The 115,343-nt window shown below is 36.2% G+C and carries 88 protein-coding genes and 1 tRNA gene (2 of these 89 cut by a window edge); 41 read left to right on the top strand and 48 right to left on the bottom strand.

The features are described 5' to 3' along the window. From GN105_RS07610 to GN105_RS07600, 3 genes are all read right to left on the bottom strand, one after another. Positions 1 to 125: the start of a T9SS type B sorting domain-containing protein gene (locus tag GN105_RS07610; RefSeq protein ID WP_155284809.1), read on the bottom strand. It extends 2,950 nt beyond the left edge of the window; 125 of the gene's 3,075 nt are visible here — the first part of the coding sequence; its start codon is at positions 123 to 125; the stop codon falls past the left edge of the window. A gap of 405 nt (positions 126 to 530) precedes the next feature. Next, a complete protein-coding gene (locus GN105_RS07605; protein WP_155284808.1) occupies positions 531 to 2,723 on the bottom strand; it encodes a PepSY domain-containing protein in 2,193 nt (730 codons plus the stop codon). A gap of 128 nt (positions 2,724 to 2,851) precedes the next feature. Then, the gene (locus GN105_RS07600; protein ID WP_155284807.1) at positions 2,852 to 4,108 is read right to left on the bottom strand and encodes a sigma-54 interaction domain-containing protein; all 1,257 of its coding nucleotides are present in this window, start codon (positions 4,106 to 4,108) and stop codon (positions 2,852 to 2,854) included. Between the two features lie 266 nt (positions 4,109 to 4,374). Here GN105_RS07600 and GN105_RS13080 point away from each other — a divergent pair, with 266 nt between their 5' ends. Further along, complete coding sequence (locus tag GN105_RS13080; RefSeq protein WP_255317897.1) at positions 4,375 to 4,506, top strand: hypothetical protein; 132 nt, start codon at positions 4,375 to 4,377, stop codon at positions 4,504 to 4,506. A 41-nt stretch (positions 4,507 to 4,547) separates the two neighbouring features. On the opposite strand, the gene radA is transcribed toward GN105_RS13080, so the two are convergent. The 3 genes from radA to GN105_RS07585 are packed head-to-tail and all read right to left on the bottom strand — an operon-like array spanning position 4,548 to position 8,412. Continuing rightward, positions 4,548 to 5,909: a DNA repair protein RadA gene (radA, locus tag GN105_RS07595; protein WP_155284806.1), complete on the bottom strand. Its 1,362-nt coding sequence runs from the start codon at positions 5,907 to 5,909 to the stop codon at positions 4,548 to 4,550. Between the two features lie 27 nt (positions 5,910 to 5,936). Continuing rightward, complete coding sequence (locus GN105_RS07590; protein ID WP_155284805.1) at positions 5,937 to 7,061, bottom strand: alpha/beta hydrolase; 1,125 nt, start codon at positions 7,059 to 7,061, stop codon at positions 5,937 to 5,939. A 34-nt stretch (positions 7,062 to 7,095) separates the two neighbouring features. Further along, a complete protein-coding gene (locus tag GN105_RS07585; protein ID WP_262884844.1) occupies positions 7,096 to 8,412 on the bottom strand; it encodes a hydroxymethylglutaryl-CoA reductase, degradative in 1,317 nt (438 codons plus the stop codon). 180 nt (positions 8,413 to 8,592) lie between these two features. On the opposite strand from GN105_RS07585, the gene gldB reads away from it, so the two are divergent. Both gldB and gldC read left to right on the top strand, forming a co-directional pair. Further along, on the top strand, positions 8,593 to 9,546 hold the full coding sequence (gene gldB, locus GN105_RS07580) for a gliding motility lipoprotein GldB (RefSeq protein ID WP_155284803.1): 954 nt from the start codon (positions 8,593 to 8,595) through the stop codon (positions 9,544 to 9,546). Further along, the gene (gldC, locus tag GN105_RS07575; RefSeq protein ID WP_155284802.1) at positions 9,546 to 9,872 is read left to right on the top strand and encodes a gliding motility protein GldC; all 327 of its coding nucleotides are present in this window, start codon (positions 9,546 to 9,548) and stop codon (positions 9,870 to 9,872) included. The genes gldB and gldC overlap by 1 nt, the downstream gene beginning before the upstream one ends. Positions 9,873 to 9,955: 83 nt before the next feature. Here gldC and GN105_RS07570 read toward each other — a convergent pair whose 3' ends face one another. Further along, positions 9,956 to 11,146, bottom strand: coding sequence for a RagB/SusD family nutrient uptake outer membrane protein (locus GN105_RS07570; protein ID WP_155284801.1), 1,191 nt, complete (start codon positions 11,144 to 11,146; stop codon positions 9,956 to 9,958). Positions 11,147 to 11,157: 11 nt separating this feature from the next. Next, entirely contained in the window at positions 11,158 to 14,229 is a 3,072-nt protein-coding gene (locus GN105_RS07565) for a SusC/RagA family TonB-linked outer membrane protein (protein ID WP_155284800.1), read from the bottom strand. Positions 14,230 to 14,727: 498 nt separating this feature from the next. On the opposite strand from GN105_RS07565, the gene hemL reads away from it, so the two are divergent. Continuing rightward, positions 14,728 to 16,023 (top strand): glutamate-1-semialdehyde 2,1-aminomutase, encoded by a 1,296-nt coding sequence (hemL, locus tag GN105_RS07560; protein ID WP_155284799.1) that lies wholly within the window; start codon positions 14,728 to 14,730, stop codon positions 16,021 to 16,023. A gap of 83 nt (positions 16,024 to 16,106) precedes the next feature. Here hemL and dinB read toward each other — a convergent pair whose 3' ends face one another. Both dinB and GN105_RS07550 read right to left on the bottom strand, forming a co-directional pair. Beyond that, the gene (dinB, locus tag GN105_RS07555; RefSeq protein WP_155284798.1) at positions 16,107 to 17,234 is read right to left on the bottom strand and encodes a DNA polymerase IV; all 1,128 of its coding nucleotides are present in this window, start codon (positions 17,232 to 17,234) and stop codon (positions 16,107 to 16,109) included. A gap of 103 nt (positions 17,235 to 17,337) precedes the next feature. Then, the gene (locus GN105_RS07550) at positions 17,338 to 19,587 is read right to left on the bottom strand and encodes a GH92 family glycosyl hydrolase (RefSeq protein WP_155284797.1); all 2,250 of its coding nucleotides are present in this window, start codon (positions 19,585 to 19,587) and stop codon (positions 17,338 to 17,340) included. Between the two features lie 170 nt (positions 19,588 to 19,757). On the opposite strand from GN105_RS07550, the gene GN105_RS07545 reads away from it, so the two are divergent. The 6 genes from GN105_RS07545 to GN105_RS07520 all read left to right on the top strand — a co-directional run bounded on the left by GN105_RS07545 (position 19,758) and on the right by GN105_RS07520 (position 27,231). Beyond that, on the top strand, positions 19,758 to 20,285 hold the full coding sequence (locus GN105_RS07545; protein WP_155284796.1) for an NADPH-dependent FMN reductase: 528 nt from the start codon (positions 19,758 to 19,760) through the stop codon (positions 20,283 to 20,285). A 145-nt stretch (positions 20,286 to 20,430) separates the two neighbouring features. Further along, positions 20,431 to 21,126, top strand: coding sequence for a NigD1/NigD2 family lipoprotein (locus GN105_RS07540; RefSeq protein ID WP_155284795.1), 696 nt, complete (start codon positions 20,431 to 20,433; stop codon positions 21,124 to 21,126). Positions 21,127 to 21,461: 335 nt separating this feature from the next. Next, on the top strand, positions 21,462 to 22,031 hold the full coding sequence (locus tag GN105_RS07535) for an RNA polymerase sigma factor (RefSeq protein WP_155284794.1): 570 nt from the start codon (positions 21,462 to 21,464) through the stop codon (positions 22,029 to 22,031). Next, positions 22,028 to 23,299 carry a putative outer membrane beta-barrel protein gene (locus GN105_RS07530; RefSeq protein WP_155284793.1) on the top strand — a complete coding sequence of 424 codons (1,272 nt, stop codon included), beginning with the start codon at positions 22,028 to 22,030 and terminating at the stop codon, positions 23,297 to 23,299. The genes GN105_RS07535 and GN105_RS07530 overlap by 4 nt, the downstream gene beginning before the upstream one ends. A gap of 162 nt (positions 23,300 to 23,461) precedes the next feature. Next, positions 23,462 to 24,979 carry a thiol-activated cytolysin family protein gene (locus GN105_RS07525; protein WP_155284792.1) on the top strand — a complete coding sequence of 506 codons (1,518 nt, stop codon included), beginning with the start codon at positions 23,462 to 23,464 and terminating at the stop codon, positions 24,977 to 24,979. 185 nt (positions 24,980 to 25,164) lie between these two features. After that, on the top strand, positions 25,165 to 27,231 hold the full coding sequence (locus tag GN105_RS07520) for a beta-N-acetylhexosaminidase (RefSeq protein ID WP_155284791.1): 2,067 nt from the start codon (positions 25,165 to 25,167) through the stop codon (positions 27,229 to 27,231). A 236-nt stretch (positions 27,232 to 27,467) separates the two neighbouring features. Here the strand turns inward: GN105_RS07520 and GN105_RS07515 are convergent, their stop codons facing one another. From GN105_RS07515 to GN105_RS07470, 10 genes are all read right to left on the bottom strand, one after another. Continuing rightward, positions 27,468 to 27,929, bottom strand: coding sequence for a CopD family protein (locus GN105_RS07515; RefSeq protein ID WP_155284790.1), 462 nt, complete (start codon positions 27,927 to 27,929; stop codon positions 27,468 to 27,470). 34 nt (positions 27,930 to 27,963) lie between these two features. Next, positions 27,964 to 28,530, bottom strand: a complete 567-nt coding sequence (pth, locus tag GN105_RS07510) for an aminoacyl-tRNA hydrolase (RefSeq protein ID WP_155284789.1) — start codon at positions 28,528 to 28,530, stop codon at positions 27,964 to 27,966. Between the two features lie 59 nt (positions 28,531 to 28,589). Continuing rightward, the gene (locus GN105_RS07505) at positions 28,590 to 29,603 is read right to left on the bottom strand and encodes a LacI family DNA-binding transcriptional regulator (RefSeq protein ID WP_155284788.1); all 1,014 of its coding nucleotides are present in this window, start codon (positions 29,601 to 29,603) and stop codon (positions 28,590 to 28,592) included. 123 nt (positions 29,604 to 29,726) lie between these two features. Continuing rightward, entirely contained in the window at positions 29,727 to 31,034 is a 1,308-nt protein-coding gene (locus GN105_RS07500) for a DUF4374 domain-containing protein (RefSeq protein WP_155284787.1), read from the bottom strand. Positions 31,035 to 31,062: 28 nt separating this feature from the next. After that, entirely contained in the window at positions 31,063 to 31,584 is a 522-nt protein-coding gene (locus GN105_RS07495; RefSeq protein ID WP_155284786.1) for a hypothetical protein, read from the bottom strand. 57 nt (positions 31,585 to 31,641) lie between these two features. Then, complete coding sequence (locus GN105_RS07490) at positions 31,642 to 31,941, bottom strand: hypothetical protein (protein WP_155284785.1); 300 nt, start codon at positions 31,939 to 31,941, stop codon at positions 31,642 to 31,644. Positions 31,942 to 32,164: 223 nt separating this feature from the next. Next, entirely contained in the window at positions 32,165 to 32,674 is a 510-nt protein-coding gene (locus GN105_RS07485; RefSeq protein ID WP_155284784.1) for a hypothetical protein, read from the bottom strand. Between the two features lie 22 nt (positions 32,675 to 32,696). Further along, entirely contained in the window at positions 32,697 to 33,398 is a 702-nt protein-coding gene (locus GN105_RS07480) for a DUF4198 domain-containing protein (RefSeq protein WP_155284783.1), read from the bottom strand. Between the two features lie 29 nt (positions 33,399 to 33,427). Then, positions 33,428 to 35,878 carry a TonB-dependent receptor gene (locus tag GN105_RS07475; protein ID WP_155284782.1) on the bottom strand — a complete coding sequence of 817 codons (2,451 nt, stop codon included), beginning with the start codon at positions 35,876 to 35,878 and terminating at the stop codon, positions 33,428 to 33,430. Positions 35,879 to 35,898: 20 nt separating this feature from the next. Further along, a complete protein-coding gene (locus GN105_RS07470; protein WP_155284781.1) occupies positions 35,899 to 36,807 on the bottom strand; it encodes a DUF6607 family protein in 909 nt (302 codons plus the stop codon). Positions 36,808 to 37,089: 282 nt separating this feature from the next. Between GN105_RS07470 and GN105_RS07465 the strand changes: the two genes are divergently transcribed. The 5 genes from GN105_RS07465 to GN105_RS07445 all read left to right on the top strand — a co-directional run bounded on the left by GN105_RS07465 (position 37,090) and on the right by GN105_RS07445 (position 43,445). Continuing rightward, the gene (locus tag GN105_RS07465; protein ID WP_155284780.1) at positions 37,090 to 37,767 is read left to right on the top strand and encodes a YceI family protein; all 678 of its coding nucleotides are present in this window, start codon (positions 37,090 to 37,092) and stop codon (positions 37,765 to 37,767) included. Positions 37,768 to 37,868: 101 nt separating this feature from the next. Then, positions 37,869 to 39,119 carry a hemolysin family protein gene (locus tag GN105_RS07460; protein WP_155284779.1) on the top strand — a complete coding sequence of 417 codons (1,251 nt, stop codon included), beginning with the start codon at positions 37,869 to 37,871 and terminating at the stop codon, positions 39,117 to 39,119. Between the two features lie 214 nt (positions 39,120 to 39,333). After that, a complete protein-coding gene (gene lysS / locus GN105_RS07455; RefSeq protein ID WP_155284778.1) occupies positions 39,334 to 41,031 on the top strand; it encodes a lysine--tRNA ligase in 1,698 nt (565 codons plus the stop codon). 558 nt (positions 41,032 to 41,589) lie between these two features. Continuing rightward, entirely contained in the window at positions 41,590 to 42,537 is a 948-nt protein-coding gene (locus GN105_RS07450) for a hypothetical protein (protein ID WP_155284777.1), read from the top strand. 83 nt (positions 42,538 to 42,620) lie between these two features. Then, on the top strand, positions 42,621 to 43,445 hold the full coding sequence (locus GN105_RS07445) for a thymidylate synthase (RefSeq protein WP_155284776.1): 825 nt from the start codon (positions 42,621 to 42,623) through the stop codon (positions 43,443 to 43,445). 233 nt (positions 43,446 to 43,678) lie between these two features. Here the strand turns inward: GN105_RS07445 and purD are convergent, their stop codons facing one another. Continuing rightward, positions 43,679 to 44,950, bottom strand: coding sequence for a phosphoribosylamine--glycine ligase (purD, locus tag GN105_RS07440; RefSeq protein WP_155284775.1), 1,272 nt, complete (start codon positions 44,948 to 44,950; stop codon positions 43,679 to 43,681). 65 nt (positions 44,951 to 45,015) lie between these two features. Next, entirely contained in the window at positions 45,016 to 45,798 is a 783-nt protein-coding gene (gene nadE / locus GN105_RS07435; protein WP_095896110.1) for an NAD(+) synthase, read from the bottom strand. Between the two features lie 196 nt (positions 45,799 to 45,994). Here nadE and GN105_RS07430 point away from each other — a divergent pair, with 196 nt between their 5' ends. The 6 genes from GN105_RS07430 to GN105_RS07405 all read left to right on the top strand — a co-directional run bounded on the left by GN105_RS07430 (position 45,995) and on the right by GN105_RS07405 (position 52,138). Continuing rightward, a complete protein-coding gene (locus tag GN105_RS07430; RefSeq protein ID WP_155284774.1) occupies positions 45,995 to 46,921 on the top strand; it encodes an alpha/beta hydrolase in 927 nt (308 codons plus the stop codon). A 138-nt stretch (positions 46,922 to 47,059) separates the two neighbouring features. Beyond that, positions 47,060 to 47,716: a CBS domain-containing protein gene (locus tag GN105_RS07425; protein ID WP_227977385.1), complete on the top strand. Its 657-nt coding sequence runs from the start codon at positions 47,060 to 47,062 to the stop codon at positions 47,714 to 47,716. Positions 47,717 to 47,744: 28 nt separating this feature from the next. Beyond that, positions 47,745 to 48,635, top strand: coding sequence for an NAD kinase (locus tag GN105_RS07420; RefSeq protein WP_155284773.1), 891 nt, complete (start codon positions 47,745 to 47,747; stop codon positions 48,633 to 48,635). A gap of 22 nt (positions 48,636 to 48,657) precedes the next feature. Next, positions 48,658 to 49,002, top strand: a complete 345-nt coding sequence (locus GN105_RS07415; RefSeq protein ID WP_155284772.1) for a DUF6787 family protein — start codon at positions 48,658 to 48,660, stop codon at positions 49,000 to 49,002. Between the two features lie 6 nt (positions 49,003 to 49,008). Then, on the top strand, positions 49,009 to 51,162 hold the full coding sequence (locus GN105_RS07410; RefSeq protein ID WP_155284771.1) for a S9 family peptidase: 2,154 nt from the start codon (positions 49,009 to 49,011) through the stop codon (positions 51,160 to 51,162). Positions 51,163 to 51,304: 142 nt separating this feature from the next. Next, a complete protein-coding gene (locus GN105_RS07405) occupies positions 51,305 to 52,138 on the top strand; it encodes a geranylgeranylglycerol-phosphate geranylgeranyltransferase (RefSeq protein ID WP_227977389.1) in 834 nt (277 codons plus the stop codon). On the opposite strand, the gene GN105_RS07400 is transcribed toward GN105_RS07405, so the two are convergent. Beyond that, positions 52,131 to 52,718, bottom strand: a complete 588-nt coding sequence (locus tag GN105_RS07400) for a riboflavin synthase (RefSeq protein ID WP_155284770.1) — start codon at positions 52,716 to 52,718, stop codon at positions 52,131 to 52,133. The genes GN105_RS07405 and GN105_RS07400 overlap by 8 nt on opposite strands. Positions 52,719 to 52,978: 260 nt before the next feature. On the opposite strand from GN105_RS07400, the gene GN105_RS07395 reads away from it, so the two are divergent. From GN105_RS07395 to GN105_RS07385, 3 genes are all read left to right on the top strand, one after another. Beyond that, a complete protein-coding gene (locus GN105_RS07395; protein WP_155284769.1) occupies positions 52,979 to 55,954 on the top strand; it encodes a SusC/RagA family TonB-linked outer membrane protein in 2,976 nt (991 codons plus the stop codon). 10 nt (positions 55,955 to 55,964) lie between these two features. After that, entirely contained in the window at positions 55,965 to 57,740 is a 1,776-nt protein-coding gene (locus GN105_RS07390; protein ID WP_155284768.1) for a RagB/SusD family nutrient uptake outer membrane protein, read from the top strand. A gap of 150 nt (positions 57,741 to 57,890) precedes the next feature. Continuing rightward, positions 57,891 to 58,487 carry an NAD(P)H-dependent oxidoreductase gene (locus GN105_RS07385; protein WP_155284767.1) on the top strand — a complete coding sequence of 199 codons (597 nt, stop codon included), beginning with the start codon at positions 57,891 to 57,893 and terminating at the stop codon, positions 58,485 to 58,487. Positions 58,488 to 58,562: 75 nt separating this feature from the next. Here the strand turns inward: GN105_RS07385 and glgP are convergent, their stop codons facing one another. The 14 genes from glgP to atpD all read right to left on the bottom strand — a co-directional run bounded on the left by glgP (position 58,563) and on the right by atpD (position 75,164). After that, positions 58,563 to 62,810, bottom strand: a complete 4,248-nt coding sequence (gene glgP / locus GN105_RS07380) for an alpha-glucan family phosphorylase (protein WP_155284766.1) — start codon at positions 62,808 to 62,810, stop codon at positions 58,563 to 58,565. Between the two features lie 203 nt (positions 62,811 to 63,013). Continuing rightward, positions 63,014 to 63,086, bottom strand: a tRNA-Phe gene (locus GN105_RS07375). A 113-nt stretch (positions 63,087 to 63,199) separates the two neighbouring features. Beyond that, positions 63,200 to 63,814, bottom strand: coding sequence for a TatD family hydrolase (locus GN105_RS07370; RefSeq protein WP_155284765.1), 615 nt, complete (start codon positions 63,812 to 63,814; stop codon positions 63,200 to 63,202). Next, entirely contained in the window at positions 63,811 to 64,263 is a 453-nt protein-coding gene (gene dtd, locus GN105_RS07365; RefSeq protein WP_155284764.1) for a D-aminoacyl-tRNA deacylase, read from the bottom strand. Before dtd ends, GN105_RS07370 begins: the two co-directional genes overlap by 4 nt. Before the next feature lie 150 nt (positions 64,264 to 64,413). Then, entirely contained in the window at positions 64,414 to 65,640 is a 1,227-nt protein-coding gene (locus tag GN105_RS07360; protein WP_155284763.1) for an outer membrane beta-barrel protein, read from the bottom strand. An 18-nt stretch (positions 65,641 to 65,658) separates the two neighbouring features. After that, on the bottom strand, positions 65,659 to 66,435 hold the full coding sequence (locus GN105_RS07355; RefSeq protein WP_155284762.1) for a hypothetical protein: 777 nt from the start codon (positions 66,433 to 66,435) through the stop codon (positions 65,659 to 65,661). Continuing rightward, on the bottom strand, positions 66,425 to 66,988 hold the full coding sequence (locus tag GN105_RS07350) for an RNA polymerase sigma factor (RefSeq protein WP_373279396.1): 564 nt from the start codon (positions 66,986 to 66,988) through the stop codon (positions 66,425 to 66,427). The genes GN105_RS07355 and GN105_RS07350 overlap by 11 nt, the downstream gene beginning before the upstream one ends. A 264-nt stretch (positions 66,989 to 67,252) precedes the next feature. Then, entirely contained in the window at positions 67,253 to 68,014 is a 762-nt protein-coding gene (locus GN105_RS07345) for a DUF6261 family protein (protein ID WP_155284761.1), read from the bottom strand. A gap of 717 nt (positions 68,015 to 68,731) precedes the next feature. Then, complete coding sequence (gene aspS, locus GN105_RS07340; RefSeq protein ID WP_155284760.1) at positions 68,732 to 70,477, bottom strand: aspartate--tRNA ligase; 1,746 nt, start codon at positions 70,475 to 70,477, stop codon at positions 68,732 to 68,734. A gap of 142 nt (positions 70,478 to 70,619) precedes the next feature. After that, the gene (locus GN105_RS07335; RefSeq protein ID WP_155284759.1) at positions 70,620 to 71,033 is read right to left on the bottom strand and encodes a lipocalin-like domain-containing protein; all 414 of its coding nucleotides are present in this window, start codon (positions 71,031 to 71,033) and stop codon (positions 70,620 to 70,622) included. A gap of 107 nt (positions 71,034 to 71,140) precedes the next feature. Then, positions 71,141 to 71,878: a lipocalin-like domain-containing protein gene (locus tag GN105_RS07330; RefSeq protein WP_155284758.1), complete on the bottom strand. Its 738-nt coding sequence runs from the start codon at positions 71,876 to 71,878 to the stop codon at positions 71,141 to 71,143. A gap of 193 nt (positions 71,879 to 72,071) precedes the next feature. Next, on the bottom strand, positions 72,072 to 73,211 hold the full coding sequence (gene recA / locus GN105_RS07325) for a recombinase RecA (protein WP_155284757.1): 1,140 nt from the start codon (positions 73,209 to 73,211) through the stop codon (positions 72,072 to 72,074). Between the two features lie 143 nt (positions 73,212 to 73,354). Next, the gene (locus GN105_RS07320) at positions 73,355 to 73,636 is read right to left on the bottom strand and encodes a hypothetical protein (RefSeq protein WP_155284756.1); all 282 of its coding nucleotides are present in this window, start codon (positions 73,634 to 73,636) and stop codon (positions 73,355 to 73,357) included. A gap of 19 nt (positions 73,637 to 73,655) precedes the next feature. Then, positions 73,656 to 75,164 carry a F0F1 ATP synthase subunit beta gene (gene atpD / locus GN105_RS07315; RefSeq protein ID WP_095896079.1) on the bottom strand — a complete coding sequence of 503 codons (1,509 nt, stop codon included), beginning with the start codon at positions 75,162 to 75,164 and terminating at the stop codon, positions 73,656 to 73,658. Positions 75,165 to 75,599: 435 nt separating this feature from the next. On the opposite strand from atpD, the gene thiL reads away from it, so the two are divergent. The 6 genes from thiL (at position 75,600) to GN105_RS07285 (ending at position 85,293) form a co-directional block, all read left to right on the top strand. Further along, on the top strand, positions 75,600 to 76,649 hold the full coding sequence (gene thiL / locus GN105_RS07310) for a thiamine-phosphate kinase (protein ID WP_155284755.1): 1,050 nt from the start codon (positions 75,600 to 75,602) through the stop codon (positions 76,647 to 76,649). After that, positions 76,646 to 77,554, top strand: coding sequence for an ABC transporter permease (locus tag GN105_RS07305; RefSeq protein ID WP_155284754.1), 909 nt, complete (start codon positions 76,646 to 76,648; stop codon positions 77,552 to 77,554). The genes thiL and GN105_RS07305 overlap by 4 nt, the downstream gene beginning before the upstream one ends. Then, on the top strand, positions 77,535 to 78,170 hold the full coding sequence (locus GN105_RS07300; protein ID WP_155284753.1) for an ATP-binding cassette domain-containing protein: 636 nt from the start codon (positions 77,535 to 77,537) through the stop codon (positions 78,168 to 78,170). Before GN105_RS07305 ends, GN105_RS07300 begins: the two co-directional genes overlap by 20 nt. Before the next feature lie 139 nt (positions 78,171 to 78,309). Then, a complete protein-coding gene (gene uvrC / locus GN105_RS07295) occupies positions 78,310 to 80,106 on the top strand; it encodes an excinuclease ABC subunit UvrC (RefSeq protein ID WP_155284838.1) in 1,797 nt (598 codons plus the stop codon). A 326-nt stretch (positions 80,107 to 80,432) separates the two neighbouring features. After that, complete coding sequence (locus GN105_RS07290) at positions 80,433 to 83,696, top strand: SusC/RagA family TonB-linked outer membrane protein (protein WP_227977382.1); 3,264 nt, start codon at positions 80,433 to 80,435, stop codon at positions 83,694 to 83,696. 25 nt (positions 83,697 to 83,721) lie between these two features. Further along, a complete protein-coding gene (locus GN105_RS07285; protein ID WP_155284752.1) occupies positions 83,722 to 85,293 on the top strand; it encodes a RagB/SusD family nutrient uptake outer membrane protein in 1,572 nt (523 codons plus the stop codon). Between the two features lie 89 nt (positions 85,294 to 85,382). Here the strand turns inward: GN105_RS07285 and GN105_RS07280 are convergent, their stop codons facing one another. Both GN105_RS07280 and GN105_RS07275 read right to left on the bottom strand, forming a co-directional pair. Beyond that, positions 85,383 to 87,686 carry a TonB-dependent receptor gene (locus tag GN105_RS07280; protein ID WP_155284751.1) on the bottom strand — a complete coding sequence of 768 codons (2,304 nt, stop codon included), beginning with the start codon at positions 87,684 to 87,686 and terminating at the stop codon, positions 85,383 to 85,385. A gap of 324 nt (positions 87,687 to 88,010) precedes the next feature. Beyond that, complete coding sequence (locus tag GN105_RS07275; protein ID WP_155284750.1) at positions 88,011 to 93,467, bottom strand: alpha-2-macroglobulin family protein; 5,457 nt, start codon at positions 93,465 to 93,467, stop codon at positions 88,011 to 88,013. A 142-nt stretch (positions 93,468 to 93,609) separates the two neighbouring features. Between GN105_RS07275 and GN105_RS07270 the strand changes: the two genes are divergently transcribed. Beyond that, complete coding sequence (locus tag GN105_RS07270; RefSeq protein ID WP_155284749.1) at positions 93,610 to 94,323, top strand: pyridoxine 5'-phosphate synthase; 714 nt, start codon at positions 93,610 to 93,612, stop codon at positions 94,321 to 94,323. Between the two features lie 47 nt (positions 94,324 to 94,370). On the opposite strand, the gene GN105_RS07265 is transcribed toward GN105_RS07270, so the two are convergent. Together GN105_RS07265 and GN105_RS07260 are read right to left on the bottom strand one after the other, a co-directional pair. Continuing rightward, on the bottom strand, positions 94,371 to 94,799 hold the full coding sequence (locus GN105_RS07265; protein WP_155284748.1) for a hypothetical protein: 429 nt from the start codon (positions 94,797 to 94,799) through the stop codon (positions 94,371 to 94,373). 140 nt (positions 94,800 to 94,939) lie between these two features. Beyond that, a complete protein-coding gene (locus tag GN105_RS07260; RefSeq protein ID WP_155284747.1) occupies positions 94,940 to 96,589 on the bottom strand; it encodes a DUF4139 domain-containing protein in 1,650 nt (549 codons plus the stop codon). Between the two features lie 174 nt (positions 96,590 to 96,763). Here GN105_RS07260 and GN105_RS07255 point away from each other — a divergent pair, with 174 nt between their 5' ends. Next, on the top strand, positions 96,764 to 97,174 hold the full coding sequence (locus GN105_RS07255; RefSeq protein WP_155284746.1) for a DUF2059 domain-containing protein: 411 nt from the start codon (positions 96,764 to 96,766) through the stop codon (positions 97,172 to 97,174). A gap of 69 nt (positions 97,175 to 97,243) precedes the next feature. Here GN105_RS07255 and pyk read toward each other — a convergent pair whose 3' ends face one another. The 7 genes from pyk to GN105_RS07220 all read right to left on the bottom strand — a co-directional run bounded on the left by pyk (position 97,244) and on the right by GN105_RS07220 (position 103,507). Next, on the bottom strand, positions 97,244 to 98,695 hold the full coding sequence (pyk, locus tag GN105_RS07250) for a pyruvate kinase (RefSeq protein ID WP_095896068.1): 1,452 nt from the start codon (positions 98,693 to 98,695) through the stop codon (positions 97,244 to 97,246). Then, positions 98,689 to 99,162 (bottom strand): IPExxxVDY family protein, encoded by a 474-nt coding sequence (locus GN105_RS07245; protein WP_155284745.1) that lies wholly within the window; start codon positions 99,160 to 99,162, stop codon positions 98,689 to 98,691. The genes pyk and GN105_RS07245 overlap by 7 nt, the downstream gene beginning before the upstream one ends. Positions 99,163 to 99,284: 122 nt before the next feature. Then, positions 99,285 to 99,488 (bottom strand): LPXTG cell wall anchor domain-containing protein, encoded by a 204-nt coding sequence (locus GN105_RS07240; protein WP_155284744.1) that lies wholly within the window; start codon positions 99,486 to 99,488, stop codon positions 99,285 to 99,287. Between the two features lie 26 nt (positions 99,489 to 99,514). Next, positions 99,515 to 100,096, bottom strand: coding sequence for an LPS export ABC transporter periplasmic protein LptC (lptC, locus tag GN105_RS07235; RefSeq protein ID WP_155284743.1), 582 nt, complete (start codon positions 100,094 to 100,096; stop codon positions 99,515 to 99,517). A 4-nt stretch (positions 100,097 to 100,100) separates the two neighbouring features. After that, positions 100,101 to 101,432, bottom strand: coding sequence for a hypothetical protein (locus GN105_RS07230; protein ID WP_155284742.1), 1,332 nt, complete (start codon positions 101,430 to 101,432; stop codon positions 100,101 to 100,103). Positions 101,433 to 101,454: 22 nt separating this feature from the next. Then, on the bottom strand, positions 101,455 to 102,738 hold the full coding sequence (gene bamG / locus GN105_RS07225; protein ID WP_155284741.1) for a BamG family beta-barrel-assembly machinery protein: 1,284 nt from the start codon (positions 102,736 to 102,738) through the stop codon (positions 101,455 to 101,457). A 25-nt stretch (positions 102,739 to 102,763) separates the two neighbouring features. Beyond that, entirely contained in the window at positions 102,764 to 103,507 is a 744-nt protein-coding gene (locus GN105_RS07220) for a type III pantothenate kinase (RefSeq protein ID WP_155284740.1), read from the bottom strand. Positions 103,508 to 103,862: 355 nt separating this feature from the next. Here GN105_RS07220 and GN105_RS07215 point away from each other — a divergent pair, with 355 nt between their 5' ends. From GN105_RS07215 to GN105_RS07175, 9 genes are all read left to right on the top strand, one after another. Further along, entirely contained in the window at positions 103,863 to 107,024 is a 3,162-nt protein-coding gene (locus GN105_RS07215; protein WP_227977381.1) for a SusC/RagA family TonB-linked outer membrane protein, read from the top strand. A gap of 18 nt (positions 107,025 to 107,042) precedes the next feature. Continuing rightward, complete coding sequence (locus tag GN105_RS07210; protein WP_155284739.1) at positions 107,043 to 108,590, top strand: SusD/RagB family nutrient-binding outer membrane lipoprotein; 1,548 nt, start codon at positions 107,043 to 107,045, stop codon at positions 108,588 to 108,590. A gap of 23 nt (positions 108,591 to 108,613) precedes the next feature. Further along, positions 108,614 to 109,666 carry a glycoside hydrolase family 18 protein gene (locus GN105_RS07205; RefSeq protein WP_227977380.1) on the top strand — a complete coding sequence of 351 codons (1,053 nt, stop codon included), beginning with the start codon at positions 108,614 to 108,616 and terminating at the stop codon, positions 109,664 to 109,666. A gap of 17 nt (positions 109,667 to 109,683) precedes the next feature. Next, positions 109,684 to 110,874, top strand: coding sequence for a DUF1735 and LamG domain-containing protein (locus tag GN105_RS07200; RefSeq protein WP_155284738.1), 1,191 nt, complete (start codon positions 109,684 to 109,686; stop codon positions 110,872 to 110,874). Between the two features lie 19 nt (positions 110,875 to 110,893). Next, positions 110,894 to 112,300: a BT_3987 domain-containing protein gene (locus GN105_RS07195; RefSeq protein ID WP_155284737.1), complete on the top strand. Its 1,407-nt coding sequence runs from the start codon at positions 110,894 to 110,896 to the stop codon at positions 112,298 to 112,300. Between the two features lie 17 nt (positions 112,301 to 112,317). After that, positions 112,318 to 113,394 carry a hypothetical protein gene (locus tag GN105_RS07190; protein WP_155284736.1) on the top strand — a complete coding sequence of 359 codons (1,077 nt, stop codon included), beginning with the start codon at positions 112,318 to 112,320 and terminating at the stop codon, positions 113,392 to 113,394. A gap of 234 nt (positions 113,395 to 113,628) precedes the next feature. Then, a complete protein-coding gene (locus GN105_RS07185; protein WP_155284735.1) occupies positions 113,629 to 114,183 on the top strand; it encodes an RNA polymerase sigma factor in 555 nt (184 codons plus the stop codon). Continuing rightward, positions 114,164 to 114,637 carry a hypothetical protein gene (locus GN105_RS07180; protein ID WP_155284734.1) on the top strand — a complete coding sequence of 158 codons (474 nt, stop codon included), beginning with the start codon at positions 114,164 to 114,166 and terminating at the stop codon, positions 114,635 to 114,637. Before GN105_RS07185 ends, GN105_RS07180 begins: the two co-directional genes overlap by 20 nt. A gap of 43 nt (positions 114,638 to 114,680) precedes the next feature. Then, positions 114,681 to 115,343: the 5' portion of a hypothetical protein gene (locus GN105_RS07175; protein ID WP_155284733.1), read on the top strand. 441 nt of this gene lie beyond the right edge of the window; only the first 663 of its 1,104 coding nucleotides appear in the window; it begins with the start codon at positions 114,681 to 114,683; the stop codon falls past the right edge of the window.

Genomic DNA, 115,343 nt, shown 5'->3' with positions numbered 1-115,343 from the left:
ACACAAGCATCGCTGAATTTCAAAGAAATAGATTCTACTCTACCATTGTTAGACTGAGCAAAACCTTCACTTGAAAATAAAAATACAAATAAAACAAAAATACTATGAAAAAAACAATTCTTCATTATAAAAATCTTTACTAAACAATTCTAAAAAATACACTTCTTACAAAGCATATTTAACAAGACAAAAGTACAAAAATTAATCAAAATCAAAACCCCTCATTAATCAGAGACTCTCAAAAACACAAGTATTAACTAACTTTCCCTTATTTTAAAAAAAACCATAAAACTAAACAAAACAACCCTTAAAAGAAAATAATCATTAAAAAATACTGCAAAACAGAATTTTATTCCACAATAAATCACAAAAAACAAAACAAAATTCCTTGACAGAATTTTCAAAATTAGAATCTAAAGATATTGTTAATTATGAAATTTTTAAGATTTCGGAAACAGATTTTCAGAAAGTTTTCAACAATAAATGTTGAAAACTCCAATTAAAAATAAAGATTTTTTTAGCCTCCTGCTTTAATAACAATCCATTCGGATTTGTCCTCTGTTTTGGAAATAACTCAATGTTTTTTTCAAATGTTCCTTACAGACCTTTTCAAGAATAGTAATCACCCCTTTTTGCATTGCAACAGAACCACAAATCATCACAACTCCATTATTTTCAAGTAGTTTAGCAAAAAACAAAGCCTTCTCCTGCACAATATCTTGTACATAACATTTATTTTCAGAACGAGAGAAAGCCAAATGCAAATCTGAAATCCTTTTCTCGGACATATTTTTCAAAACGGTTTCGCGATAAATATCAAACGATTCCCTGTTTTTTCCTCCCCAAATGAGCGTTATAGGAATTTGCTTCTTATTGTTTTCAACCATTCCCAAAAAAGGAGCAATCCCTGTTCCCGTAGCAATACAAGCCACCTGACTTGCTTTTTTAGGAAAATGAAATCCTTGATTTATTTCCAAGCCTGCTTTTAACAAATCTTCTGATTTTAAATTATTTAGCAAATTTGACACAATCCCCTTTTCGTGACGTTTTACACTTAATAACACCTCATTATCAATGGTTTTACCAATGGAATACAATCGTTCACGACCATCAGTATCGGGCGTTATGGCAAGTAAATCTCCAGATTCAAAATTCACTGTATCAATAGGTTTTAAAACAAGCAAAAATGTTTCATCACACTGAATATCTGTTTTTTTAACTACCTTAAAATCAAATTGTTTTCGTTTCTTTCTCAAAATCATTTCAGCTGGCAATTGCAATACAATTCCTTGTTTTTCAGCCCATAAGTTTGCCCAGTGAGAAAATGACTCAAAGGACTGATTATTAACTGTATGTATATCAACAAAAGATTTTCCTTTTAAAGACTTTCTCAACAACTCATCAACCTCGTAGGCATATTTACAAAAATCAGGATAAGCCAACGAACCAAAGCCCACAACAGAAAACCAAAAAGGATTCTTAACCTCATTTTCTTGCCATAATTTTTTAAATTTTGTAGCGTTAAAAGGCTCATTTCCTTGACCATAGGTTGAAGTCATCACAATTAAATGTTCCATATTTTCGTAAAGAGAAAAAGCGTTCATTTCTGCCAGAAAACTTTTCTTTCCCAATCGAATCAATTCATTATGAAGCATATTTGCAAAAACAAAAGTAGTTCCTCCCTCAGAACCTACGAGAATTATATGTGTGCATTCTTCTTTTTTAAACGGATTCTTAATCTTTGATTTTCTGCGTTTTAGTGTAATTGCAAATCCCGAATAAATAAAAAATAATATCCCGATGCAGGACAAAAACAATACAAAAGACCAAATTAAATTGCTACGACCCGTATGCAAAATTAAGCTGTAATGCGAAATAATCTTCGTTAGGAAAGAATCAGACTGGCGAAGCACATCTCCTGTAAATTGATTAATAATCAACTTTTTATCAATCATTTCTATTCGATAGAATTCTTCAATATCTTCAAAAAGAGGAAATTCTACTTTACGAACTTTTGACAAAGGAACCTCAAACGCCACAAAATCCGAAATCTCTTTTTTAGGCTCTTCCGAAAGCAAATCGACGTTTACTTCCTTCAAAGATGCTTCCGCAGGCAATAGCGAAAATCCTTCCAACGAAAGGTACAGCCCTGTAAAAGTAATAATGAAAATAGGTATCAAAATCCATCTGCCGAAAATCGTATGGTAATAAGGAAAAAAATTCTCTTTTACGATGTTGCGAAAAAAATGCCTCCAGCTTTTTTGTTTCCTGATAATCAGAAATATACCAGAAAAAGCAATCATCATAAGCAGCAAAGAAGTTACCGCCATAATGATGCGTCCTGCTTTTCCCATAAAAAGCGAACGATGTAATGTCTGTGAAAAAGTGAAAATTTCCGCTCTTTTAAAGGTTTCCCCGATTTTTTCAGCCGTTTTGGGATTAATATAGAAAACAGAATTATTTCCCTCACTGTCAATAACTTCAGCCTGTACAAAATCATTTTCGTTTACTTTCAAAGTTAGAATTTCCGGATATTTTTCTTTCAAAGAAATGATAGTTTCCTTTAAATTAACATCATCTAAATCAACACTTTTTAGGGCTTTGGAATAATTCACAGCAGGTTCAAAAGCCAAAATCATTCCTGTTACAGAAGCAATTAAGATGAAAACAGAACCTAACAAAGCCAAAGCCAAATGGGCATAACGCCAAACAGACAAAGTCATTTTTTATATTTTGAAGTTATTTTTATTTAATTTAATTATAAGATAGAAAACAAGTTATTTAAAAATCAATATCTTCAATGAGTTTGTCATCAAAAATATTGATTATTACTATTTTAAAAATTTTATACTTATAAATCCAGATTATATTGCTTAATCTTTCGATAAAGTGTTCTTTCTGAAATACCTAATTCCTTTGCGGCTTCCTTTCGCTTTCCTCCATTTCTTTCCAAAGCCTTGATAATCAACTCTAATTCCTTATCCTGTAAAGAAAGAGGTTCTTCAGTGATATCTTCCTCATAATCATAGAGTTCCTCCTTATCAGAGATATCTCGTAAAGGTTGTACGTGTTCCACAGGAATGATGGAAACCATAGGTGTAGCTTCTGCTGGGCGTGAACTCTCTCCGTATATTCTGTGAATCAGTCCTTTATTATCTTCTTTAACTTTCTGAGAATTATCGTGTTGTAAGAGTTCTAAAGTCAACTTTTTCAAATCATTCAGGTCGTTTTTCATATCAAACAACACCTTATATAATATCTCCCGTTCGTTACTAAATTCACTTTCATTTCGGGTTGCTCCCATCACTGTTGGTAAATTTGTACTCTCATCAGGCAAATATTCTTTCAAAGTAGTTGCTGAAATATCCCTTTTTCTTTCCAAAACTGAAATTTCCTCTGCAACATTTCGCAATTCGCGTATATTTCCATTCCATCGATAGCTTAAGAGCAGATTTACCGCATCATCAGTTAGTTTTACCGGAGGCATTTTGTATTTTTCGGCAGAATCAGAGGCGAATTTTCGAAATAACAGATGAATATCTTCTTTTCGTTCCCGAAGCGGGGGCAAATAAATCTCAACCGTACTTAAACGATAGTATAAATCTTCACGAAATTTTCCTTTTTTGATGGCTTCAAACAAATTCACGTTCGTTGCAGCCACAATACGAACGTTGGTTTTCTGTACAACTGATGAACCTACTTTAATAAATTCGCCATTCTCAAGCACACGAAGTAATCTCACTTGCGTAGTTAGTGGAAGTTCGCCCACCTCGTCCAGAAAAATAGTTCCTCCGTCGGCTTCTTCAAAGTATCCGCTACGAGTAGAGGTAGCTCCTGTAAAAGCTCCTTTTTCGTGACCAAACAACTCAGAATCAATCGTTCCCTCGGGAATAGCACCACAATTCACAGCGATGTATTTGCCGTGTTTTCGCAAGGACAAAGAATGTATTATTTTCGGAATGGATTCCTTTCCCACGCCACTTTCTCCCGTAACCAGCACCGAAATATCCGTTGGAGCAACTTGTATTGCTTTTTCAATAGCTCGGTTGAGTTTTGGAGTATTGCCAATGATACTAAACCGTTGTTTTATAGCCTGTATATTTTCCATTAGTCCCTTTGCTTTAATAGTAGTTCAACGTTGCAAATGTAAGATTTATTTCTCAAAAATTTAAATGATTTGGCTTACAGACGAGAATAGAAATGGCTCATATTTTACAGAAATATTTTTTAAAACAATTCAAAATAGAAAAACAACACACTAATAATCAATACTTTAAAAACAAACAAACATTTCAACCACCCAAATTATGATAAATGTCATATTTTTGAATACTAAAAAGCTATAAATTAGCCATTTTAAATTCAGTATTTAATATGATAACTCAAAACATTGCACTTTATGACCACACTGCCGGCAGCATTATTATCGGTTTTTTCGGACTTGTTTGTATCGGGTTTATAGTGATGACCGTGTTGTTTTTCCGCAGTGGAAAAAAGAAAAAATAGGTTTTCAAAAGCTCAAATTTTAAAAATTTGAGCTTTTGGGCTTATCCGAATAATTCCTGAATAGCGTCTTCTATTTTAGCAACTTTTACAATTTTTATCGCCGTATTTTTCAGAGCAATTTTATTGTATTTGGAAATAAAAATGGTTTCAAATCCGAGTTTTTCGGCTTCCGTGATGCGTTGTTCCACACGTTGCACGGGGCGTATTTCTCCTCCTAATCCCACTTCACCTGCAAAACAGACATTTTTCTCAATTGCAATATCTTCATTAGAAGAAAGAATTGCCATCGCAACTCCCAAATCAGTAGCCGGATCGTCAATAGTGATACCTCCTGTTATGTTCAAAAATACATCTTTTGCCCCCAATCGGAAACCGGCTCTTTTTTCCAATACGGCAAGTAACATATTGAGTCTCTTGGCGTTAAATCCAGTTGCACTTCGTTGAGGCGTACCGTAAACCGCAGTACTTACAAGTGATTGTATTTCAATCATTAACGGACGCATTCCTTCTAAAGTAGCGGCAATGGCAGTTCCACTGATGTTTTCATCCGTTTTGGAAATTAAAATCTCGGACGGATTATTCACCTCACGCAAACCGCTACTCATCATTTCATAAATCCCTAATTCTGAAGTAGAACCAAATCTATTTTTTAGTGAACGTAAAATGCGATATACGTGATTTCGGTCTCCCTCAAATTGAAGAACCGTATCCACCATATGTTCCAAAATTTTTGGTCCTGCAATTTGTCCGTCTTTAGTGATATGCCCAATAAGAATAACGGGCGTGTTGGTTGTCTTGGCAAACTTTATAAGCTCGGAGGTACATTCCCTGATTTGCGAAATGCTTCCTGCAGAGGCTTCAATGTAATCGGTTTGCAAGGTTTGAATAGAATCAATTATAACAATCTCAGGTTGTAACTCTTTGATTTGATGAAAAATATTTTGTGTTTTTGTTTCTGTAAGTATGAAACAATTATCCAACTTGTGTGGAATGCGATCAGCTCGCATTTTGATTTGCTTTTCACTTTCTTCACCCGACACATAAAGCGTTTTGTAAGGCAAATTGAGTGCAATTTGCAACAAAAGCGTACTTTTCCCAATGCCAGGCTCACCACCAAGTAATATCACAGAACCAGGCACAATTCCTCCTCCCAGAACGTTATTCAGCTCGTGATTGTTACTATTCAAACGCGTTTCCTGTTGGGTACTTATCTGAGAAACAGAAACATATTTAGCTGTTTTTTTTGCTTTAGAAGTCTCTACCTGCCAAGCTTTTTTTTCTTCTTTTTGAACAACTTCTTCAACAATGGTGTTCCACTGTTTACAGGCGTAACACTGCCCTTGCCATTTACTATACTGAGTACCACAGTTTTGGCAAAAGTATGTCGTTTTAACTTTCATAATTCACTATTAATCAGACTAAAAACTTGATTACTTGCCTCTTAAATTTGTTATTCGTTCGTTAATTAGGTCAGAATTGATAAAATCAATACTCGGTTCTCCATAAGCTTTTTGATATGCCCGCATTGCCTTTTTGTATTCTTCTATTTTTTCATAATATTCTCCTAAGAAGAAATTTGGCATTGCCGTATCGTTATATCCGTTTGATTTCACAAAATCAGATAAATCCGATAATGATGGCCAATCTTCCTTTTGATGAATAGCATCATAAATAGCAAGCACATCATTGAGCGATGGTTTTTTCTTCACGCCCAATTCGTTCTGAATTTTTGTGTATTTATCTCCCAAATACTGAAAAATATTCTGTTGTAAAGGTTGTATTTTCTCCTTAAATTCTTTTGCAGTGATTGGCTTATAAATATCAAAAAGCAAATCTAATCCTCGTGCAATTCCCATCAAATCAGCAGATTCAGGCGATGTTCCTGCAAATTTCTCATAATTATAATTCACATTTTTATTGAAGGCCTTTTCAAGCTGAATGTCCAAGGCTTCAATTTCTTTCAAGGTTTTATCGTTTTCCATATCGGTAGTTGCAATATAACAGAACCTATGATGCCTTGCTTTGGTAAACTGTTCAGGAAGAGATTCTCTTATATAAGATTGAACTTTAGGATTCAACGCTATTAAGGCATTAAACAGAGGTTTGTCGCTTAAAAGATAATGACTTGCAAAATATGCTGCTTCTTCTGAAGCCACAATTCCTCGCAAAGTATTGATTGGATATTTTCCTTTTATGTAAGGCACTAACTCAGTCCCGATAAATTCAAAAAACTGAGCAGTTTCATTCATTGGATGACCTACTTCTTCAGCAATGGCAACATCTGTATGTGTGTTGAATATCCCAACAATTATGCTTTTGGGCATACACTGAAGATACTCGTAATAACGTGTCGCTGCAATCATAGGCTCCATAAGTGAAGCTGCGTCAAGCACAACAAAAAGTGGATATGATTCTCTTTCGGAATATCCTTCAGGGAGATAAATTGCTATCTTCCGTTTGTCATTAAGCCGACTTGAACTAAACTCCTCCGATGTAATTTGCCCAAATACATTCTGTAGGCATACAAATGCAATTAGTAAAAATAGTTTTTTCATAGGAAAATATTTTTAAGTTAATAATTATTTACTATCAATTTAAATGACGTACACTTTCAAGCACAGCAGAAACATCTCTGTATGTCAATGTTTTATCTTTGAAATATTCTGTAATATATTGTTTTTGAGCATCATTGGCTCCTAACTGATTCAAAATATTCATCAAATGCATCTTCATATGCCCTCTTTGAATACCAAGTGTTATGAGCGAACTTACCGCCGCAAAATTCTGAGCCAGCCCCACCGTAGCTGCAATCTGCATTAATTCCTTAGCCGAAGGCTTCTCTAAAATTTGCAGAGCAGTTTTCACAAGCGGATGCAAATTGGTTAATCCGCCAACCGTACCCACTGCCAACGGAACTTCTATTTTAAAATGAAAAACATCATCTTCAACAAAAGCTTGCGTTAAACTTTGGTATTTTCCGCTTCGAGCAGCATAAGCGTGAACGCCTGCCTCCACCGCACGGAAATCATTTCCTGTGGCTAAAATCACCGAATCTATTCCGTTCATAATCCCTTTATTATGAGTCGTTGCCCGACGAACCTCAGCATTCGCAATTGCTATCGCCCTGACAAATTTTTCTGCAAATTCCTTTCCGTCTAAGTTTGCAACAGCCAAACGCTCCGTCGGACAAGAAACTTCAACCCTAACCAAACATTCCGGAACGTAATTTGACAAAATCGACATTACAATCTCATAGTTTTCATCTATTTCAGGAAAATTTACGGCTTCCTGACGGAAAGTTTGCGAAAAGGACTCCAAACACGAATTGATGAAATTCGCCCCCATTGCATCCAGCGTTTCAAAAGTAGCAAAAAGCTGATAATAATTCGCAAGTTCAGAGGTTTTATCCACCAAACGAATATCGGTTATGCCACCGCCTCGTTTTTCCATATTAGCAGTAATAACCTGTGCATCAGCTAACATTTTAGGTTTTATTTTAGTAAAAAAACATTCCAAATCTGTCTTTTCTCCATAGAACATAAAATGTACTTGTCCGTTTTTTTCAGTAGAAATTACTTCAGCTTTAAATCCTCCGCGAGATTCCCAAAATTTAGCGGCTCGGCTAGCGGCAGCAACCACAGAACTTTCTTCAATAACCATCGGGACGGTATAAGTTTTCCCATTGATAACAAAATTTGGAGCTATGGCAAAAGGCAGATAATAATTAGAAATCGCATTTTCTATAAATTCGTCGTGCAATTTCTGTAAGTTTTCATCTGCATTATGATATTTTTCAAAGTACGAATGTGCCTGCTTGTCATCCGAAAAATACGTTTCGCACAGCCAATCTATCTTTTGTTGTTTTGTTAGTTTTGAAAATCCTTCTATTTTTTTCATCTCTGCAATATTTTGCTGTTTTTCTATCTTAAAAAATTCAAATTTTAATCCAAAGTACCTTGCAAATATACAACAGAAAAACAAATCAATACCTAATTATCACGAAAAAGTAAAATACAGACCATCTTCCACATTTTTTACTTTTTATTTTTTTCATATATTTGCCAACACAGTTTAGATTAATTAACAATGAAAAAATCACTTCTGTTGGTCAGTTTGCTCGCCTTTATGGCTTGCGGGGATAAAAAAGAAAAAGAAATTGCTCAAATACCAATGGAGATTGAAACAGTGCGTTTTGACTCTCTTTTTTTTGCAACTCCTTCAGAAAAAATTCCGGAACTGAGAAAGGCTTATCCTTTCTTTTTTACTTCAAACATAAGCGACAATGAATGGATTGATATTCAAAAAGATAGTTTGAGACAAGCACTATACAAGGAAGTTCAGAAAAATGTGGGTAATTTGTCAAAAGAGAAGCAAGAAATTAAAAATCTGTTTCAACATATCAAATATTATTTCCCTAATTTTCAAGCTCCTAAGGTTATCACACTTACCTCAGAGGTAGATTACCAATCTCGAGTTATTTATGCTGATAGTTTATTATTAATCGGGATTGATAACTATTTAGGTGAAAATCATCATTTTTACGAAAATATTCAGAAATATATCCGTTTTGAACTAAAAAAAGAAAATATTGTCATTGATGTTGCCGAATCCTTTACGGACAAATTAGTTCCTCGCCGTCAGCACCTTACATTCTTGGATAATATGATTTATGAAGGCAAAAAGTTATATCTCACAGAGGTTCTTCTGCCCAAAAAATCCGAAGCCGAAATTTTGAAATATGACAAAACCAAATGGAAGTGGGCTGTGGAAAACGAATCGCAAATATGGAGATATTTCATTGATAATGAACTCCTTTATCAAACAGACAAAAAACTACTAAACAGATTTATATATCCTTCTCCTTTCTCAAAATTTTATTTGGAATTGGATAGTGAATCGCCTGGAGGCGTGGGGCGTTTTATCGGATTACAAATTGTTAAAGCATTTATGAAGAAAAACGAGCAAATATCAATAATTGAGATGCTTGCAATGAAACCCGACGAATTATTCAAACAATCTTTTTACAAACCTAAAAAATAATGCAAAAAACATCAAACATTCAATTAACCGTTGAGTTAGACGAAAATAAGATTCCTGAAAAACTATTTTGGAATGCCGAAGATGGCGGAATTTACAACGAAGAGGCTAAAGCTATTTTTCTGTCTGTTTGGGACGCTAAAACTAAGGAAGCCTTGCGTATTGACCTGTGGACCAAAGAAATGCCTGTTGATGAAATGAAAATGTTTTTCTACCAAACTCTTTCTGCAATGGCTGACACCTTTCACAGAGCCACCAACGACGAAAAAATGCGTGATACAATGCGTGATTTCTGTGATTATTTTGCTGAAAAAATGGAGTTGAAATGACCACTTAGATTGAATCCAAAACAAAAATCGCAGTAAAAAATATATTACTGCGATTTTTGTTGTTTGTTTCTATCAAAAAGAAACTATTTACCTAACAATGTATTTGCATTTAAAGCTCCTTCAGGATAAGGTGGCACGTAATTTTCTATCCCTTTAAGTTTTAAATCCTGCCAGCGAGTCCATTCAAAAGACATTTCCAATCTTCTTTCATCATCTAAGGATAATGAAGATTTTCTTACCGCTTGCAATTCCGTAAGTCTGTTTGTATTTCCTCCTTCAGCAGAAATTAAGTACATTTCTGCAATTCGTGAAACAAGTAGGTCTGAGTTGCTTTCGGTTTTATACTTTTTCGAAAATACATATCCTTTTCTATCTGCACTGTTTTCAAAATCAAATAGTATTTTACGAGTATCTTCGCCTTTAATAAGAGCGGTGAGTTCGTCGGATGCACCGAAACAATTCCAGTTTCTTGCTTCCCAGCTCATAATCCAGCCCCATTCTCCGTTCTCTTCTGCTTTATTACCTGCAAATCGGAAAATGACTTCTGAGGTTCTTTCCAAAGGATTATCAGCCAACGAGAATTTTCCCGAGGTAATCAAAGCCTCAGCCTCAGCCGTGGCTGCTGCCATATTTCCTCGAACGCGATATACACGTGCCAAGAGTGCCGAAGCCGCCTCTTTAGTAGGAAATTTCTGAGCCTGTTCCATTCTTTTATCATCCAACTCCGGAGAGTATTCCTTAGCAAATTTTAAGTCTTCTACAATGAAATCCAGAATTGCTTCCTTAGAAGAAACTGCTATGGGCTCCCCTTTGTAGTTCTCATCCACTAAAGGCACTCTCTCGTAGATATCAAACAATCTAAGGTAGGTTAAAGCTCTGCAATAACGAGCCTGTCCCTTTTGTGCATTAGTGGCAGTAGGCACATTCAAAATCGTATTGGCACGGCTGATACCTTTGTAATAATCTCTATACTGGTAACTCAACAAAATATCTTTTGTAGGAATGGTTTTTTCGTACAAATTTTTTACTTGAAACCACTGAAACTTATAGGGCTTGAAGTTGTCTCCCATAATTTCGGTCATCATAATATTAAAATAACCATAATCATTAGGCTTCTGAACAGCTGTATATAACCCATTCAGTAATTTGTCTACATCTTCTGATGATAAAGGTGCATTTGCTGAAAGCGAAGCTTGTGAAGGCAAATCCAATTCCTTACTGCACGATGCAAACAGACTTATCACCACTGATAATATTAATGCTATTTTTTTCATCTTCTTCTTTTTTAAAAATTAATGTTTAATCCCAAAGAATACACCTTCACGTTCGGAATACCATTATAATCAACTCCTGCGGATATCTTGCTTGTATCAGAACGATTTTGACTTGAATATTGAGATTGATCAACGTAATGAGTTTCAGGATCTACACCTGAATATTTAGTAAAGGTAAAAGGATTTCTTACCTGAGCGTATATACGCAATGACTTCACAATATTTTTTATATCCTCTCCTTTCACATTAAATCCTAACGTAATGTCGGATATTCTTAAATAATCTGCGTTTTCCAAAAAACGAGAAGATCTCAAATTATTCCAACTTGCAACAGAAGCAGCCATATGTGGACGCGGATTTACTGCATTGGTATTTTGCGGTGTCCAATAATCCATCTGGTCTAATATCATATTTTCAGAATAGGCAGGATAACCAACATCTCCTCCTGCTAATGCATTCTCTTTGTACATCGCATAAATTCTCTTACCAATTGAATATTGTGCTGTGACAGACAAGTCAAACATTTTATAAGCAAACTTGGTACCTAACCCTCCGTATATTGGGGCTATTCCTCCTTCAAAAAGAACGTTGTCTTCCGCATCTATTTTACCATCACCATTGATATCCTTATACAACATATCTCCTGGATATACAACTTTGGTAACCTCTCCTTTTTGGTTTTTGTATTCATACTTTTCCTGTGCAATTCCTATTGCCTCTGGTAAGTAGAAAGAACCTAACGGAGCACCTTCTTTAACAACTGATACAAAACCTGTTGTATAGTATCCTTTCTCATTTCCAATCTTTTCTACCGTATTCTTATTGTATGAAAAATTAGAATTGAAATCCCAAGTAAAATCTTCACTCTTAATAATTTGAGCATTTAACGTAACTTCAAATCCTTTGTTTCTTATAGAACCTATATTTCTCAATTGAGTAGAAAATCCTGACTCGTGCGGAACAGCAACTCGTGTAAGTAAATCCTTGGTTTTCTTATCATAAACATCAGCCGATAATGTTATTCTGTTTTTGAATAACCCTAAATCAAGTCCAAGGTTTATTGTCTGACCTGTTTCCCATTTTAACGCAGGATTAAACAATTCAGCGGATGCCAATCCCGGATTTTGGTCGTAGTTGTAGCCACTACCGATAAGATCTTGTCCCGAAGCATATGAAATACCTGTTTGATTACCTGTATATCCTATGGAAGCTCTTAATTTCAAGTCATTTATAAATGAAACCTTGAAAAACTCTTCCTCAGAAACCGTCCATCCCAAAGAAGCAGCTGGGAATACTCCCCAACGATTTTCAGGCAAAAACTTAGAAGAACCATCGTAACGAGCCGATACCATTAAATGGTATTTGTTTCTCCAATTTAGCTGTAATCGTGAGAAATAGGATTCTAATCCCATAGCAATATAATAACTACGACCTTTATTTATCTCAGCAGCAGAAACCAACCATCTCAAGTCAGACGAAGCAAATTTTTCCCCCTCAACGTATGAATCTTCATATATCCATTTTTGGAATGAGTGTCCTGCCAAGAAGTTAAGTTTAAGTTTTTTATCAAAGAAACTCTTATCATAGGTTAAGGTATTTTCTGATTGAAAATCCCTATTGTTCTGTGTTGAATAATATCCATATCCAGTTGGCACACCATCTCCGTTCTCTCCTCGTTTTGTGTTAGGTGCGTCATATCTGTTATAGCGGTTTACATTCAGATTTCCCGTATAAGCCGAACGCCATCTAAGTCCTTCCAATATGTCATAATTCATATAGAAAGTTCCTCCAACGCGTTGCCATTCACTAATCACATATCTTTCAAAAGCGTGCAAAGGGTTGTTCACACCTAAATTTCTATTCAATTTTCCATCTTCTGTATAAGGAGACAAATCGGGTCGAGCGTTTAAAGCTTTTGACCAAGGTTGATACGTATTGTTGTCGTCCGCAATAGGTGAAGACTCTGACATTGTAAAATATGACTGCACGCCAAACGAAAACTTTTTACCTACTTTTTGTTCGGCATTCAAACGGAAACGACTCATCTGGTACTGGTCTTGCTTGATAATACCTTCTTGCTTAATGTTTGATGCAGAAAAATACAAGCTGGTTGATTCTCCCCCTCCACTCACACTAATTTGATTGTTACGGATAAGCCCTTTCTGTAAAACCAAAGACATCCAATCTGTTTCATAGTTTCCTAATTGCAAAGGAGTTAACTCATTAGGATTTTTAGGAGCATTAAGTATGCCAGTAGCTATATCATTTTGATAGTTTATACGAGAAGCATCTAATACTTGTTTGTACTGTTGAGCTTTCAACAACTTAGGATATTTTATAATCTCCTGAATACCAACAGATGATGTAAATGTAACAGAAGGTTTAGAATTATTCTTACCAGTTTTGGTTTCAATAATCACTACCCCATTAGATGCTCTTGAACCATAGATAGCTGCTGAAGCTGCATCTTTAAGCACTTGCATACTTTTAATGTCCTCAGCTGCAACATTGACCATTGTCTCTTGTGGAACCCCATCAATGATGTATAGCACATTATTTGAAGCAGTTAAAGAGCCATTACCACGTATACTAATTTGGGTATTATCCCCTGCACGTCCTCCTGTACTCACAACTTGAACCCCAGCTGTCTTCCCTTGTAAAGCCTGTGCTACTGATGTTACAGGTTTTTCAACCAATGTCCCTGCATCCACAATAGAAACTGCTGAGGTCAAATCTTTTTTAGATACAGAACCATACCCTACGATTACCACTCCTTCAAGTTCTTCAACTTCCAGATGCATTACTACATCTACCTTACTTGTTGAAGCAGATACTGATTTGCTAACTGTTTTCAAACCGACACCTAAAAATTGGAGTACATCACCTACATTTGCCTTGATTTTGTAATGCCCATCAAAATCTGTAGCAACACCTCTGGTAGAACCTTTGATTGTTACTGTTATGCCTGGCAAAGGCTCTCCATGCTCATCTTTTACCACACCAGTTATCGTTTTTTCCTGTGCGAGGGCAATTTGTAACGCTAAGAAAAACAACGATACTGTCCAAATTAATTTTTCTTTCATCTTTTATCCCTTTTTGAATTAGTCTGGCAAATATTAGCTTTATTTTTAGAAATTGCAAACTTTATATAAATCAATTCCTAAATACACATTAATCTCAACTAAATGATTATTTTTTAATATTTAAAATTCACAAAAGTCATTTTTTTTATTAATTTCTTATCATTATAGCAACTTTATTTTGCATTGAAAATAAATTCATTATTTGATTTCTGCTTCATTTAGTGAGTAATAGCACAACATTTACAAAACAAATCAAAGCCTTAAAAACCTATAAATCAACTATTAACCTCATAAAGAAGTTAAAGCCACAAAAACAGTAAGAAAATTTATATTTTAACAACATTTAACTATTTAAAGTTTTATGAAATTCCCTTATATTGAGAAAATATAAAATTCTATTTCTTATTTTTCTTCCACTATTTTTGAAATTTTTAGTCTCAAATAATTTTATATCCTTATAAAATCTTACCTTTGTCATTGAAAAAACAATACGAAATTATGTTATATAAAAGGAGTAGTGAGCTTTTTGCTCAAGCAAAAAAAGTATTACCAGGAGGGGTTAACTCTCCTGTTCGGGCATTTAATGCGGTAGGAGGCGAACCTATTTTCATCAGAGAAGCACAAGGAGCTTACCTAATTGATGAAGATGGACGCAAACTCATTGACTATATCGCATCGTGGGGACCTCTTATTTTAGGACACGCGTATCCACCTGTTATTGATGCAGTTACAAATCGTGCAAAAAAAGGAACTTCTTTTGGGATCCCTACTGAAATTGAAATCAAAATTGCCGAGTTAGCAGTAGCAATGGTGCCAAATATCGATAAAATTCGTTTTGTAAATAGCGGAACAGAAGCTTGTATGAGTGCTATACGCTTGGCAAGAGGATACACCAATCGAGATAAAATCATTAAGTTCGTTGGCTGTTATCACGGGCATTCCGACTCGTTCCTTATTGAAGCCGGAAGCGGAGCCACTACCTTCGGAAACCCCAACAGTCCGGGAGTTACGCAAGGGACAGCAAAAGACACACTTTCAGCAAAATACAATGATATTGAATCGGTTAAAACTCTTTTTGAAGCTAATAAAAATCAGATTGCGGGAGTTATCATCGAGCCAATTGCAGGAAATATGGGGTGTGTTCCTCCAAAAAAAGGATTTATGGAGGCTTTGAGAAACCTCTGTACAGAGAACGGAAGTTTGCTCATCTTTGATGAGGTAATGACAGGCTTTCGCTTAGCAAAAGGAGGAGCCCAAGAAGTACTTGGTATTCAAGCAGATATTGTAACTTTCGGAAAAGTCATCGGAGGCGGACTGCCTGTGGGAGCTTTTGCGGCTCGCAACGAAATTATGCGTTTTCTTGCTCCGGAAGGACCTGTGTATCAAGCAGGAACACTAAGCGGCAATCCACTGGCAATGAGTGCCGGATTGACTATGCTTACTGAACTTAATAACAATCCGCAAGTTTTTGAAAGCCTTGCCAAAAAGACGGCTTATCTGCACGAAGGATTTGACAATGTACTTTCAAAAACAGATATTCCGTACCAAATAAATCGCTTTGGTTCAATGATTTCACTACATTTTAACGAAAATCCCGTAGTTGATTTTGAATCTTCAGCTAAAGGCGATTTGGAACGATTCAAAAAATACTTCCACGGAATGCTTGCCGAAGGTATCTATCTGCCTCCGAGTGCGTTCGAAAGTTATTTCTTAAACGACGCCTTAACCTATGAAGATTTGGACGTTACCATTAAAGCTCTTGAAAAAATCATTGCCGACGGACGCTTGAATTAATCTTACCAAAAATAAACCATTCATACAGAATGAGATAAATCTTTTTTAAAGTTTTTATTTCATTCTGTTTTTTTATGACATAATCATATAAAAAGGTAATTATCAGGAAATTGTAATTCCAACTGAATATATTTGGGCTTAATTCTTTCCTCTTCTTTCTCCTTTTTATTATCAAAATTAGATAATGAAATTCCGAGTAAACGCACAGAATTCTCCAATGGCTGTTGATAGAGTAATTCTTTTACGCAATTTAATATATCTTCCTTATTGTCAATAAATTGATTAAGTGTTTTACTCCGTGTATTTATTGAAAAATCGCTATATTTTATCTTTAAGGTAACAGTTTTTCCTGCTAATTTTTTACGTTGCATCCGCTGGCTAAGCTCCTCGGCGATAGAGATTAGCTTTTCTTCTATATAAACTTCGCTGGTGATATTTTTTGAATAAGTATGTTCCGTTCCTAATGATTTCGGGATTCGATAAGGTTTTACTTCGCTTCGGTGAATACCACGTGCTAATTCATAGAAATAGAGTCCGTTATTACCAAAATGTACTTCCAAAAATTCGAGTGATTTTTCCCGCAAATCTTTTCCGGTAAAAATCCCTTTCAGATACATTTTCTCGGCGGTAACTTTTCCGATTCCGTAAAACTTTTTGATGTCAAGTACATCTAAAAAATCTTGTATCTCGCTGACGGTAACGGTTTTTTGTCCGTTAGGCTTATTAACATCACTGGCAATTTTTGCAATAAATTTGTTAATGGAAATTCCGGCAGAAGCCGTAAGCCCCGTAGTTTTGAGAATGCGCTGACGAATTTCTTGTGCTATTAATGTAGCTGACGGATTGTTCTTCTTATTTTGGGTAACATCCAAATAAGCCTCATCTAACGATAAAGGTTCCACTAAATCAGTGTATTCGTAGAAAATAGAACGGATTTGCATTGATATTTCTCGATAACGTTCAAATCTCGGACGCACAAAAATCAATTCAGGACATAATTTCCTCGCTTGCATTCCGCTAATGGCACTTCGCACACCAAATTTTCGAGCCTCATAACTGGCTGCCGCCACAACACCTCGTTCGCGTTCACCTCCTACCGCAATGGGTTTACCCCGAAGCTCAGGAAAATCCAATTGCTCTACAGAAGCATAAAATGCGTCCATATCCACGTGGATAATCTTTCGTAAATGATTTTTTTCGAGGTTTTCCATTCTGATACATTTATTTAAAAAGATAAATCACACAAAACCTGTTACAACGTTTGATTTATTGTTGCAAAATTTTGTGTGATTCACAAAAAAAATCCTTAAAATATTATTTGTGGTTTGTCAATTCAAAACGTATTTTTTTAGCCTTTTTGAGTTGTTCGTGTGTTATAAAATATGAATCGTAAGGCTTTTCATCTATAAAAATGCGTTTAATATAAATATTTTCAGGCGAAGCGTTTGATTCGATAGTAAGTTCGTCATTCGGATAGTATTTTTTATCTAATGTAAGGGTTATTTTATTGAATTTAGGCGAAGTAAACGTATAAATAGGCTCACCCGGACTTACCGGATAAAAGCCCATCATTCCGTAAATAAGCCAAGCCGACATTACGCCCGTATCTTCATTCCCCGGCAAGCCCGCCGGTTTATTTTGAAAATATTGTTCAATCAAATCGTGTACGCGTTTTTGTGTTTTCCATTCACTTCCTTTGATATAATTATAAAGATATGGATAAGCAATATCAGGCTCATTTGCCATATCATATTGTCCTTTATCAAAAATATAATCTAACTGTTTTTCAAAGGCTTTCGCTCCTCCCATCATTTGCATCATTCCTTTCACATCGTGCGTTACCATATACACGTATTGCCACGCATTTCCTTCAATGTATCCTACGTTTTTCTCGAAATTCGCACCACTTTCAGGATTAAACGGAGCGTACCATTTTCCGTTAGCGTGACGCGGGCGTAACAATTTGGTTTGTTTGTCGAATAATTTTCGATACGAAAGTGATTGTTTGCTAAATCGTTCAAAATCTTTCTTTTTACCAAGTTTTTTTGCCAATTGAGCAATTGCAAAATCAGCGATGTTATATTCTTGTGTGGTAGAAACAGGTCCTGCCACACCTCCATCTACGCTCAAATAGCCTAAATTCCAATACTCTTCTACTCCCAAACGTATCGGATTGTTTTTTAATGTATTAGCTCCTTTTAACATTGCCTCATAGGCTTTCTCAATGTTAAAATCAGTAAGCCCACGTAAGTACGTGTCTGCCAATACAATACTCGCCGGGTCGCCCACCATCGTGAATGTTTCAGTAGAATTGAGCTCCCATTTAGGAAGCCAGCCACTTTCATCGTAAATATCAAGCATCGTTCGGACCATACCAAGCTGTTGCTCAGGATAAAGCAAAGTCATTAATTGATGATAATTTCGATACGTATCCCAAAGCGAAAAAACGGTGTATCGCTGGTTTGATTTTCCTATTTTGTTAGTGGAACTCTGTGGATAATCGCCGTTTATGTCGTTAAAAATATGTGGGTGAATGAGCGTGTGATACAAGCCTGTGTAAAAAATCGTTTTTTGGTTGTCAGTTCCGCCTTCCAATGCTACGTGAAACTGCTTATTCCATTCGTTTTTAGTTTGTTCGTAAACCTCTGTAAATGATTTATTGCCAATTTCTTTCTCCAAATTTTCCCGAGCATTTTCAATACTCACGTATGAAACTCCAACCTTCATCTCCACAACTTCCTCTTTATCGAATTTATATCGGAAATATGCCCCGATACTGTCTCCAACCACCTCTCTTGTAAAGCCTTCTTTCAATCGTGTTTTTCCATTGTAGAGCATCCATTCAGCTTCCACACCCTCATATTTTTCGGGTTTGTGCCAAACTCCATAGGAATCTGCTGGTTTTGATAACTTTGCTACAAAGTACACAGGATACGCCAATTCCGGGCTATTATAGCAGAACGAACCCACCATTCGCACGCCTTGTACTTCGGTTGGCGAAATGATTTTCACCATAGCTCCTTGTTCATTTGTAAGACCTAAACCTAAGTTTATCAACACATTAGACTCTCCTTTCGGAAAATGATAACGGCTCACACCTGCTCGCATTGAAGCTGTCATTTCAGCTTTTACGTTATATTTATCAATATGCGTACTATAATATCCCGCCGAAGCTTGTTCATTTTTATAGGTTGAACCATATTTTAAATGATTGGTTTCCAACTTTCCGGTAGTGGGCATTGCGATAATCACTCCTAATTCAGGACAACCTACACCGCTCATATTCACGTGTGTAAATCCTGTTAAGAAGGTATTTTCATTCACGTACGGATTTGATAACCAACGGCTATCTTTTTCAAGAGGATTTTCAATTCCTTTGGTATAAAAAGACACATTAAAAGGCGAAATACTAAGCATTCCGCGTGGTGCGATGGCTCCGGGGTGTGTCGCTCCAAAGTTTGACGTACCAATAAACGGATTTACATAATCCGCAGGCGTTTTTTGTGAAAATGATAGCTGAAAAGCTAAAAGAAAAGCAAATAAGCTAAATTTAGATAATTGCATAATGTATATTTTATTTTTTTCTTATCAATAAAGTATCCGCAAATGTATGAAAATATTTTAACTTTTTCGGAAGATTTATTTTCCGCTGTTTTCTACAAATTTTGTTTCACTGCAATGATTTCTTTCAATTGTTAAATTAAAGAATTATTTTTGCAAAAAACGTATTTAATATGAAAGTAATAGCCTTTGGTGCAAGCACCAGCAAAACGTCCATCAATCAAAAATTAGCCGAATTTGCAGCCAAACAAATTTCAAATGATGTAGAAGTCATCAATTTACGGGATTATGAAATGCCTTTGTTCTCTGTGGATAAAGAAAAAGAAGAAGGAATTCCTGCAAAGGCTTCGGATTTGTTGAACAAATGGCAATCTGCCGAAGTAATTGTGATTTCTTTTGCAGAACACAACGGAGCATACACGGCTGCTTTCAAAAACACTTTCGATTGGGTAACCCGACTCGAACAAAAATGCTTTTCGGGCAAAAAACTCTTTCTTTTAGCAACTTCCCCAGGAGCAAGGGGCGGAAAATCGGTTTTGGAAATTGCCTTAGCGAGAATGCCTTTCCACGGAGGTGAAATCATAGCAAACTTCTCTTTACCTAATTTCGAAGAAAATTTTTCGGAAGAAAACGGAATTACAAATCCAGAATTTGAAAATATTTTTGAGCAGGAAATTAAAAAAGCAAAACAATATATATAACAAACACTTACAGAATAATTTCAATTAAAAAAGCATACAAAAACTTGTTTTTAAAAATCTAAAATTTAGTTAAAATTAAATTTCAGATGCAAGATTTGTCAATAATGGGGTTTACTATAGTGAATTAACATTAAAACAAATTACAATGAACAAGTTTAAATTTTCAATGTATGCTTTGGGGATTTTGATGACTGTTCTTTCCTTACAGTCTTGTCTCAAAGACGATAACAACATTAACGATTTACGACCTACAGCCGTAGTAACTGTTCGACCCCAATCTGACGGAACTTTTTTCCTTCAGTTAGATGATGTCACCCGATTGAACCCTACCAATATGAAAAAATCTCCTTTTAAAGATAAAGAGGTAAGAGCATTGGTAAATTACACAAAAGAAGGAAGTGACACAAAACAGAAAATTGAGAACGTACACATTAATTGGATAGACAGTATCCGAACCAAAAAACCTGTCCCTGATTTAGGAGCAGAAAATGATGCCAAATACGGAAACGACCCTATCGAAATTGTGAGAGATTGGCTAACTGTTGCCGAAGACGGTTATTTGACCTTACGGCTTCGTACACAATGGAGCCGAGCAAACGTGAAGCATAACATTAATTTGCTTACTGGTGCTAATGCTGAAAATCCGTATGAGGTAGAATTACGACACGACGCCAAAGGTGATGTTGGCGGACCTATGGGAGAAACTCTTATCGCATTTAATTTGAATGATTTACCTCGAAAAGATTCACAAAAAGTAAAACTTAAACTCAAATGGAAATCATTTAGTGGTAATAAGTCTGCCGAGCTTGATTTACAACTTCATCCTAAGGTAACCCCTTGATAGAATGTTGTTGTCACTCAAAAAAATTAACTAAAAAGTGTACAAAAACGAATTTTAAGCCACCAAAAATGAGAATTTACCGCACAGAAATGGGTTTTTACCGAACACAAATCAATTCTTACTGATAATAAATGATTTTTCATCACACCAAAATGGACTTTTACCGGTAAAAATCCATTTCTGTGCGGTAACATTCAAAAAAGTTAAATCTATAAACAAAAATATAGCTTAGTACAAGAAAAAAATCTAAATATTCCCTTTTAAAGTAAACGAAGTGGACTTATAAGTAAAGTCCACTTCGTTAAAATACCAAAAAAGGAATCATAATTGAAAGGATGACATCAAACGATAACGATAATGAACAAATGCTTCTACTTGAAATACAAAAAGGTAGTGAGCAGGCGATGAGGGAGATATATTGCAAATATGTCAGATATCTTACCGCCGTTTGTTCTCGTTATTTACAAGATGAAGAAGATGTTAAAGATGTGCTTCAAGAAGGATTTCTGAAAATATTTTCGTCCGTGAGTTCGTTTGAATATCGTGGTGTTGGTTCGCTCAAAGGTTGGATGACCAAAATTATCGTTAATGAAACACTCAAATTTATGAAACGAAACAGCCAAGCAATGTTCGTTGAGCTCAAACAAGAAAAAATGGATACCATTGACGATGAACCTGATACTTCGGGCATTCCCTCTGATGTTATTCATCAAATGATTCGGGAATTACCCGAGGGCTATCGTACCATTTTCAACCTTTATGTGATTGAAGAAAAAAGCCACAAGGAAATCGCAGCGTTGTTGAACATCAAGGAAAACTCCTCTGCCTCTCAATTTCACAGAGCCAAACTTTTATTGGCTGACAAAATTAAACAATACCGAACCCTTAATTCTGTTTCGTTATGAAAGAAAAATGGTTAAAAGACATACAAAAACAAATGGCTGACTATCAAACCAAGGAACCCGATGGTTTGTGGGAAGGCATTCAGGCAGAAATGTCAGGAAAAAATAAAAAACACCGACGAGCCGTTTTGTTCCTGTGGACGAAGCGTTTTGCTGCCGCAGCTGCCGTTTTAGCCTTTGTTTTGACGTTAAATCATTATTTCAGTGGCGAAAAAGAATTATCAAATTCTGTTATAACAAATATTTCGGAAGAAGTTAAAGATATTGATAAAAAATCACCAACTTCTCCAACTAAAAGCGATAAAGAAGACATACTTACTGATGAAATTGTAAATCCAAACACGTTAGAAAGTGTTGCTTCTGTTAAGAAAAGAAAAGTTTCGACTGAGCAAGAAGCTGTTGATGAATTTTTCATCTCCATAGAGGACAAAACCGACAATCAGCCTGAAACAAAAACACGAAAAGATACTTGGGCTGTAATATCGCAACCCAAAGAACATCAGGAGAAAGTAGTATCCGGCGAAGAACTTCTGTTAGAGGAAGTTGCGGAGGTTGATAAACCGAAAATTGTACGCAATCGGATGTCTTTCGGGATTTTCACTTCTGGCGGAATGGGTTCTTCTTTAAGCAACAAACCTGAAATTGCAAGCGAATTTACCGCTGTAAATATTGAGGAGGCAAAAGAAGAAACAATGTGGAAAGATAGTCCGTTACTGGGAACACTTGCTTTGAGCAATGGCGAAACAATGCACACCGAAGCTAAACACCGATTACCTATTCGCACGGGGATTTTGTTCGCTTACAAATTCAGCAATCGTTTTGCATTGGAAAGTGGTTTGACTTACACGCGTTTAGTTTCTGATTTGCGAGAAGGAAGCGAGGTTTATTATTTCACCAGCGAGCAGAAGCTCCATTTCGTAGGATTGCCACTTAATCTGAAATATCAAGTGTTTTCTTGGAAAGGTTTTGAATTGTATTCCGCTGTGGGAATGCTTGCCGAAAAAAATGTATCAGGAACGCTTAACAAAACACATTTCTTTGATGGAGTTATGCAACAAAATGAAAACGAAAACATTAAAATAGACCCTTTGCAATGGTCAGCCAATGCATCGGTTGGTTTCCAATATAACTTTTCATCATTGATTGGTGTTTATGCCGAACCCAGTATAAGTTATTATTTCAGCAATAGCACACCAATAAAAACTATTTATCAAGACAGACCGTTTAATTTTCACTTGAATTTCGGTTTACGATTTTCTTTCGGAAAATAAACTCATCATCAACTCTTTTACTAAATTACTTTGTGGTTTCGCATATAAACCGAAAAACATTCACAACGCATATAAATACTACTACTAACAATTTAATAACTCACTTTACAGCAATAACAAACTGTAAAAAAACAACGAAAATTAATAATTAAATTATATTATATGCAAACACAAATTTCAGTAAAAGCAGGTTTACTTGCTTTGTCATCAGCAGTACTTTTTTCTTGTCAAAAAGCAGAGAATGCTGACAATTCAAATGCCGTTGAAAATATAAACGGATTTGTCCGTTCGTTACCTTCTGTTGAGCAAATCGCTCCTTTTTCGGAAAGATTGGTAACTCCATCCTCATCAAGACCGGCAGGTGCAATGTTTGCCAGAAGGCTGGCTGTTTCAGGAGAAGGAGAACAATACGAACAAGCAAAACAGTTTGAAGAACAACTTTTATTTTCTGACGACCAAGAAATTTTCTATCCCGGAGCTTTGGTAAAAGCCAGAACCGTAATTGATGGTTCGTACTTACCCATTGCAGCCCCAAGAAAACCTATAACACTATCTGTTTCCCTACAAGGAAAAGAAGGTACAAATCCTTCTGTTACTATTGACAACCCAAAACTTTCAACCGTACGAACTGCAATAAGCGGTTTGTTAGAAAAGGAATTCCAGCTTCCTCCAGCGAACATTTCATACACATTTGAAGAAGTACACGATGAGCAACACCTAAAAATTGCTTTGGGAGGTAGCTATAACGGTACGGCAGCCAAAGTAAGTGCAAGTGCAGGTTTTAATTACGATAAAGAAAAAACACGTTTTTTGGTAAAAATTCAGCAAGTTTTCTACACCGTGGATCTTGATATTCCTTCAAAAGCTTCTGATTTCTTCTCGGAAGATTTCGACTACCAAACAGCTTTCGGTGATGTAAAACCGGTTTACATTTCATCTATTAAAATGGGACGTGTTCTGCTTTTAGGAATTGAAACAACTTTAACTAAAAAAGAAGCTCAAGCAAAAATCAATGCGTCAATTTTAGGCGGAAAATTTGATGCTAATGCAGAAACAGCATACAATGATTTAAATAAAACATCAAAAATTACCGGACGTGTTTTAGGAGGAAATGCCCAACTTGGTGGAGAAGCAATCACGGATATTGAGCAAATCAAAAAATTTGTAAAAGAAGGAGCAAATTATAACAAAGAAAATCCAGGTATTCCAATTGCTTACAAATTAAGAGAGTTAGGTACAAACGAAACTTTCAGAACGGTTATCTATTCAAAATATTTCAAAAAATTTGACACAGGAAGAATCAGCTTCAATTTGATTGTAAAAAATAATTTGCAAACTATTGCAGGAGAATCCACTCATACAGGACGAGGATTTTTGAAAAGATTGAATAAGAAAAAAGATTCTTCAGAAAACGAATTTTTCTTTGATGGAGGAGGAAGTACTACCATAAGTGTTTCGGCTTATGAAAGAGGAGAACAACTATCAATAGAATTTAACCGAAACGATGGACAAGAAAAGATAATCTTTGATTTGCCTTCTTCTGAAAGCCTATTGAAAACTCTTGAGCCACTTCAAGACGGACAACACTTGTTTGATATTGACAACACACCTTTGGTTTTAAAAGACAAAGAGGAAAAATATATTTTAAAAATAGGTCTTCATAATCCAAAATCAGAATAGAAAACACTGAAATTGTGTGATTTATTTTGAGTAAAACCTTTAACGGAGCATCTTCTCTGTTGAAGGTTTTTCTGTATTTATCCTCTTGTATTTTTCTTTTTACACCTTGAACTTTTGCTTCTGTGGTGGGGTTTCATTATCTTTGTGGCTTGGCGTTTTGCCATAATACGAAACCAATATTTATTATGAAACTACACATCTTTTTACTTGCTTTACCGCTTTTTTGCATAGGATTGGCAAAAGCCCAACAAACCAACCCAAAACCAAAAGTGATTCCGTCCGTACAACAATGGGAAGGAAAAACAGGTTTTTTTGTCCTCTCGCAAAACACTCAAATTATTGTCGATAAAAATTTTCCGCAATTGAAAAGTTACATTTCAGTATTTATCAATGATTTACGAACGGAATATGGCATCCGCAACCAATTCAAATTTGTACAACCTCAGTCAAGTTATATTTTTTTTACGTTGAGTAGCGACACGTCTATTCCTGAGGAAGGTTATCGTATCGACATTGATGAAAATATTACCGTAACAGCTTCAAACACAAAAGGAATCTTTTGGGCAACTCGAACGCTCTTACAAATGCTCGAAAACGGAGGTACGAGTCTTCCGAAGGGAACAATTAACGATTTTCCGATGTATTCCCATCGCGGATTTATGCTCGATGTAGGACGTAAATTCTTCACTATTGATTATTTAAAAGATTACATCAAAATTCTGTCATATTACAAAATCAACGAATTTCAAATTCACCTGAACGACAACGGTTTTAAGGTTTTCTACAACGATGATTGGGACAAAACCTATTCGGCTTTTCGTCTGCAAAGTGATGTTTTTCCGGGACTTGCAGCCAAAGACGGGCATTATACCAAAGATGAATTTCGTGAGTTACAACGAATGGGAATGCTTTACGGCGTGAATGTAATTCCCGAAATTGACGTGCCCGCCCATTCACTGGCTTTTACCCATTACAAACCCGAAATAGGAAGCGACAAATACGGTAGAGACCATTTGGATTTGTATCATCCTGAAACTTACAAGTTTGTCGATGCCCTTTATGCCGAATATTTAAGCGGAGAAAATCCTGTATTTGTGGGTGCTGATGTTCATATCGGGACGGACGAATACGACAAACGCGAGTCGGAAAAATACCGCGAATTTACGGACAGATACCTAAAATACATTCAGAAATTAGGCAAAAACGTACGAATGTGGGGCGGACTGCGTTGGCTTAAAGGCGAAACTCCCGTACATTCGGAAAATGTAATCGTAAATGCGTGGTCATATGATTGGGTTGACCCCGAACTTTCACTAAAAGACGGTTACAAACTCATTTCTACCTGCGACACGTGGCTTTATATTGTGCCGGCAGCAGGTTATTATCGTGATTTTCTGGATGAAAAATGGCTTTATGAAGAATGGACACCCGAAAAAGTAAATCGGAAAGAAACGCTCGCTGAAGGCACAAAAGGGCTTCTTGGCGGAATGTTCGCCGTATGGAACGACCACTGCGGAAACGGCATCAGCCAGCAAGACGTACACATTCGCACGCTTCCGGCAGTGAAAGTATTGGCTGAAAAGATGTGGAAACGCAACACTTCTGTAAATTTTGATACTTTCAAAAAACTTTCCGACCGAATGGGAGAAGCTCCGCAGGTGAATTTAAGCGGAAGAGTACCTTCCAAAACGGATTTGGTACTGCACTACCAGCTGAATTCCAAAAAAGAAAAGGATTTTTCTGGAAACGAATATAACGAATTACAACGAAACAAGATTTCTATTAATAAGAAAGATAATTCACTTATTTTCAAGTCAAAAGAAAGTTTTATTAAAACGCCTATTTTGGAAATCGGGTACGATTATCGTACGGATTTCAGCTTGTTTCTGTCAGAAAAAACTATCGATGGAGGCACACTTTTTGAAGGACGTGATAGTAAAGTCATCATTAAAAAAGAAGGTAATCGGTTTCAAATCGGTTTTAGTCGTGATGGATATACTTATTATTTTGCAGAAAAATTCGATTTCGGAAAATGGTACGATTTTGGGATTTCGGGCGATTACAAAGGCACTACATTATACGTAAACGGCAAGCAATCCGAAAGATTGGAAGGAAAAACGCACAGCACCGATAACGGAAAAAACAAAATATACATTCAGCAAACGCTTATCTTTCCATTGCAATACATCGGAAGCCCCGACAAAAATAGCTTCCAAGGACGAATCAAAAACCTGAAAGTTAATATTTTGTAAAACACCTATGAAGGAATTCATTTTGGGGTCGTGTTATAAAGTATGATGATAGTTTTGATTGTCAGGCTGAGCGAAGTCAGCGAAGACTTGGAACTGAGTATGTGCATCGAAGCCTTTTAATAATGGGGCTTCGACTTCGCTCAGCCTGACAGAAATATCCTCTTTTTTTAAGACATTATACTTTTTGCATCACTTCTTAATTTTGTACTAAAGGAAACTTTTTCGAGTCATTTCAGTTACAGATTGATTCCTCCGTAACGAACAAAACTTCCTAAAATAACCATCATTACTCCCAAAATAGTTACAGAAATGATATGAAATGCCATTTCAGGTAGTTTTTTAATGTTTCCTTTACGTAATTGAGGCAGCACACGAGTTTGAGCACTTATGGCAAAGCAAACTGATATCAGCAAACAAGTGATTTTCAAGGAAACAACCGTTTCAATAGATGAAGAAAATGAAAACCAACTTCCAATTCCTGCACCAAAATTATAAGTCATCAAAATTCCGGTAACGACCAGCAACAGAAGCGAAGGCATCCCGATGGGTTCATATGTTTTCTCAAATTTTTGAATATAGCCGAAATCTTTATTTTTCAATGCTTTGGGCAAAAAACCAATTGCAAGTACCAAATGCCCTCCTACCCAGATAGTTGCAGCAAGCAGATGAATGATTAAATATACGTGATGTAAAGCCATTGTATTACATTTATTTAGCCCGATGTTGATATATTTATTTGTTGTTAAATGTGTTCATCGTGATGTTGAGTCCCGCCAAGCCAAACGAAAGCACTGCTTCGGCACTTTTTTCCAAACGTTCCGTAAGTAATTTTTCCTCTTCTTCGTTCCATTGCCCCAGAACATAATCCACTTGTTTTCCTTTTGTGAAATCATTACTTATCCCGAAGCGGAAACGTGCATACGCAGTAGTTTCAAGTTGTGCTTGAATATCTTTAAGTCCGTTATGCCCTCCGTCACTTCCCTTTCCTTTTATCCGAATAGTTCCGAAAGCTAAGTTCAAATCGTCGGTAACAACCAATAAATTTTCAATAGGGATATTTTCTTTCTCCAACCAATAACGAACCGCTTTTCCGCTGAGATTCATATAAGTAGAAGGTTTTAACAGAATGAAAGTACGCCCTTTATGCTTTAATTCGGCAATATCGCCTAATCTTTGCGTGGTAAAGGTAACGTTATGCTTTTCTGCCAAATGGTCAACTACCTTAAAACCAATATTATGACGTGTATTTTTATATTCCAACCCGATATTTCCTAACCCTGCTATTAAATATTTCTTCATTTGTTTTAAACTACTAATAAATACTTTCTGAAATCATTCAGAATATCTCTACATATTCATTACCTTGTTGATTCTCTGACTACTAATGAGGTTTTTATTATTTCTGTCCGATAATTTCGCTCCTTATCCTTACTTTCGGTTCTTTCTATGAGAAGTTCTGCGGCTTTTTTACCAATCTCTATTCCGTGTTGGTCAATTGCTGTAAGTTTCGGATATGAATTTTTTGCCAAAAACCCGTCTGCAAAAGTTACAACTCCCAGCTGCTCAGGCACTTTGATATTTCTGTCGTGAGCTTCTCGCAAAGCTTTTACTGCTAAAAATTCATTGCTGCACAATAAAGCATCGAACTTACGTGTGTTAAAAAAATCGGATATTTCCCCATCGGAATGGATATCCTCAATAGCCAAAATCAGATTTTCATCAACCGATATGTTAGCATCTTGCAACGCATTTTTGTAACCTTGTGTGCGTAAATTCCCCACACTGATGTAATCAGGTATGGTCAATATCCCGATACGATGATACCCACTGTTTATCAAATGATTAACTGCTTTGTATGAAGCCATTGCATCATCAACAATTACTTTATCACAGTAAATATCCTGAGCTACACGGTCAATCAAAACTAAGGAAATTTCTTGATTGAGTACTTCACGCAAATGTCGGTAATCTTTCTTTTGTTGTGTTTCTTTGGAAAGAGCTACAATGAATCCATCAATGCCTGTTTGTACTAAAGTTTCAATATTTTTCACTTCTTGCTCAAGCAATTCGTTTGAAAAACAAGCAATTATCTTGTATCCTTTTTCGTTGGTAATACTTTCTATTCCTTTCACTACCATTGAAAAGAAATCGTGTGCAATTTCAGGAATGATAAGCCCTATGGTTTTGGATTTCTTGCTTTTCAAGCTCAAGGCAACACTATTAGGCTTGTAATCATAGAGTTCCACCAAGGCTTTTACGCGTTGTTTTGTTTCTTCACTGATTTCATCACTGTCATTAATTGCCTTAGAAACAGTTGAAACGCTCACGTCCAATTCCTTTGCAATGTCCTTTATAGTGATTTTTCGTTTCATAATTTGTTTTTATTTCGCAGCTTCTTTTTTAAGAATAACCCCGTAAAATTACAACTTTTTCCCGAAAATACAAAAAGGCTATCACTTTGCGATAGCCTCTTAGTTCTTTGTTATGTAAAAACTTTAATATACTCCCATATAGAAGCCCTCTCCCGAAACTTGAAGTGTAGCACCTTTTTCAAATCCGTTGGGGTCGGCTTTGGCTGGGTCGAAAATATAAATATTTCCTGTACCTGCAACAGGAGCAATCGCCATATAAAGCTTACCGTCTTTGCCTACTTTAGCAGATTGATAGTAATTTAACCAAAGTTTTTCGGGCAAGTTCATTTTGATTGCTGTTCTGGCTTTCAAATCCACACGAGCCACTCCCCAAGCAGCATCAGCAGGTTGTCTTCCTTTTTCTGAATCATAAAACGGCATATACGCAATACCATCTTTCACATAAAAAATACCTGTTCCGCCTACTTTATTCATTCCTAAGGCTTTTGCCAAATCAAAATCATACGTATTGTCATATTCACCCGTTTGCGGATTGATTTTTAAAATACGTGATTCTTCCATACTTACGTTATACACATCACCTGCTTCATCTGTAAAGAAAGAAGGAGCACGATAACCATAAGTTTCTCCGTTACCCAAAGTAGAGGTAGTGATTTTCGGATTTTGGAATGAAGGAAAATCAAGTACCAAAGCAGTTGCCGGATGTGCCACCAAGCTCTCACCCGTACCATACTGACGCGTTTTCACAATCTTCGTTCCATCAAAACCTTGTACTGCAGTACCGATATATACTTTCCCGTTGTGAATGATGGCATTATCCACACGCCAGATGTGAGCGTCAGGTAATTTGTCAGATGAAATACCTGCCGGAAGCTCTACCTCTTTCACCTCACCTAAGGTTAAATCAGGAAGTGATATATGAACAATACGCAAAGTTGAAGCCGCTTTGCTGGTAATTCCTCCCGATTTCTTTTCTTCGTGTTTCGAAACAACATTAAAAAGAAGTGCATTTCGGTCATCAATTACACGCCAACGCGGATATGGCGTTCCTATAGTATTGGTAATGCTAAGAGCTTTTTCTACATTATATAATTGCGAAGGTGTTGATACGACATATTTTACGATTCTTCCTTCACCATATTCCAAATCATACAATATTTTCCCGTCAGAAGAACCATACAAACGGTGAGTTCTGGTGTTTTCAAGAGCTTTTCCTCTTCCTTCAAAAGTGAGATTACCCTCTTTTAAACTATTGAAAGGCATTGCATAAGCACTTGCATTTTTCTCATAGCCAACCCCGTAAGCTACGTGGAAGTTGGCATCAATTATTGATTCCGGAGCATCGTCTTTTTTACAAGCCGTTGCCAATAATCCTGCTCCGACTACTGCCAAAGCTACTGTTCTTAATGTTAAATTTCTGTTTTTCATCATATTGATAATTTAATTTAGTTAATATATTTTACTCCTCTATAGTTAATTGCTGTTCTGCAACTAATGCTGTCATAAATAAAGTCCTTGCCCAATTAAATTGAAAGGATGTCATATCCAATATGTTTGAAAGTGCGTAAGTTCCTTTTTTATGAAACAAAAATGCTAAATTATCAGCTAAAATATAGCGGTCTTTATCTTTATCATAAACAAAGGAAACTTCTCCTGCGGATTCTAACTTTTTGCCGTTTAAAACGATATGAACCGTTGAAATATTCTCCTTGTAATAATGTGGGAATTTGACTGTTATTTTTTCAGGTAAATTACCTGCAACTTCCTGAATATGTATTCTTTTATCTTTTTCATCTAACAATATAGGTGAGAAAGAAAAGGTTACTTTTATCATCTCTTCCGTTTTATAAACGTCTTTTTTGGGGGCATAAATAATTTCATTTCCGGTAGTTAAATAACCTACTGGGCGTGCTGGTACTATTGTTTTTAACTCTTCGCACGAAATGAGTAAAATACTTAGTATTAGTAAAATTCTTTTCATAATTAATATCCGTAAGCGTTAAATAATTCTTCTATTTCTTGGCTTTCTTTAGGATTATTATCTTTCATCCTTTGTTTTAGGCTCCAAGGGCTTACGTCCGTAAGGTTTACCCGAAAGAACTGATTTATGAACACTTTGCATAAGTGTATCCATTGCCTTTTGCATATTTTTCAATGCATACGGATTCTCCAGCTGCTCACCCAAAATTAATTCTGTCCCATTTTGGACAGGAAATTTTTGATTATCTTCAGCAGATGGTGTAGTAGTGTCAACAATATCCTTGTTACATCCCACTACTATTAATGAAATGGCAAGCAAAGCCATATTTCTAAACTTTAAAAATTGGTGTTTTATCATAAAATTTATTTTTTAAAATTATACAACATATCTTTCCAAATCAATTACAGGTACTTTTAAAGACCTTATACCTCTTATGCAAGGGCTTGCAGGTGATTGAGAAGCACCCGTAAATGCTTTCCGATGTACTGTTATCCCTCATTAGTAATCACCTTTAGGTGTTAAACCATCAACTAAAAGTCTTGATTTGACACTTTTAGGCACTTCCCTAACCGATTGTTGGTTACTGTTGCGTATCCGTAGGCGTTTCGGGTACACTTTTAGATGCAGGATTTGTCGCCGGACGAGTTTGGTAATGCATTTTCAGGTCGCCGTAAATCGCCGTCATTCCGGGAGCGTTCTGCATTGATAAGTACTTCACATAACGATAGTATGACACCGAGGCATTGAAATTATCAAAGTCAAGCAATGTTTTCATATCGGAAAATATGGTTTGCAAAACAGCGATACGCTTCATAATGGGGTCAATCTGTGTACGTGCCTGATAATCCCTGTCGAATTCCTCTTTGTTCAGTGTGGGAGGTAACGATTGCGGATTGAGTTCCATATACACCTTACATTTATCAACCAATAGTTTGTTTCGGTCGGCAATGCGTCCGTATTGTTGCCGTTCATCGGGCGTAAGGTTTACGCTCTTGTCTTTCATCACTTGTTCAATGGTTGCAAGTGCATCGTTAATCTTCTTCAGCTCTTCGGAAGAAAATTCTACTGAAATTACATTGTCTAAAGCCATAATGTTATTGTTTTGAAGTTATTTATTTCACTTTAATCAGATAATTAACCGTATGATAATTTATTTTGTAAGGTTTTCCGTTGTGGTTGCCTTCCTCTTTGTTTGACCACGAAAACTCCAGCAAATAATTTCCTTTCCAAAGCGGATTGAATTTTATTCTGCCGTTGCTGTCGCTGCGGTATGCCATCGCCCAGCCGTTTTGGGAAGTGATGCTAACACGTTCTTTCGCAGCAACATTGCCTTCTTTCAGCATTTTAAAAGTTTTGCTGCCGTTTACTTTCACTGCTGAAGTATCAAACGAAAGCTGCAAAGGCAATTCACCCAAAGTAAGTTCTGAAACTTCTTTCGTGCCAACACTTACAAAAGCTACCGACTGATACGTAATTTTCATTTCTTTAAAGGTATCTTTTACCAAATGCTTCACCGAAAGGGTGTAAACGCCTTTTTCAGCAGGAATAAACGATGCCAAATAATAGCTTTCTTGTTGGCTTTTACTCAAGATTTCTTTCTTTCCCGAAGGATGTATCAACAAGAGTTCCAAATCTTTAATATCCGAAAACCATTTTTCGGTAAAAGTAGGGCTGTCGGGCTCTCCGAAGAAGACCTTAACCTGATGCGGTTTGTTCAATTTTCCACTACTTTCCGTTTCTATCCATACCGTGTGGGCTTGCATCGCTAAGCAACCCATAAAGAACAGCATTATGTTCAAAAGATGTTTTTTCATTGTTATTTAATTTTTGATGATTAACTTTTTTAAAATACAGAAAATGTTAATTTCCCGAAAATAGCTCGCCCGGGTTTTTGCAGAGCGAAATTGTCAAATACCTGTGTGTCAAATATGTTTTTGGCGTTGAATGCCAGTGTCCATTTTTGATTCGGGAAGGTGTAAGTAAGCCCCACATCGTGCAAAGGTTGCGTAGGAATGATGGCTTTGCCTACCGCTCCATATACTTCCCATTCTTTGAAAAACTCGTGCGTATAACCGAAATTATAGTTGATTGCCAATCGTGATTTCTTCTGAATCAAATCATTAAGCAAATATTCGGCATTTACGTTGGCTGTGAAATAGGGCGTGTTACGCAATCGGCTTCGGTAATGGGCGTATTTCAAGCCTGTGTCAGGGTCGTGTTCCAAATTAAAGAGTGCATTTGTATAAGAAACATTCGCATTGATGAAAAGACGCTTATTCCAATTGTAACGCAGTTCGGCATCTGCTCCTTTGCTGATAACTTTTCCTAAGTTTTCAAATCGGAAGAAATCATCATTCGTACGAGGCACTCCACGCAGAATCATATCCCGTATGTCCCGTATAAAAAGGTTTATTTCTCCTCCTATTTCGTGTTTGCCAAAAATGAAAGCATTTAAGGTAAGCCCCAAATTGGCATTGTTGCTGTATTCGGGTTTTAATGAAAGATTGGTAGTAACGCCTTCGCTGGTATTTCCTAAAAGTTCGGTGCTTCCGGGCAGGCGTATGGCTTTTTCCACAGAAGCTGAAACCATTATTTTAGGAGTTATGGCATATGAAAGAGACATTCCGTAGCCTTTATCATTTATTTTTCGGTCGTGTACGATAACCTTCTCATCAACAGTTCCGTTAGGTCTTCGAACTACATCATATTCGGTCAAATATACTTTCTGCCGATATAATTTATAGAATAGTGATGCTTTTAGTTTATTGCTGAATAAATTCAAATCGTAATTAAAACCGATGATTTGCTTGTTGTACTTGCGTTGATCAAGCCTATTGCGAATATGCTGAGGTAAGGTCGGGTCATCAATATCACGGGTAAAAGCTCCTAAAAAATAGCTCACCCCAACAGCGTGATTTCTGGTGATGTGATAATGAACGTTAGAACGATTGGCAAGATTACGCTCATCGTTCATTGCCAAGGTGGGGGCTCCTGCTTCGGCTCCTTGTTGCCAAGTAAGCTCTTTCCCGTTACGCCCGATGGCTCTTTTGCCTTCCCAAGTGTATATATAAGGAACTGTGTCAATTACTTGTCTGTTGGTTTTGGAATAGGTAGTAAATGTGCTTACGTCCAATCCTTTGAAAAACAAATCGTTTTTCTTGTACTGCAAACTTGCCATACGGCTATTGTACTCGGTTCGGCGATTACCGTAAACCACTTGCATTGTGGCTCCTGTTTGTATGTCTTTCTCTGTTTCAGAAAACATAAACCCAAGCAGGAATTCATCTGCCCACTTTTTACGCGTGAAACCAAAGTTCGACTTAATCCCTGACGAATAATATTTATCGTGAAAACGCTTGGCTTTTACGTGCGTATATTCGCCCGTAGTGTTGTCGGTAACATAAATGGTTTCGCCCCATACTTTGTAATTGTTATCCGTATAATTATAAAAGGAAGACAAATTAGCCGTAAAGCCCGATTTTTTATCGCGATATGTTCCGTTTAAGTCCCATTGATGCGTATTGAACGACCCGTAGGAGTACGACGTGGTAAGCGAATTGCTCATTTCTTTCTTTAAAACCACGTTGATTCCTCCGCCCAAGGCATCTTCCGAAAGCTCTGCAGGAAGCACTCCTTTGTAAACCTCAATGCGTTCAATCATTGATGGCGGAATGCTACTGAGTGAAAACGAACGCCCGTAATTGCGTATGGGGATTCCGTCAATGAAAATCCGTACCGAATTGCCCGTAAGTCCGTTCAGGTTGAAGGAAATATCCGAACCCATCCCCGCCGACTGACGTATTTTCACCCCCGCCGAACGCCCCAAAAGTTCCGTAGTTTGGATGTTCTGTAAAATGGCTTCTTTAGTGCTGATAACATTCATCGCATAGCCTTGTTCTTTGGCTTGCCTGCCCTTACTGCTACCCGAAACGGCAACCTCGCCAAGCGAAATTCCTTGGTTGTTATTGAGCCTTATGGTAATTTGTTGATTGCTCTTTGTGAAATGCACCTTAACCTTAACACTTTCATTACCAAAGGTTTTAACTTCAATTTCATAATGTTTCCCAATGGGTAAATGTTCTATTTTGAAGAATCCTTCCTCATCGGTTTGGGTGTATCTGTTCACACTTTTGATAAATACCGTAACCATATCGGCGGGCGTTCCGTCAGTGTAAATCACTTTACCCGAAAGCGTTCCCTTGCGAGGTGGCGGCTGTTGAGCGTACAAATCCGCGAAAGAAAATCCAAAACAGAACAATAAAAGTATTAAGAAGCGTGCTTTAATGTTTTTCATAGTTAGTGTTTATACTATAATTATTTTTTTGTGCTTATGTAAACATCCATAATAGCATCTATTTGTTCCTTGGTTTTGTATTTTTCTTCATTAAAAAGATGTTCGTGCAATGCCTTGCCATCAACTTTTTCTTCCACTTTAAGATTTCCTTTTTGAGCGAAAGCAGCATCCCAATGGTTGCGAACCAAAGCCCATTTTTCTTTGTTTTTCTGCCAGAATTCCTGAGCTGCTTTGCATTTTTCGTCAGCTACTTTTTTGTAAGTATTGTAGCCTCGCTCCTGTGCAATTACCAAATCATCTTTGCCATCACGACGTAAAACCTTATCATTGTCTTGCACGTGCAACCAGCCATAATTGGTGATTTCGTGTCGGTTACGTCTTAAAAGTATGTTGTAATCACTTCGGATTTCTTGTTCGCGTCGTGGCATAGGAGCAGCTGCTTCGCTCTCCCAGAAACTTTTTCCGTCCACGTGAACCCAAGTAGCAGTTTGTTCGTAACGAGGGCTGTCATCTACTTGATATACTTTTTGTGTCCATTGCCCTTTCACCGCCGATTTGGGCAAAGAATAACTGCTCCACTCATTGTCTTTTTGATATTTTAAAAGGTCGGTATTTTCATAAATCCAATCTTGTCGCCAATGCTTGATAACGTGTTGTTTATCTCTTTTCCCAACCACGAGCAAATGTTGCAAAACGAGCTTCTTTTTGCTATCTTCAATAAGTTCTACCCATTCCAATGCTTTGGAACGACTTGATTTTGAAGGCACATACGTAGAATCCGCACCATACTGAAAAGTTTCCGCATAACGGAAAGTTACCTCATAACAGCCACACATATTTTTTATGGCTTCAACATCTTTTTTGTTTTGGGCATTCATCCCTACTGAAAAAAGAGAAACTAAACACGAAACGACAAATATCTTTTTCATATCTTATAAATATTTTAGAATAAATCTCGGCAAATATAGTATTTTATTTTTATTTAGAATATTTTTAAATAATGATTTTAGGAAAAGTACTACTTTTCGGCTATTATATTTCTATTTATAACAAAAAATAAACTATAAAACAACAAGATACACTCAGGATTAATCAACACAAACCAAAATAAAACTTAAACAGAACATTCTTGTTTAACATTTATTTAACCAGTCATTTTGAATTAAACCCATAACTTTGCGGAATTATTAATTAATAAACTCTATGTACTTATGAAGAAAATTATATTAAATGCATTGGTAATTTCCACTCTTACATTGGCAAGTTGTAACAACACAAACACGCAACAAAAAGCCGAAATGACTACTGAAACCGAGCAGATGCAAATGGAAACTGAAAAAGTTCAGAAAGAAGAAGCAAAATTTGCTTACACAGTAGCTCCTACATCTGTTATTGAGTGGGTTGGTACAAAACCAACAGGAAAACACAACGGAACCGTGAATGTTACTGAAGGCGGAGTAAACACTGACAACCAAACAATTACAAGTGGTAAATTCATTATTGATATGAATACAATCACTGTTTCGGATTTGGCAGCCGGTGACGGAAAAGAAGACTTGGAAGAACACTTAAAAGGAACAGGAAAAGAAGAAGCTGAAGACCATTTCTTCAATGTTAAAAAATTCCCTACGGCTACGTTTGAACTTAAATCTTTTGACGGCACAAACATTGTAGGTGATTTGACAATCAAAGGAATTACAAAAGAAGTTTCCTTCCCTGCCACAGTTACTGTTACAGATACAGAAGTAAATATTGAATCAAAAGCTTTCAAAATCAACCGTGTAGATTTTGGTGTAAATTACGCTTCAAAATCAGTTTTTGGTGATTTGAAAGACAAATTCATCAATGATGAAATGGAGCTTGTTGTTAAAGCAAAAGCTACAAAATAATCATCAACCGAAAAAACGGTAATCACTTTGGTTAGCAAATAGCGAAAAGAACTCGCTATATGCTAACCATTTACATACCAACCAATCCGTTATAACTTACAATGGAAACAACATCTATTATCATCATTATCACTACGTTAGTTCTGTCAGCCTTCTTTTCAGGATTTGAAATTGCGTATGTATCTTCCAATAAAGTGCACATTGAAATCCAGAAAAAACAAGGAGGTTTTATGGCTAATATTTTAACAAAAATCACCCGGAAACCTTCAAAACTTATCGCTACTGTTCTGGTAGGGAATAACATAGCATTAGTTATATACGGTTTTGAAATGGGAAAAGTGATGACAGAGATGTTACCTCCCTTTTTTCAAAATGTTTTATGGCATACCGTAATTTCTACGCTGATAATACTCATCACTGCGGAGTTTATGCCAAAGGTGTTCTTTCAAATTTATGCCAATCAAGTTCTTAAAATTTTGGCTGTTCCTGCGTACTTTTTCTATTGGCTATTCTCACCTATTTCCAATTTCATCATTTGGATTTCCGACTTTATCCTGAAAGTTTTCTTTAAAACCGAAGGCGATTCTGTTCCGCTGTCATTCACAAAAGTGGAATTAGGAGATTATATTTCCGAACAAATGGAAAATGCCTCAAAGAAAGAAGAAGTTGACGCAGAGATACAAATTTTTCAAAATGCATTGGAATTTTCCGGCGTAAAGGCTCGTGAAATTATGGTTCCGCGAACTGAAATCATCGCTGTGGATATTAATGAAAAACCGGAAGATTTAATTCACTCCTTTGTTTCATCAGGATTTTCTAAAATACTGGTTTACAAAGAAAATATTGATGATATTGTGGGATATGTACACACTTTTGATATGTTCAAAAAACCGAAAGACATCAAAAGTATTTTAATGCCCATTCCTTACATTCCTGAAACGATGCTCATTCACGAAGTGCTTAATATGCTTACCCGAAAACGCAAAAGTATGGCTGTGGTTTTGGACGAATACGGCGGAACATCAGGAATGCTGACCTTGGAAGATATCGTTGAAGAGCTTTTTGGCGAAATCGAAGACGAACACGATAAAGATATTTTCTTGGAAGAAAAAATTTCAGATACCGAATATGTCTTTTCAGCACGATTGGAAGTTGATTACATTAACGAGAAATACAACCTCGACCTACCTGAAAGTGAAGATTATGAAACTCTTGGCGGACTAATCGTAGCTTTTAACGAGGGTATTCCGTCTGAAGGAGAAACGGTATCAATGCCTCCTTTCGATTTTTACATAGAAGAAAGCTCCGAAACAAAAATACAAACCGTAAAACTATTTGTAATCAACAGTTAATATTTTTCTTTGACTTTGTACCTTCTTTAAACTTGCTTTTTGCCACTAATAGGCAACTATTTTCTTGTATAAAATGGCAAAAATTCACAATTCGGGCTTCAAAACTTTGATAGTTTTCCAATTGCGTACGCTTAAGAACGATTAAATCCGCTTTAAATCAAATCTATTTCCCAAAAAATCCTTATTTTTGCGGTTCAAAAAATAGATTAATTATATGCAACTATCAGAACAAGAGATAATTCGTAGAGAGAAACTCCATAAATTAAGAGCAATGGGCATCAATCCGTATCCGGCGGAATTGTTCCCTGTAAATACCACTTCAAAAGAGGTCGAAAGCCAGTTCGAGGAAGGCAAAAGCGTGATTTTAGCAGGTAGGCTGATGTCTGTTCGCATTCAAGGAAAGGCTTCATTTGCTTCGTTGCAAGATAGTCAGGGGCGTGTACAACTTTACATCAACCGTGACGAAATTTGCCCCGACGAGGACAAAACTCTTTATAATGAGGTCTTTAAAAAATTGCTCGATTTGGGTGATTTCATCGGTGTAGAAGGCGAACTTTTCACTACACAGGTGGGCGAAAAATCCGTACGCGTGAAGAAAATCAAACTACTTAGCAAAGTACTTCGTCCGTTGCCACTTCCTAAAACCGATGCCGACGGAAATGTATTCGATGCCTTCACCGATCCTGAACTTCGCTACCGTATGCGTTACGTGGACTTGGTAGTAAACCCACAAGTGAAGGAAGTTTTCATCAAACGAACCAAACTTTTCAATGCAATGCGTCAGTTTTTTAACGACCGCGGCTATATGGAAGTTGAAACTCCTGTATTGCAATCTATTCCGGGCGGGGCAGCAGCACGTCCGTTCATAACGCACCACAATTCGTTGGATATTCCGCTTTATATGCGAATTGCCAATGAGTTGTACCTCAAAAGACTTATCGTAGGCGGATTTGATGGCGTGTACGAGTTCTCTAAAAACTTCCGAAACGAAGGAATGGACAGAACGCACAACCCTGAATTTACCGCAATGGAAATTTATGTGGCGTACAAGGATTACCATTGGATGATGGCATTTACCGAACAGCTCTTGGAACATTGTGCCATCGCGGTAAATGGCTCAACCAAAGCAACTTTCGGCAAGAACGAAATCGACTTTAAGGCACCTTATCCGCGCGTTACGATGACCGAAGCCATCAAAAAATTCACAGGATTTGACATCACGGGAAAAACCGAAAAAGAATTGTTCGATTTTGCCAAATCCATCGGAATTGAAGTTGATGATACGATGGGCAAAGGCAAGCTGATTGATGAAATTTTCGGTGAGAAATGCGAAGGAAATTTCATTCAGCCGACTTTCATTACCGATTACCCGAAAGAAATGTCGCCACTGACCAAAGAACACCGTTCAAACCCCGAGCTTACCGAGCGTTTCGAGCTAATGGTTTGCGGAAAAGAGATTGCCAACGCCTATTCCGAGCTGAACGACCCTATCGACCAACGCGAACGCTTCGAAGCACAGATGGCACTTTCCGAAAGAGGCGATGATGAGGCTATGTTCATCGACCAAGACTTTTTGCGAGCGTTGGAATTTGGTATGCCGCCTACATCAGGACTCGGTATCGGAATGGACAGACTTATTATGTTCCTAACGGGTAACGAAAGCATACAAGAAGTACTTTTCTTCCCGCAAATGAAGCCTGAGGCGAAAGCCTCACAGACAATAGAATTAAACGAAGACGAGAAAATGGTGTTTGAAATTCTGCAAAAAGCCGAAACACTTCCGTTGGACGAGCTAAAAACACAATCGGGGTTGTCCAACAAAAAATGGGATAAAGCCATAAAAGGACTAACCGGCAAAAAAGTAGCTTCCGTCGAGAAAGAAGGAGATAATTTATTGGTGAAATTAGCATAATGTAGGGTCGTATTGCATACGCCCCCATAAAAAATATCAATGTAAGGGCGAAAGATATTTCGCCCTTTATTTTTAGCAGTTTATTTGATATTATATTAAGTATTAAGTAGTTAAAACCGCCTCAAAAGCTGATAAAAACTATCTTTTAGATAACTATAACCCGCTTTTAGACACTAAAAAACACTTCAAAGCAGGTTTTTACTATCTTTTTCTTAATTAAAACCACCTCAAAGCTGGTAAAAACTACCTTTTAGATAATTATAACCTGCTTTTAGATACTAAAAAGTACCTCGAAGCGGGTTTTTACTATCTTTTTCTTAATTAAAATCATCTTAAAGCGGGTAAAAACTACCTTTTAGATAATTACAACCTGCTTTTCTCTTAATTAAAATATGTTTCAGGTTCATAGCTAATAAAAATCAGAAAATAGCAATATAAATAAGACTATCTGCCTGCTTCTCTCCAATAGCAAAAAGCAAATTTATTTAACATTTAGTTGACTATAAGTAAGAATATTTCTCTTACCTTTGCCCTGTTAATTTTAAAATCATACACATAATGAAAAGATGTATTCTATCTTTATTTGCATTGTCTTTAATTGTAAGTTGTAGCAAAGACAATACCGATGGAGGGCAACCTATTGAGGAAACAGTAGTACTTCCTAAAAAGGTTGTGGAGCATTACACTCGCATCAACCGTGAGAATGGAGTAGAGAGTGAGATACCATACGTTCAGGAGGAAAATTACGAAATAGTAAATAACAAAGTTCTTAGTGCTACTTTTAATTTATTTGAAAATAAAGTACAGATAGCATCTTCAAAGTTTACTACTACGTATGAAAATAATCTACCTAAAACTTCAACAACGATAGATTTGCTTAAAAAGAAAGAAAAAGAAACGAGTACTCTTAAATATGCAAATGGAAAATTAATTGAAGAAGTGCAAGAGCAACAAACAGATAATGCTAAGATTGTTAATACTACTCTTTACAAATATTCAGGTGATAAATTAGTTGAAATACAGAATACAAGAAGTGATAGCGGTCTTAAACTTCCCCAAAAAATTACTTTTACATACCCTTCTGCCACCGAAATTAAAAAAGTTGAGGCATCATCTTACATTTCGGGTGATAAAGAAATACCACAAACTAACACGACAACCTATACACTTGATGCAGAAAAGCGAGTTGTGAAATCTGTGGAAGAAAGTGATGATAGTACAATAGTTGAGGAGTATCAATATGACAATAAAAACAATTATAGACTTCGTCCGATAACTTTTGTAGTACATCCGGACTATTTTATTAATGAAAAGTTTATGAAAAACAACTTATTATCTAAAAAAAGAACCTACACAGATAAACAAAACTCTCAGCATAATGAAACAGAAACTACCACTTATACCTATCAGTACAACGATAAGGACTATCCGACAAGAATAGAGGAGGTTTACAAGAGTAGCCGTGAAACAAACTCCAAGACAAAAACAACAGAAATTACTTACTAATACAATTTTGATAAAACCACTTCATTACGAAGTGGTTTTTTGTATCTTTGCGGTCATAATTTTTCTTTTTCAAAACGAATAAAATGCAACAATACCACAATTTATTACAACATATTTTAGAAAACGGACATAAGAAAGAAGACCGCACCGGAACAGGCACCATAAGTGTATTCGGGTATCAAATGCGGTTCGATTTAAGTCAAGGATTTCCCGTTGTTACCACCAAAAAACTACATTTAAAGTCCATTATTCACGAGCTGCTTTGGTTTTTAAAAGGTGATACCAATATTAAGTATCTGACCGATAACGGCGTTCGTATTTGGAATGAGTGGGCGAATGAAAATGGTGATTTAGGTCCTATTTATGGGCATCAATGGCGAAATTGGAACAGTGAAGGCATCGACCAGATTAAGGAAATTATCGAAACATTACAAAAAAATCCGGACAGTCGCCGTATGTTAGTTTCAGCTTGGAATCCTTCAGTGTTGCCGGATACTTCAAAGTCATTCTCTGAAAATGTAGCCAACGGAAAAGCAGCTTTGCCTCCTTGTCACGCCTTTTTTCAGTTCTATGTGGCTGACGGAAAGTTATCGTGTCAGCTTTATCAACGCAGTGCCGATGTTTTCTTGGGCGTACCTTTCAATATTGCTTCCTATGCCCTATTAACAATGATGCTTGCTCAAGTTTGCGGACTTCAAGCGGGAGATTTTGTGCATACATTCGGTGATGTTCACATTTATAACAATCATCTTGAGCAGGTGAATTTACAACTAAGCCGCGAGCCACGTCCTCTTCCCTTAATGAAACTAAACCCAGAGGTGACCGACTTATTTTCTTTCAAATATGAAGACTTTACTTTGGAAGGTTACGACCCTTATCCTGCCATTAAAGGAGAAGTTTCTATCTAAAAGCGAGTTAATTTCAGCCAAAAGCAGATTATTTGAATTCTTAAAACATATATTAATCGTAAGAATTTTTCTGCAACACAATAAAAGAAAAAATGTATCGAGAAGCAATAACAATCTTTCCCGATACATTTTTTTATTCTATTTCTGTGAATCGCTAAAAGTACCAATTAGCAACTATTATAGCGTAAACACTTGGAAATAAATCCCTTTTTCCGTGTTTTATATCGATTTTTCTATAAATCAAACCCGATATCTTTTCGGAAATACATCTTATCGAAGTGAATTTTTCCGATATTCTCGTATGATTTCTGCAAGGCTTGCTTAAAATCCTCCCCGAAAGAAGTAACGGCAAGCACTCGTCCGCCCGAGGTTTGCAACTCGTCATCTTTTAAGGTTGTTCCTGCGTGAAAAACGATGCTTCCTGATACATTTTCTATTCCGGAAATTCGTTTTCCTTTCTCGTAATCTTCCGGATAACCTCCCGAAACCATCATCACGGTGGTTGCACTTTGCGGTGTGATGGCAAGAGAAACCGAATCCAGGGTTTGTGTATCTAATGTTTTAAAAATAGGGATTAAATCGCTTTCAATGCGAGGCAGAACTACCTCCGTTTCAGGGTCACCCATACGCACGTTATATTCAATCACGTAAGGTTCGCCTTTAACTTTAATAAGCCCGATGAAAACAAATCCTTTGTAATCAATATTATCCTTTTGAAGCCCTAAAATGGTTGGTTTTACGATACGAGTTTCTATTTTTTCCATAAAATCCGCATCAGCGAAAGGCACCGGGGACACTGCTCCCATTCCGCCCGTGTTTAAGCCTTGGTCATTCTCACCGATACGTTTATAATCTTTGGCTGTAGGTAGTAATTTGTAATTTTTGCCATCGGTAAGCACAAAACAACTTAGTTCTATTCCATCTAAGAACTCCTCAATAACAACCTTTTGGCTTGCATTCCCGAACTTCTCGTTGAGTAACATATTTTTAAGTTCGGTTTTGGCTTCGTTCAAATCATTAATAATCAAAACTCCCTTGCCCGCTGCCAATCCGTCGGCTTTTAAAACATAAGGAGGTTGCATTGATTCCAAAAATTTGCATCCTTGTTCTACGGTTTCTTTGGTAAAACTTTCGTACTTAGCCGTTGGGATATTGTGGCGTTGCATAAATTGTTTGGCGAATTCCTTACTTCCTTCCAATTTGGCACCTTCGCGTGATGGCCCCACCACTTGAACGTGTTGCAATTGTGTATCTGCCTTGAAAAAATCGTAAACTCCTTGTACCAGAGGGGCTTCAGGACCTACTACAACCATTTCGATATGCTTATCCAACACTATTTGTTTCACTGCTTGAAAATCAGTGGGATTTATGTTTATATTGGTTGCTACCTGATGCGTTCCGCCATTTCCGGGGGCTACATATAGTTTTTCACATTGGTTACTTTGGCTGATTTTCAAAGCAAAAGCGTGTTCACGTCCGCCCGAACCTAAAATTAATATGTTCATAATATTCTTTTATTAAGAGATTAATGGTTGAAAAAATATACAAATTTGAAATAATTAAAAAGAAACTAATTTTTATCCTCTATTTTACAAATCGGAATAGGATTCATTTTGTGTTGATTGATTTTATTCAAGCGTTTATAAATTTGAAACACTTCCTTTTCACGCCCCGAGAAGTCATCGGCTTGTTTTCCCTTCTCATCTTGCAACATAGCCCATTCCAGTTCGTCATACGAGGCTTTTAGCTGGTCTTCATCGCTTCGGTCATCACCAAAAAGCCCGTCCGAAGGTTTTGCGTTCAGGATAGATTCAGGAATTTTCAAATGTTTTCCTAAAAGATATACTTCGCTTTTCATTAAATCGGCAATTGGGCTGACATCTACGCCTCCATCGCCATATTTAGTAAAAAATCCGACCCCGAAATCTTCTATCTTATTACCTGTTCCCACTACGATATATCCTTCTAAACCAGCGAAATAATAAAGAGTTGTCATTCGCAATCTTGCTCGGGTGTTTGCCAAAGCCATTTCATACGTGGGCTTATCTGTTTCCGGAATTTGACTCACAAATTGGTCAAAAACGGGAGTTAAATCTACCTCAAGGCTGGAAACATTGGTGTAGTTTTTCTTTAAAAAATCGATATGTTCCTTAGCTCTCGACACGTGGCTTTCTGCTTGATGTATGGGAAGCTCAAGACAAAGCGTGGGCAAGCCCGTTTTGGCACAAAGTGTGGAAACTACCGCCGAATCCACTCCTCCTGAAATCCCGATAACGAGTCCTTTCACTCGGGAGCTTTCAACATAGTTCTGTAACCATTGTACAATGTGTTTTGATACTTTTTCTGCGTTCATTATTATCTATTAAGGTAAAAATTCCCTTTCGGAAAGGTCAAAAGTACGAAATCTTTTTGGTATCACAAGCCCATAGCGGAAACATCAAAACAATAAATTCTGTTTTTATCATTGAATTTTATCTCATTTGTAAATTTTATTTTCCTTATTTCAAAAATAAAGTATATTTTTGTTAGCAAATTATATCTTTTAGATTATGAAAAGAACCTTTTTACTATTTATTTTATTTTCGATGCAGGTTTTTGCACAACAGACTTCTTTTATTTCAGAAAATGTTGAGATTAATTCACTTTTAAGCGGAACTTTATACACCCCCAACACATCTCAGCCAACAGATTTGGTTATTTTAATTGCCGGTTCGGGACCTACTGACCGCGACGGAAATCAACCACTTATGAAAAACAACTCACTTAAGTTCTTGGCTCAGGAATTGGCTAAAAATGAGATTTCTGTTTTCAGTTATGACAAGCGTATTTTCGGGCTAATGAAGCAAAATAACCTCAAGGAAGAGGAACTGTCTTTCAATGACTTTATTGAAGATGCCGTTTTGGTTGCCGAATTTTTCCTGAAGAAGAAAAAATACAAATCCGTGACCATTGCCGGGCATTCCGAAGGCTCGCTTGTTGGGATGGTGGCTTCGCAAAAGGCAAATGTTAATAAATTTATTTCCATCGCCGGAGCCGGAAGCTCAATCGACAAAGTTATTGAACATCAAATGGAAACAAACGCTCCATTGCTGCTCAAGCAAAGTCAAGAAATTCTTTCCGAACTCAAAAAAGGAAATGTTGTGGAGGTGCAAAACCCTATGTTACAAGCTGTTTTCAGAAAAAGCGTTCAGCCATATATGATTTCGTGGCTGAAGTACGACCCAAAAACTGAGCTTCAAAAGCTTAAAATGCCCGTACTCATAGTAAACGGAACTTCTGACTTGCAAGTACCTGTTTCCGAGGAAGAAATACTAAAAGAAGCATCACCCAACGCTAAATTCTGCATCATTGAAGAAATGAATCACGTGCTGAAAACGGTAACCAACAGCGTTGAAAATATGCAATCTTACGCAAATCCTGATTTACCTATTAATGCAAAATTAGTGGAAGAAATCGTAAATTTCATAAAGGAATAATTAAAAAGGTTGGATTCCATTCTTCTTAAATTGAATTGCTTTGTAAAATATGCTATCTTTGTGCCAAAGAGTTGCAAAAAAGCGATAGAACTCGCATTAATTTAATTATCAACAAATTGTAAATCAATATTATCCGATATGTCAATTCATAATTCCTTAAAAACCAATCTGCCTGTTATCACGCCAGAGAATTCTGTTTGTGAAGCCGTGGAATTGCTAAAATCTCAACATTTGTCGCATTTACCCATATTTAATATGGGAAATATGATTGGGATGCTTCCTCGTGAGGTTGTGCTTTCTGCTTCAGACAACAACAAACTTACTGATTTTCTGTACGATATGGATATATTTTTCGCCAAGAAAGATGCTCGTTGGGAAGAAGTAATGGAGATTTTTGTAAAATACGATAGCAATATCGTTCCGGTTTTGGATGAAGAAAATCAATATTTAGGTTATTATCAATTAGTTGACTTTATTCACTTATTTTCAGAAACTCCTTTTTTGAGAGAAATTGGCAGTTTTATCGTTTTGGAAAAAAATCAGGAAGAATATTCTTTCAGTGAAATTTCGCAAATTGTAGAATCAAACCAAGCTAAAATTTTGGGAATATTTATTTCCGATGCTTCCAACGGGAAAGTACATATAACGCTGAAAATCATTGCCAATTCACTTACGGAAATTCTGCAAACGTTTCGCCGTTACAAGTATGCCATATTGGTTGAAAAAGAAGATGATTTTTACTTGCAAGAATTGAAAGAAAAATCGGATTATTTTGATAAATATTTGAACATATAACTAAAAACTACTGACGCACAGCACCAAAATGAAAATAGCAATTTACGCACAGCAGTATTCTGAAAATTACAAAAAAGTATTTGAAGATTTGTTCGCTCACATTGAGCCTTCAGACGTTGTTTATGTGGAACAAAAACTTTTTGAAGATTTAAAACGAGAAGCAATTCTGAGCAACGAATGCAAGTCATTTACCTGTTTTTCAGACCTTGACGCTTCTTTTGATGTAATGCTGACTATTGGTGGCGACGGAACTATTTTGCGAGCGATTACCTTCGTTCGAAATCTGAACATTCCCATTTTAGGAATCAATGTTGGGCGACTCGGATTTTTAGCAACAGCTCAAAAAGATGAAATTGAGAATGTATTTTCCGCTTTGCGTACAAAAAACTATAAAATCACAGAACGTTCTGTTATTGAAGCTATTGTGAGTAGCGACGGAAAGCCCGTAAGTGAGATTAACTTTGCTCTAAACGAAATCACCGTAACCCGAAAGAATACAGCCTCGATGATTACCATCAATACGGAACTCAATGGGGAATTTCTGACCTCGTATTGGGCAGATGGTTTGATTATATCAACTCCCACTGGTTCAACAGGTTACTCATTAAGCTGCGGAGGACCCGTAATCATCCCGAATGCAAAAAATTTTGTGATTACCCCCATCGCTCCGCACAATCTGAATGCACGTCCGCTGGTCATTCCTGACGATACGGAAATTAAGCTAACTATTTCAGGACGAGAAAAAAAGTATTTGATTTCGTTTGACTCTCGCATTGAAACGCTCCTCAACAAAGTTTCTGTAACAATTCGCAAGGCTGATTTTTCCATTAAAATGATTCGATTAGAAGGAGAAAGTTTCATCAACACTCTCAGAAACAAACTTTTATGGGGAGAAGATAACCGAAATAAAAATAATTAACTATATATTTATTGTATAAAATATGTTCGAAAAACTAAAAAAACGTTGGAATGTTACCTCAAACACACAAGTTTGGCTCATTTTGATTACTTTTACAATTACAGGTTCGCTCTCTGCCAAAGTTTCACGTCCTTTTTGTGATTACATTGGTTTGGATTTTAACGACTTAAATCCTGTTTTGGCTTGGATTTTACGACTAATTATCATATTGCCCATATATCAAATTATTCTATTAATTGTGGGAACACTTTTAGGACAATTCCGATTTTTTTTGGAGTTCGAAAAGAAAATGCTCGGAATCAAAAAACGAAAAGTTGAACCCATATCCACAACAGAAAATGAAAAAATGTCAAATCAAAAATATTAATATCCAATGAAAAAACATCTATCACTTTTATTAGCACTGACTTCCCTCATCGTACTGGGGCAAGAAAAGAAAATTTCTATTCAAGATGCCGTTTATGGTTATGTAATTGACAACAATTCACCAGAAGGATATTCTCTTCTTTATCCGGAAGACTACAATTCCTTACAATGGATTAACGGAACAAACAATTACATCTATAACAATGGTTCGTCATTTGAAATTGTTTCAGCTAACGGACAAAAAATAAAATCCATCTCTAAAGCAGATATGGCGAGCGTATATTCAAAATTAAGATATCTCCCATCAATCACATATATTAACCAGAAAGAACTTATTTTTGAATTAGATAATGCCTTTCAAGTTTATGACTATTTGAATAACAGCAGCTTATCATCTATCCCTTTAGCTTCCGGAGCAGAAAATAAAGACTTCAACAAACATCAAAAAGCCATTGCCTACACAATTGGAAACAATCTTTTTGTAGCGATTTCGGGGAATGAAAAAATAGCAGTTACAAACAATTTTGACAAAAATATTGTGTCAGGGCAAGCTATCCACCGCAGCGAATTCGGCATTAAAAAGGGAACTTTTTGGTCTCCTAAAGGAAATTTGTTAGCTTTTTATCAAAAAAATGAAAGCAATGTTACGGATTATCCGTTGGTGGACATCAACACTGTTCCTGCAAGTTCAAAACTCATAAAATATCCGATGGCCGGACAAAAAAGCGAGCAGGCTGCTATCGGTATTTTTGATGTTAAAACACAAAAAACCATATATTTAGATATTGACACTACTGATGAGCATTATCTTACAAATCTTTCGTGGTCGCCTGATGAAAAATACATTTTGGTAGCAGAAATCAATCGTGATCAAAACCACTATTGGTTAAACAGATATGATGCTTCCACAGGAAAAAAAGTGAACACACTTTTTGAAGAAAAAAATAGCAAATGGGTTGAACCTGAATATCCTGCAACTTTCTTGCCTAACAAAAATGACGAATTTTTGTGGATGAGCGAACGAAATGGATTTATGAATATCTATCATTATAATCTCAACGGAAAATTAATCAAACAAATAACTGATTTTAAATGGGTTGTGCAAAATATTTTAGGATTTGACCCAAAAGGAAAATTTGTTTTTATCTCAGGAACAGGCAAAGACCCACGTGAGAAACATACTTACAAAATAGAATTAAAAAATCCGAAGAAAATTACAGCTTTAACCAAAATTGCAGGAACACACAAAACGCAATTAAGTACAGATGCCAAATTTTTGATAGATTCATACAGCAGCGTTTCAATCCCGCAAAATATTGATATAATAAACACAGAATCAGGAGTAAATAATAATATTTTAACAGCAAAAAATCCGCTTGAAAACCTTGCCATAGGCACCACCGAACTTTTGGAAATAAAAGCTGATGACGGAACTCCGCTATACGGAAAAATACACAAGCCTAAGAATTTTAATCCGTCAAAAAAATATCCGGTTTTAGTGTACGTTTACGGAGGACCTCACGCTCAAATGGTTACTAATTCTTGGCTTGCTGATTCTTACCTTTGGATGCCTGTTTTTGCTCAGAATGAGGACTATATAGTTTTCACGCTCGATAACCGAGGAAGTGCTAATCGTGGCTTTGCTTTTGAAAGCGTTATCCATCGTCAGTTGGGCGAAATGGAGATAAAAGACCAACTCAGCGGTGTTGAATATCTAAAATCTCTTCCTTATGTTGATAGCTCACGAATTGCCGTTCACGGATGGAGTTTTGGTGGATTTATGGCTTCGAGTTTGATGCTACGTCATCCAAAAGTATTCACTACTTCGGTTGCAGGAGGTGCGGTTACAGATTGGAAATTTTATGAAATAATGTACGGAGAACGCTATATGGACACACCCGAACAAAATCCTGAGGGATACGAAAACAGCCGTGTAGGTAAATATCTCAACAATTTGGAAGGTAAATTACTTTTCATTCACGGAAGCGTTGATGATGTGGTAGTTCCGCAACACGTGCTTTCCATTATGCAAGAATCTATCACGAAGAAAAAATTGGTGGATTTGTCCATCTATCCGATGCACGCACACGGTGTACGAGGTGCTGACCACGCCAATTTAGTACAACGAATTTTAGATTATGTAAAAACAAACAATAAGTAAAAATCACAAAGAGAGAAAAGTAGGAAACTTTCTGTTTTTCTCTCTTCGTTTTAAAAATAAAATCGTGATTCGAAAAAGAACAAAACGTACTTTATTGAAAATCTTCGGGTTATTTTCATCAGTTCGAGGGTACAACATTTTAATGGTTTGTATCGCTCAGTATCTGGCTTCGATTTTTGTTCTTTCAAAAGATACGTCTATCCGAAAAGTATTGCTTGACGATAATCTTTTTATGTTAGTTTTGGCAGGAGCTTTGGCAATAGCCGGAGGATATATCATCAACGGATTCTACGATAAAGAAAAAGACCTTATCAACAAGCCACTTAAATCAATGATTGACCGCTTGGTAGGGCAAAACACCAAACTAACACTTTACTTTCTGCTCAACTTTTTATCTGTAATTGTAGCAAGTTATGTTTCTTTCCGAACTGTAATATTTTTTTCGGGTTACATTTTTGGTATGTGGCTTTACTCGCACCGAATAAAAAAAATTCCCTTTTGGGGGAATTTCACCTCAGCAATTCTGGCAATTGTTCCTTTCTTTGCGGTATTCATTTATTACAAAAATTTTGACGGAGTCATCTTCATTCACGCTCTTTTACTATTCCTTTTGATACTTATCAAAGAATTTATTAAAGATTTGGAGAACTTAAAGGGCGATTTGGCACATAATTACCATACAATTCCGGTAAAATATGGCGAAAAACGAGCTAAAATAGTGATAACTCTCGCTACAATCTGTTGTTTTATTCCTATTTATGTACTAATTATTCATTTTAATGTCGGATATATGTCTTATTATCTGATTTTTTCTCAGAGTATATTACTTTTATCTCTCGTTATTTTATGGAGTGGCAACTCTCAAAATCGTTATATTTTGATTCATAACATTCTGAAATTTGTACTTATTGCGGGGATATTTAGTGTGCTTCTGATTGATTTAAGCTGGATTTCAAAAATAAAAATAGTTATCTGACAGACATTAACTTAGCTACATACTTCCCTATAACATCAAACTCCAAATTCACGACACTTCCTACTTTGATATTTTTAAAATTCGTATGTTCCATCGTGTAAGGAATAATCACCACACTAAACTGATTTTTGGAGGAATCCACAACCGTCAAGCTAACTCCGTTTACCGTAATTGAGCCTTTTTCAATAGTTACATTGCCGCTGTTAGCATCGTATGAAAATGTAAATCGTGTGCTTCCATTTTCATCTTCAATTTTTGTACAAACGCCTGTTTGGTCAACGTGCCCTTGTACAATATGCCCATCAAGACGTGTATTCATAAGCATTCCACGTTCTAAATTTACAATTTCGCCCGCTTGTAAACTTCCGATATTGGTTTTTGCAAGTGTTTCGGCAATGGCAGTTACTTTATATGTATCTTCCTGAATATCAACAACAGTCAAACAAACTCCGTTATGTGCAACACTTTGGTCTATTTTCAATTCCGAAGTAAATTTGCTTTTCACATACAAATGCAAGTTTGATTTATCTTTTTCAACCTTCGTAATTTCACCCAAATCTTCAATTATTCCTGTAAACATTTCTGTAGAATTAAAATTTATAATAAACAAATCGTAAGCTACAAAGATAAAAATAACTTCTCAATATTTTTTGAAAGAAAAGAATTAAATTATTTTTTGCATTTATTTAATTTTTTTCATAAAAATTCTATAAATTTATACTCTGATTTTTAGCACAAAATCAAACTTATTATACACTTACTAATAAATAAACATCACAACCAAAACACAAATATTCTTCACACAAAGCAAATTTGTAATTAATTCAAAAAAGTAGAGATATGGACAGAAAACTATTAGCATTACTTGTACTGATGTTGTGCACATTATCGTTGTCAGCACAAGTAAAAGTAACCGGAAAAGTTACTGATGACACCAACAGTCCGCTGCCTGGTGCCAGCATCGTGGTAAAGGGGACTACGCACGGAGTGAGTGCCGACTTTGACGGAAATTATTCCATTGAAGCCAAACAAGGCGATGTGCTTGAATTCAGCTTCATTGGTTTTCAAACCCAAACCCAAAAAATCACGGGGGGGGGTAAAACACTGATTATCAATGCTATTTTGAAAGAAGATGCTCAACAACTTGATGATGTGGTGGTAGTTGGGTATGGAACTCAGAAAAAAGAAAGCTTAACAGGAGCTTTACAAACCGTTAAAAAGGAAAAGCTGGCAGATGTTACCACACCTTCTGTGGAGAATATGCTTAACGGAAAGGTTTCCGGAGTGTTTGTTGCTCCCGGTTCAGGGCGTCCTGGAGAAACCGGAGCCGTTATCATTCGTGGGAAGTCGACCTTAAACGGAAGCACAGCACCTCTTTGGGTAATTGACGGGGTGATTGTCGGGTCAAGTGCAGGAGCTTTAAATCCTTCTGACATTGAGTCTATGACCATTTTGAAAGACGCTGCTTCTACCGCAATTTATGGTTCACAAGGAGCCAATGGAGTTATCTTGATTACAACCAAAAAAGCTAAGGAAGGGAAATTACAATCGCAAATATCTCTCAGACAAGGAATCAGCTCACTTACAAATGGAAACTTGGAAGTAATGAACGGAGCAGAGTTGTACGATTATTTCAATTCGTTTTCAAACGTTTCAAACATTAAATTCCCTCGTTGGAATCCTGAACTTCGTAATAGCGATTTTGATTGGTGGAAAGAAGCTACTTCAATGGGAATCATACGTGATTATAGTGCTTCTATCAGTGGAGGTTCTGAAATACTTCGTTCGTATTTTTCCTTCGGATTTTATGATGAAAAGGGAGCAGTAAAAGGACTCGATTATACAAAATATGATTTCCGAATAAAAGCAGATTATCAACCTTTTAAATGGCTTACCATAAAACCAAATATTTCCGGTACAGTTCGTACTACTGATGACAAACAACATTCAGTAGGAGCAATGTATTCAAATTTACCTTGGGATAGCCCTTATGACAAAGACGGAAATATTGTACCTCATCGTTCGTCTCTTTGGGTAAATAGCAACTCAACTAACTATTTGTATGATTTACAATGGAATTGGGGAAAAAGCAAACTGTTCCAAGCAATGGGAGGATTGGATTTTGATATCAAGATAAACGATTGGCTTACTTTCTCTTCAGTGAATAATTACAAATATATTGGAAGTTTTTCTACCGGTTATGCTGACCCTCGTTCTGCAGGAGGAGAAAGCGTAAAAGGACGCATATCTGAAAATCAAGATAATATTATACGTCGTTACACAAACCAAATTTTGAAATTTGACAAATCATTCGATAAACACTCAATAAATGCTTTAGTAGCATACGAGTATAATGATTATTGGGGGAAAAAGATTTCCGTAGCAGGCACAGGAATTGTTTCTGGTTTCTCAGTACTTGATATAGTTACTAAACCTGAAAAAACAAAAGGAGGAATTTCCGAATGGGCAGTTCAATCACTTTTATCAAGGGCTGTGTACAGTTACGATAATCGTTATGTTTTGGAAGGTTCTTTACGTCGTGACGGAGCTTCTAACTTTGGTACAAATGCCAAATATGGAACTTTCTATTCAGTAAGCGGAAGTTGGAACATACATCGCGAAAATTGGTTTACTCCAAAATGGATAAGTGCACTTAAACTTCGTGCTTCATACGGAACTGTGGGCAGTCGTCCTAATATTTTATACCCGCAATACGATTTATACGCTGTTTCCACAGGGGCAAGTTACAATCAAACACCTGGTGCTTTGATATCACAGGTAGGAAATAAAGATTTAACTTGGGAAAGTACCGTAACCACAGGCTTGGGATTAGATGTTACATTTTTTGACAGAATATCTTTTACATTTGATTATTACAACAAGGATATTGATAATGTGTTGTATCCTGTTCCGGTTTCAGGGCTTACAGGTGTTACTTCTATATGGCGTAACGTAGCAGCTCTTTCAAATAAAGGATTCGAAGCTACATTAGGAGCTTCAATCATCAAAACCGATGATTTTCAATGGTATTTAGATGTGAACATAGGAAAAAACACCAACGAAGTTAAACGATTGTATGGCGACAAGGAAGAAATTATTATTAGTGATGGTTTGGGAATTGCCGGCTCAACCGATAAAATATTAAAACCAGGATTAGATGCCGACACGTTCTATATGAGGGAATGGGCAGGTGTAGACAAACAAACAGGAGCTCCTCTGTGGTATAAAACCGTAAAAGACGCCAATGGCAATGAAATTCGTGAAACAACTTCTAACTACGCCGAAGCCAATCAAGTAGCTCTTGATAATGCTACTCCCGACTTCTTTGGAGGGTTTGGAACTTCATTAACTTATAAAAATTTCAATTTGAGTGCTAATTTTGGTTTTTCCTATGGAGGGAAAATTTATAACTATTCACGAACAGAATACGACTCTGACGGAGCTTATACTGACAGAAATCAAATGAAACTCAAAAAAGGTTGGTCAAGATGGGAAAAACCTGGCGATGATGCCACACACCCCAAAGCCTTATACGAAAACAAGAGCAATTCAAACAAAGTTTCTTCTCGATTCTTAGAAGATGGTAGTTATCTAAAGCTTCGCTCTCTTTCAATTGGTTACAATCTTGACCTTTCTCAGTATAAATTACCTAAATTGCATTTTTCTCTTACAGGGGAGAATCTTTTCTTTATTTCAGATTACTCAGGTGTTGATCCGGAGATACCAAGTATTGGAGGTAATGCTCTTAATTCTGCAGGGCCATCAATTTATCCGGCAACACGCAAATTTATTTTTGGAATAACTGCTAATTTTTAAAATAAACATTATGAAAAATATAATATACATACTTGTAATAGTTGTTATGGGTCTATCTTCTTGTGACATTGATAGATTTCCTCACGGAAGTATGCCTTCGGAAAAAATAACAGAAGACCCTGATAGTTCACTTGACGGATTGCTTAACGGTTGTTACGCACAAATGAAAGGCTGGTCGGATGTGATGCACCGTTGCGGTGAGTATGCTGGTGATAATATGATGATACGAGGAGCTTCAACCGATTCTTTTTATGAATTTATTTCATATTCACGAACACCAAACAATGGTCGCCTTCAATCATTTTGGGACAGTGGCTATAAAGTTATCGCACAGGCATCGAATATCATCAAGTTAATCCCTGAAGAAACAGCTTCTACGGAAACTAAAAATAAATTAGGAGAATGTTATTTCTTGAGAGGAATGATGTATTTCTACCTTTCAAGAGCTTATGGGCGTCCTTATTTTCAATCGCCTGAAACAAATTTAGGAGTGCCTATTGTTAATGGAACGCCTAAAGATTTGGTTAATTTGACTTTACCTGATCGTTCTTCCGTAAAAGAAACCTATGAGCAAGCCATTAAAGACTTGTTAAAAGCAGAAGAGTTAATCACTCGTCAAAGAGGAAATGCCTATGCTTCAAAAGAAGCGGCTCAGGCTCTTTTATCAAGAGTATATCTTTATATGTCAGGAACTTACAAAACCCCAAACACAAATTATGCTCAACTATCTGTTGATTATGCTACTAAAGTCATTGATTCAGGAAAATACACTTTGCTTGACCGTCAAACTTTTATGAGGTACAATACATTAACACCAGAAAACAACAAAGAATCAATCTTCGTAATTAAGAGAGTTGCGACTGAATTTTCTGGCTACGACCACTACTATGGTATTGGTGGAATGTATGCTAACATCGGCGGAATGGGTTGGGGCGAAATGTATGCCAGTGCCAAGTACATTGACTTGCTCAACGAAACAGGACGTAATGATTGGGCAAAAAACAAAATTGTCGATGCCAGAGCAAGTTTTATTGAACCTCAATATGATGTCCCTAAGGTAAAAATCACTATAAATGGGAAAGAAGAAGTTTTCAAGCAAAAAGTTTTCCGTTTCATTCATAAAACATTCAATAAAGAAAAAGAACAAACAGGATACGGATACATACAAGCTCCTGTTGACTACGATTACGAAAATGACCGCCTAAAAACTCCAACTTGTACCATTAAAACTGGAGATACAACCACTTCATTTACAATTACTGCGGTAAATGCTCAAGAAGGCATTTACAGCATTAATTATAACAACGAAGTTTGCCAAGGAGTTATTGACGACCTAATGAAACTAAATCGTTCTTACCCAATGTTTTACATAGCAAAATGTTCTCGTGAGGGAGAAGATTCACATTTGCATTCACCTGTAATTTCTCGATTAGGAGAAATTTACCTTAACCGAGCTGAGGCTTATGCCAAATTAGGACGTTATGGAGAAGCCCTAACTGACTTAAATACAATTCGTGAACGTTCCATCATAGGTGGAAGTTATCCAATGTTAAATGCTTCAAATGCTAGCGAATTGATAGATAAAGAAAGACAATTAGAATTAGCTTTCCAAGCTGAACGCAGTTACGATGTATTTAGAAACGGAAAATCGCTTACACGTCATTATCCCGGACCTCACGATGCTTTAACTGATATTTCAGCAAGCGATTATCGTGTTGTTTATTACATACCTCAAACAGCAATAAATTCATATCCAGGCACATTGACACAAAATCCAACTAAGTAATTTCTTGTTATAAAAAATAATTTTATACTTTCATAAAGATAAACAGTAGATATACACTCTTCCTACTGTTTATCTTTTTTTATCTGCAATCACAAAAATAAATGCTACCTTTGTAGCTTCATACAAAATAAATATACAAATCAAATAATTATGAATTTTTTAGATTTAGCAAAAAATAGATACACAACAAAGGTTTATCAAGGCAAAAAAATTTCTGAAGAAAAGATAGAAAGTTTGAAAGAAATTTTACGCTTAGCACCATCTTCAATAAATTCACAGCCTTGGCGATTCATTTTTGTATCTGATGAGAAGAAAAAACAAGAATTAGCGAAGTTCTCTTTCTTTAACGAACCAAAAATCAACAATGCAAGCCATTTGGTTGTTTTTTTAGGATTCGATAATCTTGAAAAATTTGAGAGTCAAATCCGGAAGTATTTACTTGAAGGACAAATCAATTATTATTTTCAAAATGTAAAACCTAAAGGTGAAGAAGCCATAAAGAAATGGTTACATCGGCAAGTGTATATTTCGTTGGGTTACTTTTTAAGTGCTTGTGCGTCAATGGATATTGACAGCACTCCGATGGAAGGAATTCAATTAGAGAAATACGATGAAATCTTGAAGCAAGATGGTTATAAAACACTTTTTGCTGTGGCAATCGGTTATCGTGACCCAAATGACAGCAACCAACCCAGTAAAAATCCGAAATCTCGTTTACCTTTGGAGGAAATTGTTTTTGAATTATAAAATCTCAAAATGATAAATAGCAAAAGGCGTTAGAAAAATTCTAACGCCTTTTATTATATTAAAGAAACAAATCTTTTACAACCATTTAACCAAAGCAAAATCCTGACGGTGAGGAAGTAAGTCATTTTTAGGGAAAATTCGTACTGCTAATTGTAACGAACCGGGATAATCCGTAACTACTTCAAGTACATAAACACCTTTATTTCCTTCTTGCGAAACAGCGGTAAATTCTTTCTTATCTACTACTTTTATACGTCCGTCCTTATCTTCCTTGGCAATAACCAATTCCACACCAATATCGCTGACTTTCAACTCTCCGATATCCAAAGTGATTTCTCCTCTATAATTTTTACCAATCGAAATAATTTGTTTGTTTTTATTCGGTGTAATTACTTCAACCACTTTGATATTGTCCCACTCTTGACTTACTTTACGTTTCCAAGCAGAAATCTCTATCGCCGTTGCGTAATTATCTTTTTTCAAACTTGCTGCACGTTCACTCATCGGATAATAATACTGATTTTCGTAATCCGTTAGCATTCTTGTAGTTGTAAAGTTTACAGCTACTTTGGCGATTGTATTTTTAATAAAGGAACACCATCTTTGCGAAATTCCGTCTCTATCTTTTTCATAGAAGGCTGGAGCTATTTCATCTTCAATGATATTGTAAATCGTTTCGGCATCCATTTCATTTTGATACTCTTGATTTTCGTAAGCTCGCTCCATTGGCAACGCCCATCCGGCATCTTCGCGGTAACCTTCTACCCACCATCCGTCGAGTACGCTGAAGTGCATCACACCATTCATTGCAGCCTTTTCACCACTGGTTCCTGAAGCCTCTTGCGGACGTGTAGGCGTATTCATCCATACATCGACACCTTGAACCATATGACGAGCCAATTCCATATCATAATTCGGGATGAAAAGAATTTTCCCTAAGAATTGTGGCAATTTAGATATTTCAACGATGTGTTTTATCAAATCTTGCCCCGCTTTATCGGCCGGATGAGCTTTTCCGGCAAAAATAAACTGTACGGGACGCTCCGGATTATTCACAATTTTATCTAATCGGTCAACATTTGTAAATAGCAAATGTGCTCGCTTGTAAGTTGCAAAACGACGAGCAAAACCAATTGTCAGAATATCCTTACGTAAGTTCTCTTTGATTTCAATTAGCTGTTTTGGAGAGAAATACGGCGTGTTTTTTTCTAAACGTAATTTCTGTTCCACACGTCTTAGAAGTTTGGCACGCAATTCGGTTTTTACTTCCCAAATGCGTTTATCGGAAACCTTATAGATTCCCTCAAAGCTTTTCGGGTCATAAGTATGTGTTTTGAAATCTTCTCCAAAAACTTCATTTTCAATTTCTTTCCACAAACCTGCCGTCCACGTTGGTTTATGTACACCGTTGGTTACATAACTGATATGCAATTCCTCAGGCATATATCCAGGCCACAAATATTTGAAAATATCTCGGCTGACTTCTCCGTGTAACCAACTCACTCCGTTTACTTCCTGAGAAAGATTTGCAGCCAAATTACTCATCGAGAATTTTTCTCTTGGGTTATATAAATCCACTTTACCCAAAGCCAAAATTTGTTCCCAATTCACGTGTAGTTTTTCTGTATAGTTCTCAATATAAGCACGTAACATTCCTTCTTCAAAGAAATCGTGTCCTGCAGGAACCGGCGTGTGAGTTGTAAATAATGATGATGCACGCACTACTTCCATCGCCTCGGAGAATGACAAATTATCATTTTGGATGTATTCTCTAAGTCGCTCTAAACCAATAAACGCCGCGTGTCCTTCATTGCAATGATACACTTCAGCATCAATGCCCAGTTTACGCAACATTTTGATTCCTCCTAAACCTAAAAGCATTTCTTGTTTCAAACGATTTTCCCAATCGCCACCGTACAAATGATGCGTTACAAATCGGTCGTCTTCTCTATTATCTTCAAAATCAGTATCTAATAAATACAATTCAATTCTACCTACATCAACACGCCAAACCCGTGCATAGAGCGTTCGTTGAGGCAAATCAACTGACACGATTAGCCATTTTCCGTTAGGCTCAGTTACAGGAGTTACGGGAATTTTAGAAAAGTCTTGTGCTTCATAATCAGCCTCTTGATTTCCTGCAGAAGATAATTTTTGTGTGAAATATCCGTAACGATACAACAAACCAACACCCGTTATTTTTGTAGCTTTGTCACTGGCTTCTTTCAAGTAATCTCCTGCCAGAATTCCCAATCCGCCTGAGTAAATTTTTAATGAAGAATGCAATCCATACTCCATACTAAAATAAGCCACAGAAGGACTTTGCATTTCTACCTTTTTTGCCATATAATGCTGAAAATCATCATACACTTTTGACAATTTTTTCATAAAAGCAGCATCGTTTTCTAACTCTTTGTATCGAGAAAGCGGAATTGTGTCAAGTAATGCAATCGGATTTTTGCGTGAATCAAGCCACTTCACCGGGTCAATATTATAGAATAATTCCGAAGCTTCATTATTCCAGCACCACCATAAGTTTTTAGCAAGTTCTTCAAGTGGTTGCAATGCTTTTGGTATAGCTCTGTGAATAATAATGTTACGCCACACAGGAGTATTAACCATTTTACTTTTCTCTAAAGCGGACGAACTTTCTGTATCAATGTTTGGTAAATTAATAATTCTGTCTTCAATGTTTGTCAGTGTAAGTTCGTAGCTTTTTAAATAATGCTGACTTAGATTTTTCCATAATGCTATTTCCGAAACTTTTTTAGCCGTTTCACGCAAAGTTTCAAAATCTTCGTCTTTCATTTGCAAAAGCGAAATGATGTTTTTAGTAATTTCTGCTACTACATCTCCATAATTTCCGTCATTACGTGAAATAACTTCAATGGCATTCTGTTTTTCAGGATAATATTGTTCTACCCATTTACCAAACCCTGATAATGATGTAGTTACAGTGGGTACTTTGAAAGCCAAACTTTCCAAAGGCGTATAGCCCCAAGGCTCGTAATATGAAGGGAAAACAGTTCCATCTATCCCGATAAGCAAATCGTAATAAGACAAATTGAACACACCGTCATTTCCGTTCAAATAACTTGGACAGAAAATAACTTTTACCTTGTCTTCTTTACGATTGAAAAGCTGTTGTTCTTGAATTCTTCGCAAAATTTGATCATTGTAAGTGTCTGACAAATAATGCGTAAGATGTTTTTGTTCATTTTCTTTCGCCTGTTGCGGATTTTCCAAATTATGTAACAACCCTTGATTTACAGCCTCGTGAGCTGTAGGAATCAAAACGAAAGCAAGTAATTCTTTCTTATTCTTTGCATTTCGGTTTAATGCTCCTAACGAATCGATAAAAGCGTCAATTCCTTTATTGCGGAACTCATATCTTCCGCTAATTGCTATAATTTTTGTATTCTCGTTTATGGAATACCCCACGAGTGCTTGTGCTACCTTATGGAGCTGTTTTTTAGCCTCTTTACGTTTTTCATCAAAGGCTTTTGTCGGAACGATAGAATCTTCAAACCCGTTCGGAGTAATGATATCTGTTTTTCGTCCTAAGAAATGTAATGCTTCATTGGCTGTAAGCTCGCTAACGGTAGTAAATGTATCAGCGGTTTTTGCAGCAATTTTCTCTAAGAAATGCTTATGTTGAACGCCAAATCGGTATGCCATTTCTTCAGGGTTATAACCTTTCATATTGTCATAAAGTGGATACCCATTTCCTGCAATTGAACGACCAACTACCGTTGCGTGTGTGGTGAAAACAGAGCCTATTTTTGGCATTTTGTCTTCAATATAAAGCACTCCGCTTCCTGTCATCCACTCGTGGAAATGACAAAGAACATTCTCACGTGAAGCAGTGTTGAATTTCACAAAACTTTCTATAACCTTTGCTGAAGCGTATCCGAAAAGCACCGATTCGATGTAATCCCACGAGCTATTGAGTGAATCTAACTTGTAAGTATCCCAATAATAACGTAAAATTTCATTTTTGTTGCTGATGTATCGTGTAAAATCAACCAAAATTACTATCGGGTTGCCCGGAATGTTCCAATTTCCCACACGAACACGCAAACCTTCACTTTCCGCTTTTATTTTCCACGATTTGAACAATTCTTTATTCTCAACAAACTCCTTGTTTTCAGTATGTTGCCAAACATCCGGACCAATGAGAATATATTTATTTTTGAATTTCTTTTTGATACTCAACGCTTTGGTTGAAATAACGGTATGAATCCCTCCTACTTTATTACACACTTCCCAACTTGTTTCAAAAACATAATCAGGGTTTAATGTTAGTTTTTTTGTTGGCATAATTTAAAATGTTATTGCTATTATTAACTATCTTTTTTACAATTTTTCAAGAGGTAAAAGTACGAATTAATATCTTTTTCAGCAAGAAGAATAATGAAATAAATTTAACCATTGAATAAAAAAACAAAAACCACAGCTTTCACTGTGGTTTTTGCAATTCCTAATCCTTAAAAATATGAAAAATTTCCTCTATGAAGAAGATCTCGTGGTACCTCCAGGAATCGAACCAGGGACACAAGGATTTTCAGTCCTTTGCTCTACCAACTGAGCTAAGGTACCAGTTGTTCTGCTTTGCGAGTGCAAATATAGAAACTTTTTTCAAACTAACAAAATAAATATTGTTGTTTTGTGTATTTTTTTCAGAAAAAAATAAAAAACTTCTGATTATCAAACTATTGCGTAAATATTTTTTCAGAAAAAATTTTAATCTCTCCTTTCAACTCTTGTGCTTTTTTATATATTTCAGAAATATTAATATCCGAATCGTCCGTCTCAAAAAAATAGCTTCCTTGAGGAATTGCCTTAAATATATTTTGCAATTTCTCGTTTGTAAGTAACGCTTTCCCGAAAGAAAGATATATTCCTTTTTGCAAAAGCATATCTGCCACAGACTGGTTTTTATTAAACCCGTGCAAAATCCAGATTTGATGCGGTTGAAACTTCTTTTTCAAGGCTATCAATTCGCTGTATGCTTTCACACAATGGATAATAAGAGGCTTTTTCAGCGTCTCTGATAATTGTATATGCTTTTCAAAGATGCTTTCTTGCAATTCCAAACTTTCCGAGACGTTTTTATCCAAGCCACATTCGCCAATAGCAACACAATTAGGATGTTTGGCAACCCTTACAAGAGCGTCCCATTGTTTTTGCCAATCTTCCAGATACCAAGGATGAATCCCGACAGAGAACAAATCACCAGTTTGGGCTGTAAGCGGATATTCATTTTTTATAACGATGGTATCGTGGGAAGATTTCTGCTTGTGCGAATGTATGTCTAAAAATTTCATTCTTTATTTTTGGTATCTATGATAATTGTTACGGGACCATCGTTGCACAAATTCACTTTCATATCTGCCCCGAACTCTCCCGTGCCTATTTCTTTGCCCAAATCATTTTGTAACTGCCTAACGAACTCCTCATACAAGGGTACGGAAATATCAGGCTTGGCTGCTTTGATATAACTTGGTCTGTTTCCTTTTTTAGTAGCAGCGTGCAAGGTAAATTGCGAAACTACAATAACTTCACCATCAATATCTTTAACAGATAAATTCATTATACCATTTTCATCATCAAAGATGCGGAGGTTGGCTATCTTTGCCGAAAGCCATTTAATATCTTCTTCAGTGTCAGCTTCCTCTATGCCAACCAAAATCAATAATCCTTTGTTAATTTTTGACGTTATTTTGTTTTCAATAACTACCGAAGCCTCTGATACACGTTGTATTACTACTCTCATTTGTATTTTCTACTTACTTTTTTGATTCATTCATTTTCAGTTACAAAAATAAATCTTTTCCGTTAGCTTGACAATTTCTGAAAACAAAAAAGAAGAGGAACATTTATTCCTCTTCTGACATAAATTATATAATCTGAAAACACAATTTTTCTACAATCCCCAACGCACACCGAAAGAAAGCGGATATTCTTTCATCGGGCTATTCCTAAAGAGAGGAACAAGGCTGTATTTTGTATAGAAAACAGTATTTCTGTAACCAATGTGAGCTGATAACCCGTACACCCAATCATTAGTATTTAATTTATTGTGACTTACATCTTTGCTTCTGTTTCCGTTTTGGTTATAATACTTTATTTTTTGCTTGCTTACTAATAATCCGCCTACGTATCCTCCCACTCCTAATCTGAATCCTCTGTTATAATCTCTTCCTCTATAATCATAATAACCTCCCAAGTTTAATTCTATGCTAATCGGGATTGTCAAATACGTCGCCCGAAATTTAGACTTATAAGCCTCGAAAGGATACGGCTCTATTGAAGTAACTCCTTTGTTATCTACAAAGTAATCATTGCCTTTCATTTTTAGTTTATTAACCATAAATGCGTAGCCATAGTTGATACGAAACAATTCACTGTTTTTGAATATTCTTGTACTTCTGCCTATACCTACTTCGATGGATTTTGACCCCCAAACTTTGAATTTATCACTCCCGAAATTCGCTGCACTGTTCAGTGTATGAAATCCTAAAGCTATGTGCGAGCCTGAAATGGTACGTTTTGACCTTCTGGGAATTGGAAAAATATTAATTTCCATACTTTTTTTACAACTTTTATTCTTGGTTATCCTTACCAACCCCAAAATATTTATATCCTGTACTCCAATATTGGTAGTATCCTTATAGGTTAGGTTCTCATTTTCTAATATTGCATCATCTGATGATTCCGAATTGGTAGAAAATAATGAATCTAGCTTTTGCATCGCCTTTTCAAGCTCTTTTTCAACATGAATCTCTCTGTATTTTTGGATAGAATCCTGTTTTGAGAGTTTTTCCTCCATAATTTTCTTCTGCATTTCCCTCTTTTCTTTTAATAGGACTATAATTTTATTCCTTTCTTTCTTGATTTTATTTTGAATACTATCTTTTGTTTGCAACGAAAGGTCTTTTTTCATTCGGTTAGCGGTATATTCGGATATTTCCTTATCTTTAGCCATTCTGTCGATTACTATTATCTTCTCGGTAAGTAATTTTCTTTCCTTTTTGATAATGGAATCTATCCTTTCTTTCGATTCCCGAATTTGTTTATCGTAATCATTTTGCCCTACAATCGTTCCCGGAAAAAGCAGGAACACAAATAAAATTCCCTTTAATATTCTCATAAATTGTATATTTAAAAATTAGTTATTCTTTTTCATCTGATGAAATGCTATTCTCAATTTGTCATATTCATCATTCACTCTGTCAAAAAACAAACGGGCTCTGTACTTGAAATCAGACTTCTCAATATCTGAAAGTATTTTTTCGGTATCCAAATTCTCCTCTATATATTCATTCAACTTGGCTTCTGACGATGCAACCAGTAACAATTCATCAGGATTGATATTGGTGAAGTACATTGCTTGAAAGATACTATCAACACGCTGTTCAAAAAGGACATCTTCTTGAAGTGCCAGTAATATTTTATCGGAAGAAAAATCACCCAGCACCTCATCTACATATTTTTGCGAATCTGAAATAATCTCATCTTCTGGCATTTCTTTTAATGTATTCTGATTGGAAGACTCTTTTTCCTTAATTATATATCTGTTATTATTGATGTAACTCTTTTTCAAAGCGATTACATTTGCAGTATCTGTTCCGGAAATCTTTTCCTGAATATTTTTTAATTGAAAATCCTCAGCGGGATTCCTTTTCAGGGATTCTGGATTATTTTTCACGATTACATACCCCTCTGTTGGGTTTTTCTGATTAAAGAAATGTTGATTGTACAGTATTATTGTTGTTAAAAAAGATGCTGCTACTGATAAAACAATATAGTGCGACTGTTTCCGATTTTTGTTTCTTGTATAATGGTTATCCAATTGGGATTCCAACTGATTCCATAACTCCGGCGTAGCCTCAATCTCTCTATTTTCAAATGTATCTTTTATATTATTTTTCCAATCATTTTGCATAATTATATTTTTTGTTGGTGAGTTTTTCTTTCAATAACTTCTTGCTGTATGCCAATTGCGATTTGGATGTCCCTTCCGAGATACCTAATTCTTCTGCAATTTCCTTATGGCTATAATCTTCAAATACGTATAAGTTGAAGACCATTTTGCAACCCGATGGTAGTTCGTCGATAAATGCCTGCAAGTATTCTTGCTCAAATAATTGCTCGCTGGATATTTCTTCTGTGTCATCGTAGGAATTTTCCCAGTCCGAATAAACTACCTTTTGGGTTTTGCTTCTCAAAAAATCAATGCATTCATTTACCGTGATGCGTCGCATCCAAGCATACAGATGCTCTTGTTCTTTGTAATCCTTCAAATGTGTGAAAATCTTGAAGAAAGCTTTTAACAGAACATCTTCAGCAAAATGCAAATCATTGATGTACAAACGGCACACGCTTAACAGAGATGACGCATACGCTTCATAAAGCTCCTTTTGTGCTAAACGGTCGTTTTGCTTGGCTCTTTCAATGAGATACTTCTTATCTGTTTTTATTTTTATACTTTTTGACATTCCTGCTAAGTAATTCTATTTGCTTTCTTTCTTATTTCATTTCTTTATAAACTTATTTTGCCCTTTTGAAAGGCTCTTTGCAATTATAAACGAAAAAAATAATACTAAGGTTGTAAAGAATTCATCTTTTTACAAAAAAGGTTGTCCCTAAAACAGAGACAACCCTTTTCTCATCAATGAAAAAATTCAATTACATTACAACTTTAAGTATATTTTAAAGGTAAAATACTACATTGTTAGATTCATATCAACATCATTTACTCATCACGATTCCATTTTTCTCATTCCGCTGTTTTCATTACCTTTACGTGGGGCATTTCTTCGTGATAATACATCTGAAAAATACTTTCTGCTGTTGTTAATTACATCCAATGCTTTTATATGGAAATCTGATTTGCGTATTTCTGCCGATGTAAAAATATAATTACAAACCTTGCGGTAGTTATCTGACATCTCTTTTCTTAATTCCTTAATATTATAAGTTGTTTTTTCAAGGTTTTTATGTGAGCGATTTGCAAAAACGGTATCAAATTCCGCACTTGATTTTTCCAACTCTTCAACAAAGGATGAAATTTTTAATACAGAAACATCATTAGCATATTTTTCAGACTTCAATAAAGATAATAATGTTGCCAGACGCTTGGTTTGTATCTCATACGCTTGCGTTTCAATACCTTTGTAGTTTGCCAATAACATCGACAGGTTGTGATACGCATTTTTCTGGGCTTCTGTCTTCGCCGCTCGGTAGGGTTTGATACTTGCCCGCAAGGCTTTCATATCATCATCACGTACTTTATCCAGCTGAGCCAAATTTTTAGACTCCTCATTATAGTAGGTTTGCTCTAACGCTTTGTCGTACGTATTCAAACGGTCTTTCAAATCTTCCAGAACTCTTTTTACTGCCTCATCTTCGGATAAATTAATCCCTGATTTGGTAATATCTTCAAACAATCGGGTCAATAATTGCCCGAACTCCGCATTTTGTAAACGCGATACTTCCAATTTTTGTAAGTTTATCTTTTCCATAATTTTATTTTTAAACATTAGAATATTAAAATAGATGCTATAACTATACGCTTTCAATTCTCAAATTGAAATATCTACTCCACAAATGTATGAAAATATATTTCAGAAAGAAAACTATTTATAAAATATTTAAGAAAAAATCTAAAAAAGTAATATAAACAACAATAAGTTTCTATCTTCCTTCATTTCAGATTTTTTATAATAAAAATACCTCTACAATAACGTAAATCAAAACTATTTCAATTCAAAATACCACTACGACAGACTAAAATATTTTTATAACTTAATAAAATACCTATACGATAACATAAATCAAAACTATTTCAACCCAAAATACCACTACGACAGATTAAAATATTTTTATCTATTAATAAAATACTACTACGCTAACGTAAATCAAAATTATTTCAACCCAAAATACCACTACGACATATTTAATACTTTTTTATAAATCAAAAAATAGCACTACAACAAGCTGAAATCTTTTTGAAAATCACAGAAATAGTACTATCATCACAATACAAAAATTCTCCGGAGACTTTTTTGTAATCAAAATTGTAATTTTACATATCGAAAATCGTGTACTATTGCCTATTTTGCCTTATCGTAAAAATAAAAGTTGCTGTCGTATCCCTACGACAGCAACAACCTAAATCATATGAGTATAGCATTACGCTATGAAAGCTTGGCTATAAAATAGCCAAAATCTTTTCTTTGTTATTTCAGCCTGATATGCAATTCATCAAGCTGTGTCGGGTCAATTGGCGAGGGTGCATCAATCATCACATCGCGTCCGGAGTTGTTTTTCGGGAAGGCTATAAAATCACGGATAGTTTCTTGTCCTCCCAAAATGGCTACCAATCTGTCAAAACCGAAAGCCAAGCCTCCGTGTGGCGGTGCCCCGTATTTAAAGGCGTTCATCAAGAAGCCAAATTGTGCCTCTGCTTGCTCAGGCGTGAAGCCCAATAACTCAAACATTTTGGCTTGAAGTTCTTTATCAAAAATTCGGATAGAACCTCCCCCTATTTCGTTTCCGTTCAGCACCAAATCGTACGCATTTGCCCGTACTGCCCCCGGATTGGTGTCAAGCAGCGGAATATCTTCAGGTTTTGGAGACGTAAACGGATGGTGCATTGCAAAAAATCGGTTCTCTTCTTCATTGAACTCCAATAATGGGAAGTCCACCACCCATAACGGAGCAAATTCGTCCGCTTTGCGAAGTCCCAAACGTTCGGCAAGTTCCATACGCAAGGCAGAAAGTTGCCCACGCACCTTGTCGGCTTTTCCGGAGAGGATACAAATCAGGTCGCCCGCCTTGGCTTCGGTGCGTTCCGCCCATTTTTTAAGGTCTTCTTCCGTATAGAATTTATCTATGGACGATTTGAAACTGCCATCTTCGTTGCATTTCACATACACCATTCCTGATGCTCCCACTTGCGGGCGTTTTACCCACTCTATCAAGGCGTCAATCTCCTTGCGTGTGTAGCTGTTAGCCCCCGGAACGGCAATCCCGACCACCAATTCCGCTTCGTTAAATACTTTGAAGTCTTTATGTTGTGTAATATCGTTGAGTTCACCGAATTTCATCCCGAAACGGATATCCGGTTTGTCGTTTCCGTAGGTTTTCATCGCTTCGGCGTAGGTCATTCGTGGGAATTTTTCTACCGAAACGCCTTTTACTTCCTTCAACAGGTGTTTTGTAAGTCCTTCAAAGGTATTGATGATGTCTTCTTGCTCCACGAAGGACATTTCACAGTCGATTTGAGTGAATTCCGGCTGTCTGTCGGCACGTAAATCCTCATCGCGGAAGCATTTTACAATCTGGAAATATTTATCCAGCCCGCCTACCATCAAAAGTTGCTTGAACGTTTGTGGCGACTGCGGAAGTGCGTAAAATTCTCCTTCGTTCATACGTGACGGCACCACAAAATCGCGCGCTCCTTCGGGCGTTGATTTGATAAGCACGGGAGTTTCCACCTCAATAAAGCCTTTGGCAGAAAGATAGTTACGAACTTGCATCGCTACTTCGTGCCGGAAAATCAAATTATTGCGAACGGGAGTTCGGCGAATGTCCAAATATCTGTATTTCATACGGATGTCTTCTCCGCCATCGGTATTGTCTTCAATGGTGAAGGGCGGTAACTCCGATTTGTTAAGAACAGAAAGTTCGGTAACCAAAATTTCCACTTCACCTGTGGGAATATTTTTATTTTTGGACTCGCGTTCGATAACCTTTCCCTTTACCTGAATGACGTCTTCCCGTGATAGGGCTTCAGCCTGCTGAAAAACCTTTTTGTCAGTGCGTTGTTCGTCAAATATTAGCTGCGTGATTCCGTAACGGTCGCGTATGTCTGCCCAAATCATAAAGCCTTTATTTCGAGTACGCTGTACCCAGCCACTGAGGGTGATTTCTTTATTTACGTCCGTCAGGCGAAGCTCGCCGCAAGTATGTGTTCTGTACATTTTTAGAGATTTGTTTTACGATTGCAAAAGTAGTGAAATTTTGAGAATTCGAAAAACAAGATTTCGTTTTTATAACAAACAAAAAATCCCCAACAATAATACATATTGATGAGGATTCATTTTCAGAGTTTATTGTTTTTAACTAACTTTTCTTATACGTCGTAACCGTAGTAATTGTCATATTATCATCTTGCTCCACTAAGGTCATTGTAAGGGTGTTATTAGTTATTGTAAAGTTAAATTCTTCTTTTTCCCCTTCACTAATCTCAATGATTTTATTATCTGAAATGGTATATTTGGCAATGTCGTCCCCTAAAGGTATGCAAACGCCGTTCTTCATTTCTGATTCAATTCGATTGATGGTTTTATCAGTAAAAACCAATGTTTCTTTCTTTTCACAGTCAGAGAGATTTTGTAAAGAGCCATTTACAACCTTAGTTTGAATGTGCCAAACTCCAATTAACAGACTGTTAGTTTCATCTAAGTTTTTATCATCTTTCCCACAAAAAACAAGCAACGTTAAAGCTATAAAAGCCGAAGTTAAAATTCTTTTCATTGTTAAAATAGTTTTATGTGTTAAACAATTAAGGCACAAATAAAAACATTATTTTGAGAATTAGCCAAATAAAAAGGCAGAAAAATAAATCTCTGATTTTTACGAAGTTATTGTCTGGTATAGGTTGTTGTTCTTCTTTTGTCAGGAGTTTGGAATGTTAATATGTTATCTTTTATCGAATAATTTATTTTATAATCTCCTATGGTGATTGTAGTTTCCGTAGATGTATAGTTTTTTACCTCCTTTTTGTTAAGGTCTTCTATACAATCGTCTCCCTGTGATTTGAAATAATTATCTGTAATTGTTTTTTCTTCAATGGTCATAAAAAACTCTTTCTCACACTTTTGAAATTGTGTTTTTTTGCCATTAATAACATCATCTTTCAGTTTCCACTTCCCAATAAGAGGGTTCAAAACCTTTTCATAAACAGCTATATAGTCTCCAGCAGACAGCGTCAAAGTATTTCCCTTAATGATAAAATTTCCTGTTTCTTCAGTTCCTGTTTTTCCGTTAACAAATGTGAGTTGATTTCCTTTGAAAGAAAAAGTTCCATATCCATCTTCTTTCCTACAATCTTCTCCATCAACAGAATAATGTACTTTTGTGTAAGTATTGTCTAATTTGAATACGTAAGTATCTAATTTATTGCAGTTATTGAGTGAATTTTTGCCATTTTCTGTTTCAGATTTTAATCTCCACTCGCCAACTAACTGCTCGATGCTATTTTGCTCACTTTGCGTTTGCTGATTATCAGGTGTGTCAGTTGTAGAAGAATCACTATCTTTCCCACAAGAAGCAAGCAAGGTTAAAGCTATAAAAGCCGAAGTTAAAATTCTTTTCATCATTAAAATAGTTTTATGTGTTAAACAATTAAGGCACAAATAAAAACATTATTCGAGAATTAGCCAAATAAAAAAATCGGAAGTTTACTTTCCGATTTTTTATAATTTCCCCTTTTATATATTTTACAAATGATTCCGTTTCCCTTTTTTAAATGTCAACCTTCGTATTTATAACACAAAAGTCAGCTTTATTGGGCTATTCCTCGGTATCATCATATTGGTCGTCATCGTACTGCTCTTCATCAGCCTCTTCCTGAATTGCTTTGGATGTTGATTTTTTACCCTTTCCTGATGGTTTGGGTTCAGATTCGTTTTTCTTCAAGTATTCTCTGATTTTTGCTTCCAGCTCCTCTGCCAACTCGGGATTATCTTTGAGTAACGCCTTTACGGTATCACGTCCTTGACCTAATTTTGTTCCTTCATAGCTGAACCACGAACCGCTTTTGGTAATGATATTTGCATCTACGCCTATATCGATGATTTCTCCAATTTTAGAAATTCCCTCCCCGAACATTATGTCAAACTCAGCCGATTTAAACGGAGGAGCCACTTTATTTTTAACCACTTTTACCTTGGTTCGATTTCCGATAATTTCCCCGCTGGAATCCTTAATCGTTCCACCGCCTGCTTTACGAATATCCAAACGCACCGAAGCGTAGAATTTCAGAGCATTTCCTCCCGTTGTAGTTTCAGGATTACCAAAAGTTATTCCTATTTTGTCTCGTAACTGGTTGATAAAAATAACAATACAGTTTGCTTTATTGATGCTTCCTGTTATTTTACGCAATGCTTGCGACATCAATCGTGCGTGAACTCCCATTTTTGAGTCCCCCATATCTCCTTCAATTTCACTCTTCGGAGTAAGAGCAGCTACTGAGTCAATTACAATCAAATCAACTGCATTTGAGCGAATTAAGGCATCTGCAATTTCCAATGCTTGCTCTCCGTGGTCGGGTTGAGAAACCAGCAAATTATTGATATCTACTCCCAACTTATGAGCATAAGAACGGTCAAACGCGTGCTCCGCATCAATAAATGCTGCCGTTCCGCCTGCTTTTTGAACCTCAGCAATTGCGTGCAATGTTAAAGTAGTTTTACCTGATGATTCAGGTCCAAAAATCTCAATCACACGTCCTTTGGGGTAACCTCCCACTCCTAAAGCCATATCCAAACTTACTGAACCTGTGGAGAACGTTTCAATTTCTTCTACTTTTGCATCGCCCAGTTGCATTACAGTACCTTTTCCGTAAGTTTTATCCAACTTCTCCAAGGTCAATTTCAAGGCATTCAACTTTGCCTCCTGAGGACTTAATTCTTTACTATCTTTTTTAGCCATTTTTTCTACTATTTTCTTAATTCGATTTATTGAGTTGCTAAATTACCATTTATTTTTATAGAATACAAATTTCCAAGCAGAATCCTACAAACAAAAACAGCTGCAAATCTACAGCTGTTTTTGAAATGTAATAATCCAATTGTTTAATCTGCTAATATAGTTGCTTTGTTATTATTAAATTCCAAAGTGCCACCATTAATAGCTAATAAAAATTCTCTTTTCTTATTGCCTTTCTCGAAACGAGAAGCCACGTCTTCTTTTGGTTGAATGTCTCCGTACAATTTTATATACCCTTTTGTTAAAACGGATATAATTGCAGCGTGGTTCTCTAACATTTGAAACTCCCCGTTAATCCCCGGAACAGATATAGCTTCTACCTCTCCTTTGTACAGAATCATTTCGGGGGTAACAATTTCTACTTTCATATTTGTTTGTTTTTCAAGATTACTGAGCTTCTGCTAACATTTTCTCTCCGGCAGCAATGGCATCTTCAATATTTCCTTTTAAGTTGAAGGCTGCTTCCGGTAAATGGTCTAACTCTCCATCAATAATCATATTAAATCCTTTGATGGTATCTTTAATATCTACCAATACTCCCGGAATACCCGTAAATTGCTCCGCTACGTGGAATGGTTGCGACAAGAAACGTTGTACGCGTCTTGCTCGGGCAACCGCCAATTTATCTTCTTCCGAAAGTTCTTCCATACCCAAAATGGCGATAATATCTTGCAACTCTTTATAATGTTGCAACAATTTTTTCACGCGTTGAGCACACTCGTAATGCTCTTTTCCTAAAATTTCAGGAGTTAAGATTCGTGATGTAGAATCTAACGGGTCAACCGCAGGATAAATCCCTAACTCAGCAATTTTACGAGAAAGTACCGTAGTGGCATCAAGGTGAGCAAACGTAGTTGCAGGAGCAGGGTCAGTTAAGTCATCGGCAGGAACGTAAACCGCTTGTACTGAAGTAATTGAACCTGTTTTAGTTGACGTAATACGCTCTTGCATCGCACCCATTTCAGTTGCCAAAGTAGGCTGATAACCCACCGCTGAAGGCATACGCCCTAACAACGCCGATACCTCAGAACCTGCTTGTGTAAAACGGAAGATGTTATCAACGAAGAAAAGTACGTCTTTCCCCTGCCCGTCGCCGGCTCCATCACGGAAATACTCGGCAATGGTAAGCCCTGAAAGTGCCACACGTGCACGAGCTCCGGGTGGTTCATTCATCTGACCGAAAACAAACGTAGCTTTTGATTCTTTCATTGCTTGTTTGTCCACTTTGCTCAAATCCCAACCACCTTTTTCCATAGAGTGCATAAATTCCTCACCATATTTGATGATTCCGGACTCCAACATCTCTCTTAAAAGGTCATTCCCTTCACGAGTACGTTCTCCTACACCAGCGAATACGGAAAGCCCTCCGTGCCCTTTTGCAATATTATTGATAAGTTCCTGAATCAAAACGGTTTTTCCTACTCCGGCACCACCAAACAACCCGATTTTTCCTCCTTTGGCATAAGGCTCAATAAGGTCGATTACTTTAATTCCGGTGAAAAGCACTTCGGTTGAAGTAGAAAGTTCTTCAAATTTAGGAGCTTCGCGGTGGATAGGCAGTCCGTTTGCACCATCTTTCGGAAGGTTTCCTAATCCGTCAATTCCGTCACCAATTACGTTGAATAGGCGTCCGTAAATATCTTTACCAACAGGCATTTGAATAGGATTTCCTGTTGCAATTACTTCTGTGTCACGACTTAATCCTTCGGTTGAATCCATTGAGATTGCTCTAACGACATCTTCCCCAATGTGCGATTGCACTTCCAATACTAATTTTGAACCATCTGCTTTAATAATTTCCAATGAATCGTAAATTCGAGGAAGTTCGCTCTCGGAAGCAAATACAACATCTACTACCGGCCCGATTACTTGTGATACTTTACCTTTTTGAGACATTACTTATCTGTTATATTTAATTTTCTGTTTGATTTTTTAATTCACTGTAAAACATTGCAACTATGTGCAATTACTACTGTCTGCAAAGATATATTTTTATCGGTAAATCTAAAAATTTTTTAATCTTTTTTTATTGATTAAAATCAGTTTTAATCGTTAAACACAAACATAAAAAACTAATAATCAGAAAAATAAATTCTATACATATCTTTTTATAAAACTTCGTTTCAAAGCCTTTCATTTTGTTTTTATCTTTTTAAAATCAATTGAAAATTATGTAAATGGGTTTTAAATTAAATCACTTATTATCAACACAAAATGAGCCGGAAGAATTTCTGTATTTTGAATTTCACGATTATATTTTTGAAATAATTAGTTTCCTGTATTATCTTTGACCCTGAATTCTATTTACACGAAACTGATTTTGATTAACTTATGATAGAAAATAAAAACCAACAACGTACTTCTTTATCCGATTTGGGAGAATTCGGGCTAATTTCACATCTGACAAAAAGCTTTGAAATCAAAAATCCGTCCACCTTAAAAGGAGTTGGAGACGATGCCGCTGTAATTGATTTTAAAAATAAAAAAGCTGTAATTTCCACCGACTTGCTAATTGAGGGAGTTCACTTTGATTTGAGTTACGTTCCACTAAAACATTTGGGATACAAATCTGTAATGGTAAATTTGTCAGATATTTACGCAATGAACGCTAAGGCTACACAAATTACGGTTTCCATAGCGGTATCCAATCGTTTTCCATTGGAAGCCTTAGAAGAACTTTATGAAGGCATCAGGCTTGCGTGTGAAATTTACAAAGTGGATTTGGTGGGAGGCGATACTACTTCATCTACACGCGGACTTATCATTTCAGTTACGGCTATTGGTGAAGCGGAAACGGAAGAAATTGTTTATCGTAACGGAGCGAAAGAAAATGACCTTATTGTAGTTACAGGAGATTTGGGAGGAGCCTATCTTGGTTTACAGGTTTTGGAACGTGAAAAAGCGGTGTTTCAGGTAAACCCAAATTCCCAACCTGATTTGGATATGTATTCTTATATTATTGAACGCCAGCTTAAACCCGAAGCTCGGAAAGATATCCCGCCTTTACTGAAAAAGTTAGGTGTGTTGCCAACATCAATGATGGACATTAGCGATGGATTGTCATCAGAAATTTTACATATCTGTGAGCAATCTGAAGCGGGATGCCGTTTGTTTGAGGATAAAATTCCGCTTGACCCAGAAGTAATTAGCACGTGTGAAGAATTTAATCTGGATAGCACAACTATTGCCTTAAGTGGTGGCGAGGATTATGAATTGTTGTTTACCATCTCTCAAAAAGATTACGATAAAATCAAAGGTAACCCTAACCTTTCGGTTATCGGATATATCACAAACAAAGAACAAGGCAGATATTTGGTTACTCGTTCGGGAGAAGCCGTAGAAATTATCGCCAAAGGCTGGAATGCGTTGAAAAATGAATGATACAAATTGCTCTTAATCTGGCTTATATTTACTTGCGAAAGTTTTTCGTCAAAGGAGATTTGCTTGCGGTAAGTCTCCTTTTGGGAGGTATTCTATTCTCTTTATTTGGTATTTTTCAGCATTATACGGATTATTTCTTTTTGTTATTTTTATTTCTTTGGGGAACTGCGTCTCATCATTTGGGAAGGAAAGATACTGAGTTACTAAGAAATTATACGAATCACAGAAAAATACTCTTCACGGAATATTGCATTGAAAACATCTTGGTTTTATTTGTTTTCTTGTTAAAAAAAGATTTTAGCAATCTTCTAATATATCTGATTTGCATTGCCATTATTACATTTTTACCACAAAAAACAAGCAAAACAAAATATCCTTTCCTGATTTTTGACCCTCAATGGCATATTTCATTCCGAAAGTACAGATTAATATTATTTTTCCCTTTGTGTTTAGCTTTAATTTACATCGGATACGCTTACGAAAACCAAAATTTAGGCATTTTTTCATTGATTTTGGCTGCTTTTATCTGCTCATTACCTTATTTTGAACGTGAATTGAGTGTTCATATCTCTATTTCAAATTATTTAGGAAAAGATTACTTATGGAAAAGTTTGAAAATTGGCTTCTTAAACTTCGTGATGTTTTTTACTCCTATCTTTCTAACTTTTTTAATTGTATTTCAAGAATTTACATACTTTTGGGTTTTTCCAATATTTTTCACACTTCCTTTGGTGGGAATTTTAACCAAATACGCTTTTTTTGAAAGCACAATAATGCAAAGTTTAGTGTTTTTTGCTGTAATGAGCGGAATTTTATACGGAGTTCCTTTGGTAGCTATTCCTTTACTTTATTATAAGTCTGTACAATCTCTCAAAAAAATACAATATGCTAACTATCAACATTAATGATAAAAAATATAGTTCAAAAGTTATCTTACAAAATATCGAATTACAAATTCCCAAAAACGGACTTTATGGATTTGTCGGAAAAAACGGCTCAGGAAAGACAACTCTTTTTAAATGCGTCAGTCACTTAACTGATTTTCAGGGTGAAATTCTGTATAAAAACAAAAAACTATTACCGCAACAAATTGCTTTTCTCACTACAGAACCCTTTCTTTATGAGCATCTTACCGTAGGGGAATTTTACAATTTTTTTCGTAAACTCGCTCAAATCAACCACAGTCAAGAACCCATTTTTGATGTAAATAAAAATCTACTGATAAAAGAATTATCAACAGGAATGCGAAAAAAGGTCTATTTCAATGCCGTTTTCCAAAAAAAATATGACATCTACATTTTTGACGAACCTTTCAACGGATTGGACTTAGAATCAGTATTTTCCATTAAAAAACTTTTAACAACGCTATCCGAAAATCACATTGTTTTCATCTCTTCTCACATTTTAGAAACTTTGAAAGATTGTCACAAAATCTTCCTTTTAGAAAATAATTCCTTAACGGTTTTTGAAAATTATCAATTAGATAAATTAACTTCTTTTTTAACAAGAGACTTTATTTAATTTTTTCTCTAATTCTGAATTAAGATTTCATTTTCAAAATCAACGAAAAAAAATTATTTGTAATTGATTTACAACACGTTATGTTTTCGTAAAATTTATGTAATTTTGTGCCGAAAATTTTAATTTTTCGATGGTTAAAATGGAACTCTCCGCTATTGACATAACGCTGCAAACTTTGCCCGATTCACCCGGAATTTATCAATTTTATGATAAAAATGATGCCATTTTGTATGTAGGAAAGGCAAGAAACCTGAAAAAAAGAGTGTCTTCCTACTTCCAAAAGCAACACGAATCGGGAAAAACACGCCTTTTGGTCAAAAAAATAGCCCGAATTGAACATATTGTGGTAGAAACTGAAAGTGATGCATTGCTTTTAGAGAATAATCTCATCAAAAAATACCAGCCTCGCTACAATATCCTGCTAAAAGACGACAAAAGTTATCCGTGGATATGTGTCAAAAAAGAACGTTTCCCGCGAATTTTCCAAACCCGACGCGTGATTAAAGACGGTTCGCTTTATTTTGGTCCATACACCAACATAAAAACGGTTCGGACGCTGTTGGAACTCATCAAAGAATTGTATCCTCTGCGGAATTGCTCCTATGATTTATCCATTCAGAATATTGAAAATCAAAAGTTTAAAGTCTGCTTAGAATATCACATCAAAAATTGTAAAGGAGCGTGTGAAGGACTGCAAACAGAAGCCGATTACAATCAAAACATTGCCGAAATCGTTGAAATTCTCAAAGGAAATTTCAAAGATGTTTTAAAACGATTTCGGGAAGAAATGACCGTTTTGGCGAGCGAACTTCGTTTTGAAGAAGCACAACAAATCAAGGAAAAAATCGATATTTTAGAAAATTATCAAGCCAAATCAACCATTGTAAGTTCAAAAATCAATAATGTTGATGTGTTTTCGATAGTTTCGGACGAAGAATTCGGTTACGTAAACTTTCTGCAGGTGGCTTACGGGGCAATTGTTCGGGCTCATACCATCGAAATCAAGAAAAAATTGGAAGAAACCGACCGAGAGCTCCTTGAATTAGCCATTGTGGACATTCGGGAACGATTTTTTTCCAATTCCCAAGAAATTATTGTGCCTTTTGAGGTGACTTTATCCAAAAATTTGCATTTAACCATTCCAAAATTGGGCGAAAAACATCAATTGTTAGAACTTTCGCTGCGAAATGCAAAACTTTTCCGACAAGAACGCTTCAAACAAGTAAAAATCACTGACCCTGAACGGCATACCAATCGGATTTTATCGCAAATACAACGGGATTTACACCTGTCCGTTCCGCCAATTCACATTGAATGCTTTGATAACTCTAACATTCAGGGAACCAATCCGGTAGCAGCTTGCGTAGTTTTCAAAAATGCCAAACCGAGCAAAAAGGATTATCGTCATTTTAACATCAAAACGGTGGAAGGTCCGAACGATTTTGCTTCGATGGAAGAAGTGGTTTATCGTCGTTACAAGCGTCTGCTTGAAGAGAAACAACCTCTGCCTCAACTCATTATCATCGATGGCGGAAAAGGACAACTTTCATCGGCACTAAAGGCTTTGACCGATTTGAATCTGCGAGGCAAAATAGCCATCATCGGGATTGCCAAACGCTTGGAAGAGATTTATTTTCCGGAGGATAGCATTCCGTTGTATTTAGACAAAAAATCGGAAACTTTAAAAATTATACAACAGCTTCGTAATGAAGCACATCGCTTCGGGATTACTTTCCACAGACAGAAACGAAGCAAATCCGCAATTACTTCTGAATTAGATGCTATTGAAGGCATCGGCGAAAAAACCAAAGAAACGCTGCTGAAACACTTCAAATCCGTAAAACGCATCCGTGAGGCAAGCCTTGAAGAGCTTGAAAGTGTTGCAGGACATCGCGGGAAAAAGGTTTTTACTTATTTTTATTCTAAATTATTGTGATGTTTTTCACACAAATAATATCTTTCTGTTATATTTAATCATAAAAATATATAAAATCATTGAAATACATTACAAAATATTGATTATAACAAAAAATACTCTACCTTTGCAAAATTGTCTTAGAAAATTTTGAATAAAAAACTAAATCAAAAGAATTTATTGTTGAAATTTCATTGAGTTGCAGTTATTTGTTACATTAAAATTACTTTTTTCTATTTTTTTTCATTTATTTTCTACTACAAAACAAGTCAGAAAAACCTGAGACAGTTACTCTAAATTTGTAATCAGGATTACCAAAAATAATTAATAACAAAAACAAGATTTCAATGAGAGAAAAAGTTTTAACGTTGTTTGTGTTTTTGATGGGAGTTTTCTCTTACTCATTGTTAGCACAAACTTCATCAGTAAAGGGAGTTGTTACTGATTCAGAAGGAGTTCCTCTTCCCGGAGTAAGCGTTGTTATTAAAAACAGCAATCGCGGAATTTCCACAGATTTTGACGGAAATTTTGAGATACGTGCAGAACAAGGAGACATTCTTGTTTTCAGCTCTTTGGGATTCTCAACACAAGAAAAAGTTGTAGGGAAGGACAAATCCAAAACAATGAAAATAATCCTGATGGAAGAAGCACAAGCCATTGAAGAAGTGGTAGTTGTAGCATATGGTACAGCAAAGAAACAATCTTTGGTTGGTGCACAGTCAACAGTGTCAGCAAAACAGTTAGAAATGCGACCAATAACCAATATTACTAGTGCCTTAAGCGGAATGGCAACAGGGGTGCAAACAACTCTTTCGGGAGGACAGCCAGGAACGTCAAGCACCATACGCATTCGGGGAATAGGCTCTGTAAATGCTGGAAATGACCCTATTTACGTGGTGGATGGCTCCATTTACAATGGTAATATATCAAGCATTTCAGTTCAAGATATTGAAAGTATTTCAGTTTTAAAAGACGCTGCCTCTACCTCTTTATACGGCTCAAGTGCAGGAAATGGAGTAGTTCTAATAACAACTAAATCGGGCTCTAAAACAAAAGGAAAAAACCCAGTTGTAACATATTCAAATAGTATTGGTTTTTCAACTCGTGGGCAAGAAGATTATGAAAAAGTAGGAGTTATGGACCACTATCGTTTACGTTGGCAACAGTGGTTTAACGACTATAAATATTCACAAAAATTCAACGATAGCCAAGCCGCAGGAGCTGCATCAAAAGACGTTTTAGAAGATTTAAGATATCAACCATATACCGGAATAAAATCGGTTTATGAGTTTGATAATAATACCAATCAGTGGAGCCTTACATCAAATCCAAGAGCAGGAAACGAAACATATCTTGCTATCGTTATGCCAGATGGCAGTTTAAATCCGGAAATTACAGGGCTTTTGTGGGAAGATGATTTGGATTGGGAAAAACATCTATTCAAAACAGGTATCCGAAATGAACACAACGTAAGTGTGGGGCATAACACCGATAAAGTAAAAACCTACTTGTCAACAGGTTACATCAGAGATGAGGGATATCGTATTAAAACTTTCTTTGAAAGATTTTCAGGAAGAGCTAATATAAATTATGATGTAAACAACTGGCTTTCTTTAGGTACAAATACATCTTATTCTAAAGTAAGTAGAGAGCAACCTAGAACAACAGGGGCAAGCACCTCCAATGTGTTTAGTTTCATCAGAACAATTGCACCTATCTATCCCATACACAGACATAACGAAGACGGTTCTTACATATTGGATGACAAAGGAAACAAATTATATGACTACAATCAAGAACGTCCTTTCAGAGGAAACTACAACCCTATATACGAGGCAGATTTAGATTTATATTCTACCGATGAAGATGCAATGACATCACGTACTTTTGCTGAATTTCGTTTCTTACCTGAATTAAAGTTACGTTTGAACTACTCGTATGACGTGTTGCGTTATACAACCAAAATGCGTTATAACAATATATTAGGAGCACAACCTGAAGGTTTGCTGGAAGTTAGTAATTATAAAACGGCTACAACAACCTTCAATCAGTTGTTAGACTACAAAAAAGAATTTGGCAAACACGACTTAAGTGTACTTTTAGGTCACGAAAGTTATGAATACAAATATATCTATTCGAATGCGGATAAAAAAGGTGTCTCTTTTGCCGGTGTGGACGAATTTCCTAATTATTCAACCTTAGGAACAATTACTTCTCGTACTGACAAATATACAAAAGAAGGTTACTTTGGTAGGGTTTCATATGGATTTGATAAACGTTATGATGTTTCGGCTTCATATCGTCGTGATGGAAGTTCTCGTTTTCATCCGGATAATCGTTGGGGGAATTTTTGGTCAGTGGGAGCCGGTTGGAATTTGAAAAGAGAATTTTTAGATAATGTAACTCTCGTAAATAACTTAAAATTAAGAGCTTCATACGGAAAAACTGGTAATGACTCTACAATAGACAGAAATGAAAGACAACGTTACTACCCTTATCAAACAACTTATTCATATAGTAACAATAACACTATACCAGGATTACGAATATCAACTTACGGAAATCCTCATCTTGTATGGGAAAAACAAGTAAGTACCGATATTGCTCTGGAATTTGGTCTTTTTAATCATCTGAGAGGTACTGTTGAATGGTTTAGCAAGGAGTCTGATGACCTTATCTTTGAATACCCACTGCCTTCTTCAACAGGTATTGCAAGTGTTGATAGAAACATCGGAAAAATGCGTAATTCAGGATTAGAAATAGATTTAACACTTGATGTTTTTAAAACCAACGATTTTAAATGGAGTTTCAATGCCAATGGTACAATACTGAAAAACAAAGTAGTATCCCTTCCTGAGCACAATAGAGCTAACGGAATTGTATATAACTCTATCTACAAACGTATGGAAGGTCATAGCATATATGACTATTACGTTGAAGACTGGATTGGGGTAAATCCGAAAGACGGACTTGCAATGTATCGTCTTGATTCTGAAACATTCCCTGACCAAGCAAATCCTAACAGCCCTAATTTTAGGGGAATCGAAAAAGAAGGAGAATTGGCAGGTTATACAAATGACATAAATTTTGCCAAAAAGCATTTTGCAGGTTCTGCTATTCCTGATTTGTATGGAGGATTTGGAACTAATCTACAATGGAAAGGATTTGATTTAGGCGTACAGTTTGCTTACCAATTGGGAGGATATGCATACGATGAAGCATATAGGCAGATTATGGGAAGAAGCCTTAACACCGGAACGGCAATGCATATAGACCTATACAATGCTTGGAAAAAACCAGGTGATATTACTGATGTACCTCGTTTGGACGCTGGAACTCAAGGACAATATGCAGACTCAAATTCGGACAGATTTTTAATTTCACGTACCGCTCTGATGCTTAAAAATGTATCCTTGAGCTATACTTTTCCTTCCGAAGTAGTGAACAAACTTAATGTAAACAATATAAGAGTAGGTATCTCAGGAGAAAATCTATTTTTATGGTCAAAACGAAAAGGACTTAATCCGATGAGTTCTCTCAATGGGCTTACAGCAAATACAGGTTATCACTTTGCTAAAATTGTAACTTGTAATTTATCTGTTTCTTTCTAAAAAATAACTTTAAAATTAAAAGACAATGAGATTATTATATAAATTAGCCATAGCTTTCGTCTTTGTAGGAAGTTTTATTGGGTGTTCTAAAGATTTTTTAGATACAAAACCTACTGATACTATTGGTGAAAAAGATGCAGAAGGAACACTGCAAGGGCTTAATGCCATTCTACAAGGCATACACAATATGATGTACAGCTACCAGTTTCCACAAGGATTTGGCTATGGGCAAGGCTCTATGAACGCACAGTTGGATATGTTAGGAGATGATATGATAAACACACTCAGTGCTTACTATATGGACGTTTATCGTTACACCTCAACTATGAATGTAGTGAATGACGACGGCATCAATTATAAAGCTTGGGATTTTTACTACACAGTAATCCAACACGCAAATAAAGTTATACACGGTGTAGAAAAATTAAGCAATGTTTCCCATAATGATAGAAATACTTTACTTGGCGAAGGACACGCTTTTCGTGCGTGGGCATACCATAATTTGGTGCAACTTTTTGCTAAAAGATACAAAAAAGGAGATGACAACTCACAGTTAGGAGTTATTATCCGTCCTGTTGATAAGCCTGAAGACCACTTACCTCGTGCCACAGTTGCTGAAGTTTACGCCTTGATTGATTCGGATATGGCAAAATCATTGGATTATTTAGAAAACGCCAACGATAAAAAAATAAAAAATGCCATTCGCTATTCTACTGCTTGCGGAATTGCAGCCCGTATTGCACTAACCAAATCGGATTGGGAAAATGCTGAAAAATATGCTCATTTAGCAATTACCAAATCAGGAGCTTCATTGCAATCAGGAGGTGATCTACTTGATGGCTTTAGAAATTATGAAGCAACAGAATGGATGTGGGGATACAGACAAGCTCCTGACCAAAATTACTATTACTCACACTTCTTTGCTCATTATTCATACAATATGAGCTCTCGTTGGCTGAATGGCTTACGTTTTGCTGTAAATCGAGATATTTACGACTTAATGGGAGAAAAAGATGCTCGCCGTGGTTGGTGGGTATGTTCGGACAGAGGCAATAAAATTCCCGAAGATGCCTATACAGGCTATTTCCGTGGAGGAACTACTAATCCGCAGTGGGAAATTACAGGGCAATCCATCAAATTTAAAGCAAAATCGGCAACTGACAGTTCCGGAGATATGGTTTTAATGCGTTTGGCTGAGATGTATTACATAAAAGCTGAAGCTCAGGCTCGCCAAAATAAAGACGCTGAGGCACAAACTACGCTTAACACAATTATGAAAACTCGTGATACAGATTATAACAATGCTTTCACAGGTACACAGCTTATTGATGAGATAATGCGTAACAAACGTATTGATCTTTGGATGGAAGGACAGCGATTTTTTGATATGAAACGTTTGGGAATTATTCCTAATCGATTAAATTCAAAAAACATACAAGTTTATTTGACAGGAACAAAAAAGCAAACAGCTATTTCTCGTAACTCTGGTAACAATGCGGTAAATTTACCAAACTCGTTGGATAGCAAATTCTGGCAATTCGCAATTCCTTATGCAGAAATTAAAGGAAATCCTCTTGTTGAGCAAAATGAATTATAAAAACCTAAAAAAACCGAGTTGAAATCAACTCGGTTTTTTTATTCAAAAAAGGTAGAGAAATTTTTCATTCTCCACTATAAAGACTAAAACTATATCCTAACTTTTAAGCCTGCAAAAAGTGTTCGAGGAAGTGAAGGACCATAAATGTAAGTAGGGTCACGGTCAATTCCTTTATCAAAATCTTTTTGGTAATCGTTAAATAAGTTTTTAATACCTGCACTTACTTCCATTGTGAAGAAATTATCAAATCTAAATTCATAAGAAGTATTAAGCCCAAAGTCAAACATATTTGGTGTAGTTACAAGTTCGTTTTTACCTTCGTGAAAGGTTTCCATAGAACCTGTGAAAACCGTTGTTAGGTTGATAGCCCACTCCTCTCTTGGTTTGTAAGTCGCAGTCAGATTTCCGTAAGCATTAGGTGAACGTAATAATTTGTCAGTTTCGGCGATAACGTTTCCGTTTTCGTCTTCCGCTACTACTTGCGGTTTATCGTGTTTTGAACTTTGGAAAGTGGCTCCCAATTGCAAAGCAAACTTAGGATCAGGACTGTATTTAAACTCCAAATTCACACCTTTTACAATGGCTTTGTCTCCATTTTGTTTCTCTCTAATGTCCAATTCATTTTCCTTACCTACAGAGGTATACACAAACGGGTTATGTAATGCTGTAAAGAATCCTTCAATCATCGCTACAAGCTGATGTCCGTCACGAGAGCGATTATACTCAAATGAGGTAGTAAAGCTGTCTGATGTTTCTTTCTTCAAATCTGAAGCCAATTGTACACGACGTACTTCTCCTGTAATTAATTCTGAGTGAACATCTTCAGAATAAAACAATGGAGCTCTGAATCCACGAGCATATGAAGCTCTGGCAATTATTTCATCAGTTACATTGTACAACAAACTCGCTCTCGGATTAATTGCAGTAACTGATTTTTTCAATAGGTTTGAGCTAACATTATCCAAACGCACACCTGCTAAGAACTTGAAGTTTGGATGTATTTTCCAGTCTGCTTGAGTGTACAAACCGAAGATGTTTTGGTCTTGGTTTACAGTAAGGATTTCCGGATTACGTCTGTTTTCTGAAATTTTATCAAATTTGTACTCGGCTCCTGACGTCCATTGGATGCTTCCTTCTCCGGCATAAAGTTGGGCTGTGTGTTGTCCGCCAATTACCCAAATGTTCTCACGAGTAACTCCGTAGTTTAGAGCTTCAACATCATACGTATTATTCTCAGTATCAAAAGCTCCGTAGTAGTTATTAGCTTTCGTACGTTGCCCGCTGGCGAAAGCTGAAAGTTTATGATTGTATGAAGGCGATAAATAATCATAATTGATATTTCCGCCTACCATATCCGTACGGATGGATTCTGCAATGTCCGCCAAATGCTCAGGTTCATCAAATTTATTTCCTCCTCGGCGATTTTCGTTACTTACGTTGAGTTCTCCTACCAATTTCTTGCGTGAATTAAATTCATTGAAAAATTTCGCACCTGCATTGATGTTTCTCAACTTTGTAAGTTCTGAAAGTCCGTCTCCGTTAGCATCGTAAGAATCACGAATACGGTTCGTTCCGTAGAAAGAAATTCCTCTTGACAGATTATCATTTACGATAGAGCCATTAAATGATGACACGATATCTTCAGATTCTCCACCTATTAAAGCCGCTAAAACGCCTGCCTGAGCCTCATTTTTAGTTGGGTTTTTAGTGATTACGTTAATAGTTCCTGCAATAGCATTAGCACCAAATAGTGCTGAACCACCTCCACGAATAACCTCAATTCGTTCAATCATATTTGTTGGAATTTGTTCTAATCCGTAAACTCCGTTTAATGACCCAAAAATAGGACGGCTATCAATCAAAATTTGAGAATAAGCTCCTTCTAAACCATTGATTCTCACCTGTGAAAATCCACAATTTTGGCAATTCACTTCTGTTCTCAAACCGGGTTGAAACACCAAGCCTTCCATAAGAGTTCTTGCTCTTACAGCTACTAAATCTTTCTGTCCTGTAACACTTACCAAAACGGGAGCTTCTTTTCTGTTCAACTCTGTTTTAGTAGCTGTTACCACCACTTCATTTATCCCTAAAACGTCTTCTTTTAGTTCAAAATTTCTTTCAATAACTTCATCAGATTTAATAGTAATCTTTTCTGTAACAGTTACAAAACCTAATGAAGAAACTTTTAAATTATAACTTCCTTCAGGAACACTTATTTCAAAGTTTCCTTTCTTGTCAGAAATAGCCCATTTTTTATGGAATTTGTTCTCCAATTGCACAGAGACTGATTCCAAAGAGTTTCCCTGAGATGAAACATTCCCTTTTAAAGTTCCGTTTTGGGCAAAAACTCCAACTCCTAAGAGTAGCAGAAATATAAATAAATGATTTTTCATTATAAAAATAGTTTGATTAATTTTTACTAAATAAATTTTTCGACAAAACTAAAAAATTTATTTTACAACGCAAAAACAAACATTATTAATTTTTGCATCTTTACACATTAATTACTGATAATATGCATTTTAGAATAAATTTGTTTTGTGAGAATTCGTATTATGGCATACAACCGATTGAATGTCTTTTTAATGTAAAACAAACACAAATTTGTTTTCCCAAAAAATGAAGTTCTTAAATAAAATATTAGGCACGTTTTCATATCGAAGGAATAGTATAAAAGAGAAAAAGGGAAGTTAAAAACTTCCCTTTTTTAATGTTTATCATTGTACCTCAACCCATTTGCCTTCGGTTCGGGTATTGTAACGATTGTTATACATCGCCTCGGCAAAAGTCCCTGGAAGGTAGTAACGTCCTGCATACGAAGCGTTTAATTTCAATTTTATTACCTTTGTCTGATTTCCTTTCAATGACAAATAAAAATTAGCTCTGTCATCTCTAAAATCTGCATAATCAATATATGAACTTTGCTCTGTATCCCCGTAATCTGTGAAACGTGTATTGATAATTTCCCACCCTGATGGAATAATTTGCGTAAGTGCTATATTTTCAACAGATTCATTGGTCAAATTTTTAACCTCAATAGAAGCAATCAGCTCCGTACTTTGACGTACTTGGCTTACATCAACCACATTACCGTTTTTATCTCGGTATGTAGTAGAGATAGCCAATCCGTTTTGCATCGGAAGTTCTTTCCCTACGGGCAAAACACCACTTGAAATCAGCCGAACGTAAAGCGTTTGTTTTGAGGTGTTTTTAATCTGTAACGATTGTTTGTCTCCTTTAATAGGTAGCTCAACAGAAGTCATAGGTTCACTTGATTTTACGTTCTCCGTTTTTCCTGCGAAAGAATACGATGCTGAGAATGATTTTCCACTTTTGTTGATTTCCACATATTTAGCCATTGCATAAAGTGCATACGCCGTGGTTTGAGTACTCATCCAATCGGAAGAAGAAAGTCTATCCGCAATTTCCAATGCCCAGCGAGCCGCATCTTCTTTTTTGCCAATCAATAAAGCTGTTTCCAAAGCCATTGCTTTATTACGAACTTCAGAACCGTAATAGTAATAATTCCCATTACTGTCATCTATTGAAACTGATTGAAACAAATTATTAGCCGTTTGTTTTTGTCCGGCAGAAGCGTAAGCCGCTGCCAACAAACGTTTTGCGTTAGCTGAAATATCTTTAGTTTCACGTAATCGATTCATTGCTCCCATATTAGGATTTCCTGCCAAAGCCAACGTGTACAAACGATATGCCTGAGCAAAATCATTCTGATATTTAGGCTCATAACGCCATTGACGAGCTTCATTATTTTGGTAATTCAGCCAATTTTGTTTGCTTCCTGATGGGAGTGCATATCCTTTTTTCTCCGCTAAAATGAAGAATTGACCAATGTAAGAAGTCGTCCAATCATCAGCATATCGGTTTACTTTCCAGTAGGCAAATCCTCCGTTAGGAAGTTGATTTTCGTGAAGTTTGCTAATTGCTGCAGTTACGTTTCGGCGTACTTCTTCTGCTTTTTCAGGTGTTAAATTGACAAAATCTCCCAAAAATAATTGCGGAAAAGCCCCAGATGTGATTTGCTCACCACAACCGTGAGGATATGAAATTAAGTAATTTAATCTCTGATGTAAATTCACTCCCGGGAAACTCGAAATTTCAAGTACAGTTTTGGCTTTTTCCCCAAAAACAGAAGCATTCAAATTTTGTGAACTTCCTTCTGTAAGCACCGCATTCTGAACAAAATAAGTTACAGGATTTGGATTATACACATCCATTTCCACTTCGTAAACTGCTTTTTCACTGCCTGAAGTTGCTGTGATTTTCACTTTCCCGATGCCTGTTTGCTGTGTAGTTTCTAACTCAAAATACGCCATTTTTTCACCCGTTCCGTCAAACTGTAACGATTGCGATTTATTGCCAATTACTTTAAAATGAGTATTCGTTTCCACAGAAATTGTTGCATTTCTGATATTTTTCTCCATTGCAAAAACCGTAACTGGCAACGTAATTTTCTCACCGGGCACTGCTTTTCTTGGTAAAGAACCTAACAATGACAGCGGACTTATAACAGGAATGTCTTTCTTCTCAGCACTTCCAAATGCGTTTTTGGCAACATCCGAAGCTACTACCATTACCCTTGCCGACCCCATATAATTTGGAATCTGAATATCGTGAACGTTCGTATTTCCTTTTTTCAAAGTGTACGTACCTTTAACAATCACAAAAGGTTTAAAACGATTTGCTTTTTGAGCTTCGGCTCCACCCAAATCTTCATCTCCTCCTATGCTAAATGCCTGGTTTACCGTTCCTCCATAAGCTCCGATAATATCATTGTAAACATCCCAAGTCTTCACGCCTAAAGCTGTTTTTGAGAAAAACTTATTCCAAGGATTTGGAGTTTTGAATCGGGTCAGGTTAAGTAATCCGTCTTCTACGATTGCTAAAGTATATGTCATCGGTTTGCCCGATTTTTCCCTAATTTTGATAGTTGTCTTCTGTTCGGGACGTAGCACATCAGCCATTTGAATTACAGGATTTAATTGTGTTTCTTTATCCACTACCGAAATTGGCAACACTCCGTATAAGCGTACGGGAGCATCATTTACCGAATTGGCGTGCGGCTGTAATAAGGTTACATATAGGTACACATTTGGCGTCATTTTCTCTGTAATGGAAATTTCGTAGTTGGTTTCGCCTGATTTGGTTTCCACCCAATAGGTTTCCAGTACATTATTTCCATTTTCAACAGAAATCAAGGCTCTGCCACCTTCATCAGAAGGGAAGGATATTTTAGCTTTTTCTCCTACGTTATATTCTTTTTTATCACTTCCTAATGAAAGCATTACTGCTTCCTCACTTGATGCTTTTCGCGATTTCCCTGACCAACTGCCCCAATCGAAATAAACCGTAGTTCCACTTTTGTGACCACTATCTTCATCAGAAAGTAAAATGAAATATCTTCCCCAATCTGCATCAGGAATTTTTAGGTCAAATTTCGCCTTACCACTGCCATTAGTTTCCACTGTTTTTGTTGTGTAGATGGCATTACTACTTGAGCTATTGTAAGTTGATATATTTTGGTTGGAAGCGTCCCACCACCAATTCCAGCCTACTTTGTAAACTGTTACCGAAACACTTTGGTTACGTAAAGGTTCTCCTTTTTCGGAAAGAACAACTGCTTCAAATGTGTAATTTTCTTCCGTGTTATAGTAATCATATTTGTTAGTTTCAGGCAATCTCAAACCTACGTAACTATCATAAGGAGAGAATGATGCAGTACTCACATCCGTGCTGAAATCTCCTCCGCTTTCGTTAGCTTGCGTAAGAAAATTCACTCGCAACATTCCGGGAGCTTGTAATTCATTCGCTTTGAAATAGAAATTAGCCCTTCCTTGAGAATCCGTTTGCCCTTCATATACAGAAATTTCCTGATTTTCAAACTGATATGCTTCATTATTGAAAATATACTTTTCGTAACCTTTAAAGGCTGTTTCCATAGGATAGAACTTCGCTTTAACGTTTACCTGTGTATTTCCTGCAGGCGAACCGTGCAACCAAAGTACCTGTAAGTTAGCATTCGCTCCATCGGCTGAAATCAGTTTCCCGCTCAAGTTATTCTCAATTTTTAACCGATTGGGCTTGATGGTTTCTATTTTTATTGATTTATGAAATTTTGCCGCTCCTGCCGAAATGCTCACATTCCAATTTCCTGTCGGAGCTTCAGGCGATGTCTTCAAACCAAAAACATAATGATTTGTTAGATTACTGCTCTGCATACGCTCAGCAATCACTTTCCCGTAGGGGTCAGTAAATTTGAGTTTTATCGGAAGTTTTTCGGGTAATTTTTGAGCAAAATCATTCAGTACAAAACCTACATAAATACTATCTCCCGGACGCCAAACACCTCTTTCCGCATAAATAAATCCGTTTAATCCCTTTTGCAAACGCAATCCGTCCACATCATATTTACTAACTGATTGAGGTACAGCGTCATCCATTTTAACGTAAGTAGTGTTATTATCCTTTTTGATTTTTGCAAAAAAAGCTCTGCTCGAAATATCAAATTTAGCAATTCCTTCACTATTTGTTTTACTCTCTTGAATCTTCTGTTGTTGATAATCAAAAACTTCTACAACGGCTCCACTGACAGGTTCTGTATTTAAAATGTTATTTACAACTACTGTGTAGCTATTATTCTGTCCTTTTTTAACAATTACTCCCAAATCACTTGCTAAAACATTCGTTCCTACAGTTTTATTATAAAAATAATCATCACAAGGATTATCGCTACTTCCCCAATAATAGTAATCATCTTCATAATCTTCCGGTTCTTTTTCAAGAGGTTCTTCCTCGAATGACAAATCGAGAGGTTCACTCTCCAAGCCACAAGCATACAACGAATAATTCTTCTTCATTGTAAATTCTACCCGATAAATAGCTCCTGGTTCTGGCGTAATAACTGACGACAAATCAAGCGAATATGTATTCCATTCTTTCAACGGAGACAAAGCACTTTCAGAAAGTTGAATGACCTTCTTGGCGATAGGTTTTCCAACTCTTTGTAACCCATAGCTTGAACCTAAATTATTTTCTTGCAAAAATTGAAGAATATTATTTTCATAAATGCGATAAACCGTAGCATTCACTGCTCGCAAATTAATTGCCTGAAAATGAACCTTCAAATTTTGAGAACTTGGCAAAATCGTCCCATTTTTCACAAGTCGGATTTCTGGTTTTTGTTGCAGAAAACGAACTTCAAAACTTTCAGAATTACTGATGCGTTTGCCATAAATGCTACGCACTCCTTCGTGAACAGTAACCTGAAAATCACCTTCATCGGTTGCTTCTCGGAAAACTTTCAGCACGTTTCCGTTTACGCTGTACTTCAGTTCTGTACTGGTATTGCTGAGTGTTATCAATCCGTTAAAATTCTGATCCTTTTCAAGCGGTTCCGAAAAATTGATACTAAAAGACTGATTCGATGAATCTTCTGTCCTTGTAAAAAGAGCTTTAAAAGTCCCTTTTTCGGGTATTGAAATTGAAAAAGGAAGCAAATTTTCGGAAGGAACATCGCCTGCATTCCACGAAATTTTCAAAGTTTCTGCATCATCCGAACGTGGAATACTATCAAAAACAATCGGAAATTTATTGCTATTGCCCTGAGAAAGAAATTTTACAGAAATTTTCTTCCTTCCCAGCGTTGCAGAAACCAATTTTTTAGCCGTTTCGTACGAAATTTTGTCACTGGTAAGCAATTCAGCATTCAAAAAATACAAATTTTCATTGTACGACTGCAAATCTCCTTCCTTAATCTTGTAGCCTTGTTGCAAAGTTTTCAATGAAAAATTGAAAATCTCCAAGCCTTCAGAAACTGAAAATAAATTCTTCAAATTGAAAGAAATTTTGTATTCAGTATCCTGTTCCAAGCGTTTTTCAGGAATAAATTCCACCTGGTAAGGATTCAAACACAGCACCTTACCTTTCACTTTAGGAGAAATTTCAAACAAATCCAAATCATTGATTTTGGCTATTTTATCTTGCGAAATCGCCTCATTAAACAGCACTTTGAAACTTGTTTCAGCAGAAACTGTTCCGCTGGTAAATCCTGAAATGTAGTCCTTGTACAACAGTGGATTACTGTTGAAAATAGTAGTCTCTTTTTTACACGCAAAAAGTGTTAAAAGAGCAATTGAAAATACAATTACTTTCTTCATAATCTATACGCTTATTTGAATCGGGTAAAGATACAAAAAGTATAAAAATTCATCAAATTATTCAAAAAAATAATTTTTCAACTCCTCGGCTTTTATTTTTGTATGAAAACCTTATCTTTGTAATCAAATAATTGAATGAGAAATGACAAAACTAAGTGTAAATATCAACAAAATTGCCACTCTTCGCAATTCTCGAGGCGGAAATGTTCCTAACTTATTAAAAGTGGCAACTGACGTGCAAAAATTTGGAGCAGAAGGAATTACAATTCATCCTCGCCCTGATGAAAGACATATTCGTTACCAAGATGCTTTTGATTTGCTGAATGTCGTAGTTACCGAATACAACATTGAAGGAAATCCTATTCCAAAATTTATGGATTTGGTGTTGAAAGTGAAACCTACGCAGGTAACCCTTGTTCCTGATGCCGATGATGCCATCACCTCCAATGCAGGTTGGGACACTATCAAACACAAAGCATATTTAACGGAAATAATTGCTGAATTTAAACGAAATGGCATCCGAACTTCTTTGTTTGTTGACCCCGTAGAGGCAATGGTAACAGCCGCAGCCGGAACCGGAACAGACCGCGTAGAACTCTACACCGAAAGTTACGCAACCGAATATGAAAAAGGAAACAAAAAAGGAATTGAGCCGTACATAAAAGCAGCTTCGGAAGCTCAAAAAGTAGGTTTAGGACTTAACGCAGGACACGATTTGAGTTTGGAGAATATCAAATTCTTTAAGGAAAATATTCCAAATTTATTGGAAGTTTCAATCGGGCACGCACTCATCAGCGAGTCTCTTTATTTGGGACTGGAAAACGTAGTTAACTTGTATTTGAATAAACTTAAATAAAATAAAAAAACTCCGAATTGCTTTTACAATTTGGAGTTTTTTATTTCTTAAAACCAATTCTGCCAAGGTATTCTTGATAAGAAACATATCAAACCTAAGGCATAAAAAATAGCAATTTTTCCAAACGCACGATTGTCCGTAGGCTGTTTTTTATGCAATGACCAACCAATGGTAATCAAAACTACACCAACAACAATCATTAACGGATGTTCCAAAAGCATTTGTCGTAAATATGAATCTTTCATCACGCCACCTGCTTTCCAAGCGTTGAAAAGCGGAGAAGTTACATACAAGATAATACCTATAAGTAACTGAATATGTGAAAAAATAAGTGCGTAAAGGCCTAATCTTAAATCTTTTGAGGTATATTTTCTCTTACCAAAAAAGCCAATGATTGCGTTTACTGTTGCCGCAAGAAGCACCAAAAGCACTGCATAGGCAAACCACGAATGAAGTTGAAGAATTGTACCGTACATAGCGAATTATTTAGTTCGGGCAAATATAGATGATTTCAGCGAAAAACAAAAACCTGAATAATGTTTTTTCAAAATTCAGGTTTTCAAAAAGATAATACAATTGAAAGTAAATTCAAGAAATCATTCTTGTTGATTCTATTCTAAAGATTTTCAACAATTGTATCCTTGCCAGATTCTATTTGATAAACAAATCTGATTTTTCTATTTTCATTGGGTTTTAAACTCAATTTCCACTTCAAACTTCCCTTTTCTTTATCAAAAACTGCTTCTTTAGCTTCTGTTAGCGAAACTTTAATGTCTTTTTCTGTGCTAACAGGCACTTGGTCTTCAATTTCAATGACTATGGCTTCCTTTTTGTTGTTTTGTACGCTAATTTCATATGCAAATGTCTGTACTTTTTTGGAACTTAATGATTTATTTTCGGTATTTTTTGAAATCAACTTTCTTTCTGTAATGATTTTTTTATCTTTCCCTAAGCTTAACAAAAGTTTTTTATTCGCATTTTCAGGATTAATCGTTGTTTTTCCGACATACATTCCTTCAAAAATAAGGCTTGCCTCTCCAGAAAGAAGGTTATATTTGCCATAATTTTCAATATTCCCCATCAAATATGCTCCTAAATCATATTTCGGTGCCGAATAATATTGATAAGTTGCGGGAATTTCTAAATTTTTCAGTGAAACACTGTGTTTTTTTCCATTGGAAAGAATTGTATAAGGCAAATCAATATCAAAAACCACATTGAATTGCGTTTCCCCCATCACTACCACATCATCTAATGACTTGTCTTCCAAAACCATATCTTCATTGGCAACTTCCACAGGTTCAAGTTCCATCGTTTGCATATTTTTATGAAAAGCAGCTTTTTCTCTTCTAACATTTGTAATTTCTTGATACACTGTTTTATCAGAATCGTTTTTTCTGGAGTATATAAACCAAGTGTTCAATGTTGGAGCTTGTGTGTATGCATTCACATAACCACTTGATAAAGTTAGCTTTACGTCATTCCAATCAACCCCGGTATTCTGACTTACAGCCGCATTGTACTTCAATGTAATTGGGGTATTAACTTTCTCGGAACGAACTTCGTAAAACGGATTCCAATGAGCTTGGTAAGAAATGTAATTAAGCTGAAAAGGGACTTTCCCTGCAACTTCATTAATCACTCTGAGTACCAATTTCCCTCTGTTAATTGTATTTTGGGAAGAGGTTGCCCCTAAGCGGAATTTTAACGAACTTAATTTTTTTTGTAGTTCTTTATTCTTTTCAGCAATATTTTTCAGCTGATTTTCAAGCTCGTATCTTTTATTCTTATAAAAATCAAGCAGTTTTGACAGTTCTGCTGTGTTTACATTCGCTCCTGATAATTGTTGATTTTTGTCCAATAATTCAACAGATTTTGTAACGGAATTCTGAAGAATTTTATTTTTCCCAATTTCTTTTTCAACAAGTTGAATACTATCATAAATCGGGCGAACTAATTCCGATACATAATTCTCTTCATATCCTGTAATTGCCTGATTTGTAAATTGAACAGACAAAATGGTAACTTTAGAAGTTGATTTTATTTGTATGGAATTTTCATCCAAATAATTTGCAACATTGGCAATCACCACCTCAGAAGTTCCTTTAGGCAGGGTAACATTAGCTACTTGCTGAATTTCAGCTCCATTGAAGTAAAGTTGTACTTTTTCGGCTTTTGCGTTAGTAAAAACAGGAGCTTGAGCACATAACACATTCACCATAAGGGAAAAAAAAGCAAAAAAGACAATAGATACATTATTATTCATCGCTCAGAAAATATTAAAATGTTAATACCTTTACACATATACAATAAGTATGCCTTTTTGCAAAAGATAATGATTTTTTAAGAATTATTATTTATCTATTAATTTCTACCAATTAATTTTATTTTTTGAAAAAAATCTTATATCTTCGTCGGGATAATCAAAAAATATTTTGCAATGAAAAGAATTTTATTAACATTAACTGTTTTATTTACAACATTCTACGGTTTTTCACAAGAGAATGACAATTTTAAAAAAGACACTCAAAAACTGATTTCAATAGTGAGTGGAGCTTCTTTTGATGCTGTAACTACCTCTCTAAAACAATTCATTCCTGCGGATAAAGTTGATGCTGCCGAAATGGAAATTAAAGCCTTAATGCCTGAACTTTACGAAACTATGGCAAAAATTTATATGGAAGAATTCACACACAGCGAAATTAAAGAATTGCTAAAGTTCTATGAAACTCCAATTGGTAAAAAAATGGCAGAAAAAACTTCTGTTTTAACACAAAAAGGCTTAGCTGAAGGAGCAAAATGGGGAAGAGAAAAGCTAACTCCTATCATTCAAAAATATATGAAACAATAACAAAAAAAGCAGTAGATAGTTCTTTACTATGCTACTGCTTCCTATCCTAAAAATAACTTATATGGCTTTTTATTTTGCTTTAATTGCACACGAATCTATTTCAGAAACGCGTAAAGTATTTACTTTTCCTTTACCTTGTATTGGCATTGCCGCCAAACTAATCATAATGTCACCCATATTTACGTAACCTTTCTCGTTAGCGATATGATTAACGTCCTCAATGGTTTCATCAGTTGATACAAATCTGTCATAATAGAAAGTAGTAACTCCCCAAAGCAGACTCAATTGCGTTAAAATACGCTTACTTGATGTAAAGACCAAAATGTGTGAATTCGGGCGGTATGATGAAATGCGATAAGCCGTATATCCACTATTTGTCAACGTTGAGATAACTTTAGCATTCATTTCATTTGCCATTGTAGCCGCGTGAAAACAAATTGAGTTTGTTACGTAACGTCCTGAACGAACGAAAGGTGTACGCATAGGTACTTTTATCAATTCTGATTCTTCTACACTTTTGATAATGCGGCTCATTTGCTCTATTACCTGCACCGGATACGCCCCAACAGATGTCTCTCCTGAAAGCATTACCGCATCGGCTCCGTCCATTACGGAGTTTCCTACATCGTTTACTTCGGCACGCGTTGGAGTCAAGCTTGAAATCATACTTTCCATCATTTGTGTGGCAATGATTACAGGAATATGATACAATTTCGCTTTGTGTACTAACTCTTTCTGAATCAAAGGTACTTCTTCGGCAGGAATTTCTACTCCCAAATCACCTCGAGCAACCATAATTCCGTCACAGTTAGCCATAATTTTATCTATGTTCACCAAAGCTTCTGGTTTTTCAATTTTGGCAATGATAGGAATTCTGTTACTTGAATTTTCATTTATCAAATCTTTCAAATCCTGAATATCAGCAGGATTACGTACAAACGAAAGAGCAAACCAATCTACTTCTTGTGAAATTGCAAAAAGTGCATCTTTTATATCTTTTTCGGTAAGTGCAGGTAATGAAACGTTTGTATTAGGAAGGTTTACTCCTTTTTTAGATTTTAATGGTCCTCCTTGAATTACCTCTGCTTCAACTTCATTTTCTCTGTTTGTTGAAACGACTCTGAAAATGAGCTTTCCGTCATCAAGCAAAATGCGTTCACCCGGATTTACATCCTTAGGAAACTCCTTGTAATTCATATACACTCTGTCCTGATTACCTGTAAAAGGCTCTCCTGTTGCGAATGTTATCTTATCTCCCGGATTTACGATAATTCCTTCTTCCATAACTCCCACACGCAACTTAGGTCCTTGAAGGTCAGCCAAAATAGCTGTATTATATCCGTATTCTTTATTGACAGAACGAATCATTTCTATACGCTTTTTCACATCTTCATAATCAGCGTGCGAAAAATTGATACGAAATACATTCACTCCTGCCTGCATCATATCTTTAATTACATCTCTTGTATCCGTAGCCGGACCTAAGGTAGCTACGATTTTTGTTTTCTTTGTATTTAACATTCTTGAAATATTACTTTATGTTTTGAACTTAATGTGTCTGTATCTATTTTATAAATTGCTGAAACATCTGGGATTGCTGCAATTTTTTTTATGATTTCTTTTTCGTCAAATCTTCCTTCCGGATTTATTTTCAGGAAAAAATCGATTTTTCGCTGATTATCAATCAAATAATTAACAAAAGTAGTACTTTCAAATAAAGAAGTTACCTTCATCTTAGTTTCAGTAACTGACCTATTAGCAATGCAATTCCAATTGATTTTTGATGACTCATCATACCAATGGTAATACGAAAAATTGGCATCATTATCGACTCCTACAAAAGTCCTTTTCTTGCAATCTTTTGACAATCTGATTTTCAAAATCTTATTCAGAAAGTAAACCAAACGATAATCTTTCATTGTGGTATGAATAGCCATCAGCCGGAAATCATCATCTAAAAAATCTCTTGATAGTCTGTGTACAATCATAACACAACTTTTAACGCAACAAAAGTACGAAAAAAAAGACAATTGACAACCAACCTCACACAATTAACAATTAGTTAATTATTTTGGGGAGAATAAATTTTCTAAAGAAGAAAAAAACTGATTTATGAAGATTGTGAATTTCCCTTTCCGCTACCTCGCTTTCTGTTTCTTCTTCTAAGAAAAAACATTGCTAAGGAAGCCACCGCAAAAGCAATGTAAAGATAAAAGGATTGTTTTTGGTCTGTTTGCCAATATTCCACAGCTAAGTAGATGGAAATTACACAAACTACCAAATAAGCATATTCGAAAAAAATTCTTGCGTTCAAAGTTCTAAATAATTAAGATTTATGATTTATTCTTGCTCTTCTTTATCCTCAATAGCCAAAATTCCTGTAGTTTTGTGAGCCTTTACCGTTGAAAATTCCTTATCGAAATCCATTCCAACGCCTTTTGTAAGTGTCCCTTTGATGGAATCAGTGAAAATGAATTCCTTTTCTGTAAAAACCCAGTCTTGTTTTTGGTCCCAAAAAAGCTGAGAAGTTTCGAGCTTTTTCCCATCGAAAGTTGTTAAAACAACACTATCACGAAGCTCCACCATTTGCGAATTATTATAAATAATCCCGTACTTGGCTTGTACAGTGTTCTGATTGTTTTTGTTATCAAAAAAATCAACCTTTACGCCTTTAGGAAATTCCCAATAAGGAAATTGCTGATTGGAAAAATCCTTGTTTTGTGGACTTGTGATAATAGCAACCACCTTCGTAGAATCTGTGTAAACCAATCTGAAATCAAACACTTCCCCTTGCGGAAACTTATGAACCACATTCATCTGTTGAAGGCTTTTCAAATCATTTTTACACGAAAAAAGTATTGCCATACAAGAAAGTACGGCAATGCTTTTCAATTTATTTTTAGATAACACAAAAAACTTCATATTATTATAGTGCAGGAACTTTCACTGATTGCCCTACCCAACATTTAAATGTAATGGTTTTCCCAGCCATTCCTGACTCAAAAACATCAACTTTTGAAGGAGCCAATGCATCATAATGTTTTGCTAAGCTTTCCAATCCTCCTTTACGCGCTGTACTTGCTGCTAACCAATAGATTGCACGTTTTTCAAAAGAAGTACTTCCGCACTCATTAGCACTGCTTGCATAAGCCTGAGCCATTATACGATAAGCATCAGAGTTTGAAGGATTATATTTCAACGCATCTTGAGCATACTTAACTGCACCTGATTTTGAGTGTTTTGAAGCAATCTTAGTTAAAATTTTTGATTTTTTAAGATTATCGCTTTCTAAACGAACAGACTCATTATAGTACTCAACAGCCTTTGCAGAATTTTTATTTCTGTCATTCAACACTCCCAAATAATATGCAGATGAAGCTGAAGGAGACAATTCGTGTAAAGAGCTAACTATTTTCACGAAAAGCGGATCACTTGTACAATCTTTATCTGACATTTTCCCTGCAGCTCTTCTCAACCAAACTTCGTTAGTTTTGTTTGCATCAAAGTTTTTGCTATATAACGGAATTAGGTTATCACAATCAGCCAATCTTCCCAATTTTGCATCAACACTTTCTCCAATAAGTTCATAGTTATCAACACGTTGACGAGAAGCTTCTAATATTTTCTTATCCTTAGCACTGATTGTCCCTGCTTCTTCCTGTGCGATGTATTTGTTAATAGTTTCAGACAGAAGGTTTTTCTCATCCTGAATTTTCTCAACAACGTCATCGTATGTGTCAAAAACATCTTGTAATGGTTTTTTACCTTCTTCGTGCAAAGAAACTAAAACTGAAAAATACAAGTACAATGCTTTTTCATTTTTGAAGTTTTCCCTATCTTCATCAAATGCTTTTTTCAATAGTTCATAAACTTTTTCTTTATTGTCAGAAATCAACAAAGCTTGTTTAGTACGCATTTCAGTTGTTCCCATTCTGTTTGGGAAATATTTGTTGTAATCTTCGTAAAGTTTAAGCAAATCCTTCACGAAATTTTCTTTTTCTGCTCCAGTGCTTTTATCTATCTTATGTTTTAGGATAGCTTCTCCACGTACAAACACGGCAGCATTAATACTTGGGCATTTCTCATAAACAGATTTCCAAACAGGATACGCTGCATCATAACGTTTTGCTTTTGCATCCTCATTAAAAATTGATAAATTTTGTTGAAGCTCTTGGTCTTGTTTACAATCCTGAGCTTGTGCACTGCCCACGTAAAAAACACTTACTACAAATGCTGCTAATAATAATCTTTTTTTCATTTTTCGTTGTTTTTTATTGTTCTTATTGATATTTAGTTCTTTGGAACCATTTGTCATTCAAGGTGATTCCTATTTTAAGATTAAAGTAATTTTCTTTTATCAAATTTTGTTTTAACGTTCCTTTTTGCCCGAATTCAAATCCTGTTGTTAGATTCGAAAATCCTCTCACAGGAAAACTCAACCCAAAAGATATGCCAAAGTCATCGATTGATTGATTATTTAACATAATTCCTGTTTTCTCATAACGGAATCCGGCTCTGTATGTAACTCTTTTCCAATAACTTGAAATCGAATTATATTGAGGCACATAAAATCCTCCAAGTGCAATTTTATATCCGTTTTCGTAATTTACATTTGTTGCAGAAAGAAACGGATTTGAGAATTTTTCAGTATTTGAGTGTGTATATGCTACTCCAGCAAACCACTGAAGGTCTTTTCCTATGCCAAAACCAACTTCAAACTGCGAAGGCAATGTTAGTTTTGTTTCTTTCAGCCCGATGGCTTCCAAATTTTTTACCTGAGTTTCCTTAACAATTAAATTAGAATTATTGCCGGCATTTGCATTTCCGAAAGTAGATATCATTCTTTCATTTTCTGAATTCAATTTACTTTCAGGCGTAAACACCAATGATGATGAAATTCTCAATTTGTTCTTCAAAGCTTTTGTGTAATGTAACCCAACATTTGCAGAAACACCTCTTAGTGATGATTTGCTATCTTCTTGAGTGTAAAAATCAACGTTTGAAATTTTCAGCATATCCTTCATTTCAATCTTTCCAAAATTAAATTTGAGTGATGCTCCAAAGCTCAAACCTTTGTAAATTTCATATCCTGATGAAATAAAAAACTGATTTACATTACCTTTACCTTCAAATTGATTGAGTTGAGCCACTCCATCAATTGTTTGCCTTGATGCTAATTTATACCCCACAGAAGAAAACGGCACCAAACCTACTGCAAATCCTAACTTTTCAATTATAGGAAAGCCCAATGCTATATAATCTACTGAAGTGGAATTAGTTCCTATTTTTGTTACATTCGAAACAATTTTTTTATAATCGAAAGAAGCTCCTCCTGAAAAAGCAGTCAATTTCAGATGTGATAAAGTTGCCGGATTTTGCATATTTACACGTGTACTATCAGCAAAAATTCCTATTCCTCCCATAGCTTTCTCCTCAACAGTCCCTTTAGGATTTAGCTCCCCAATGCCATAATAGGAATAAGGCGACTCTGTTGTTTGTTGCGAAGACACAGTATAAACAACTGAAAATAAAGCAAAAACAAACAAAAATATTTTTTTATTCATATACAATAAAACTAATGTTCTTTTGTTATCTATCTCTTTTTTGCCACTCCAAAATGGCATTCAACCCCTCCAATAAAAAAAACGAGTTTGCAAATATGCAATTTTTTATATTGTTTACCAAATAAATATGATTGCCCCCTGTTAAAATTGTTGTTAAGTCCTTGAATTTTTCTTCATATTGTGTAATAACACCTTCAATTTCGCGAACTACATTGTGATAAACACCTGAAAGGATACAACTTTCCGTTGAATTCCCGATAAAATTCTCAATATTAAAATTCTTCTGCTCAGGAATTAATGGCAATTTTGAGGTAAATTCGTGCATTGCTTTCAGTCGCATTGCAATTCCCGGAGCTATGGCACCTCCCAAATACTCTCCTTTTGCAGTCATAATATCAAAAGTTATACAAGTTCCTGCATCGATTACCAATACGTTTTGGTTAGGATACAGACTTACAGCTCCCCCCATCAATGCCAGTCGGTCAATGCCCAAAGTGTTAGGAGTTGCATATTTATTAATAAAAGGCATAGGTGTTTGTGAATTTACAAACAAAACGCTTTTTATTTTTTCTTTTAGAAAAGAAAATCGTTCTTCAACGCTCTTCACAACCGAAGCTACGATGCAAAAATCAACTTCATCGAAATCAACAACTTGCAATATTTCCTTTTGAAAATTATTTTTTGAAAAAACTTGAAAAAATATTTTTTCTTGATTTTGAAATACAGCCACCTTTACGGCTGTGTTTCCTTCATCGATAACTAAATTCATATTTGTATAAGGACAAACGATATAATTATATTTCACAACACAACTGCCTACAAAGGTACAAAAAACCGATTTATCAAGAAAATTATTTTTCATAAGTCTTTACAACGTTGCACATTATGTCTGTTTTGAACTCTCTTCAGTAATAAACTTATGATAAGTAAGAAACCACTCTTTTTATTTCTTTTATTTTCGTTTATCCTTAGAAAGAAAACAAATAAGCTATTATTTAACTTTTTTAACAAAAAAGATTTCTTTTTATTTGTTATGAAGTTTCGATTTCATAACTTTGCACAACTTTTATCTATTGGATAGCAAATTAAAAAGTATTTGAAATTAAAATTTAAATAATCAGAATATGACAAATTTGTTAATGAAATCAATGCGAGAAATGATACGATTGGGTTTCTTAGTCGTTCTTGCAGGAGGATTTTGGATTGATTCGGTCTTTGCGAAGACTGATGGTTTGTCAGTAAAAACGATTGTTTTTCAGCAGCAAACCAAAAAAGTGAGCGGAGTGGTAACAGATGCCAACGGGGAGCCTTTGCCTGGAGTAAACATTGTTGTTAAAGGTACTTCAATAGGCGTTACTTCCGATTTTGACGGAAACTTTGAAATCAATGTGCCGGGCGACAAAACAGAATTGTTGTTTTCATACATTGGTTTTAAAGGGCAGACCTTACGAGTAACCCAAGCCCGTAGTGGAGTTAAAATTGTTCTTGAAGAAGAAGTGGAACAATTGGAAGGTACGGTAGTAACCGCTTTGGGCATCAAACGCCAAGAAAAGGCGTTGAGTTACAATGTGCAACAGGTAGGCAGTGAGGAACTTACCAAAGTAAAAGATGCAAACTTTGTGAACAGTCTTAACGGTAAGGTTGCTGGAGTCACAATTCAGCGAAGTTCCTCGGGGATTGGAGGTGCAACCAAAGTTGTGATGAGAGGGACCAAATCAATTGAAAAATCAAACAATGCCTTGTACGTGATTGATGGTGTACCCTTATTTTCTACAACGATGACACAAGGGAGCGGGCGTTTCCAGTCGTCAGGTTCAACAGAAGGTATTGCTGACATAAACCCTGAGGATATTGAAAGTATGACTGTCCTTACTGGAGCATCGGCAGCAGCACTTTATGGGTCAGCAGCAGCAAATGGTGCCATTCTCATCACCACCAAGAAAGGAAAAGAAGGCAAACTTCAAGTTAGTTTTTCATCAAATACCGAAGTTTCTTCTCCCTTCATTCTACCAGAATTCCAAAATACCTACGGAAATGACGGAAGAGTAGAATCTTGGGGGGCAAGACTTCCAGAGAATTTTGAAAGATACAACCCAAAAGATTTCTTTAAAACAGGACATACCTTTACCAATAATATTTCATTATCAGGAGGAAGTGCAAAAAATCAAACGTATTTTTCCGCAAGTAGCACTCAGGCAGAAGGTATTGTCCCCAACAATCAATACAATCGTTATAATTTCACTTTCAGAAATACAGCACATTTGCTTGATGATAAGTTAAAAATTGATGCCTCAGTAAATTACGTTTTGCAAGACCATCGCAATATGATAAACCAAGGAGAGTATATGAATCCTTTGGTTGGAGCATATTTGCTTCCTCGTGGCGAAAATTTTGAAAGTGTACATACTTTTGAAAGATACAATCCAGCTCGTAAGATATACGAACAGCAATGGCGTTATGGCACAGGAGATTACACGCTTCAAAATCCCTATTGGGTAGCATATCGCAATCTACGTGACGTGAAAAGGGAACGTAATATGATTGCTTTGGGAGTTTCTTATGAACTGAAAAAATGGTCAGAAACTGAAAAATGGGACATTGCTGGGCGAGTTCGTACCGATAATTCACATATCAAATCAACCGACAAACGTTACGCCACAACAGCTCCAACATTAGATGTTAGTAAAACTGGATATTTCGGATTATTAAAAGGAGCTGAAAGACAAACTTATGCTGATATTTTAACGAATTTCTCAAAACGATTTGAATTCGGAGGAAAGAATGTAGTGGTTACAGCTAACCTTGGAGCTTCATTGCAAGATACTCGCTATGACGACTCACAAATAGCAGGGCCACTTCGCGAAAATGGTATTCCGAACGTGTTTAACACTTTTAACATAGACCAAGGGGCACAAAAAACGAAAATCGGTCAGGTAGGATGGATAGAACAAACACAATCTGTTTTTGGTAGCGTGGAAGCAGGTTACAACGGATATTTGTATCTGACATTAACAGGACGTAATGACTGGGCTTCACAATTGGCGAATTCGCCAAATTCATCGTTTTTCTATCCTTCTGTGGGGCTTTCAGCAGTAGTAACCGAGATGTTTTCAACAAATGCAAAATTGAAAATCAACCCTATTCTGTCATTTATGAAAGTACGATTAGCATTCAGTTCGGTGGGTTCGCCTTTTGATAGAAGTTTAACGACCCCAACTTATACCTTTGACCAAGACACCAAAACCTGGAAAACCGTTTCGCATTTCCCAATCGGGGAGCTATTCCCAGAGCGTACCAATTCGTACGAAATAGGGCTTGCTTCCAAATGGTTAAAAGGAAAATTGACTTTGGATGCAACTTTTTACCAAACAAATACTAAAAATCAAACAATTGGTTCTGAAATTTCACCCTCTACAGGATACGACAAAATATATCTCCAAACGGGAGATGTTCGCAACAGAGGGATTGAGTTAGGGTTAGGATATGACTTCCAGTTGATTAAGGATTTTAGCTGGAACAGCCACTTCACAATGGGATATAACAAAAATGAAATTATGTCATTGGTGGAAGATTATGTGAATCCTGTTACGGGAGAGAAAGAAGGAAAGGAACATTTGGTCAAAAACTCATTCGGTTCATTGCGTTACATTCTTAAAAAAGGAGGATCTCTTGGTGATGTGTACTCCAATGCTGATTTTACACGTAACTCTGATGGGAATATTTATATTGATGCAAAAGGAAACGTAACCAAAAGTGAATTTGCCAACGGCCATTTTGAAAAGTTAGGAAGTGTACTTCCTGATGTTACAATGGGCTGGCGAAATGACTTCACCTACAAGAATCTCAGTTTCGGGGCAATGTTCTCAGCTCGTTTGGGAGGTGTAGCTATTTCAATGACCGAAGCTGCCTTAGACCATTACGGGGTTTCGAAAACTTCGGCTGAGGCACGTGATGCCGGCGGAGTTCTCATTAACGGTTTCCTTGTTAATACACGAAATTATTTCGAGGAACGAGGAAAAAATCGATTGGCTCAATACTACACATATTCGGCAACGAATGTGCGTTTACAAGAAGCCTATATTTCATACAAATTACCTAAGAAAATACTGAATGATACTATGGGGCTTACCATTTCTGTCATCGGGCGTAACTTGGGTATGATTTATAGCGAGGCTCCGTTTGACCCCGAATCTGTTTCTTCAACAGGAAATTACGTACAAGGATTAGATTATTTTATGATACCGAGCCAACGCAGTATCGGATTGAGTATCAAAGCTGATTTTTAACTTATAATTTTGAACAAGATGAAAAAACCTATCATAATAGCTTCAATTGCCCTTATCTTGGGAAGTTGTACGAAAGATTTTGAGAAAATGAATCAAAATCAATATGGGATTACAGGGAAAGAATTGGACAGAATACCACAAGGAGGTAATCAGCTCATTGACTTACAAAAACTGATTCTTCCCGAACAGGAAAACTCATATCAGATGTGTTTTGATTTGTACGCAACGGGTTATTCCGGATACGCAACCACCAAATTTACAGGAGATTACCAAACATACAACCCACGAGCGAATTGGTTCAGTTATCCGTTTGATGATACATATCCTAAAATTTACAAAGCATATAACGAGCTAAAAAAGATTTCTAAAGGGGATTATGACAAACCTTATTTTGCACTGGGTAGTATCTATAGGGTCGCCATCACACATTGGCTGACAGATACTTACGGACCTCTTCCTTATTCACAGATGAAGGAAGGACAATCGAAAGTTCCGTATGATTCTCAAAAGGACTTGTATTTAGGCTTTTGTGAGGAATTGGTAAAGTCCATTGAGGGATTGAAAAAAGTAGATGCAGCCGATAGGGAATACGCTCCGTTTGATAATGTGTACAAAGGAGATATGCAAAAATGGATTAAGTATGCCAATTCGTTGCTTCTTCGTATCGCCATAAGAATGTCAAAAGCAGCTCCTGTCGAAGCCAAAAAATATGCCGAAATGGCAGTTTCCGCAGGGGTAATTACCTCCAATGCTGATAATGCACAACTAAAAACTATTGATAATCCGGCCTTTAAAGTAAGTGACTCTTGGGGAGATTCACGTGTGAGTGCCGATATTACCGAATATATGAACGCCTTTTCTGACCCACGTCGTGCAAAATATTTTACCGAGGTAAAAAGCCGAAGTGAAGGCAAAAAGTATTTCGGTTGCCGAAGTGGAGCTCCGAGTATTACTTTTGTAAAAGAAAACTATTCGTTGCCAAATCTACAAAAAAATTCTCCAATTATGATTTTTTCAGCAGCTGAAGTTGCATTTTTAAGAGCCGAAGGAGCTTTGAAAAACTGGAATATGGGAGGTGCAGCCAAAGAGTTATACAAACAAGGTATTAAACTTTCCTTTGAACAATGGGGGGCAGGTGATGCCACTGCGTATTTGACCAACAGCAATCAAAGAGGTGCTTTTTCTGATGAAAAAGAATCCGGGTATGATGATAGATCTTTTAGTTCTTCAATTAGTGTAAATTGGGAAGATACAGCCACAGATGAGCAAAAATTAGCAAAAATCATCACTCAAAAATGGATTGCAATGTTCCCATATGGTTCGCATGAAGGTTGGGCTGAATGGCGAAGAACCGGCTACCCAAATCTGCTTCCATCTGTTGAGAACAAAAGCGGGGGTTCAGTAAAAAACATCTCTCAACAAAACGGAAAAGATATGGGCGGAATGCGAAGATTGCCTTTCTCCACCAAAGAATACGAAGGAAGCAATCTTAAAAATATCCAAGAAGCTGTAAATCTGTTAGGAGGAGCAGATAACGGAGCGACCGACCTTTGGTGGGCAAAATAATTAATTCACATAAATAAGATTTAATGATGAAAAAAATAGGAATTATTTTCGGGTTATTGGCTGTGGCATGCAGTAAAACAGAGCCAATCGAAATTATTGCTCCTCAGCGAGATATCGACACCGAAACATTAAAGAAATACAAATCCCAAACCGAAATGGAGAAAAGAAATATCGTGATGGGAATGATGTACAATTGGGGAAAGGAAAGTGGTGCTTTTTTAGCAAACACCCCCGATAGCTTGGATATCGTTGTAATAAAAAGCGGATATGACAACATAACCGAGGTTTTAAAAAACGATATGCAATTCGTTCAACAGAAAAAAGCGACCAAAGTACTCGTGGGGATTGATTTTGAAGCCGCATTCCAAGAGTATGAGTCTAAAAAAGAACAAGAGATAAATGCTCAAAAAAAGGATAAAGAACAGGAATGGAAACTATCCAACGAACGATTGACAAATCAGGAAAAGACAAAAATTCTTGCTGAACTTGAACGAGAAGTTGCAGAGAACTTAGCAAGCACAGTGATTCAGAAGTTAGAAAAGCAAGCTGATGAGTTGCTTGATATTGCAAAATCAAACGGATTTGACGGAATCAGCATTGAGTTTCCTCAGAAATTAAACGAGGCTTATCCTGCTGAAAATTTTGATAAATTTCTAAGGGAAATCACAAAAGAAGCAGGTAAAGGAAAAAAGCTTCTTTTGGTAGTTGAGAATCCGTATAACAAAGATGATGCGGCGGTTGTTAAACCTGTTGATTCTGCCAATTGGATAGTATATCGCCAAAAAGGAAAACAATCGTTTAAAAATTTTGACGAGCAATCACAAAAATGGGCTTCTTTCAAATACGTGCCTTCGGTGGATTTCACGGAAGAAGATTTGGCGGAAGGTTTTGCCGATTCGCAACTTTTTGTTCCAGGCGGAAGATTAAACCGTACGATGGACGTATTAAACTGGCAGGCAGACAACAAAGCAGGAGTGGCGTATTATCACATCGAAAAAAATTACTATGATAAGCAAGGCGATGTAACTTTCAAAACCTTACGAAATGCCATCAGTAAATTACAATCACGGAATTAATTAAAAAATTAACGGAAATGAAATTCATAAAATTAATATTTATAACAATAGGATGCCTCTCTGTAATATCTTGCTCAAATGAGGAAAAAGAAGGAGGCGAAGTGTTTGAGCAACAGGCAATTCTTTATAAATTGGAGGGTACAAGCCGAAAGCAGGCCGATTTTTCTCAGAAAACTTCCGTTTCCGCCTCTATCAGCGATGTGGGAACGCAAAAAGAGGAAAAATTCGTAGTAGCATTGGCAAAAGAAAATATGCGTGATGTTTCCGTACATTTAGGGTTGGATTTTCAAGAGGTTGAAAAATACAACAAAACCTACGGAACCGAATTTTTACCATTTCCTGAAAAAGACATTGAACTCTCTTCCGTTTTGAACATTAAGGCGGGAAGTGTAACCTCTGATGAGGGAAGCGTAAAGATGAGCATTTCACCAGAATTAAAAGAAAATACACCTTATATGTTTGCCGTAACGATGAATTCTGCAAGTGGAGCCAATATAATGAACGTTTCAAAGACGCTGTTCTACACCGTTGAATTGGTAAAAGGTCAAATTAACAGAACCATACGCATAAAATCAGATGCATATCTGGAACCTACGGGAGAAAGACTTTCTGTTGGCAAGCCTTTTACTATGGAAGGACTTATTTACATTGATGAATTCTCACCAACAGAGGCTAATATCAGCACATTTATGGGAATAGAAGGGAAAGCCCTGATGCGTTTCGGAGATTCAGGTGTCGACTCCGACCACCTGCAAGCCAGCGGCACAGATATAGGAATCAAATTCAAAACAAAAAAATGGTATCACATCGCTATGGTGGTTGACAATTCAAAAACAACAATATATGTAGATGGCAAAAAAATAACAGAATTCGGTGCAACTAAAGACCTGAGTTCTTCTTACGGCGATGGCTTTTACATAGGACGAAGCTATAACGGAAATCGAGGAATTAATGCTCATTTCTCCGAAGTCAGAATTTGGAACGTGGCACGCTCCGGTACACAGATAAGTGATAGTATGTATGAAACTGATGAAAAAAATCCTGATTTGTATGCATATTGGAAAATGAACGAAGTAGTTGATAACAAAATCAAAGACCTTACAGGCAAAGGAAGAGATTTAGTAATGAAAGGACAAAAAGGTTCTGTAGATGGTCAAACCATTAAGATGACTGTTTTTGAGGAAGATACCCCTGTAAAAGTCGATTAATTTTTAATTTGTATTCAAGATGAAAAAGATAATTTTAGCATTTGCAACAGTAGCTTTCTTAACTGCTTGTGAATCACAATTAGACCCTAAATTTGAACTTCCAAAGCCGCAATCTCCTTCTGGAGAATTTTCGGAAGGAGGATTGGTTAATAAGATGAGCCCTCAAGCATCCTCATCCAACTTTTCAGCAGATGGAACATATATATTTATAGTTAAATTAGGATACGTCGCAAAAGAAGATGGCATTGTTACCTTAGTTAAATCCGATTTTGGTAAATTGGTAAAAGATTACAATGATTTCAAAGGTGTATCGGATTATACGCTTTTTCCGGAAACTCATTATGATTTTGTGGAAGGGACTTTCAAAAAAGGAGACAATTCGACCGAGATTCAGTTAAAAATCAAGGAATATGAAAGTTTGGAACAAGGGGATTATATCTTGCCTTTGATTGTAAATGCAGGAGGAAAAAAACTGATGCATCCGGTATTTATTCGTAAAGATGCCAAATATGTTCCCCTTTCGGAAACAAACAAAAAACCATTGCCTTCTGGTACATATTCTTGCTCAAATCGCACAGAACCAATGAAAATGGTGGCTTACGTGGAAACCAACGATTGGGACATTCGCAATATGGGGCAATTTATTTTGAAAGAAAGCAAAAAACCAGTCTTTGATATGGTAATCCTCTTTGCAGCAAATATGAATTATGATGCAAAGGCGGGAAGACGTGTACTACACTTCAACGATAAGCTGCAACCAATTGTAAACGACCCTGAAAAATATATTAAACCTTTAACAGACAGAGGTATAAAAGTACTCATAGACATATTGCCAAACCATCAGGGAGTAGGATATTACAATTTCCAAAATTACGAGGAAGCCCTTGATTTTGCCCGTCAATGCAAGCATTACTCTGATAAATTAGGCATTGATGGTTGGGATATTGACGAGGAGTACGCAAGATATGATGTACTTCCGGAAAAACCTGAAAAAGGCAATCAGTCTCTTTTGTGGTTTATGAGGGCAATGAAAGAAGTGATGCCTAATAAATTATTGACTTTGTACGATTACGGACACAATCTGAGATATGATTCCGTCGATGAAATAGGCAAAAAACCTAAGGATTACTTGGATTACAGTTGGGCAAATTACAGTGAAGACCACAGCTCTTTTGCCGGAATTCCTGATGAACGTTACGGAAAATTATCAATAGAAGCTGCACAAGGAGGGTTAAATACGCATAATGCCAGATATAGGGCAGAGCAAAATCTTCAAGATTGTATGGGCTTGTTAATGATTTTCAACATAAACGGAAGAACGATAAAGAGTGGTTATGCTACTTCTGCTTTGAGTGAAGCAACCAAACTTTTTTACGGAGAAGAATGTATTTTCGAAGGAAAATATCATAACGGACCCAAAGACTAATTTAAAGTGAAAGTAAAATGAAAAATATTGTATATTTAATAAGTGCATTATTAATTGTAGGGTGTACCAAAAACGATGACGACAAGGACGAAAACCCTATAGTTGACGTCAAAAAAGATTTAATCCCGACAGAAATTGTGATAAAACAAGGAGAAAATACCCTTACAGATGCTGTAAAAGAAGGAAAAATAACTTTGGAGCAAGGCAAAAATTATCGGGTAAGCGTTTCTTTTTCAGAAGATGTAGAACTACAAAAAGGAGAGTTTCTAAAAATGAAAGCAAAAAATCCACGTGAATTTTATGCCGATTTTTACGGACGAAACATTAACAAAATCTCTGAAAAAGTAACTTTCAAGAAAAAAGGTTACAATGATTTTGTTCTGCAAATCGTACAAGAAAAGGTCGTTCCTAACTTTTACATAGATGTAAAAAATCTGTTGGAAACAGAAGGAAGTTTTATTTACACAGATGATGATAAAAAAACCGTATGGGTCTTAAATACAAACGAAACGAGCGAAAGAGCTGTTGTTGATATGGAGTTTTTGGGTCCCGTATTTTTGGAGAATTTGACACAGGAAGGAACACAAGTGATTGCGGTTCAAAAACAGGGTGATAGTGCCAAATACAGAATAACAGTAAACGCTACAAAATTAAAAGGCGGAGGTTCAGTGCAATTACCCATCTATTCACTTATTAATGACCAAAAAGGAGAACAAATAGGAGAAATTACATTTATAGGGGAAACAGCTCCATATTACAAAAGTACAGAATGGTGGTCTCAGTCTCTTCCCGATACCTTTTCACATTATATAGGGTTTGATGAGCTTAACAAAGAACTTAATTTCTATACTTTTATGGAACAGGAGGAACACATTTTTATTGATAATGTCAACAATGAATTAATTGAAGAATACAACTTGAACCCTGAACAAAAAGGAGTCCTTTCACTAACTCTTAACGGACTAATCAACACAAAAGTTAATCAAACAATTCGTGTCTTTGATGTTTATCAAGGTGAGCTTGTAAATGGCAAGATAGAGAAAAAGAAAGGAGCTACCAAGCGGGAAATGTTTATTAATGTGTCGGGATGGTAATTTTTTCTTCGTTTTGAAAAAATAATACAGAACTAAACAGAAATGAATTAAGCAATGTAAATAATTTATTTACATTGCTTTTTCTTTTCAAACAAACTAATAGTATCTAACGGAAAACAATATTATTGACCTATACGGAATTTATCCCTCAAAAAAACAAACCTTTTTGAAAAAAATTACCGAATTTTGTAACAATTCCTTTTTTCGTGCATCTTTATAACAAAAAGAACGATTTTGACCACCTCAACCGACATACTCATCGAGGCTTGTCGCCGAAACGACCCCAAAGCACAGTTGGAGCTGTACAGGCAGTACGCCAAAGCGATGTATAACACCGCCTTGCGTATGCTTCAACAGCAGGACAAAGCCGAAGATGCCACTCAGGAAGCTTTCATAAAGGCGTTCCAAAAGCTGGGCGAGTTTCGGGGAGAGAGCAGCTTCGGGAGTTGGCTCAAACGCATCGTAATCAACGAGAGTTTAATGATGATTCGGCAAGAAAGAAACATCATCTCGTTGGAAGACAGCTCCATCGACCAAATTGACGACAACAACCAAGAACAATACGACTTTCAAGAAAGCGAAGTAAAAGTATTACTGCACGCACTGGGTTTGCTCCCCGAAAAATTACGCGTTATCCTGAATCTTTCGCTCATTGAAGGCTTTGATAATGAAGAAATCTGTGAAATTCTACATATATCCGACGCAAATTGCCGAACAACGATTTCCAGAGCCAAAAAAGCATTACGTGAAACCATAGAAAAACTAAAAAATGAAAGAAAATATTTTTGACATATACGAACTTCCGGACGGACACGAAGCCCGATTCCTCGAAAAAATGCAAAAACGGCAGTCAGAACCCGAAAAACGTCCCGAAATCAAACGCCAAACGCTCAAAAAAATTATCTATTGGAGCATATCCGTAGCCGCATCGGTGGTGGCGGTACTTCTCTGGGTGGCACAAAAACCCGTAAGCCTTGAAAACATATCGGAAACGGCGTATCGTTCCGAGCAATACTATTTACCTATGATTCAGGAGAATATAAAAATCATCAAAAGCCATACGAAAAATGAAAAAATGGTGAAAGATGCCCTCCAACAGCTCGAAAAAATGAATGCCGATTATCTTGTCATACGAAATAAAATCATTAAAGAAGGACAAAACAAGCAATTATTGTATGCAATGGTCATAAACTTTGATACACAGCTTGAATTTTCAAACAATATTGTAGAAATGATACTATAATGAAATCAAAAATGGCAAAAATAACACACAAAATCAAATAAATATGAAAAAAATATCTCTAATCATCGTATTTTTATGGAGTGTAGCTGTCTTGGCGATGAAAAATTCTCCCGAAATAGGAAAAAACGATTCATTCATACAATACAAACACACCGAAACAAAAACTATCCGAAAGGAATTTAAGGTAAACGAATCGGCTTCGCTTTTCGTAGCGAACAAATACGGCACAATCACGCTGATAACTGATGAAAACAATACCAATAAAATAAACATTGAAGTACAAATTAAAGTAAGTAGCAACAATCCGAGCGATGTTCAGGAACGGATAAAGCAAATCTCTGTGGATTTTTCCAATTCAGGAAGCAATTATGTATCGGCAAAAACCATTATTGACAACAATTCATCGTTTTTTAAGAGTTTCGGACAGAAAAAATCCATCAGTTTTCAGATAAACTACACCATTTCGCTTCCGGAAAAGATAAAAATATCGCTGGAAAACGAGTACGGAGATATTTTTATCAATAAAACACAAAGTTTTCTCAAAATCAATGCCGACTATGGCTCCGTCAATTTGGGAGATATCCTTAGTGATGCCGAAATTAACCTTGAATACAGTCCAAATTCTTCTATCGACCAGATTAAAAACCTAAATTTGAATGCGGATTACTCCAAAATGAACATCGGAAAGGCAAACTATATCAAAGCA

Origin of the sequence: Capnocytophaga felis, assembly GCF_009684755.1 — a bacterium.
Taxonomy (GTDB): Bacteria; Bacteroidota; Bacteroidia; order Flavobacteriales; family Flavobacteriaceae; genus Capnocytophaga; species Capnocytophaga felis.
This window is presented reverse-complemented; position numbering and strand designations above follow the sequence as displayed.

Bases quoted from the DNA above. Each gene is read 5' to 3' on its own strand.
- GN105_RS07605 (WP_155284808.1), bottom strand. From the start codon at position 2,723: ATGACTTTGTCTGTTTGGCGTTATGCCCATTTGGCTTTGGCTTTGTTA.
- GN105_RS07600 (WP_155284807.1), bottom strand. From the start codon at position 4,108: ATGGAAAATATACAGGCTATAAAACAACGGTTTAGTATCATTGGCAAT.
- GN105_RS13080 (WP_255317897.1), top strand. From the start codon at position 4,375: ATGATAACTCAAAACATTGCACTTTATGACCACACTGCCGGCAGCATT.
- GN105_RS07590 (WP_155284805.1), bottom strand. From the start codon at position 7,061: ATGAAAAAACTATTTTTACTAATTGCATTTGTATGCCTACAGAATGTA.
- gldB (WP_155284803.1), top strand. From the start codon at position 8,593: ATGAAAAAATCACTTCTGTTGGTCAGTTTGCTCGCCTTTATGGCTTGC.
- gldC (WP_155284802.1), top strand. From the start codon at position 9,546: ATGCAAAAAACATCAAACATTCAATTAACCGTTGAGTTAGACGAAAAT.
- GN105_RS07570 (WP_155284801.1), bottom strand. From the start codon at position 11,146: ATGAAAAAAATAGCATTAATATTATCAGTGGTGATAAGTCTGTTTGCA.
- GN105_RS07565 (WP_155284800.1), bottom strand. From the start codon at position 14,229: ATGAAAGAAAAATTAATTTGGACAGTATCGTTGTTTTTCTTAGCGTTA.
- hemL (WP_155284799.1), top strand. From the start codon at position 14,728: ATGTTATATAAAAGGAGTAGTGAGCTTTTTGCTCAAGCAAAAAAAGTA.
- dinB (WP_155284798.1), bottom strand. From the start codon at position 17,234: ATGGAAAACCTCGAAAAAAATCATTTACGAAAGATTATCCACGTGGAT.
- GN105_RS07550 (WP_155284797.1), bottom strand. From the start codon at position 19,587: ATGCAATTATCTAAATTTAGCTTATTTGCTTTTCTTTTAGCTTTTCAG.
- GN105_RS07545 (WP_155284796.1), top strand. From the start codon at position 19,758: ATGAAAGTAATAGCCTTTGGTGCAAGCACCAGCAAAACGTCCATCAAT.
- GN105_RS07540 (WP_155284795.1), top strand. From the start codon at position 20,431: ATGAACAAGTTTAAATTTTCAATGTATGCTTTGGGGATTTTGATGACT.
- GN105_RS07535 (WP_155284794.1), top strand. From the start codon at position 21,462: ATGACATCAAACGATAACGATAATGAACAAATGCTTCTACTTGAAATA.
- GN105_RS07530 (WP_155284793.1), top strand. From the start codon at position 22,028: ATGAAAGAAAAATGGTTAAAAGACATACAAAAACAAATGGCTGACTAT.
- GN105_RS07525 (WP_155284792.1), top strand. From the start codon at position 23,462: ATGCAAACACAAATTTCAGTAAAAGCAGGTTTACTTGCTTTGTCATCA.
- GN105_RS07520 (WP_155284791.1), top strand. From the start codon at position 25,165: ATGAAACTACACATCTTTTTACTTGCTTTACCGCTTTTTTGCATAGGA.
- GN105_RS07515 (WP_155284790.1), bottom strand. From the start codon at position 27,929: ATGGCTTTACATCACGTATATTTAATCATTCATCTGCTTGCTGCAACT.
- pth (WP_155284789.1), bottom strand. From the start codon at position 28,530: ATGAAGAAATATTTAATAGCAGGGTTAGGAAATATCGGGTTGGAATAT.
- GN105_RS07505 (WP_155284788.1), bottom strand. From the start codon at position 29,603: ATGAAACGAAAAATCACTATAAAGGACATTGCAAAGGAATTGGACGTG.
- GN105_RS07500 (WP_155284787.1), bottom strand. From the start codon at position 31,034: ATGATGAAAAACAGAAATTTAACATTAAGAACAGTAGCTTTGGCAGTA.
- GN105_RS07495 (WP_155284786.1), bottom strand. From the start codon at position 31,584: ATGAAAAGAATTTTACTAATACTAAGTATTTTACTCATTTCGTGCGAA.
- GN105_RS07490 (WP_155284785.1), bottom strand. From the start codon at position 31,941: ATGATAAAACACCAATTTTTAAAGTTTAGAAATATGGCTTTGCTTGCC.
- GN105_RS07485 (WP_155284784.1), bottom strand. From the start codon at position 32,674: ATGGCTTTAGACAATGTAATTTCAGTAGAATTTTCTTCCGAAGAGCTG.
- GN105_RS07480 (WP_155284783.1), bottom strand. From the start codon at position 33,398: ATGAAAAAACATCTTTTGAACATAATGCTGTTCTTTATGGGTTGCTTA.
- GN105_RS07475 (WP_155284782.1), bottom strand. From the start codon at position 35,878: ATGAAAAACATTAAAGCACGCTTCTTAATACTTTTATTGTTCTGTTTT.
- GN105_RS07470 (WP_155284781.1), bottom strand. From the start codon at position 36,807: ATGAAAAAGATATTTGTCGTTTCGTGTTTAGTTTCTCTTTTTTCAGTA.
- GN105_RS07465 (WP_155284780.1), top strand. From the start codon at position 37,090: ATGAAGAAAATTATATTAAATGCATTGGTAATTTCCACTCTTACATTG.
- GN105_RS07460 (WP_155284779.1), top strand. From the start codon at position 37,869: ATGGAAACAACATCTATTATCATCATTATCACTACGTTAGTTCTGTCA.
- lysS (WP_155284778.1), top strand. From the start codon at position 39,334: ATGCAACTATCAGAACAAGAGATAATTCGTAGAGAGAAACTCCATAAA.
- GN105_RS07450 (WP_155284777.1), top strand. From the start codon at position 41,590: ATGAAAAGATGTATTCTATCTTTATTTGCATTGTCTTTAATTGTAAGT.
- GN105_RS07445 (WP_155284776.1), top strand. From the start codon at position 42,621: ATGCAACAATACCACAATTTATTACAACATATTTTAGAAAACGGACAT.
- purD (WP_155284775.1), bottom strand. From the start codon at position 44,950: ATGAACATATTAATTTTAGGTTCGGGCGGACGTGAACACGCTTTTGCT.
- nadE (WP_095896110.1), bottom strand. From the start codon at position 45,798: ATGAACGCAGAAAAAGTATCAAAACACATTGTACAATGGTTACAGAAC.
- GN105_RS07430 (WP_155284774.1), top strand. From the start codon at position 45,995: ATGAAAAGAACCTTTTTACTATTTATTTTATTTTCGATGCAGGTTTTT.
- GN105_RS07425 (WP_227977385.1), top strand. From the start codon at position 47,060: ATGTCAATTCATAATTCCTTAAAAACCAATCTGCCTGTTATCACGCCA.
- GN105_RS07420 (WP_155284773.1), top strand. From the start codon at position 47,745: ATGAAAATAGCAATTTACGCACAGCAGTATTCTGAAAATTACAAAAAA.
- GN105_RS07415 (WP_155284772.1), top strand. From the start codon at position 48,658: ATGTTCGAAAAACTAAAAAAACGTTGGAATGTTACCTCAAACACACAA.
- GN105_RS07410 (WP_155284771.1), top strand. From the start codon at position 49,009: ATGAAAAAACATCTATCACTTTTATTAGCACTGACTTCCCTCATCGTA.
- GN105_RS07405 (WP_227977389.1), top strand. From the start codon at position 51,305: ATGGTTTGTATCGCTCAGTATCTGGCTTCGATTTTTGTTCTTTCAAAA.
- GN105_RS07400 (WP_155284770.1), bottom strand. From the start codon at position 52,718: ATGTTTACAGGAATAATTGAAGATTTGGGTGAAATTACGAAGGTTGAA.
- GN105_RS07395 (WP_155284769.1), top strand. From the start codon at position 52,979: ATGGACAGAAAACTATTAGCATTACTTGTACTGATGTTGTGCACATTA.
- GN105_RS07390 (WP_155284768.1), top strand. From the start codon at position 55,965: ATGAAAAATATAATATACATACTTGTAATAGTTGTTATGGGTCTATCT.
- GN105_RS07385 (WP_155284767.1), top strand. From the start codon at position 57,891: ATGAATTTTTTAGATTTAGCAAAAAATAGATACACAACAAAGGTTTAT.
- GN105_RS07370 (WP_155284765.1), bottom strand. From the start codon at position 63,814: ATGAAATTTTTAGACATACATTCGCACAAGCAGAAATCTTCCCACGAT.
- dtd (WP_155284764.1), bottom strand. From the start codon at position 64,263: ATGAGAGTAGTAATACAACGTGTATCAGAGGCTTCGGTAGTTATTGAA.
- GN105_RS07360 (WP_155284763.1), bottom strand. From the start codon at position 65,640: ATGAGAATATTAAAGGGAATTTTATTTGTGTTCCTGCTTTTTCCGGGA.
- GN105_RS07355 (WP_155284762.1), bottom strand. From the start codon at position 66,435: ATGCAAAATGATTGGAAAAATAATATAAAAGATACATTTGAAAATAGA.
- GN105_RS07350 (WP_373279396.1), bottom strand. From the start codon at position 66,988: ATGTCAAAAAGTATAAAAATAAAAACAGATAAGAAGTATCTCATTGAA.
- GN105_RS07345 (WP_155284761.1), bottom strand. From the start codon at position 68,014: ATGGAAAAGATAAACTTACAAAAATTGGAAGTATCGCGTTTACAAAAT.
- aspS (WP_155284760.1), bottom strand. From the start codon at position 70,477: ATGTACAGAACACATACTTGCGGCGAGCTTCGCCTGACGGACGTAAAT.
- GN105_RS07335 (WP_155284759.1), bottom strand. From the start codon at position 71,033: ATGAAAAGAATTTTAACTTCGGCTTTTATAGCTTTAACGTTGCTTGTT.
- GN105_RS07330 (WP_155284758.1), bottom strand. From the start codon at position 71,878: ATGATGAAAAGAATTTTAACTTCGGCTTTTATAGCTTTAACCTTGCTT.
- recA (WP_155284757.1), bottom strand. From the start codon at position 73,211: ATGGCTAAAAAAGATAGTAAAGAATTAAGTCCTCAGGAGGCAAAGTTG.
- GN105_RS07320 (WP_155284756.1), bottom strand. From the start codon at position 73,636: ATGAAAGTAGAAATTGTTACCCCCGAAATGATTCTGTACAAAGGAGAG.
- atpD (WP_095896079.1), bottom strand. From the start codon at position 75,164: ATGTCTCAAAAAGGTAAAGTATCACAAGTAATCGGGCCGGTAGTAGAT.
- thiL (WP_155284755.1), top strand. From the start codon at position 75,600: ATGATAGAAAATAAAAACCAACAACGTACTTCTTTATCCGATTTGGGA.
- GN105_RS07305 (WP_155284754.1), top strand. From the start codon at position 76,646: ATGATACAAATTGCTCTTAATCTGGCTTATATTTACTTGCGAAAGTTT.
- GN105_RS07300 (WP_155284753.1), top strand. From the start codon at position 77,535: ATGCTAACTATCAACATTAATGATAAAAAATATAGTTCAAAAGTTATC.
- uvrC (WP_155284838.1), top strand. From the start codon at position 78,310: ATGGAACTCTCCGCTATTGACATAACGCTGCAAACTTTGCCCGATTCA.
- GN105_RS07290 (WP_227977382.1), top strand. From the start codon at position 80,433: ATGAGAGAAAAAGTTTTAACGTTGTTTGTGTTTTTGATGGGAGTTTTC.
- GN105_RS07285 (WP_155284752.1), top strand. From the start codon at position 83,722: ATGAGATTATTATATAAATTAGCCATAGCTTTCGTCTTTGTAGGAAGT.
- GN105_RS07280 (WP_155284751.1), bottom strand. From the start codon at position 87,686: ATGAAAAATCATTTATTTATATTTCTGCTACTCTTAGGAGTTGGAGTT.
- GN105_RS07275 (WP_155284750.1), bottom strand. From the start codon at position 93,467: ATGAAGAAAGTAATTGTATTTTCAATTGCTCTTTTAACACTTTTTGCG.
- GN105_RS07270 (WP_155284749.1), top strand. From the start codon at position 93,610: ATGACAAAACTAAGTGTAAATATCAACAAAATTGCCACTCTTCGCAAT.
- GN105_RS07265 (WP_155284748.1), bottom strand. From the start codon at position 94,799: ATGTACGGTACAATTCTTCAACTTCATTCGTGGTTTGCCTATGCAGTG.
- GN105_RS07260 (WP_155284747.1), bottom strand. From the start codon at position 96,589: ATGAATAATAATGTATCTATTGTCTTTTTTGCTTTTTTTTCCCTTATG.
- GN105_RS07255 (WP_155284746.1), top strand. From the start codon at position 96,764: ATGAAAAGAATTTTATTAACATTAACTGTTTTATTTACAACATTCTAC.
- pyk (WP_095896068.1), bottom strand. From the start codon at position 98,695: ATGTTAAATACAAAGAAAACAAAAATCGTAGCTACCTTAGGTCCGGCT.
- GN105_RS07245 (WP_155284745.1), bottom strand. From the start codon at position 99,162: ATGATTGTACACAGACTATCAAGAGATTTTTTAGATGATGATTTCCGG.
- lptC (WP_155284743.1), bottom strand. From the start codon at position 100,096: ATGAAGTTTTTTGTGTTATCTAAAAATAAATTGAAAAGCATTGCCGTA.
- GN105_RS07230 (WP_155284742.1), bottom strand. From the start codon at position 101,432: ATGAAAAAAAGATTATTATTAGCAGCATTTGTAGTAAGTGTTTTTTAC.
- bamG (WP_155284741.1), bottom strand. From the start codon at position 102,738: ATGAATAAAAAAATATTTTTGTTTGTTTTTGCTTTATTTTCAGTTGTT.
- GN105_RS07220 (WP_155284740.1), bottom strand. From the start codon at position 103,507: ATGAATTTAGTTATCGATGAAGGAAACACAGCCGTAAAGGTGGCTGTA.
- GN105_RS07215 (WP_227977381.1), top strand. From the start codon at position 103,863: ATGACAAATTTGTTAATGAAATCAATGCGAGAAATGATACGATTGGGT.
- GN105_RS07210 (WP_155284739.1), top strand. From the start codon at position 107,043: ATGAAAAAACCTATCATAATAGCTTCAATTGCCCTTATCTTGGGAAGT.
- GN105_RS07205 (WP_227977380.1), top strand. From the start codon at position 108,614: ATGATGAAAAAAATAGGAATTATTTTCGGGTTATTGGCTGTGGCATGC.
- GN105_RS07200 (WP_155284738.1), top strand. From the start codon at position 109,684: ATGAAATTCATAAAATTAATATTTATAACAATAGGATGCCTCTCTGTA.
- GN105_RS07195 (WP_155284737.1), top strand. From the start codon at position 110,894: ATGAAAAAGATAATTTTAGCATTTGCAACAGTAGCTTTCTTAACTGCT.
- GN105_RS07190 (WP_155284736.1), top strand. From the start codon at position 112,318: ATGAAAAATATTGTATATTTAATAAGTGCATTATTAATTGTAGGGTGT.
- GN105_RS07180 (WP_155284734.1), top strand. From the start codon at position 114,164: ATGAAAGAAAATATTTTTGACATATACGAACTTCCGGACGGACACGAA.